Genomic DNA, 114,952 nt, shown 5'->3' with positions numbered 1-114,952 from the left:
GCGACGCCGTGTGGACGTCCGGGTCGGCCGGGGGGACGGCGGTGCGGGTCGTGCTGCCGGCCGAGCCGCCGACCGGCGCGTGGAGCTCGCCGCGGCCCGTCCGCACGGTGGCGACGGCGTGATGCGGGTCCTGGCCGTGGACGACAACCCGATCGTCCGGATGGGTCTGCGCACGCTGCTGGACGGCACCGACGGCGTGTCGGTGGTCGACACCGACGACCCGGAGGAGGCGGTGGCCCGCACCCGCGGCGGTGAGGTCGACGTCGTGCTGCTGGACGTGCGGATGCCGCGGGTCAGCGGGCTCGATCTGCTCCCGCGGCTCTCCGGCGCACCCGTGGTGATGCTGACGCACCTGGACGATCCGTCGACGGCGTCCCGCTCCCTCGCCGCGGGCGCTGCCGGGTATCTGGTGCACGGGTCACTGGAACCGGCCGCGCTGGTCGAGGCGATCCGGCTGTGCCGGCACGGGAGCCAGGTCGTCGCCGGCGTCGGGGCGGTGGTGCCCCCGCGGCCCGCCCCTTCGGTGCGCAGCCTGCTGTCGCGACGCGAGGCCGAGGTCATGGACCAGGTCGCCGCGGGGCTGTCGAACGCGGAGGTCGCCGGGCACCTGTACATCTCGCCGAAGACGGTGAAGAACCACGTCAACAGCCTGTTCGCCAAGCTGGGCGTCACCACGCGCAGCCAGGCGATCGTGCGCTGGATCCAGGAGGGCACGCCCGCCGGTGGGACCGAGGGCCCAGGCGGGACGGGCCCGACGTTGGGGCCGGGCGCCCTGGGGGCGCCGGCCGGGCGTCCGTAGCGTGCAGACGTGGCCACGGGACGGCGTCCCGGAGCAGGTCACCGGACACCCACGGAGGAGGACCTCATGAACAAGCTGACCAGGAAGGTCGTCGGCGCCCAGCTGGCGCTGCAGGCGTTCGCCGAGCGGACCGTACGTCGTGCCGAGGACGAGAGCGGGCAGGGCACCGTCGAGTACGTCGGCGCCGTGCTGCTGGTCGTGGCGATCGTCGGCATCGTCATCGCCGCGAACGAAGAGGTGGGCGAGGCCATCGTCACGCAGCTCACGGACGCGGTGGGCGACCTCAGCGGCGCCGGCGGCTGATCGCCACCGTCGAGCACTGAGGTGACGATGCACCGTGGCCTGAGCGCAGCGCTCGTCGTCGTGCTGGCGGGGCTGTCGGCCGGGTGCGGCCTCCAGGGGTCCGGGACCACCGACCCGCCGGCGAGGTCGGCGACGTCCGACACCGCCCGGCCCGCGCCCGGAGCCACGACCTCGACCGGCGGTGCGCACCCCGCCGGCGAGGTCGTGGCGGTGGAGCGGGAGTGGCACGGCGTGCAGGTGCAGCTCGCCGTGCGGCCTGTCGAGACCACCGACGACGTGGCGGTGCTGCGCTACGACCTGGCCGCGACCCGGACCGACGGGCCCGGGCCACCCCGGTTCTCCTCCGTGGCGCTCGCGCTGGGCGAGCTCGGCGCCTCCACCGCCGACGGCCGCGGGGTGCGGCTCGTGGACTACTCCACGGGCCTCGTGCATCCGGTGGCCAGGACCCCCGGCGGCGGTGCGGCCGCCGTCGTCGACCGGCTGGACGACGACGGCGACACCGTCCGGGGATCGGCGGTCGCCGTGTTCGCCGCACCTGCGGGCGCGTCGGTCGACGTGCTGCTCCCCGCGCTCGGCGCCGTGACGGTCCCGGTCGTCGTCGGCGGCGCCGACGTCTCCGAGGCCGTCGACCGCGCCGGGGGTGCGGACGAGGCGACGACCCACGGGTTGCGCGCGTTCACGCAGGACCACGCCGCCACCACGACCACCTCCGCGCAGGACGACGACCTCGTGGTCACGCTCGCGTCCGACGTCCTGTTCGACCCGGACGAGCACACGCTCTCGGACGCGGCGCGCTCGGTCGTGGACCAGGCGGCGGACTCGATCCTGGAGCAGGCGGACGCCGGGCAGGTGCACGTCGTAGGCCACACCGACGACGTCGACACCGAGGCCTACAACCAGGGGTTGTCCGAACGGCGGGCGTCGTCCGTCGCCGACCGGCTGCGCGAGCGCCTCGGCGGCGACGTGGCGGTGACGCAGGAGGGCCGCGGCGAGAGCGAGCCCGTCGTGGACGGCAGCAGCCCGGCCGACCGGGCGGCGAACCGCCGTGTCGAGATCCGGTTCCACGGACGGCTGGTCGTCGAGCACCAGGGGCGCGGCGACGACCAGGGCCGCGTCGCCCTACCCACGACCGACGCCCCGACGGCGCAGGACGCACCCGTGACCGTCGTCACGGACGCCGGCGACTACAGGGTCGAGGTCCGTTCGGTGGTGCGACGCCCGGACGCCCTGGTGGGCACGCTCGTGGCCGAGCGCGTCTCGGGCGACTCCATCGACCCGGCCTGGTTCCTGCCCGCCAACCTCCGGGTCGTCGGCGACCGGAGGTTCGGTACGCGCGCGGAGGCGGCAGGTCCGCACAACCTCTCGCTCCTCACCCCGGGGGAGCGGATCCTGCCCTTCGACTACGAGGGGCGGACACCGTCCGGCGAGCACGCCCTGCGCCGGCTGCTCGGCGACGAGGAGGTCTCGCCGCTCGACCGGGGCGAGACCGTCCTGGTCACCGTCGTGTGGCCGGAAACCGGTCAGGACACCGTGACCGTCGACGCCCCCGACCGGTTCCGCATCACGGACGTGCCGGTCACCGACGCGTCCACCACCGACCCGTCGACGGGAGACTGACGTGGCACCGGACCGCACCTGCCGCCCTCTCGGCCGGCCTGCGCGCCCCGAGCACCCTGACCGTCCCGCGGTGCCACGCGACGACGGAGAGCGCGGTTCGATGCACGTGCTCACGATCCCCGCCGCGGCGGGGCTGCTGGCCCTCGCGCTGCTGGTCGTCGCGATGGTGGGGTCGGCGACCGGCGACCGCCGGGAGGCCGCGACGGCCGCCGACGCCGCGGCGCTCGCCGCGGCGCACGCGTGGGACGACCGGTTGGAGCGGCTGCACGCGCTCGGCCAGGACGCGCCGGACGGCGAGGGGTTCTGGGCGCTCGCGGAGCAGCCGGTGCTCGACACGGGGACCGCGGGGCAGGTGCGCTCCGCCGCGGAGACCTACGCCGAGCACAACGAGGCGACCGTTGAGGCGATCGATGTAGACACCGCGCGCCTCGAGGTGACGGTCCGGGTGCGGCACGAGGACCTGGTGCCGGGCACCGAGCTGGCCTCGCAGGCGTCGGCGACGTCCCGGGTGGAGCTCCGCGACGGCCTGTGCCTCGACGAGGGACGGCTGGGGTGGGTCGTCGACGACGGCTGCCGGACGGCCCCGGCCGACGACGGGTCCGGCGAGTTCGCCGAGGCCGGCGGTGAGCCCGCCGAGCAGGCAGGCGACGAGACGGGCGACGAGGCAGGCGACGAGGCAGGCGACGAGGCAGGCGACGGGGCAGGCGAGGAGGCGGGCGACGAGCCGCCCTGGACGCCACCCGGCGTCGCGGGCTACGACAGCGACGTCCGGCTGATCGGCTGACGGCCGTCGCGAGCGGGCGCCGTCGGGAGCACCATGGAGGGACACCAGGTGCTCGACGACGCGACGGAGGGATCATCATGAAGGCCTCGGTGGGCGACAGGATCGTGACGGCCGCCGGAGTGGTCGGCGGGGCGGTGCGCGACGGTGTGGTCGTGGAGTGCCCCCACGGCGACGGGTCCCCACCGTTCCGGGTGCGCTGGTCGGACACCGGCGAGGAGACGCTGGTCTTCCCCGGCCCGGACTCCCTCGTGCAGCCGGCCGACGAGGCCGGTACGGCAGGGGACGACGCACGCCCGGCGCGCGCGGTGGTGTGGCAGGTGCAGGTGGCGCTGGTCGAGTCGGCGGGCAGCACGACGGCGGAGGCGGTCCTGGTCGCCGGCCCCGCGGAGCACGCCGACGTCGGCGCCCTGCGGGCGGTGGGGCATGCCCGCAAGGACCCGCACGACGCCGAGGTGCCCGTCATCGGCGACGAGGTGGCGGCGGGCCGCGCGCTGCGGCGGCTGGCGGACGCGCTGCTCGGCCAGGCGGAGTCGGACATCGCGGCGGCGACGGGCCACGAGGGCCACGTGCATACCTGAGTCGTCCCGCAGGCTCAGGCGAGCGCGTCCGTCCGCTGCTCGAGGTGCGCACGCTCGGCCGTGTTCTCGCAGAGGGCGCAGGCGGCGTCGTAGGCGTCGCGCGCCTCGTCGGTGCGTCCCGCCCGGACCAGCAGCTCGGCACGGACGGCGGGGAGCCGGTGGCCGCGCAGCACGACGTCGGCCAGTGCGTCCAGCCCGGCCTCGGCACCGTGCACCTCGCTGACCGCGACGGCCCGGTTGAGCCGCACGACGGGGCTGTCCGTCAGCTCGACGAGCTCGTCGTAGCGGGCGAGGATCCGGTCCCAGGCCGTCGCGGACGAGTGCGGGGCGATGGCGTGCTCGGCGGCGATCAGGGCCTGCAGCAGGTAGGGCGCGGCGGGGGCCGTGGTGAGCGGTTCCAGGAGCCCCAGCGCCTCGATGATCTCGTCGGCATGCCAGCGGCTGCGTTCCTGCTCGGCGAGGAGCACCGGCAGGCCGTCTGCGCTGCGAGCGTCGCGGCGGGAGTGCTGCAGCAGCATGAGGGCCAGCAGCGCGTCGAGCTCGCGTCGCTCCGCCGTGGGCGGCAGGACGTCACGCAGCACGCGGACCAGGCGGATCGCCTCGCCCGCCAGATCGACCCGGACGACGGCGTCGCCGGAGCCGGGCGCGTACCCGGCGGTGAAGGCCAGGTAGGCGATGTCGGCGACGACGGCGGTGCGCGCGGTCAGCGCCTCGCCCCGGGGGACCTCGAACCGCTCGCCGGCGATCTGCTTGCGCGCACGGGTCAGTCGTGCGGCCATGGTGGACGTCGACTGCAGGAAGAGCCGGGCGACGTCCTGGGTGGGGACGCCCAGCACGAGCCGGAGGGTCAGGGCGGCGGCCGCCTCGCGGGAGAGCCGGGGGTGTGCGCAGAGCAGCACGAGCCGGAGACGTTCGTCGACGACCTCCGCGCCGGCGTCGGCCATGACCCGCTGGGCTCGTGCTGTCAGCTCGGCCTCGACGGCGAGGCGCGGCATGGACCGGGCCAGAGCCTGCTCGGACCGCAGCCGGTCGATCGCCCGCCTGCGGGCCGCGGTGAGCAGCCACGCCGGCGGGTTGGACGGCACGCCGCCTGCCGGCCACGTGCGGGCGGCCGCCTCGAAGGCGTCGGCGAGCGCCTCCTCGGCGATGTCGAGGCTGCGCAGCTGCGCGACGAGCAGGGCCAGCAGCCGGCCCCACTCGTCGCGCAGCGCGCTCGCCAGACGCTCGGCGACGTCGTCGGTGGACGTCACGCCCCCGCGTCACCCGAGTGGTCGACGACCTGGCGGACCTCGACGACGTCCTGCGTGCCCGGGATGGTGGTGCCGGCGAGGACGCCGCAGACCTGCAGCAGGTCGTCGAGGTCGTCGGACTCGACGGTGTAGAAGCCGGAGACGTGCTCGGCGGCCTCGGCGTACGGGCCGTCGGTCACGGAGATGATTCCGGCGGCGTCCTTGCGGACCGTCTTCGCGGTGTGCGCGGGCATGAGCTCTTCGCCGCCGGTGATCCGGTGGCCGCGTTCGGCCATGAGCCGCGCGAACGTCTCGTGGAGGCCGACGACGGTGGCCTGCTGCTCGGCGGTGGCGTTCTCCCAGGAGTCGTCGCTGCCGGGAAGCAGCACGGTGTAGGTGGTCATGGTGACTATCGTCCTTCCTGCGGGGTGCACTGACATCTTGATGACGGACGAGGACCGCCCCGATCGACATCGTCCGGCACTGTGACGAGGCGCACGGCCGCGAGGGATGTCAGCGGTACCGTGACGTGTTGTGATGCATCAGGTGGTGCGACCCCGTGCCGCTCCGTGACCTGGAGGATCTCCTGTGCGACCCCGTCCTGTGCTCGCCCTAGTGTTCGCCCCCGTCGTCGCCCTCGGCCTGGCCGCGTGCGGCTCCGACGGCTCACCCGCGGAACCCGCGACGTCGGCTGGTACCGAGGCGTCCGCCGGAACCGCCGACTGCGACGCCGCCGAGCTGCCGACCCTGACCGAGGGCACGCTGACGGTGGGCGCTTCCGAGCCGTTCGAGCCCTGGTACGTCGGCGACCCGTCGACCGGCGAGGGTTTCGAGTCCGCCCTCGTGTACGAGGTGGCGGACCGCCTGGGCTACGCGCCGGAGGACATCGAGTGGACCTCCGTGACCTTCGAGCAGATCGTCTCCCCGGCGATCAAGCCGTTCGACGTCGCCGCCTACCAGACGACGATCACCGACGAGCGCGCGGAGGCGGTGGATTTCTCGAGCCCGTACCTGACCAGCCGCCAGGGCGTGATCGTCGCCGACGACGGCGACTTCGCGGACGCGACGGGCCTCGCGGACCTGACCGGGGCAAAGGTGGGCGTGACCGCGTCGCAGACCTCCCTGGACGCCGCCGAGCAGGCCTGGGGCGAGGACGTCGAGGTGGTGCCGTTCAACGGCGCGGGTGACGGGATGACGGCCCTCACCTCGGGGACGGTCGACGCGATGGTGATGGACGTCGACCAGGGGGTCGCCGCCTCCACGGTGTACTTCCCGGACACCGCCGTCATCGGCACGCTGCCCGACCCGGGTGAGCCCGAGCAGCTCGGTCTCGTCCTCGACAAGGACTCGGAGCTGACGGCCTGCGTCTCGGCGGCCGTCGAGGAGCTGGAGGCCGACGGCACGCTCGAGGAGCTGCGCACCACGTGGCTCGCCTCTGACGACATCGAGCAGCTCTCCTGACCTCGTGACGGACTGGCAGCCCTCGGCGCGCGCACGCGAGCGGGACGCCTTTCGCCGGACCCAGCGGCGCAGGGCGCTCGCCGTCGCGACCGTGGCGACCGCCGTCGTCGTCGTCGCGGTCGGGTACGTGGTGGCGACCGCACCGGGCTGGGAGCGCGCGCGCGAGGCGTTCTTCTCCCCGGAGCGGGCCGTCGAGGTCCTGCCCGAGGTGGCCGAGGGCCTGTGGCTCAACCTGCGCGTCTGGGTCGTGGCCTCGGTGGTCGGGCTCGTCGTCGGTCTGCTGCTCGCGGTGGTGCGCACCTCCCGGCTGCCGGCGCTCTTCCCGCTGCGGGTGCTGACCGTGGTCTACGTGGACGTGTTCCGCGGGGTGCCGGTGCTGCTGGTCCTGCTGCTCGCCGGTTTCGGTCTGCCGGCGCTGCGTCTGGAGTGGCTGCCCGTGAGCGCGGCGTTCCTCGGCGGGCTGGCGATCGTGCTGACGTACACCGCGTACCTGGCGGAGATCTTCCGCGCCGGGATCGAGTCCGTCCACCCCTCGCAGGTCGCGGCGGCCCGGTCGCTCGGGCTGTCCCGCGGTCAGACGGTGCGCCGGGTCGTCCTGCCGCAGGCGGTCCGCCACGTCGCGGCCCCGACGGCGAGCATGCTCGTCTCCCTGCAGAAGGACTCCGGTCTGATCTCGATCCTCGGAGCCGTGGACGCGATCCGGGCGGCGCAGATCGCCACGACCGGCGACTACAACTTCACGCCCTACGTGGTCGCGGGCGTCCTGTTCCTGCTGCTGTCCATCCCGCTGACGCGTCTGGTGGACGCCTGGTCCGCCCGGCAGGGCTGGCGCGGCCGGCTGCGCGGCGTGAGCGGTGGCGGGGTGATCCGATGAGCGCCGACCCGCTGCTGTCGTTGCGCGGCGTGCGCAAGACGTACCCGGGTGCCGGTCGTCGAGCACCGCAGAAGGTGGTGCTCGACGGCATCGACCTGGACGTCACCGAGCACGAGTGCGTGGTGCTCGTCGGCTCCTCCGGGTCGGGCAAGTCGACGCTGCTGCGGGTGATCGACCTGCTCGAGGAGGTCGACGACGGGCAGGTGCTCCTCGACGGCGTGGACGTGGCGGACCCGTGGGTGGACGCCGACGCCGCCAGGGCCCGCATGGCGATGGTGTTCCAGCAGTACAACCTGTTCCCGCACCTGCGCGTCCTCGACAACGTCACGCTGGCCCTGCGGCTGGTGCACGGCCGCGGCCGCGCCGCGGCGTCGGAGGCGGGCCGAGCGATGCTGGCGAAGGTGGGGCTGGCGCACAAGACGCAGGCCTTCCCGGACGAGCTGTCCGGGGGAGAGCAGCAGCGGGCGGCGATCGCCCGGGCGCTGGTCAGCGGCCCGGAGCTGCTGCTCCTGGACGAGGTCACCTCGGCCCTCGACCCGGAGCTGGTGGGCGAGGTGCTGGACCTGCTCGTCGCGCTGCGGGACGAGGGCACCACGATGGTGGTCGCCACCCACGAGATGGGCTTCGCCCGGGAGGTGGCCGACGAGGTCGTGTTCCTGCACGACGGGCGCGTTCACGAGCGGGGCGCGCCCGCGCAGGTGCTGGACGACCCCCAGCGGGACCGGACCCGCGAGTTCCTGCGCCGGCTGCGCTGAACGGCCGGTCAGACGCCGTAGGCGTCCTTGACGACGAGGACGGGCACGGGGGAGTCGAGCAGCACGCGCTGCGTGGTGGTGCCCATGAGGAACGTCCCCTGGCTGGACCGTTTGCGCGAGCCGACGACGACGAGCGTCGCGCCGGTGGCCTCGGCCGCGTCGAGGATGGCGTCGGCAGGCTCGGTGTGCTCGTCGCGCGAGGTGACCACCGGCTCGGCGCCGGCGCCGGCCAGCAGCTCCGCCAGCTCGGGCGGTGCCGGGACGTCGGCGGGCCGGGGATCGAGGACGAGCACGTGCAGGGGCAGGTCGCGGCGCTCGGCCTCCGCCAGCGCCGTGCGGACTGCCGCCTCGCCGTGCGGGGAGACGTTGTAGGCCACGAGCACCGTCATGGGGTCAACTCTGTCACACCTGTCGTCGCCCGCGGCGCAGCCCAAGCTCGTAGGCCGCCAGGGCGACCAGCCACACCGCGGTGACCGGCAGCACGAACCAGAGCATCGTGGTGCTGAAGGGCTGCAGCGCGGCGTGCTCGGTGGCGGCCAGCAGGACGAAGGCGACGTAGGCGACGTAGAGCGTGACGAGCAGCGCACCCTCCCAGCGCTTGATGACCTGCCCGGTGAAAGCCACGGGCAGCAGGGCCAGCGCGACGGCGACCATGAGCGGCAGGTCGAAGTGCACGGCGGCCGGGTCCACGCCGATCCCGTCGGGGGCGATCACCGCCGTCAGCCCCAGGACCGCGCCGATGTTGAAGATGTTGCTGCCGACGATGTTGCCGACGGCGAGGTCGCCCTCGCCCCGCCGGACGGCGATGACGCTCGTGGCGAGCTCGGGCAGGGAGGTGCCGACGGCGACGACCGTCAGGCCGATCACCAGGTCGCTCACGCCGAACGTGGAGGCGATCTGGGTGGCGCTGCGGACCAGGACCTGGGCACCGACGACCAGCAGGGCGACGCCGACGGCCACCAGGACCACGTCGACCAGGACGGACCGCGCGCGTGTGGACCGCAGGCGGCTCGGTGCTCGCGTCCCGCCAGGACCGCCGGAGTCCGGCGCGGCGTCGGAAGCCGCTGCGGGCGGCGGTCGGTCGGTCCGGCTGCGTCGCGAGCGCACCACCGTGACGACGACGTAGGCGACCAGCAGCGCGAGCAGCACGACGCCGTCGACGGTGCTGATGGTCCCGTCGAGCGCGAGCAGGAGCGTGAGGGCCGACAGGGCGATCATCACGGGGACGTCCGTGCGCACCACGCGGGAGGTGACGACCAACGGGACCACGAGGGCGGACAGGCCCAGCACCAGCAGGATGTTGGCGATGTTGCTGCCGACGACGTTGCCGACGGCCAGGCCGGGCGACCCGGACAGGGCGGCCCCCGCGCTGACGGCCAGCTCCGGGCTCGACGTGGCGAAGGAGACCACCGTCAGACCGACGACGAGGGCGGACATGCCCATGGTCCGCGCCAGGGACGCCGCGCCGCGGACGAGAGCCTCCCCACCGCCGACGAGCAGCACGAACCCGGCGAGGAGGAGCAGGACGCTCGAGAGGCTCACGCGCCCAGCGTACGGGCGCGCGAGCCTCTCGACGGACCTCGGCGGCTCCCGGCGACTCTCTGCGGCGGATCCGGTGGTCGGCCCGGGTCAGGCCGCCGCGAGCTGCTCGACGACCTGGCGCTTGGCGCGGGTCAGCATCCCGGCCATGCCGTTGAGCCGCAGGGCGCTGACCGCCCGTGTCAGGCCGAGCTGCAGGGGGAACTCCTCCGGGACGTCGAGCACCTGCTGCGGGGTGAGACCCGACAGCCCCTGGGCGAGGATCGACGCGAAGCCCCGCGTGGTGGGTGCCTCGGGCGGGGCCGAGGCGTAGAAGTGCACCACGCCGTCGTCGACCTCGGCGAACGCCCGGACGGGCGACTGGCACTCCTCGACCTTCTCCAGCAGTCCCGGTGCCAGGGCGTAGCGCTCCGGCAGGTCGGGCAGCTCGCGCGAGAACTCGAGCAGCAGCTGGAGCCGGTCCGGTTCGGTCAGCGCCAGGAAGTCGTCGCGGATCTCGGCCAGCGAGGCGGGCAGCTCGGCGGTCGTGGCGTCGTCGGTCATGGCTCCAGTCTCTCAGGCGGCCTTCGGGGCCTCGCCCGGCTGGTCGCCCGCGACGATGGGCACGCGCACGGCGTTGCCCCACTCGGTCCACGAGCCGTCGTAGTTGCGCACGTCCTCGATGCCCAGCAGGTAGTGCAGGGCGAACCAGGTGTGGCTGGAGCGCTCGCCGATGCGGCAGTAGGTGACGACCCGGTCGTCGGCCTGGATGCCCAGGCCCCCGGCGGACGGGTCGGCGAGGTAGATCTGCTCGAGCTCGGCGCGCGGCTTGTAGGTGCCGTCCTCGGCCACGGCGGTGGCCCACGGGACGTTGTGCGCGGTGGGGATGTGGCCGCCGCGCAGCACGCCCTCCTCGGGGTAGTCCGGGATGTGCAGGCGCTCGCCGGTGAACTCCTGGGGGGAGCGGATGTCGACCAGGGGGCCGTGGCCGAGGTGGGCGAGCACGTCCTCCTTGAAGGCACGGAAGGTGGAGTCGTCGCGGTCGACGGCGGGGTAGTCGGCCGGGGCCGGGCTCGGGACGTCCGTGGTCAGCTCGCGACCCTCGGCGACCCACAGGTTGCGGCCGCCGTCCAGCAGGCGGACGTCCTCGTGGCCGAACAGCGTGAAGACCCACGCGGTGTAGGCCGCCCACCAGTTGTTCTTGTCCCCGTACAGCACGATGGTCGTGTCGCGGCCGATGCCCTTGGAGCCGAGCAGCTCGGCGAAGCCGGGGCCGTCGAGGTAGTCGCGCTCGACCGGCAGGAGCAGGTCGGTGTGCCAGTCGATCTTCACGGCGCCGGGGATGTGCCCGGTCTCGTAGAGGAGCACGTCCTCGTCGGACTCCACGACGACCAGGCCCGGGTCGTCCAGGTGGTCCGCGAGCCAGCCGGTGGTGACGAGGCGCTCGGGGTGGGCGTACTCCTGCAGGCGCGGGGTCGGGTCCAGGGGTGCGGGCATGGTGTCCTCCAGCGGGTGAACGGGGAGCGGGGGTCGTCCCAGGTGGGTGCCTGCCCACACCCTAGGCAGGCATCGACCAGCGACGACACCCGGCGTCCATGATGTGGGACCACGATCTGAGACGCTTGTCCCGAACGGCTCCCGACGTTCGTGACGCAGCTCCCGGCACGCCGCCTACACTGGCCGGACCACCGCACGACGACGTCGGAGGCGCCATGCTGGACCGTCCCGCCGCGCAGGAGCGCACCGCCCCACCGGCGCGCGGTGGTGTCGTGCGCGACCGCCGCTCGGTGCGCACCGCCTACGACACCTTCCTCGGCACCGGGACGATCTCACCCCGGCTCGATCCCCTCGTCGCCGCCTCCTGGCGGCGCAGCCTGTGCTCCGGCGTCGACCCGGACGTCCCGCACGCCGAGGCAGGGATCGACGACCACGCCCTCGACGAGTACCGGGCGGCCCACCCCCTGGCGCCCCTCATGCCGCTCGTGCGCGACCTCGTGGTCGACGCCGCCCGCGACGACGGGCTGGTCGTGGCGGTCTCGGACGACATCGGCCGGCTGCTGTGGGTGGAGGGCGACACGCGCACCCGCACGACGGCGGAGCGGGTCGGGTTCGTCGCCGGGGCCGTCTGGCGCGAGGAGAACGTCGGCACCAACGCCCCGGGCACCGCGCTGGCCACCCGGCGCGCCGTGCAGGTCCTGGGCGCCGAGCACTTCTCCCGGCCGGTGCAGTCCCTCAACTGCGCCGCCGCCCCGATCCGGGCCGCCGACGGCCGGCTCCTCGGCGTGCTGGACGTGACCGGTGGCCGGGCCGCCGCGTCGCACGTGGCCCTGTCGTTGGTGCGGGCCACCGTGGCCAGCCTCGAGCGCGAGCTCCGGGGCCGGGCCGCCGCGCCGGCTCCCACCGGGGGACCGGACCGGCCCGCCCTGCGGCTGCTCGGCACGTCCTCCCTCCACGCGGCGGACAATGACCGGCGACTCTCGCCGCGGCACGCCGAGATCCTCGCGCTGCTCGGCGAGCACCCCCGCGGGCTCACCGCCGAGGAGCTGGCCGTGCTGCTGCACCCCGGCGCCCTGTCCGACGTCGCGGTCCGCGCCGAGATCTCCCGCCTGCGGCGGGTCGCCGGGGCCGTGGTCACCGGCTCGCGCCCCTACCGGCTGGCTGCGGGCGTCCGCAGCGACGTCGACGTCGTGCGCGACCACCTCGCCGCCGGGCGCACGACGGCGGCGCTCGCCGCGTACACCGGCCCCCTCCTGCCGCGATCCCTCGCCCCCGGCGTCGAGCGTGCCCGGGCCGAGCTCGCCGCCGAGGTCCGCTCCGCCGCCCTGGACGCGTGGACGCGCACCGACGACGGCGCCGACGACCTGGCGGCCTGGTCCCAACTCGTGCGGGTCGCCGAGCACGGCAGCCCGCTGTGGCACCGCGCCCGCGCGCACCACGCCGTGCTCGACGCCGCCCTGCGCTGACCGTCCGCCGGGCGCACGGTCGTGCGCCGGGGTGCGGCTGCAACGCTGCTGCAACCCTGCGCCGCCTAGCGTGACGGCCACGGCGCGAGGAGGTGCCGTCGTCGGCCGCCGGGCAAGGACCCGGCCGCCCGGCGAGGTGCGTACTGCGAGGAGGCAGCCAGCATGACCGTCTACACGCCCCCGGGACAGCCCGGGTCGATCGTCGAGTACCGCAGCCGCTACGACCACTGGATCGGCGGCGAGTACGTGGCACCCGCCGGCGGGGAGTACTTCGAGAACCCCAGCCCCGTCACGGGCCGGACCTTCACCGAGGTCGCCCGCGGGACCGCCGACGACATCGAGCGCGCCCTGGACGCCGCCCACGGCGCGGCGCCGGCCTGGGGTCGCACGTCCGTCACCGAGCGGGCCAACGTCCTCAACGCCATCGCCGACCGCATCGAGGCGAACGTCGAGCGGATCGCCGTCGCCGAGAGCTGGGAGAACGGCAAGCCCGTGCGCGAGACGCTCGGCGCCGACATCCCGCTGGCGGTCGACCACTTCCGCTACTTCGCCGGCGCCATCCGCGCCCAGGAGGGCTCGATCTCCGAGATCGACGGCGACATCATCGCGTACCACTTCCACGAGCCGCTCGGCGTCGTCGGGCAGATCATCCCGTGGAACTTCCCCATCCTCATGGCCACCTGGAAGCTGGCGCCGGCGCTCGCGGCCGGCAACGCCGTCGTGCTCAAGCCCGCCGAGCAGACCCCGGCCTCGATCCTCTACCTCATGGACATCATCGGCGACCTGCTGCCGCCGGGCGTCGTCAACGTCGTCAACGGGTTCGGCGCGGAGGCCGGCGGCAAGAGCCCGAACGTGTTCTTCTCCGACGTGGCGGACGCCCGGGACGACTTCTACGACAAGGCGCTCGAGGGCTTCACCATGTTCGCCTTCAACCAGGGCGAGGTGTGCACGTGCCCGTCGCGCGCCCTCATCCAGTCCGACATCTACGACCAGTTCCTCGGCGACGCGCTCGAGCGGACGAAGGCCGCCGTGCAGGGCAACCCCCTGGACACCGAGACGATGATCGGTGCCCAGGCCAGCAACGACCAGCTCGAGAAGATCCTGTCCTACCTCGACATCGGCAAGGCCGAGGGCGCACGGGTGCTCACCGGCGGCGAGCGCGTCGACCCCGGCGGCGACCTGTCCGGCGGGTACTACGTGGCCCCCACCGTGTTCGAGGGCAAGAACTCCATGCGGATCTTCCAGGAGGAGATCTTCGGTCCCGTGGTGTCCGTGACCGACTTCGGCGACTACGACGACGCCATCAAGACCGCCAACGACACCCTCTACGGCCTCGGCGCGGGCGTGTGGACCCGCAACGGGACGACGGCGTACCGCGCGGGCCGGGACATCCAGGCCGGACGCGTGTGGACCAACTGCTACCACGCCTACCCCGCGGCCGCGGCCTTCGGTGGGTACAAGGGCTCCGGCGTCGGGCGGGAGAACCACAAGATGATGCTCGACCACTACCAGCAGACCAAGAACCTGCTCGTCAGCTACTCCGGCGTGCGCGACGGGTTCTTCTAGGCCATGGCCGAGGCGACCCGCGTCGCCGTCACCGACGCCGCGGCCGAGCTCCTGGCTCGGCTGCGGCGCCGGCACGGCGACCTCATGTTCCACCAGTCCGGCGGGTGCTGCGACGGGTCCAGCCCGATGTGCTACCCCGCCGGGGACTTCCTGACCGGCGACGCGGACGTCCACCTGGGCGACCTGACCGTGGCGGACACCTCCGGGGCCGACGGCACGGCGACGTTCACCGTGCCGGTCTGGATGAGCCGGGCCCAGTTCACGTACTGGAGCCACACCCACCTGACCATCGACGTCGTGCCCGGCCGCGGCGCCGGGTTCAGCGTGGAGGCGCCCGAGGGGGTGCGGTTCCTCATCCGCTCGCGACTGTTCACCGACGCCGAGGCGGAGGCGCTGCGCGGCTGAGGTGCGGCTCACGAGGTGCCGCCGCGGGGTACCGCAGCAGGGCCCGGACCGGCTATGTTGCACTCCGTGAGCACCGAAGCAGAGGCCTTCCCGTCCGTCTCGTCGCTGCCGGCATGGCTCGTGCCGTCCGTGTACCTGAACTGGTCCACCGACTGGTTGAACGAGTCCATCGCGATCGCGACCCGTTCCCACGAGCACTCGCTGCCCGGCGGCCCGGACGGACCCAAGCGGGGCGACGTCGTCGTCACCGTGCTCGGCGACGCGGGCGTCGTGGCGTCCGTGGAGCTGATGGGGTCCTCCGACGGCGACTCCTGGGTGACCGACGAGCTGTTCGGGCCGGACCGGCCCATCGTGTGGGCCGACCTGTTCGACGGCGCGGACGGCTACATCGGCTCCTCGGGGTGGCTGCCCGCCGAGCACGCGCGGGCGGTGCTCGACGGCGTGGCCAACCAGTTCCACGACGGCCCCGTCCACACCATCGACCCGGGCGACTGCGCCGAGGGCACCGCGGCCCCCGACGTGCACGTCCTGCGCGTGCTCGGTCACCGGGCGGTGTCCGGCTGGGCGATGCGCCGCGAGGAGCGCTGCGCCACCTGCGAGCGGTTCGTCGACGTGCACGAGCTGCAGGCGCACGACGACGGCGCGGTGCGGCTGGGCACGACGACGGCCGGCGGGCGCACCCTGGAGCAGGTCATCCGCGACGTGCACCTCATGTGCCCGCAGTGCCACGACCTCATGCACGCCCACTCGGTCTCCTCCCAGCGTGCCCGGCTGCGGCCCCAGTGCCCCGGCTGCGGTGCGCGTGGCAAGACCAAGCGCATCGTGTGGGGCATGACGTTCTCCGACGACGTCGTCAGCTCCGAGCCCGACGTCGTCTACGGCGGCTTCGAGGTGCCGGTGCCGGCCCCGGACTGGTACTGCACCGAGTGCCACGCCAACTTCGGTTCCACCGTCGTCGCGTCGCGCGTCCTCGACTCCGAGGGTCCGGCCGTGCCGCAGCCCGTGACCGGGGCGATCGCGCGGGTGGGCGAGAACGACCTCGGAGCCACGTCGGGCGAGCCCGACTCCGCGGACCCGCGGTGGGAGCCCGTCGAGGGGATCTGAGCCGTGGCGGGATGGCCGTCTGCTCGCGGGCCGCTCGGGCCGTGACGGCCGCTCAGGCGGCGACGGGCCGGGCGCGCCGGTGGCGCCGGACCAGGCCGTGGTCGAACGGCGGGACGTATGGCGCCAGGCGCAAGGGCATCCCGGCCTCCAGCGGCGTGCGGTCGGCCTTGCGGTGGTTGCAGGGCCGGCACGCCGCCACCAGGTTCAACCACGAGCTCTCGCCACCGCGGGACCGGGGGACCACGTGGTCCACCGTCTGCGCCGGACCGCCGCAGTAGGCGCACGCGCCGTCACGTCGTTTGATGCCGTCCTTCGTGACCGCTGGTCGTCCACCGCCGCGGTAGAGCCAGCGCATGGTCACGTACCGCACCAGGCGCAGGACACGGGGCAGCGGGTACGGCCCGAACGACTCGCCCTCGACGAACTCCTCGACCACCGCGACCTCGCGCACGAGCATCGTGATGGCGTGCTTGACCGACACTCGGTGCAGCGGCTCGTAGCCGGCGTTGAGGACCAGCACGTCGGCCACGGTCCTGCTCCTTCCTGCGGTGCACCGGCCGGGCCGGGCCGGTGCGGTCTGGGCGGCTCCCTCGACGTCTCGGTGTCACGGTCGAGACGGGCCCGGGCAGGCCCGCCGGACGGGCGCGCTGTGGCGTCCGTCACGGAAAATGTAAGGGTCCGCGGCGCGGAGGTCCAGGGCTTTGGCGGTGGGTCTGCGTCCCCTCGGTGGCCGAACGTCCCGGTTCGGCACGGTTTGGGCTCCAGAACGGTCCGGAAAGAGACGTCCGGCGTGCGGAGCCCGGCATTCCAGGCGTCGAGCAACGACATCGAGTTGACTGGGACGATGGACACCGAACACGGGACGGTGCGCTCTCGCGCCGGAGCATGGCTGCGGTCGCCGACCAACCAGGTCGACCTCCTGCAGACCGCCAAGGCAGCCGTCGCCACGATGGTCGCCTGGGCCCTGGCCGAGATGGTGCTCGAGCTCCAGCAGGCCTTTCTCGCGCCCTGGATGGCGCTCCTGACGGTGCACGCCACCGTGTACCGCACGTTCTGGCGCGGTACCCAGACGGTGCTGGCCGTCGGCACGGGCATCCTGGTGTCCTTCGTCGTCGTGCAGGCGTTCGGCACGACGGTCCTGTCCTTCGGGCTGGCCCTGGTGGTCGGGTTGGTCCTCGCCCGGGCCAAGCTGTACCGCGACGAGGGCATGACGATCGCCACCACGGTGGTGTTCATCATCACCGTGGGCTACGACTCCTCGACCGAGCAGACGATCGACCTGCTGCCCGACCGGCTGCTCGCGACCGCCATCGGTGTGCTCGTCGCGCTGATCGTCAACGCGACGGTCTTCCCGCCGCTCAACGATCGCAGCGCACAGCAGCAGATCGACGCGATCGACCGCAGGCTGGGTCGTCTGCTCGGCGACATGGCGACGCAGTTGCGGCAGCACTCGGAGGAGCAGGAGGAGGACGACTGGATCGAGCGGACGCGTGACCTCTCGGCCGACGTCGACCACGCATGGTCGCTCGTGCGGACGGCCCGGGAGAGCGGCTCGTGGAACCCTCGTCGACGGCGGCATCCCGGCGACGAGCTCGAGAGCTACCCGCAGGTGCTCGAGCGGCTCGAGGAGGGGGTGTCGTACGTGCGCAGCATCGCCCGACTGGTCCGCGAGTCCGACCGCGACGCCCAGACGTGGGAGCCGATGTTCCTCGAGCGCTACACCGACCTGCTCGCCGAGGCGGGGCGCCGGGTGGCAGAGCCCGAACCCGAGCTCGCCGCACTGCGGGAGCATCTGCAGGATCTCGGGAACGACCTCTCGACCGAGGACCTCTCGGGCAAGCTGTGGCCGCTCTACGGCGCGCTCCTCGCGAACCTGCAGATGATCGTCGACGTGGTGGACGACGTCGCCACGGCCCGCCCGGTGCGGACCTGAGCAGCCGTACCGCAGCGCGCTACGCCCGGAGGCCGAGGCCGTGGGCGATCTCTTCCTCGGTCACCCGCTCGGGGACGACGACGGCTCCGGAGAGCGCCACCTTGCTGCGGAGGAGGCGATCGAGGTTCACCCCGAACGAGTCGACGTCCGGGTGCAGGGCCATGGGGTAGTACACGTGTACCGGCCTGGTCTGCCCGATCCGGTAGACACGGTCGGTGGCCTGCGCCTCCTTCGCCGGGTTCCAGTGCCGTTCGAGGTGGATCGCGTGGTTCGCGCCGACGACGGTGAGCCCGACCCCGGCAGCGAGTGGCGACATGATGATGACGCCGAACCCCTCGCGGGCCTCGAAGCGCCGGATCCGTTTGACCCGCGAGTCGGTGGAGCCGGTTGCCGGGGTGTCCCCGTTCACGACGTCGACGGGCACGCCGTAGCGGTCACGCAGCCACGTCGCCAGGGCTCGCTGCATGGCCTTGGTCCGGACGAACACGATCGCCTTCTCCCGAGCGGTCCGGACGGTGTCGAGGATGGGCGAGATCGCTGTTGCGGTCCTCGCCGACAGCGACAAGACCTGGGCGCCGTCCAGGAGGTCCTCGTGCACGAGGCCGGGATGGAGGCAGACCTGTCCGAGGTCGTGGAGCTGGTGCCACCGACGGTCGAGGTCCTCGTGGTCGATGCCTGGCCCGAGGTTGGGTGACAGCTCGAGGGATCCGTCGGACTCAGGCTTGACCGTGACTCCGATCGTGGTCGGTTCGACCGTCGTGAAGCTCTCGAAGTGGCGCAGGTCGAGGGAGAAGCCGTCGTCGCGGATCGCCGGGTCGTCCGAGCGTGCCATGCGGCGCGCGCTGCAGCTCGGCGACGAGTCGCACGTTCTTGGTCTCGGACCGACGGCTGGCCGTGACGTTCTGGCGGCTCTCGACGGCGCGCAGTGTGTGTAGCGCCGGCGGGCTGAGCCGGAAGATCTGCTCGTAGGGCGGCAGGCCCACCGTGACGACGGCTCCGGAGCGCTGGTGAGCCTCGTCGTACGTGTCGAGCTGCAGGGCCAGGTCGACCGCGAAGGTGGGTTCGGGTGTGCGGCCCGTGAACCGGACGTCGATGGTGCCGGGGAACCGGTCCGGGAGGCCGAGGATCTGCGCTTCGTCGTCGCGGAGGCGGGCGAGGTCGTCGGCACTGATCTCGAACCCGCGGTCGGCGGGATAAGCCCGTCCCTCGTCGGCCAGCGACTCCAGGACGAGGTGCTGCTCGGTGACGGTCCGGGTCGCCGTCCCGTCGAGCAGCTCGGCGAGAACTGCTGGCGTGGCGTCGGTCGTCGAGGGGCATGGTGAGGTGCACAGCCTGCCGCGTCTGCTGCAGCGGATCGCGTGGGAACGGCACGGTGTCTACGTCGACGCGCTGAAGCCTCATCGCGTTCCTCGCGCCAACATGGTGCGTCGGCCGGAGGGCTTCCGGAATGCCGTCCGACTCCAGGCGTCCCGGGTGGCGGGGCGCGGTGGTGTGCTCGTGCTGGCTGACTCCGACGACGACCCGGCGGATCTCCTGTGGCGTCTCGACGAGTCGGTGCGCGAGGCGAAAGCGTCTCGGCCGGTCATCGTCACTCTCGCGGTGCGTGAGTTCGAGGCGTGGTTGCTAGCCGGCATCGAGTCGCTGCGGGCCCATCGGTCCGTGACCGACGATGCCGCGTTCGACGGCGATCCCGAGGAGCCGAGGAACCCGAAGGGCCGACTCGAACAGCTGATGGACGAGTCCTACGGATCCGTCCGGCACCAGGTCGCCTTCGGTGCGCTGCTCGACATCGACCAGGCCGCCGACAGGTCGCCATCGTTCGCACCTCGACGCCGTCGCGACACTGGTCGTGGCTGGGTAGGCTCGTGAACAGATGCCCCACGCCTCTCGACGAAGCGCGAATCGGGGGATCTTTCTTGCTTGCGCTCGGCCCGCCCACTGCTACCTTCGATTCATTCGTCTTCCGATGTTAACGTGGTGCTGTGGCATCGGATAGCGGGTGGCCCGCCTTCGGAACCGAGACGCTCCTGTGGGAGCCCCCGGACGCTGACTACGGCCCGCGGACTGGCCGGAGCGCGCGGAGCGGCCCGTACGAGGCTGCCGTCCCGGCGCGCATCTCGGGGGCAGACCTGCGGCTCGACAGCTCGACCTCGGCCCTGGTCGCCGAAGCGAGTGCGGAGATCGCACGGCTTGACGGGGAGTCACTCGGCTCGCTGATGTCGTTTGCTTCCCTCCTCCTGCGGACGGAGGCGGCGAGCTCGTCACAGATCGAGAACCTCACGTCGTCCCCCAAGGCCATCGCACTGGCCGAGCTCGGTCGCCGAGGACGCGCGAGCGCCGATGAGATCGTCGCCAACGTCGGCGCAATGACGCGCGCGCTGGAGGTGGCGGACCGGCTGAACGCGGACGCCATCCTGGCCATGCACCGCGTGCTCATGCGTGACCACATGCCGAGTGCGGCCGGGGTGTGGCGCGACTCCGCTGTGTGGATCGGCGGATCTGCCCGCAGCCCTCATGGATCCGACTACGTCGCTCCGCCCGCCGAGCTGGTACCTGCGGCGATCGACGACCTGAAGAACTTCATCGCTCGCGACGACCTGCCGGCGTTGGCGCAGGTCGCCATCGCGCATGCCCAGTTCGAGAACATCCACCCCTTCCCGGACGGCAACGGGCGGACCGGGCGGGCCCTGATGCACGCCCAGCTGCGGCACGCAGGTCTGACGAGGCACGTCATCGTGCCCATCTCGGCCGGCCTGCTGGCCGAGACCGAACGCTACTTCGCAGCGTTGTCCACGTACCGATCGGGTGACCCACTGCCGATCGTCGGGCAGGTGTGTGAAGCGGTCTTCCCCGCCTTGCAGAACGCCCGTGCCCTCATCGCCGACGTCACCGAGGCGCGGGAACGCTGGAGCGAGGTGATCAGCGCGCGGCGCGGCGCGGCCGCCTGGCGTCTCGCGGACCACCTCGGCAGGAGACCTGTGATCGACGCGCGGCTGGCGGCCGAACTGCTGGGTGTCACCACGGTCAACGCCCAGGTGGCGATCGATCGGCTTGTCGAGGACGGCGTGCTCGACCAGATCGGCAGAGGAGCGCGTGACCGGGTGTGGCAGGCGCCCGAGGTGGTCGAAGCCATGGAGCGGTTCGCCGAGCGAGGCATCACCGGGTGGTCTGAGGGGCTGCCTGCTCGAACGCCTCGACGACGGCGCGCGGGAGCCGACCGCGGGCGCTGATCTCGAACCCCTGCTGGGTGGCCCATTCCCGGATCTCGGCAGGGCTCGCTGTCGAGGCCGCAGTCGACGGAGTCGACAACGGAGCCGAGGCCGCGAGTGGTGCGGTCGCGGAGGCGCTCTGCGCGGCTTGCTGGGCGGGCTGGAGGCGATCCAACAGCACCTCGAAGTCGTCCGGGGTGACGCTGCGGGTGCCGAGCTCGGTGGCGTTCGCCATCTTCCCACCCGAGAACGAACCGTCGGTGACGAGCATCGTCGTCCGGCGGGACACGTTGCCCATCACGCGCACGCCGAGTTCCTCGGCGCGCCGTTCGAGCCGAGACCGCTGCGCCTCGTCGCATCCCGTGAAGACCACCTTGTCGCCGACACGCAGCGGATCGCCGAACGGCCAGTCGTCCGGCAGCGGCATCAGCCCGGCACCGAGCCGGGCCGCGCGGGCGTCGTCAGCGTGCTGGATCATCTCTCGGATCGTCGCCGGTACCACCTCGAGCAGCTCGGCGATCTCGTAGAGCTCAGAGCGTTCGTCGCGGGACACGTGCCCGTCGTCGAGAGCGCGATGCGCGAGCGCGGTGACGAATGCGCGGTGGGCCGTCGCCACCTCGTCGCGGCCCATCTCGTAGATCTCGATCAGGTCGTTCAGCGCACCCGCCTCATTCTCACTGATGACTCCGTCCTCGAGGACGTCTACCAGAAGTTCGAGGTAGGACACCGCTCCGGCGAGGGCCCCGTCGTCAAGCATCTCGGTCAAGCCGAGACCAGCGAGCTGCTGAACGAGCGGTGGCTGCTTCGGGCGTGGCGGCGTACGGCGGGTCCCGCGCGGGCCATTGGCTGAACGTGTGCGCGCCGGCGCCGCGACAGGGGCGCGCGTCGGGCCGTCCGGCCAGGCGATCGACGACGCCTCGGCCGTCTGGCGTCCCAGTTCATCGTGCCGAGGAACGCTGGGCATCGTCAGGTAGCGCTGCATCAGCTCGGCCGTCGCCCGCGCGTCTCCGAGCGCCGAGTGCGCGCCTTGCAATCGAACGCCCGCGGCGGCACAACAGTCGGCGAGCGGTCGACGGTCGAGATGCGGTAAGTAGTGGTGACTTCCCTCCAGGGTGCAGAACGCCGGCACGTACGGGAGGTCCCACCCGCTGCGCTCGTACTCGGCGCGGAGGAACGCCAGGTCGAATTTCCCGCATCGCTCGGCGCCTGGCAGACCGACGCCCTGGGGTTCCTGCTGGATTCGGTACCAGACGACCTCGTGGTGACGGGAGGGGGCGTCCTCTTCGGCGTGCTGATGCTATGGGTGGCGACTCGGGCACTGCGCCGGGCGGCGCATCGCACCCTCACGCTGCCCGGCAGAGACTCGGCCGGAACCTGGGGTGCCCTGTTCGTCATCATGGTGGCCGTATCGTTCACGGCCGTCGTGGCCCCAGGATCACGCGGCGTCGTCTGGCTCGGGTACTCGATGGTCATCATCCTCGTGCTCGGTTACGTCGCTTGGACCGCGCTGCATCTGCGGGCACACGTCAGTCGGGTTCGTGCACTCAGAGCGCTCGGCGTGACGGTAGAGCGAAGGTGGTACCGCCCCTGGCTCACCGTCGCCGCGGCTGCCGCACCCTGGCTCGTGGATCTTGGTGGAGTGCTGGTCAGCCGGATACCCGATTCCACGCCTGTCGGTGTAGTGCTGACCGTGATGGCATTCTCCGCGCTGGTGGCTCCGGTCCTGCTGTGGGTGCCGCTGCTCGTCGTTCAGCTGATCGCGTTCAGCAACTACTTCGGGCGAGTGCGGACGCGATGGGAACAGATCCTTCGCACGCATCCCGTTGAACGGGCGACGGAGCCTCTCCGGGAGCACACGGTCTGAAGGGGATCAGCCGGCGTCGTCCATCGCCAGCGGCCGGACCGCCCCACCGGCGGCGACGAACAGCCCGTGCAGCCGGAAGCCTCGCTCGGCGGCCTGGACGCGCAGGGCGTCGTTCCAGGCGCGGTCGGCGGGGGAGACCGATCGCTCGCCGGGACGTTCGAGCATGGCCACGACGGAGCCGCCGGGGACGGACTGCTGTGTGACGGAGGCGATCACGCCCCCGAAGCGGGCGGCGTCGTCGTCGCTGGGGCGGTCGGGGACGTCGCGGACGGGCACGGCGATGCCGGTGACGCGGTCGTCGGCGTCGAGCCAGGCGAGCGTGAGGACCCGCTGGCGGGGCAGGACGCCGCCGCACAGGAAGGTCGCGAGCTCGAGGAGGGCGGCGTCGTCGGCGACCTTGTCGCCCGGGCGGAAGGAAGCGGTGGTGAGGTCCATGGCGCCCACCCTCCCGAACCCGCGCCCACCCCGCCGCCACCATCCACAGCCTGTGGACAGCCCCCTCCAGGTCCGGTGCCGAACAGGAGGTTGGGCCCGCTTTGCAAGGTCAAAGCGGGCCCAACCTCCTGCTCGGCACCCGCTCAGAAGTAGCGGGCGTACGCGCTCGTCGTGAGGAACGGCGGGAACTCGTCACCCAGCGCCACCTCGCGGAAGATCGCCGCGGCGTCGTCGAGCCGGTCGCCGGCCGTCCGCGGCGTGGACCGCAGCAGCTCGCGCAGCATCGACTCGCACAGCGCCCCGGTCACGGCGACGCCGTCGTCCGTCACCGTGCCGCAGTGGATCCACTGCCACACCTGGGACCGGGAGATCTCCGCCGTAGCGGCGTCCTCCATGAGCGAGTCCAGGGCCGCCGCCCCGGTGCCCCGCAGCCACGAGGCGATGTATCGGACCCCGACGGAGATGTCGGTGCGGAGCCCGGCCCCGGTGATCGTGGCGCCCTCCCGCCGGGCCGAGGCCACGTCGAGCAGCTCCGCCTGGCCGACCGTCACGTCGTCGCGCAGCCGGCCGACCTGGTTCTCGCGCTCCCCGAGCACCGCGTCGAACGCCTCGCGCGCGACCGGGATGAGGTCGGGGTGGGCCACCCACGACCCGTCGAACCCGTCCCCGGCCTCGCGCTCCTTGTCGGCGCGGACCTTCGCGAAGGCCTGCTCGGTCACCTCGGGCGACCGGCGGTCCGGGATGAACGCGCTCATGCCGCCGATGGCGTGCGCCCCACGGCGGTGGCACGTCGCGACGAGCAGCTCGGTGTAGGCCCGCATGAAGGGTGCGGTCATCGTCACCTGGGCCCGGTCCGGCAGCACGTAGGAGTCGCCCCGGTTGCGGAAGCACTTGATGACGCTGAACAGGTAGTCCCAGCGCCCGGCGTTGAGCCCGGCGCAGTGGTCGCGCAGCTCGTAGAGGATCTCCTCCATCTCGAACGCGGCCGGGAGCGTCTCGATGAGCACCGTGGCGCGGATCGTGCCGCGCGGGATGCCGAGCGCCTCCTGGGCCAGCTCGAAGACCTCGTTCCACAGCCGGGCCTCGCGGTGGCCCTCCAGCTTGGGCAGGTAGAAGTACGGACCGCGCCCGCGTCCGACCAGCTCGTGGGCGTTGTGGAAGAGGTAGAGCCCGAAGTCCACCAGCGAGCCGGACGCCGGTTGCGTGGAGCCGTCCGTGCCGGTGTAGGCCAGGTGCGACTCGAACAGGTGCCATCCGCGCGGCCGGAACACGATGGTCGGCATCTCGGTGAGCTCCGCGGTCCGCAGCGCGTACCGCTTGCCGGGCGTCCGTCCGCCGTCCGACGACGGCGCCTCGTACGTCAGCTCTCCCCGGATCGCGGAGCGCAGCGCACGCTGGCCGCCGACGACGTTCGCCCACGTCGGGCTGGAGGCGTCCTCCGCGTCGGCCAGCCACACCTTCGCCCCCGAGTTGAGCGCGTTGATCGTCATCTTCGGGTCGGTGGGCCCGGTGATCTCGACGCGGCGGTCCGAGAGCCCAGGTGCCCCGGAGGCACCGGCGACGCGCCACGACGGGTCGTCGCGCACGGGGCGGGTGACGGGCAGGAAGTCCGGGTCCGCGCCGTCGGCGATCTCGCGGGTGCGGCGCTGCCGGGTGAGCAGCAGCTCGGTGCGCGCGTCGGCGAACTGGTCGTGCAGCAGGGCGAGGAACTCCAGCGCCGCCGGGGTGAGGATCTCCTCGGAGCCGGGCACCGTGGGTCCGACGACGTCCATGGTTCCTTCAGCGATGGTGGCGGAGTCGGCCAGGGCGGTGCCGCGCGGCGGCGTCGCGGGCGAGCCGGTCGAGCGGGCCAGGGTACGGGGAGGGTCGGCGATCGTGGTCATGGTGTACCTCCAGGTTGCCGCGGCGGGACGAGGGGAGCGTCCCGCCGCGACGGTGGTGAGCGAGTCAGAACTGAGCGGCCTCGGTGGAGCCGGCGAGCGCGAGGGTGGTGGCGTCGGGGTTGAGCGCCGTGGACACGCGGTCGAAGTAGCCGGTGCCCACCTCTCGCTGGTGCTTCGTGGCGGTGTAGCCGCGGGTCTCGGCGGCGAACTCGGCCTCCTGCAGCTCCACGTAGGCCGTCATCTGCTCACGGGCGTAGCCGTGGGCCAGGTCGAACATGGAGTGGTTGAGGGCGTGGAAGCCCGCCAGGGTGATGAACTGGAAGCTGAAGCCCATGGCGCCGAGCTCGCGTTGGAACTTCGCGATCGTGTCGTCGTCGAGGTGCTTCTTCCAGTTGAACGACGGCGAGCAGTTGTACGCCAGCATCTGGTCGGGGAACTCCGCCTTGACGGCCTCGGCGAAGCGCCGGGCGAGGTCGAGGTCCGGCGTCCCGGTCTCCATCCAGATGAGGTCGGCGTACGGCGCGTAGGCGTGGGCGCGGGCGATGCACGGCTCGATGCCGTTGCGCACCTCGTAGAAGCCCTCACCGGTGCGTCCGCCGGTCAGGAAGGGACGGTCGCGCTCGTCGACGTCGGAGGTCAGCAGGGTGGCGGCCTCGGCGTCGGTGCGGGCGATGATGACGCTCGGCACGTCGGAGACGTCGGCCGCCAGGCGCGCCGCGTTGAGGGTGCGCACGTGCTGCTTGGTGGGGATGAGCACCTTGCCGCCGAGGTGGCCGCACTTCTTCTCCGAGGCGAGCTGGTCCTCCCAGTGCACGCCCGACGCGCCGGAGGCGATCATCGACTTCATGAGCTCGTAGGCGTTGAGCGGTCCGCCGAACCCCGCCTCGGCGTCGGCCACGATCGGCGCCAGCCAGTTGCGGGACGGAGGGTCCCCTGCGCTCTCGGAGACGTCGATCTGGTCGGCGCGCAGCAGCGCGTTGTTGATACGACGCACGACGGCGGGCACGGAGTTGGCGGGGTAGAGCGACTGGTCGGGGTACGTCTGCCCGGACAGGTTGGCGTCACCGGCCACCTGCCAGCCCGACAGGTAGATCGCCTTGAGGCCCGCCTTGACCTGCTGCACGGCCTGGTTGCCGGTCAGGGCACCGAGGGCGTTGACGTAGTCCTCCGTGTGCAGCAGCTCCCACAGGAGCTCGGAGCCGCGGCGCGCGAGCGTGTGCTCCTCGCCGACGGAGCCTCGCAGGGCGACGACGTCCTCGGCCGCGTAGTCCCGCGTGATGCCCGCCCAGCGGGGGTCGGTGGCCCACTGCTCGGCGAGCGTGGCGGCGGTGGTCACCTGGTCGCCGGGCCGGCGCGTCGTCGCGGTGCTGCCGGACGTCTGGGCCTCGGTCTCGAGGATCGCGGTCATGGTCCTGCCTTTCGTCGTTCGGCCTGCCGAGGGAATCGCCCTCGAGACCGACTCTGCGGCCTGCGCAACCCCTGTGGCGAGGATCTGGGGGCAGAAGTTTCGATGTTCTTCTCCTTGGCAGAAGCCATGGCGCATGTCACGCTGGGGCATGGCCATGACGACGACGTACCGGCCGCCGGCGGCGCCTCCCGCGCCGTCCCCGGTCGCGGAGGAACCCGACGCGCTGACGATCGGGCGCCGCATCCGGCACCTGCGTCAGCAGCGGGGGATGACGCTCGAGACCCTCGGAGACGCTGTCTCACGTGCTCCGTCACAGATCTCCATGCTCGAGAACGGCAAACGGGAGCCGACGATCGCCCGGCTGCAGGCGATCGCCCGCGCTCTCGGCACCAGCGTCGACGACCTGCTCTCCCCAGAGGCTCCCTCGCGGCGCGACGCGCTGGAGATCGAGCTGGAGCGCGTGCAAAGAGGTCCGCTCTTCTCCGTGCTCGGCGTCAAACCGGTCCGGGTCGGGAAGTCGCTGCCCACCGACGCCCTGGAAGCGATCGTGTCGTTGCAGGCCGAGCTCGAGCGGCTGCACTCCGAGCGCGCCCTCACCCCCGAGGAAGCACGACGCGCGAACACCGAGCTGCGCGCCGACATGCGGGCCCAGGACAACTACTTCCCGGACCTGGAGATCGTCGCCCGCTCCCTGCTCGACGACGTCGGGCACACGCGCGGACCGGTGCCGCAGCGGGCGGCGGTCGACATCGCCTCGCACCTGGGGTTCTCGATCCACTACGAGTCGGACCTGCCGCACTCGACGCGCGCCGTCATCGACCAGCGCCACCATCGGGTGTACCTGCCGAGCAACGGCATCCGGGGCCGGTCCGACGCCCGCTCGGCGCTGCTGCAGGCGCTGGCCTCGCACGTCCTCGAGCACACCGAGCCGCGCGACTACGGCGAGTTCCTGCGTCAGCGCGTCGAGGCCAACTACCTGTGCGCGGCGCTGCTGCTGCCCGAGCGCGAGGCCGTGAAGCACCTGCGCGAGGCCAAGGACGTCCGGGCGATCTCCATCGAGGACCTGCGCGACGCCTTCGCGGTGTCCTACGAGACGGCCGCCCACCGGTTCACGAACCTCGCCACGCGCCACCTGGGCATCGGGGTGCACTTCATGAAGGTCCACGAGTCCGGTGCGATCCACAAGGCGTACGAGAACGACGGCGTGCGGTTCCCGGGCGACGCGCTCGGCACGGTGGAGGGTCAGCACGTGTGCCGGTACTGGACGGCCCGGGTGGTGTTCGACATCGCCGACCGGCTCAGTCCCTACTACCAGTACACCGACACCCCGACGGGGACCTACTGGTGCACCTCTCGGGTCTCGGACACCCCCGACGGCCGGTTCTCCGTCAGCGTGGGTGTGCCGTACGCACAGGTCAAGTGGTTCCTGGGGCGGGAGACGACGGCGCGCTCCATCTCGCGCTGCCCCGACGAGTCGTGCTGCCGCCAGCCCTCGCGCCCGCTGGCCGAACGGTGGGACGGGCACGCCCTGCCCAGCGCGCGCCCGCACGCCTCGATGCTCGCCGCGATGCCCTCGGGGGCGTTCCCCGGCGTGGACACCACCGCGGTGTACGAGTTCCTGGAGCGTCACGCCCCGCGCGACGTCTGACCCTCCCTCCCGAGCTGTCAGCCCCTCGTGGGCGTCGACCCCGTCCTCGTCCTGACAGCTCGGGGCGCTGCCCAGTTGTCAGACCCACGACCCGGTACGCACCGACCAGGGTCTGACAGCTCGGGAGGGCTGGCCGGTGGGGAGCGAGGCCCTTGGATAGCATCGAGACGACCCAGCCACTGTCGGCACCAACGATGCAGAACGAAGAGGTTCATGACCGACGACGCCGCCTCGGACCCGCAGATCCTTCGCGCCCTCGAGGCGTACCCCGACGAGGTGCGCCGCCGCGCGCAGCAGCTGCTGACGGCCTACACCGCCGAGGACCTCGCCGAGCGGGAGCCGCGCGACATCGTCGGCGCCGTGGTCTCGACGGTCCGCTTCGCCGCTCACCGCGAACCGGGGCAGACGCTCGTGCGGGCGTTCACCCCGACCCTCCGGGAGGACGGCTGGACGTCGCGCCGCACGGTGATCGACGTCTGCACCGACGACGCGCCGTTCCTCGTCGACTCCGTGGACGCGGCCGTCAACCGCCACGGCGGCACGGTCCACCTGCTGCAGCACCCCGTGGTCGGCGTCCGCCGGGACGAGCACGGCGGCCTGCTCGAGATGGGGGCGCACGGCGGTCGCCCCGAGTCGTGGATGCACCTGGAGACGGACCGGATCGCCGGGCAGGAGGACCGGGACGCGCTCGTGGAGCGGATCCAGGACGTCGTCGGTGACGTGCACCGCGCCGTCGGCGACTGGTCGGCGATGCGGCGCGCCTGCCTCGACATCTGCACGGACCTGCGGGTCCAGCCGCCTCCCACCGCCGACCCCGACAGCATCGCGCCGACCATCGAGTTCCTCACCTGGCTCGCCGAGGACCACTTCACGTTCCTCGGCTACCGCGAGTACACCCTCGAAACCATCGGCGGCGAGGACGTGCTGCGCCCCCTGCCCGACACGGGCCTGGGCATCCTGCGCCGGCCGACCTCCGCCGTCGTGCACCTGCGGCCCGAGGCGCGGCGCACGGCACGCGAACCGCGGCTGCTGACCATCACCAAGGCGAACTCGCGCGCCACCGTCCACCGGGACGTCTACCTCGACTACGTCGGGGTGCGCACGTTCGACGACGCCGGGAACGTGACCGGTGAGCGCCGGATCCTCGGGATGTTCACCTCCGCGGCGTACGCGTCCTCGGTGCTGACCGTGCCGATCGTCGCGGCCAAGGCGCGCGCCGTGCTCCGCGCGTCCGGGTTCGCACGCGACTCGCACTCCGGCAAGGACCTCCAGCAGGTGCTGGAGCTGTACCCGCGCGACGAGCTCTTCCAGGACACGCCGGAGCACCTCAACGAGGTCGCCAGCCAGGTCACCCGGCTGCGCGAACGTCGTCGGACACGGATCTTCCTGCGCAGCGACGAGTTCGGCCGCTTCGTCTCGGCGATCGTCTACCTGCCGCGGGACCGCTACAACACCACCGTGCGGCTGCGCATCGAGGCGCTGCTGCGGGACGCCTTCGGTGCCGAACGGGTCGAGCACGCCACCAGGGTGGGCGACTCCCCGCTGGCGCAGCTGCACTTCGTGGTCCGGGTGCCGCGGGACACCGTCGTGGGCGAGATCGACGACGAGGAGCTGCAGCGGCGGCTCGAGGACGCCGTGCGCACGTGGAGCGCGGCACTCGTGGACGAGCTGCACCACGTCCACGGCGAGGAGGAGACCGCCGACGTCCTGGCCCGCTACGGGTCGGCATTCCCCGAGGCGTACAAGGAGCAGGTCGCACCCACTGCAGCCGTCGGGGACATCGCCCGCCTCGACTCGTTGTCCGAGGACCGCCCCATCGCGGTGCACCTGTACGACCCGGACGACGAGGACCCGCGCGAACGCCGCCTGACCGTCGCCTCCCTGCACGAGCAACGGCTCACCCGGGTGCTCCCGCTGCTGACCGACCTCGGCGTCGACGTCCTCGACGAACGGCCGTACGCCCTGCGTCTCGCGGACGGCACGACGCGGTACATCTCCGACTTCGGGATCACCGCGCCCGACCCGGCGCTGTGGGGGGGCGACGGCGCCGCCGAGGCGCTCGAGGACACCTTCTGCGCGGTGTGGTCGGGAGCCGCCGAGAGCGACGAGCTCAACGCGCTCGTGCTCCAGGCGGGCCTGTCCTGGCGGGACGTGGTGATCCTGCGGGCGGTCGGGCGCTACCTGCGGCAGGCGGGCTCGGCGTTCTCCATGGAGTACATCGACGAGGCGCTGATCGCGCACCCCGACAAGGCCGCCGACCTGGTCCGGCTGTTCGCGCTGCGGTTCGACCCCGACCTTGCCGACGGCCGGGACGAGGCGGTCCGGCGGGCCACGGACGCGTTCGTCGACGCCCTGGACGACGTCGCGAGCCTCGACCACGACCGCATCCTGCGGTCGTTCGTCGGCGTCGTCGACGCCACGCTGCGCACCAACTACTACACCCGGGACGCCGCCGGGTCGCCGAAGACCTGGGTGTCGATGAAGCTCGACTGCGCCCGGGTCCCCGACCTGCCGCTCCCGCACCCGATGGCGGAGATCTGGGTGTACTCGCCGCGGGTCGAGGGTGTGCACCTGCGGTTCGGCAAGGTCGCGCGCGGCGGTCTGCGCTGGAGCGACCGGCGCGAGGACTTCCGCACTGAGGTGCTCGGGCTGGTCAAGGCGCAGATGGTCAAGAACGCCGTGATCGTGCCCACCGGCTCCAAGGGCGGGTTCGTGGCCAAGTGGCTGCCGGACGCCGGCGACCGCGCGGCGTGGCTCGCCGAGGGCCAGGAGGCCTACCGCACCTTCATCCGCGGGATGCTGGACATCACCGACGACCGCGCCGGCACCGACGTCGTGCCGCCGGACCGCGTCGTCCGTCACGACGGCGACGATCCCTACCTCGTGGTGGCGGCGGACAAGGGCACCTCGTCCTTCTCCGACATCGCGAACGAGATCTCCCGGGAGTACGGGTTCTGGCTCGACGACGCCTTCGCCTCGGGCGGGTCCGACGGCTACGACCACAAGGCGATGGGGATCACGGCGCGCGGGGCCTGGGAGTCGGTGAAGCGGCACTTCCGCGAGCTCGGCCACGACGTCCAGTCGCAGGACGTCACGGTGGTCGGCGTGGGGGACATGTCGGGTGACGTGTTCGGCAACGGCATGCTGCTGTCGGAGCACATCCGGCTGGTGGCGGCGTTCGACCATCGGCACGTCTTCGTCGATCCCGATCCCGACGCCGCGACGTCGTACGCCGAGCGGCGCCGGCTCTTCGAGCTGCCGAGGTCCACGTGGGCCGACTACGACCGCGGCCTGATCTCCGCCGGGGGCGGCGTCTTCCCCCTGACGGCCAAGTCGATCCCGGTGACGCCGCAGATGGCCGAGGCGCTCGGCCTCGAGCCGGGCGTGACCGGCCTGACCCCCAACGCGCTGAAGAGGGCCGTGCTGCTCGCCCCGGTCGACCTGTTCTGGAACGGCGGGATCGGTACCTACGTCAAGGCGGCCGACGAGTCGCACGCAGAGATCGGTGACCGGGCGAACGACGCGATCCGCGTCGACGGCGCCGACCTGCGCGTGAAGGTCGTGGGGGAGGGCGGCAACCTCGGCGCGAGCCAGCGGGGACGGATCGAGGCGGCGATGTCCGGCGTCCAGATCAACACCGACGCGATCGACAACTCGGCCGGGGTCAGCACCTCCGATCACGAGGTCAACATCAAGATCCTGCTCGGCACGGTGATGCGTGCCGGCCGGCTGACGCTCGCCGACCGCAACGACCTGCTCGGGTCCATGACCGAGGAGGTCGCCGAGCAGGTCCTGCGGGACAACTACGAGCAGAACGTCCTGCTGGGCAACTCCCGGGCGAACGCCGCGGTGATGCTGCCGGTGCACGCCCGGCTGATGACCTCGCTGGAAGGGCGTGGCGAGCTCGACCGGGACCTGGAGGCGCTGCCCGACGCCGCAGAGATCGAGGCGCGGATCGAGCAGCAGCAGGGTCTGACCCGACCGGAGTTCGCCGTCCTCATGGCTCACGCGAAGCTCGCGCTGAAGGCGGACCTCACCGAGTCGGACCTCGCGGACGACCCCTGGTTCACCCGCACGCTGGCCGCCTACTTCCCGCGCGAGATCCGCGAGGGCTACGCCGACGACCTCCCGTCGCACCCTCTCGCGCGCGAGATCGTCGTCAACGCGGTGGTCAACTCGATGGTGAACCGCGGGGGGATCTCCTTCGCCTTCCGCGCCGCGGACGAGACGGGTGCACCGACGGAGCAGATCGCCCGGGCGTTCGTCGCGGCGCGGGAGATCCTGGACCTGCACGGTTTCGTCGAGGCGGTCGAGTCCACCGACAACGTGGTGGGCACGAGCGTGCAGACGGACCTGTACCTGGAGTTCCGCCGGCTGCTCGACCGCGCCGCCCGCTGGTTCGTGCAGCACCGCGCGGACCGGGTCGACGTGGGCGCGGAGATCGAGGCCTTCTCGGGCCCGGTGAGCACGTACGCGTCGCGGCTGGACGAGCTCCTGCGTGGTACCGAGCTGGAGGAGTACACGGAGCGGGTGGCCGAGCTGGAGGCGGCGGGCTGCGACCCGGCGCCCGCCCGTCGGGGGGCGGGGCTGCTGGGGTCGTTGCCCCTGCTGGACGTCGCCGAGATCGCCGCCACCCGGGACCGCGACCTCGACGAGGTGGCGCAGACCTACTTCGCCCTCTCGGGGCGCATCGGCCTGGCCGACCTGCTCACGGCCGTTTCCGGTCTGCGGCAGGACGACCGGTGGGACTCGATGGCGCGCGCCGCGCTGCGCGACGACCTGTACGCCGTGACGGTGGACCTGACGGCGTCCGTGCTCGAGCACACGGGTCCCGGGCCGGACGTCGCCGCGCGGATCGAGGCGTGGCTCGACGGTGGCGGCGCCACGACACGGCGGGCGATGGACGCGCTGGCCACCGCGCACGCCGTGGAGGAGCCGGGCCTCGCGGCCCTCTCCGTCGCGCTGCGCCAGCTGCGCTCCCTCGTGCGCTGAGGATCACGCCTCCAGCAGCAGCGCTTCGCCCTGCCCGCCGCCGCCGCACAGCGCGACGGCGGCCCGTGCGTGCTCCTGGCCGTCGGCACGCCGCCGGGCGAGCTCGTGCACCGCGTGGACGGCCAGGCGCGCTCCGGACGCCCCGATGGGATGGCCGAGCGAGATGCCGCCACCGTGCGGGTTGACGACGTCCGACGGCAGGCCGAGCGCGCGTGTCGAGACCGTGGCCACGACGGCGAACGCCTCGTTGATCTCGACGTGGTCGAGGTCCTGCGCGGACCAGCCCTCACGGCTCAGTGCCGCGGAGATCGCGTGCGCGGGCTGCGAGTGCAGCGAGGTGTCGGGGCCGGCGACCTGACCGGCCGAGCGCACGGTGGCCAGGACGGGAACCCCGGCCGCCTCGGCGCGCGCCCGCGTGGTCAGGACCAGGGCCGCGGCGCCGTCGGAGATCTGCGAGGAGTTACCGGCCGTCAGGGTCCCGGAGGGCGAGAACGCGGGGCGCAGCCGCGCCAGGCTCTCGGCGGTGGTGTCGGGCCGCACGCCCTCGTCGGAGGAGACGACGACGGGGTCGCCCTTGCGCTGCGGCACCTCGACGGGTGCCAGCTCGGCGGTGAAGACGCCGTCCTTGGCGGCGCGGGCCGCCCGCTGGTGCGAGGCGGCCGCGACGGCGTCCTGCTCCTCGCGCGAGACGAACACGTCGTCGGTGTTGTGCTCCTCTGTGCTCAGGCCCATCGCCTGGCCGTCGAACGCGTCCGTGAGCCCGTCGCGGGCGACGGCGTCGAGCAGCGTCGCGTCGCCGTACCGGAAGCCGGAGCGGGCACCGGGCAGGAGGTGCGGGGCGTGGGTCATCGACTCCTGACCACCGACCAGGACGGCGGTGGCCTCGCCGGTGCGCAGCAGGCGCGCGCCGTCGACGACGGCCGTCAGCCCCGACAGGCACACCTTGTTGACGGTGACGGCGGGCACGGTCATCGGGACGTCGGCGGCGACGGCGGTCTGCCGGGCCGGGTTCTGCCCGGCGCCGGCCTGCAGCACCTGGCCGACGATCACGGCGTCGACCGCCGCGGCGACGTCCGCGGCGCCGGCGAGCGCCGCCCGGGCGGCGACGGTGCCCAGCTCGACGGCGGACAGCGTGGCGAGGGAGCCGCCGAGACGCCCCTGGGGGGTGCGGGCGGCGGAGACGACGACGACGTCGTCGGGTCGGGGAGCGCTGGTCATGGCTGAGCCTTTCTCGGTGAGTCGGTGCCCGCGTCGATGCGCAACGGTGCCCCGGTGGCGGCGACGACCTCGTCCGTCGTCACCCCGGGGGCGAGCTCGCGCAGCACGAGGCCGTCGTCCGTCACGTCGATGACGGCGAGGTCGGTGATGATGCGGTCGACGACGCCGCGGCCGGTGAGCGGCAGGGTGCACTCGGGCAGGATCTTCGGGGACCCGTCCCGGGCGGTGTGGTCCATGAGGACGATGAGCCGGCGGGCGCCGTTGACGAGGTCCATCGCGCCGCCGGGACCCTTGACCATCTTGCCGGGGATCATCCAGTTGGCCAGGTCGCCGGTGGCCGAGACCTGCATGGCTCCGAGGATCGCGGCGTCGATCTTGCCGCCGCGGATCATCCCGAAGCTGGTGGCGGCGTCGAACACCGACGCCCCGGGCAGCAGCGTCACGGTCTCCTTGCCGGCGTTGATCAGGTCCGGGTCGACCTCGTCCTCGGTGGGGTAGGGACCCACGCCGAGCAGACCGTTCTCGGACTGCAGGACGAGGTGGCGGCCGGGTGGGACGTGGTTGGGCACGAGCGTGGGCATCCCGATGCCGAGGTTGACCGACGAACCGTCGACCAGCTCCGCGGCGGCCCGTGCGGCCATCTCGTCGCGGGTGCGGCCGCGTCGTGGCGGCGCCCCGGTGTCGGAGGTCGGCGGGGACTGCGCGGGAGCCGGCCCCGCCGTCGAGGACGTCGGCCCGGCCGGCCGGGTGGTGCGCCGCTCGATGCGTTTCTCGATCGCCGTGCCCACCGGCACCACGCGGTGCACGTAGACGCCCGGCAGGTGGATCTCGTCCGGGTCGAGCTCGCCGGGTTCGACGAGCTCCTCCACCTGGGCGATGCACACCCGTCCGGCCATGGCGGCCTGCGGTGCGAAGTTGCGCGCGGAGCGGTGGAAGACCAGGTTGCCGTACCGGTCGCCCCTCGCGGCGTGCACGAGGGCGAAGTCGGTGCTGATCGCCTCCTCGAGGACGTACTCCGTCGCGCTGCCGTCCGACGCCGCGGGATCGGCGAAGGTCCGCACGTCCTTCGCCGGCGAGGCGAGCGCCACGCCGCCGTCGCCGTCGTGGCGCTGCGGGAGTCCGCCGTCGGCGACCTGGGTGCCGATACCGGCCCGGGTGTAGAAGGCGGCGATGCCGGAGCCGCCGGCCCGCAGCTTCTCGGCGAGCGTGCCCTGCGGGGTGAGCTCGAGCTGGAGCTCGCCGGAGAGGTAGCGGCGCGCGAACTCCTTGTTCTCCCCGACGTACGACGCCGTGATGCGCCGGATGCGGTCGGCGGCGAGGAGGATGCCCAGGCCCCAGTCGTCCACGCCGCAGTTGTTGCTCACGACCCACAGGTCGCGCGTGCCCTGCGCGAGCAGGGCCTCGATCAGAGCGACCGGGTTGCCGCACAGGCCGAAGCCGCCGACGGCGAGGGAGGCCCCGTCGGGGATGTCGGCCACCGCGTCGGCCGCCGCGGCGACGACCTTGTCGGGTCCCGGGTGCAGGGCGGTGGGCATGGCAACCTCCGGCGTCGTCGACAGGGCGTCACGTGCGATCGTCCTCCGATGGTCACAGGCACGCGATGTGCGCGCAACGCCCATCGAGGCACACCCGGTGTGCACAGATGCACAGTCGGCTAGCGTGGCGGCATGCCGACGCCGTCAGCCGACCACCTGCTCGTCCTGCTCGCCGTCGCGCGCACCGGGCGCTACACGACGGCGGCCGCCGAGCTCGGGGTCACGCACACCACCGTGGCGCGGACCGTCGCGGCCCTGGAGCGCAGCCTCGGCGGCCACGTCCTCGTGCGGGGCGCCGACGGATGGGAGCTCACCGCGCTGGGGGAGCGGGCGACCCGTGCCGCCGAGGCCGTCGCGGACGCGGTCGGTCGTCTCGTCGCCGACGACGGCGAGGCCGACCCGGTCACGGGGGTGGTGCGGATGACCGCCACGGACGCGTTCAGCGCCTACGTGGTCCCGCCCGCAGTGGTCGGGCTGCGGCGGGACCATCCCGATCTCGCGGTCGAGGCCATCACCGTGACCCGGCGCCCCGCCCAGCACCGGTCGGGCGTGGACATCGAGGTGGTGGTCGGCGACGCCCCCGCGCCACGGGCCCAGGTGGTGCCGCTCGGCGAGTTCGAGCTCGGGATGTACGCCTCGCGCGACTATCTCGCCGAGCAGGGGGCGCCGCGGACCGTCGCCGAGCTGGCCGGGCACGGGCTCGTGCACTTCATCGACTCGATGCTGCAGGTGGACGACCTCGACACGCCGCGCCGGCTCGTGCCCGGCATCCGGGACGCCATGACGTCCACCAACGTGTTCGTGCACGTGGAGGCCACGCGGGCGGGGGCCGGCGTCGGGTTCGTGCCGTGCCTGGCGGCCGACCGGCACCCGGACCTCGTCCGGCTGCTGCCCGACGAGGTCCGCGACCGGCTGCCGTACCGGGCGCTCGTGCACCCCGAGTCGTGGCGCCGGCCCGCCGTCGCAGCCGTCCTGGAGGCGCTGCGACGGCAGGTCGAGGTGCAGCGGGACGCGCTGCTCGGCCGCTGACGGAGCTCAGTGCTCCTTGCGGTCCTCCTCGTCGCCGATGACCGTGGTGACCTCGTCCGGCAGGTCGTCCCGGTTCATGTCGGGGTCGCGCTCCTTCTTGGCGTCCCAGCGCAGGGTCAGGGCACCGAGCGTCGCGGCGATGACCGACGCGATGAGGATGGCCGCCTTGGCGCCGAGGGTGTGCTCGGAGCCGTGTCCGAACGACAGCTCCGCGATGAGCAGCGACACCGTGAAGCCGATGCCGGCGAGGAGCGCCACCGGCAGCAGGTCCCGCACGCCGATGCCCTGCGCCAGCCGCAACGGCGTCACCCGGGTCACGAGCCAGGTGGCGCCCAGGATGCCGATCAGCTTGCCGACCACCAGGCCACCGACGATCGCCAGCACGATCGGCTGGCCGAGGATCTCGGCCGGCCCGCCGCCGTCGACGAGGTTGACCCCCGCGGAGAAGAAGGCGAAGAGCGGCAGCGCCAGACCCTGCGACCACGGTTTGATCGCGCGCTCGTAGTGGTGCGTGCGGGTCTCGGTCTCGCCGTGGATCGGACGAGCGGTCGCCGCGAAGCCCATGAGCACGCCCGCGATCGTGGCGTGCACGCCCGAGGCGTGCATGAAGGCCCAGGCGACGACGAACAGCGGGACGAGGAGCCACCACTTCGGCGACCGGGTGCGCATGTACCAGGCGAACACGGCGATCACGACGAGCGAGGCGCCGAGCCAGGCACCGTGGATCGCCTCGGTGTAGAACACCGCGATGATGATGATCGCGAGCAGGTCGTCCACGACGGCGAGGGTGAGCAGGAACGTGCGGATCGCCACCGGCAGGCCCTTGCCGAACACGGCGAGGACCGCGAGGGCGAAGGCGATGTCGGTGGCCGTCGGGATCGCCCAGCCGTGCAGCGCGCTGGAGTCACCCAGGACGAGGATGGCGACGACGTAGAAGGCGGCGGGCACCACCATGCCGCCCACGGCGGCCAGCATCGGGACGCCGGCCTGCTTGGGACTGCGCAGCGACCCGGCGACGAACTCGTGCTTGAGCTCGAGACCGACCGTGAAGAAGAAGATCGCCAGCAGCCCGTCGGCGGCCCAGGCGGCCAGCGAGAGGTCGAGGTGGATGTACACGTCTCCGAGGTAGGCCGGGCCGACGACGGTCTCGGTGAGCGTCGCGTAAGCCTCCCGCCAGGGAGAGTTGGCGAAGATCAGCGCCACCACGGCCGCGCCGATGAGAAGGGCGCCGCCGGTGGTCTCCCGCGAGAGGAAGCGCGACAGGCGGTGTCCGAAGGTCTGGGTGTCGACGTCGGTGCTCAGGGGAAGCTCCTGTTCGTTCGGGCGGGTTCGAGCCGGCGTCGCAGCCGGTACCGCCGACCAGTCTTCCCGGCTCACCTCGGCACAGCCTACCGGCCGTCGTGCCCGGGATGCCTGCGTGTGAACTCTCGATGACGAGTTCGCGACGCGCCGGTCCCGTGACGTCCGTCACGCCGTCGGGGTCGTAGCGTGACGCTCAGGACGCACGCCCTGTGCGTTCCCGGGAGGCCATCTGATGGAGTGCTCGCTCCGCGCAGGAGGGCCGGCCCCGGCTCTGTCGCACGGTGTGCGCTCGGCCGGTCGCCCGCCCCGTCCACCGTCCCGCTCTGCGCGAGGAGCACATCGTGGCCACTGAGAACACCAGCACCGACCTGCGGACGTTCGTCGTCGACACGTCCGTCCTGCTGTCCGACCCGCGAGCCATCCACCGGTTCGCCGAGCACGACGTGGTGCTGCCCGTCGTCGTGGTGACCGAGCTGGAGGCCAAGCGCCACCACGCCGAGCTCGGCTACTTCGCCCGCAGCGCCCTGCGCGCGCTGGACGACCTGCGCATCCGGCACGGCCGGCTGGACGCCCCGATCCCCATCGGGAACGACGGCGGCACCCTGCGGGTCGAGCTGAACCACACGGACCCGGCGGTGCTGCCGGCCGGTTTCCGGCTCGGGGACAACGACACGCGCATCCTGTCGGTCGCCGCGAACCTCGCGGCCGAGGGGCGCGACGTCACCGTCGTCTCGAAGGACCTGCCGATGCGCGTCAAGGCCTCGGCCGTCGGTCTGCGGGCCGAGGAGTACCGCCACGAGCTCGCCGTCGACTCCGGCTGGACCGGCATGCGGGAGATCGCGATGACGGACGACCAGGTCGCCGCGCTCTACGAGGGAGGGACGGTCGAGCTCGCCGCCCTGGACCCGCAGGTGGTGGAGGAGGCCAGCCCCTTGCTGTGCCACACGGGGCTGGTGATCCAGGGCTCCGCGGGGTCGGCGCTCGGCCGGGTCACCGCGGACAAGCAGGTCCGCCTGGTCCGCGGCGACCAGGACGTGTTCGGGGTGCACGGCCGGTCGGCCGAGCAGCGGATCGCGATCGACCTGCTGCTCGACCCCGACGTCGGCATCCTGTCGATGGGCGGCCGAGCCGGGACGGGCAAGTCGGCGCTGGCCCTGTGCGCCGGGCTCGAGGCGGTGCTGGAGCGGCGCCAGCACCGCAAGATCCTCGTGTTCCGGCCGCTGTACGCCGTCGGCGGCCAGGAGCTCGGCTACCTGCCGGGCAGCGAGTCCGAGAAGATGAACCCCTGGGCGCAGGCCGTGTTCGACACACTCGGGGCCCTCGTCTCGCCCGAGGTGGTCGAGGAGGTCATCGACCGCGAGATGCTGGAGGTCCTGCCGCTGACCCACATCCGCGGGCGGTCGTTGCACGACGCGTTCGTCATCGTCGACGAGGCGCAGTCCCTGGAGCGCAACGTGCTGCTGACGGTGCTGTCGCGCGTCGGCCAGGGGTCGCGCGTGGTGCTGACCCACGACGTCGCGCAGCGGGACAACCTGCGCGTGGGCCGGCACGACGGGGTCGCCGCGGTCATCGAGGCGATGAAGGGGCATCCGCTGTTCGCGCACGTCACGCTGACGCGTTCGGAGCGGTCGCCGGTGGCGGCGCTGGTCACGGAGATGCTGGAGTCCCTGGAGATCTGACCGCCGGCCAGGCCGGGCATGTCCAGGCGGGCATCTCCAACCGGGCACGGCCCGGCCGGACACGTCCGGGGGAGGCGCGCCGTCCCAGGTGGACCCCCCAGCCCCGCTCGCTCGGCGGCGCGCCTCCCGCGTGCCGCCGACAGTAGCAGGTGAGGTAAGGCTTACCAAAGCCTCGGTCCGCCCCCTGAGACGAACCGTTGTGGGTGCACGACGCGCCGCTCTGCGGTGCGTGTCAATGGCGTGTCGTGCACCCACAGGGGGAGGAGGGGTCAGGCCTGGGGCGGGCGCGTCATCGACAGCACGTCGAGCGCCTCGTCGAGCTGCTGCTCGCTGACCTCGCCGCGCTCGACGAACCCGAGCGCCACGACGGCCTCCCGGACGGTGATGCCGTCGGCCACCGCCTTCTTCGCCACCTTCGCCGCGGCCTCGTAGCCGATGACGCGGTTCAGCGGCGTGACGATCGACGGCGAGGACTCGGCGAACGCCCGCGCCCGCTCCTCGTTCGCCGTCAGGCCCGCCACCGTCTTGTCCGCGAGGACCCGTGACGCGTTGGCGAGCAGCCGGATCGACTCCAGCACGCCCTGCGCGATCACCGGGATCTGCACGTTCAGCTCGAACGTGCCCGTGGCCCCCGCCCAGGCGACCGTCGCGTCGTTGCCGACCACGCGGGCGGCGACCATGAGCACGGCCTCCGGGATGACCGGGTTCACCTTGCCCGGCATGATCGAGGAGCCGGGCTGCAGGTCGGGGATCGCGATCTCGCCCAGGCCGGTGTTGGGGCCGGACCCCATCCAGCGCAGGTCGTTGCAGATCTTGGTCACGGAGACCGCGACCGTGCGCAGTGCACCGGAGAGCTCGACGAGCCCGTCCCGCGCGGACTGCGCCTCGAAGTGGTCGCGCGCCTCGGTCAGCGGCAGACCCGTGTCCTCGCGAAGCAGCTCGATCACCCGCTGCGGGAACCCGGCGGGCGTGTTGATCCCGGTCCCGACGGCCGTGCCGCCCAGCGGGACCTCGGCGGCGCGGGGGAGCGCCGCCTCGAGCCGCTCGACGCCGTAGCGCACCGCGGCGGCGTACCCGCCGAACTCCTGGCCGAGCGTGACCGGCGTGGCGTCCATCAGATGCGTGCGGCCCGACTTGACCACGCCGGCGAACGCGGTGGCCTTGGCCTCCAGTGCCGCCGCGAGGTGCTCCAGCGCGGGGACCAGGTCACGCACGACGCCGGCTGTCGCGGCCACGTGCACCGACGTGGGGAACACGTCGTTCGAGGACTGCGAGGCGTTGACGTGGTCGTTGGGGTGCACGTCGCGACCCAGGGACGTGCTCGCCAGGGTGGCGAGCACCTCGTTGGTGTTCATGTTCGACGACGTGCCGGAGCCGGTCTGGAACACGTCGACGGGGAAGTGCTCGTCGAGCTCGCCGGACGCGACCCGGTCGGCCGCCGCGGCGATCGAGTCCGCCACGTCCCGCTCGAGCACGCCGAGCTCGGCGTTCGCCAGGGCCGCGGCCTTCTTCACCTGGGCGAGGGCCTGGATGTGCCCCCGCTCGAGCGGCGTGCCCGAGATCGGGAAGTTCTGCACCGCACGCTGCGTCTGCGCGCGGTACAGGGCGTGGGCCGGCACGCGGACCTCGCCCATCGTGTCGTGCTCGATGCGGTACTCGGTCTCGGGCGCGTCGGCGCCGCCGGCGACGGTGTCGGAAGTCATGGATCTATCGTGCCGCACCCGTCGGGGCATCGACGTGTGAGAGGTGTCACGCGGTGCGCGGTGCGCGGTGCGCGAGGGCCGGCCCCGGCGCACCGCGTGCCGCACCGGCTCAGCGCAGCGGCTCCTCGGCCACGTCGCCGGCGACCTCGACCAGCCGCGCCGACCCCTCGGCGAGGTCGTACTCGACACCGACGATCGCCAGCCGCCCCTCGGCGACCGCAGCGTCCAGCGCCCGGGAGTACCCGCGCAGCGTCTCGACCGTGTGACGCACGTGGGCCGTGCGCAGCCGGTCGGCGAACGGTGCGCCGTCCTGGTCCTCGGTGGATCCGTCGGGCAGGTCCGCGATCGAGGGGATCACCTTGTCCACCACCGAGCGGACGAACCCTGGCGGCTGCTCGCCCGTGCGCAGGGTGTGCGCCGTCGCGCCGACGGCGCCGCACGAGTCGTGACCGAGCACCACGACGAGCGGGGCGCCCAGGACCTCCACGCCGTACTCGATCGAGCCCAGCACGGTGGTGTCCACCACGTGGCCCGCCGTGCGGACCACGAAGACGTCGCCCAGACCCTGGTCGAAGATGATCTCGGCCGCGACCCGGGAGTCGGAGCAGCCGAACACCACCGTGTGCGGGTGCTGGGCGGACGTCAGCTCCGCCCGACGGACCGACATCTGGGACCGCTCGGCGGGCTCGTCGCGGACGAAACGGTCGTTGCCGGCCCGCAACGTGGCCCAGGCTTCCTTCGGGGTCATGCATCCTCCAGCTCGTCGGACCACGGCGGGTTCGCCCCCGCCCGGGACACGGTGACGGCGGCGACCGCGGAGCACCGCTCCAGCAGCGTCTGGACGGTCGTCGGGTCGATGCCGCGCAGGGCCTCGCGGCGGTCCGCGCCCAGCAGGTCGGCCGCCCACAGCCCGTCCAGCAGCGCACCCATGAACGAGTCGCCCGCGCCCACGGTGTCGACGACCGTGACCGCGCGCGAGGCCACGTGCACCTCGCCCGAGCGCGTCACCGCCGTCGCGCCGTCACCGCCGAACGTCACCACGACGAGCGCCGCACCGAGGTCGTGGACCCAGCCGCGGGCCACGTCGAGCGGGGCCGTCCCGGCGGCCAGCCACTCCAGGTCCTCGTCGCTGACCTTCACGACGTCCGCGAGCCGCACGAGCGCCTCCACGTGCGTGCGGGCCTGCGCCGGCTCGCCCATGAGCACCGGGCGGGCGTTCGGGTCGTAGGTGATCGTCGACGTCGACCGTGCCGCGTCGACCAGGGTCCGCACGTCCGAGGCGCCGGGTTCGAGCACCGCCGCGATCGACCCGGTGTGCACGGCCAGGGTCTCCGCGGTCGCCGCTGCCCCTGCCGGGACGCGCCAGTCCAGGTCGAACTCGTAGGTCGCCGAGCCGGTCGCGTCGAGCGTGGCCTGGGCGACCGACGTGCGCTCGGCGCCGTCGCTGCCGGCCGTCGTCGTCACGTGGGACGCGGCGAGCCAGTCACGGACGGTGTCGCCGCGGGTGTCGCGCCCCAGCCACGTGGCCAGCCGGGCGTCCCGGCCGAGCCGTCCGAGGGTCAGCGCCACGTTGGCCAGCGAGCCGCCGGGGTGCTCGGCGACGGACCCGTCGGCCCGGCGCACGACGTCGACGAGCGCCTCGCCCACGGCCAGGACGTGCTGCGTCATGAGCTCTCCTCCGTGGTGGGGCTCGCGGCCGACTGCGCGGCGGCGAGGCGCTCGCGGGCGCCGTCGAGCCATTCCTGGCAGCGGGCGGCGAGCGCCTCGCCGCGCTCCCACAGGGCCAGCGAGGCCTCCAGCGGCTCGCCACCGGCCTCGAGCCGTGCGACGACCTGGACGAGCTCGTCGCGGGCCTGTTCGTACGTCAGCGTCCCGACGTCGGGGACGCCGGACGATGCGGAGAGATCTGCGTCGGTCACGGGGACCAGTGAACCGCACCGCACCCACATCGTGTCGAGCCGTCTCGCGCCCGGGGCATATCTCGTTGCCTCGCGGTCGCCGGCGGGGGAGGATCGGCGCCATGGGTCATCTCGAGGTGGCGCACGTCGAGTACGTGCTGCCGGACGGGCGCGCACTGCTCGACGACGTCTCCTTCCGCGTGGGCGAGGGGAGCGCGACGGCGCTCGTGGGACCGAACGGCGCCGGCAAGACGACGCTGCTGCGGCTGGTGACCGGCGAGCTGCGCCCCGACGCCGGGACGGTCACGGTGAGCGGTGGTCTCGGCGTCATGCCGCAGTTCGTGGGGTCCGTGCGGGACGCGACCACCGTGCGTCAGCTGCTGGCGAGCGTCGCCCCGCCACGGGTACGCGACGCCGCGCGAGCGGTCGAGGAGGCCGAGCTGGCCGTCATGGAGGTGGACGCCGACGCCGACGGGACCGCGGTGCAGATGCGGTACGCCCAGGCGCTCGCCGACTGGGCCGAGGTCCAGGGCTACGAGGCGGAGACCCTGTGGGACGTGTGCACGACGGCGGCGCTCGGCGTCGAGTTCGAGCGCGCCCAGTGGCGCGAGGTGCGCACGCTGTCCGGCGGGGAGCAGAAGCGGCTGGTGCTCGAGGCGCTCCTGCGCGGGCCCGACGAAGTCCTGCTCCTCGACGAGCCCGACAACTACCTCGACGTGCCGGGAAAGCGGTGGCTGGAGGACCAGCTGCACGCGACCCGCAAGACGGTGCTGTTCGTCTCCCACGACCGTGAGCTCCTGGCGCGCTCGGCGGACCGGATCGTCGCGCTCGAGCCGGGCCCCGCCGGGTCGGACGCGTGGGTGCACGGCGCGGGCTTCGCCACGTTCCACGAGGCGCGGCGCCAGCGGTTCGCACGGTTCGAGGAGCTGCGCCGGCGCTGGGAGGAGAAGCACGCCCAGCTCAAGAAGCTGGTCCTCACCCTGCGCCAGCAGGCGGCGAACAGCCCGGACATGGCCTCGCGCTACCGGGCGGCGCAGACCCGGCTGCGCAAGTTCGAGGAGGCCGGTCCGCCGCCCGAGCCACCCCGCGAGCAGGACATCCGCATGCGGCTGCGCGGCGGCCGCACCGGTACGCGGGCGGTCACGTGCGAGGCGTTGGAGCTCGTCGGGCTCATGGAGCCCTTCGACCTGGAGGTCTTCTACGGCGAGCGGGTCGCGGTGCTCGGGTCCAACGGGTCGGGCAAGTCGCACTTCCTGCGGCTGCTGGCCGGGGACGACGTCGCCCACACGGGCAGCGCGCGCCTCGGCGCCCGGGTGGTGCCCGGCCACTTCGCACAGACGCACGCCCACCCGGAGCTGGCCGGTCGCACGTTGCGCGACATCCTGTGGGAGGACCATGCGCAGGACCGCGGCAAGGCCATGGCGGCGTTGCGGCGCTACGAGCTGACGACGGCGGCCGAGCGGCCCTTCGACCGGCTCTCCGGCGGGCAGCAGGCGCGGTTCCAGATCCTGCAGCTGGAGCTGGGCGGATGCACGGCCCTGCTGCTGGACGAGCCCACCGACAACCTCGACCTCGAGAGCGCGGAGGCGCTGCAGGAGGGCCTCGAGGCGTTCGACGGCACGGTCCTCGCCGTGACGCACGACCGGTGGTTCGCCCGCGGGTTCGACCGCTTCCTGGTGTTCGGCGCGGACGGTGCCGTGCGCGAGACGCCGGAGCCCGTCTGGGACGAGGGCCGGGTCGAGCGGGTGCGCTGAGGCCCGGCGCCGTCGTCGTGCACTACGCCGGTGAGACGCCCGTCACCTCGGCGTCGAGGGCACCTGTGGCGAGCCGGACGCGGACCGCGTCACCCGCCGCGACCTCTGCGGCGTCCCGGACCACCGCACCGTCGCCGCGCTGGACGACGGCGTAGCCGCGGTCGAGCGTCGAGGCCGGCGACAGCGCCCGCACCTGGCCGGCGAGACGACCGATCTCGCCGGACCCCTTGAGCAGGGCGGCGTCCAGGCAGTGGCGGGCGTGGCGCAGGTGCTGGGAGATCTCGGTCTCGCGAGCCTCGACCATGGTCAGCGGGCGGCGGAGCACGGGACGCGAGCGGACGGCGTCGAGCCCGCGGCGCTCGCGGTCCAGCAGTGCCTCCACCGCCCCCCGCAGCCGGTGGCGGGACTGGGTCACCCGGTGCCGCTCCTCGGCGACGTCGGGCACGATCCGCTTGGCCGCGTCGGTCGGGGTGGAGGCCCGGTAGTCCGCCACGAGGTCCACCAGCGGGGTGTCGGTCTCGTGGCCGATCGCACTGACCAGGGGAGTGGTGCACGCTGCCGCGGCGCGGACGAGCGTCTCGTTGCTGAAGGGCAGCAGGTCCTCGACCGACCCGCCGCCGCGGGCGACGACGACGACCTCGACCTCGGGCCGGGCGTCCAGCTCGGCGACGGCCGCGCAGACCTCGCGCACCGCGTCGACGCCCTGCACCGCGACCTCGCGGATCTCGAAACGGACCTGCGGCCACCGCGCCCGGGCGTTGACGACCACGTCGTGCTCCGCCTTCGACTCGCGCCCGCACACCAGGCCGACGACGGCGGGCAGGAACGGCAGCGGCCGCTTGCGGTCGGCGTCGAACAGACCCTCGGCGGCGAGGACCCGGCGCAGCTGCTCGATCCGGGCGAGCAGGTCCCCGACGCCGACCTGCCGGATGGCGGAGGCGCGCAGCGACATGCGACCCGTCTTGACCCAGAACTCCGGCCTGGCCTGCACCACGACGTGCTGGCCGACCTCCGGCCTCGCGTCGAGCGCGTCGAAGGCCCGGGTGAGCATGTGCACCGGCAGCGACGCCTCGACGTCGGTGTCGCGCAGGGTGACGAACTGCATCCCGGACGTGCGGCGGTAGGTGTGCTCGACCACCTGACCCTCGACCCACACCGGGGACATCCGGGCGACGTAGTCGCGGATCTTGGTCGACAGCAGGCGCACGGGCCACGGCTGCTCCGCGGTCGTCTGCGCGGCTCGTTCGGGCAGGGGCCGGGGGGCTCCCGGTCCGGGGCTGGCGTCGATCACGCACCCCAGGATGCCGTACGCCGCCCACAGCGCAGCGACGGTCGGTGCCGGGCCGTCACAGCGTCTCCACACCGGCCTCCTAGACTGGCCGGGTGACGACGACAGCTCCCGCCCCCGCCCGCACCTCGACCAAGCGCGTGCTGCTCGCCGCCCCCCGGGGCTACTGCGCCGGGGTGGACCGCGCCGTCGTCGCCGTGGAGAAGGCGCTCGACGCCTACGGCGCGCCCGTGTACGTGCGCAAGGAGATCGTGCACAACAAGCACGTGGTCGACACCCTGCGCGACCGGGGTGCGATCTTCGTCGAGGAGACCGACGAGGTCCCCGACGGCGCCCGCCTGGTGTTCTCGGCGCACGGGGTCTCCCCGGCGGTGCGCGCGTCCGCCGCCGCACGCAGCCTGGACACCATCGACGCGACCTGCCCGCTGGTGACCAAGGTGCACAAGGAGGCCGTGCGGTTCGCGAAGGACGACTACGACATCCTGCTGATCGGCCACGACGGTCACGAGGAGGTCGAGGGCACGGCCGGCGAGGCGCCCGACCACGTGCAGGTCGTCAACTCGCCCGACGAGGTCGACAAGGTCGTGGTCCGTGACCCGGAGAAGGTCGTCTGGATCTCGCAGACGACGCTGTCCGTCGACGAGACGATGGAGACGGTGCGCCGGCTGCGGGAGAAGTTCCCCGAGATGCAGGACCCGCCGAGCGACGACATCTGCTACGCGACGCAGAACCGTCAGGTCGCCGTGAAGAAGCTCGCCCCCGAGTGCGACCTGGTGATCGTGGTCGGTTCGGCGAACTCCTCCAACTCGGTCCGGCTCGTGGAGGTCGCCCTGCAGGCGGGTGCCCGTTCGTCGTACCGGGTGGACCGCGCGACGGAGATCGACGACGCCTGGTTCGACGGCGTCACCACGGTCGGCGTGACGTCCGGCGCCTCCGTCCCGGAGATCCTCGTCGACGACGTCCTGCGCACGCTCGCCGACCGCGGGTACGGCGACGTCGAGGAGGTCCGGACGGCGACGGAGGACCTCATGTTCTCGCTGCCGCGCGAGCTGCGGGCGGGCCTCAAGGAGTCCGGCGGCCAGGACGACCGGCCCCGGCCGCAGAAGCGGCGCGAGCTGCCGATCCAGCCGGTCTGACCGGACGTCCTCGCCGGATCAGCCGCGGGCCGTCCGGATCAGCCGACGGCCGTGCCCGAGGCGTCGTCCTCGTCGTGCTCCGCCGACACCCGCTCGAACGCGCGCCGGTCGGACTCGACCAGGTCCTCGACGCCGGCCCGGTCCGTGCGCGACCCGCCCACGGACAGGGTGTCGATCGCCACGATCCCGCCTTCGTCGGCGGCCAGGAGCTCGGGCTTGGTGACCGGCCGGGTGGTCTCCTCGACGACCTTGAGCGGCTCGATCGTGTTCGTCGCGTCGACGACCTTCAGCTCGACCATGCGACGCGCCTGCGGGAGCACCCGTGTCTCCAGGGAGCCGACGAACTCGTTGTACCGCTTGGTGGCCGTCGTCATGGACTGACCCAGCCGCGAGATCTTGTCCGTCATCGTGATGATGCGGCTGTAGAGCTCCTTGCCCACCTGGAGCACCTTCTGGGCGTCCTCGGCGATGGCCTCCTGCTGCCAGGCGTAGCCGACCGTGCGCAGCATCGCGATGAGCGTCATCGGGGTGGCGACCAGCACGTTCTTGCGGGCGGCGGCCTCGAGCAGGTCGGGCCTGCGCTCGACCGCCGCGGCCAGGATCGGCTCGGCGGGGACGAACAGCACGACGAACTCCGGGGCGGCGTCGAACTGCGACCAGTAGGCCTTCGCCGACAGGACGTCGACGTGCTTGAGCAGGTCCTTCGCGTGCGCGTCGAGCTGCTTGTCCACCTCGTCGCGCTCGGTGGCGGACTGGGCCTTGAGATAGGCGCTGAGCGGCACCTTGGAGTCGACGACGATCTTCTTGCCCCCGGCGAGGTTGACCACCAGGTCCGGGACGAGAGCGTCGCCCTCCGCGCTGGTGACGTGCACCTGGACGTCGAAGTCCACGTGGTCCAGCATCCCCGCGGCCTCGACGACGCGCTTGAGCTGCAGCTCGCCCCACACGCCGCGCGTCTGGTTCGACCGCAGGGCCGCGACGAGGTCGGTGGTGCCGGTGCGCAGCTCGGTGTTGACGGCCTCGAGGTGGCGCAGCTGTTCGGTCAGCGTGCTCTGCCCCTGGCTGCGGGCCCGTTCGGCCTCGTCGACCCGCTGGTTCACCTTGTCGAGCGTCTTGCTCATGGGGTCCAGCAGCGCGCGGAACGCCTGCTCGCGCTGGGCGAGCGTCTCGTCGTTCTTGACGGTGCTCGCCGAGAGCTTCTGCTCCGCCAGGTCGAGGAACTGCTTGCTGCTCGACTGCAGGGCCTCACCGGCGAGCGCGCGGAACCGCTGCGCCATCTCCTCCTGGTCGCCCTTGGCCTCCGTGACCTGCCGCTCGAGGTCCGCGCGGACCTGCTGCAGGAACCGGTCGGCCTGCTCACGGGTCTCGCCGACCCGGCGGTCCGCCTCCTGGCGGGCCCGCTCGAGCTCGGCGGCGAACTGGGCGCGTTCCGCCTCGAGCCGCCGCTGCGACTCGGCCGCGCCGGCCTCCAGCCGGTCCCGCAGCTCGGCGACGTCACGTCGCGACGCGTCGAGGTCCCCGCGCGCCCGCACCAGCTCGAACTCCTCGGAACGACGCGCACCGGCGGCGCGGGTCGCGTGCCAGAGCCAGCCGACGAGCACCCCCACGACGAGGGTCCCGAGAGCGATCAGCAGTGCGGTCGTCGTCTCCATGCCCGCCAGGCTGTCACGAGGGTCCGACAACGGGCGCCCGACGCTCCGTCGTCGGCCGTGATCTGCCGTGACCTGCACCGGGATCACCCTCTACGGTGGTCGGGTGAGCACCCCGACGACCCCGAACCAACCCGAGCCGCCACCCCCGGACCCGGCCGCGGCACTGTCCGTGCGCGGCCTGTGGAAGCGGTTCGGCGACAAGATCGCCGTGGCGGGCGTCGACCTCGACGTCCCGGCCGGGTCGTTCTTCGGGCTCGTCGGCCCGAACGGCGCCGGCAAGACGACGAGCCTGTCCATGGCGACCGGCCTGCTGCGACCGGACTTCGGCACGGCCGTCGTCCACGGCACCGACCTGTGGGCCCGGCCCGACGAGGCCAAGGCGATGCTCGGCGTGCTGCCCGACGGGCTGCGGCTCTTCGACCGGCTCACGGGCGCCCAGCTCCTCACCTACGCCGGGCTGCTGCACGGCCTGGACCGGGCCACCGTCGCCGACCGCGCCGAGGACCTGCTGCGCGCGATGGACCTCGTCGCCGACCGGGACAACCTCGTCGTCGACTACTCGGCCGGGATGACCAAGAAGATCGCCCTCGCCGCGGCGATGATCCACGCGCCCCGCGTGCTGGTGCTCGACGAGCCGTTCGAGGCGGTCGACCCCGTCAGCGCCGCCAACATCCGCGACATCCTGCACCGCTACGTCGACGACGGCGGCACGGTCGTGGTGTCGAGCCACGTCATGGACCTGGTGCAGCGGACGTGCTCCCACGTCGCGATCATCGCCGGCGGGCACGTGCTCGACGTCGGCACCGTCGACGCGGTGCGCGGCGCGCAGACGCTCGAGGACCGGTTCGTGGACCTCGTCGGCGGACGCAAGGAGTCGGAGGGTCTCGAGTGGTTGCGCACTTCGTCCGGCTCAAGCTGACGCTGCTCGGGAACACGCTGCGGCGCAGCGTGTGGCAGACGATCGGGCTGGTCGTCGCCCTGCTCTACGGGCTGACCGTCGTGACGTTCCTCGTCGGCGCGGCCGTCGCGGGCGGCCGGACCGACCCCGAGCTGACGGGACAGGTCCTCACCGTCGTCGGCGCCGCCGTCGTCCTCGGCTGGTGGGTCGTGCCGCTCTTCGCCTTCGGGGTCGACTCGACCCTGGACCCGCTGCGGTTCGTGACTTTCGCCATCCCCCGTCGTCGGCTGCTGGCGGGGCTGGCCGTCGCCGGGGCGGTGTCCGTCCCGGCCGTGGTGACGCTGCTGGCCGGGCTCGGAGCCGCCTTCGCCTGGGCGAGCGACCCGGCTGCGCTCGGCGCCGCCCTCCTCGGTGCCGTCGCGGCGTTCGCGCTGTGCCTGGTCGGGTCCCGGGCGACGACGACGCTGCTCGCCCCGCTGCTGGACTCGCGCCGGTACCGCGAGGTCCTCATGGTCGTCGCCATCGTCCCGCTGCTCGCCATCGGACCGTTCTTCGCCTGGCTGGGCTCCGGCGCGGACAGGCAGGTGGACGCCTCCGGCGTCACGGTCACGGCGACCGGGCCCGGCGAGGAGCTGCTCGCCGGCCTCGCCACCGTGGCCGACATCGCCTCCTGGACGCCGTTCGGCGCCCCGTGGGCGCTCGCGGGAGCGGTGCACGACGGCGCCTGGGGGGCGGCGCTGGCCCGATTCGCCGTCGTCGTCGTCACCCTGGCGGCCGCGGCGCTCGTGTGGGACCGGTCGCTCGCGCGCACGCTCGTGACGCCGCGGGGCGACGGTGCCGCCACCGCCTCCCGCCACGGGCTGGGCTGGTTCGCCCGCATGCCGGCGACTCCGACGGGGGCCGTCGCCGCACGGTGCGCCACCTACTGGATCCGCGACCCCCGGTACGCGGCCAGCCTCGCGATGGTGCCGCTGCTGCCGGTCGTCATGGTCGCCGTCGGGATGAGCAGCGGTGCCGGCACCGGGCTGCTCCTGGTCGTCGCACCGATCGCCGCGTTCATCCTCGCCATCGGGCCGTCGAACGACGTCGGCTTCGACAACACCGCGTTCGCGCTGCACGTGTCGGCCGGTGTCCCGGGACGTGCGGACCGCTGGGGCCGGGTCGTCCCGGTGGCCGCCGTCGGCGTCCCGCTCGTCGTGGCGTTCGCCGTCGCGGCGGTGCTGGTCTCGGAGCGCTGGGACACGCTGCCGGCGCTGCTGGGCCTGAGCCTGGGCGTGCTCGGCGTCGGGCTAGGGGTGTCGAGCGTGGCGTCGGCGCGCCTGGTCTATCCCGTGCCGAAGCCGGGCGAGAGCGCCTTCAAGACGCCCCAGGGGGCGACCATGGCCACCCTCGTGGCGCAGATGGTGGCGTTCCTCGTCGTCGCGGTCCTGACAGCCCCCACCGTCGTCCTCGCGCTCCTGGGGATCTTCGGCGTCGGGGCGGCGTACGGGTGGGCCGCGCTCGCCGTGGGGCTGGTCAGCGCGGGCGTCGTCCTGGTGCTCGGGGTGCGCTGGGGCGCCCGCGTGTACGAGCGGCGTCTGCCGGAGCTCCTGACGCAGGTCACCGCGTTCGCGTGACGCGACCCGCGCCCGGGCGTGTCGCAGCCACCTGCCACACTGGTCGGCGTGAATCCACAGAACGACCGCACGTCCATGACCCTCCCCGACGGTTGGACGGCGGTGGTTCCCGGGCTGGCGGACGCTCCGCGGCTGGGTGAGCTGAGAGGTCTGCAGGCCGCGCCCTTCACGGGGTCCGCCGGCTACGACGCCGCGACGATCGAGTCCGAGGTCGCCGGTGCCGCGTCGTGGACCCGCCGCCAGATCGCCGTACAGGACCCGCAAGGTCTGATCCGTGCCTGGGCGCACGCCCACGACCGGGCCGCCGGCCGCACCGTGATCGGCCTCGAGATCGACCGGTCCCTCGAGCCGCGGACCCAGGACGTGCTGGCGGGCTGGTGCTACGGCTGGCTCGCCGAGGTCGGCCGGGAGCTCGCCGGCCAGCGGGACGTGGCGACCACGCAGCTCGACGCGGGGGCGTACGCCGGGGACGACGCGGTCAAGGGCTGGCTGAAGCAGGCCGGGTTCGCGCACGCCCGCACCTGGTGGCAGATGTCCCGACCGGTCGTCCCCGAGGAGGCCGAGCCGGGCACGCTGGCCGCTCCGAAGGCGGGCGTCACGGTGCGTCAGGTCGCCCGCCACGACAACGGGATGCCGGTGGCCGAGGACCTCAACACCGTCCACCGGGTGCTCGAGGAGGCGTTCGCCGACCACTTCAACTCGTACGCCGAGAGCTTCGCGGAGTTCGCCCAACGCCTGCGGGAGGACCCGGGGCACCGCTGGGACCACTGGTGGCTGGCCTTCATGGACGACCCGACCGACCCGGACGCGGAGCCCGTCGTCGCCGGCGCGCTCGTGGGTTCGCAGAGCTCGGCGAACGACTCCGGGGTGCGCGGGAGCTACGTGGACTACCTCGGCGCGGTCCCGCAGGCGCGGGGGCGCGGGGTGGCGACGTCCCTGCTGCACGCCGTCGTCGCCGACGCCGCGGCGCGTGGCCGCAACCGGGTGGGCCTCGAGGTCGACGCCGACAGCCCCACGGGCGCCGAGGCCCTCTACGTCCACCTCGGCTGGCGCACGAAGTACACGACCGAGTCCTGGCACCGCGACCTGACCCTCTGAGCACGCGTCGGGGCGGCCGCCCGGCCGATGCGTAGACTGGGCCGACGTGGCACTCACTATCGGCATCGTCGGCCTGCCCAACGTCGGCAAGTCCACCCTGTTCAACGCTCTGACCCGCAACACCGTGCTCGCGGCGAACTACCCGTTCGCGACGATCGAGCCGAACGTGGGCGTGGTGCCCCTGCCGGACGAGAGGCTCGGCAGGCTGGCCGAGATCTTCGGCTCGGACCGCATCCTGCCCGCCACGGTGTCTTTCGTGGACATCGCGGGGATCGTCAAGGGCGCCTCCGAGGGGGAGGGGCTCGGCAACAAGTTCCTGGCCAACATCCGTGAGGCGGACGCCATCTGCCAGGTGACCCGCGCCTTCGACGACGGCGACGTGGTGCGCGTCGAGGGCTCGCAGGACGCCGCCGGCGACATCGAGACGATCTCGACCGAGCTCATCCTCGCCGACCTCCAGACGCTGGAGAAGGCGCTGCCGAGGATGGAGAAGGAGGTCAAGATCAAGAAGGGTGACCCGGTCCTGTTCGCCGCGGCGAAGCAGGCCCAGGAGATCCTCGAGGCCGGGACCACCCTCTTCCAGGGCGCGCAGGCCGCCGGTCTCGACCTCGCCGAGATCGCCTCGCTGCAGCTCATGACGGCCAAGCCGTTCATCTACGTCTTCAACACCGACGACGCCGGACTCGCCGACACCGCGATGCAGGACCGCATGCGCGAGCTCGTCGCACCGGCCCACGCGATCTTCCTCGACGCGAAGTTCGAGGCGGAGCTCGTCGAGCTCGAGCCCGACGAGGCCGCGGAGATGCTCGCAGAGACGGGACAGGCGGAGGCCGGGCTCGACCAGCTCGCCCACGTGGGCTTCGACACCCTGGGCCTGCAGACGTACCTCACCGCGGGGCCCAAGGAGGCCCGGGCCTGGACCATCCGCAAGGGCTGGACCGCCCCTCAGGCTGCCGGCGTCATCCACACGGACTTCGAGCGTGGGTTCATCAAGGCCGAGATCGTGTCGTTCGAGGACCTGGTCGAGCACGGTTCGGTCCAGGCCGCCAAGGCAGCCGGCAAGGCGCGCATCGAGGGCAAGGACTACGTGATGGCCGACGGCGACGTGGTGGAGTTCCGACACGGAAACATATCTGCCACCGGGGCCAAGAAGTGAGTCCCAACGCCGACCTCGTCATGAATGTCGGTACCTGCTGGTCTACTGCTTCCGAGCGTGCGGGTCGCCGCGGTCGTCCTTCGGCCGCCGGCCCGCGCATCGCTGTTTTCGTAGACCTCCGAGGAGACGTGTCGTGGACGATCTGACCGAGCTTGAGGCGCTGCCGGTCGAGCAGCTGATCGAGATGATTCGGGAGCGGACCGGGGCGGGCGTGAACCTCTCGTTCCCAGGTAAGGTCCTCGCGCGCCAGCTCGGCCGCCGCGTGCGTCCACTCAATCAGCGGATCGTCAAGGCCCACAGCGCGGGGGACGAGCACGACCCGACCGGGCTGACGCCATTCCGTCGCAAGACGAGCCGCGCCTCCAGGCGATCAGGGCCGATGTGGATCTCGATCAGGGGCCCGCGAACTGCCGTCGAACAGTCGACTGGGGTGTGGTGCCCGGATCAGAACGGACTGCGGGTACTCCTCAACGTTGAGAGTTCGGACCCTCTGGAGTTTGGTGCGCCACCATGGTTGTCGCCCACGAAGGCAGTGGCTTGCGCGGAATCTGAACTGCGCCACGAGGCACCCCCAGTGTCAGAAGCGTCTCGAAGAATGCCCTCGTTGCCAGTGGGTGATTCCTGCGCGAGTCCCAGGATACCGAAACCGTTCGGGCGGAGCCGTCCTGGCTCACCGGCCTGTACGTGACCCCAGTCATCTCTGACGCCGTCAGAGCGAGAACGTTCAGCAAACCCACCCCCAACCCCGCCTTGGCAAAATTCACCACTACTTGAGGCTGTTCGGTGCTCCAGGCCAAATGTAGGTCAATACCCCACCTGTAGCCGAGGATTGCAAGTTCGGGCTCCAACATTCGCCCCGGGGAGCTGACCGCGACGAGGTCATGGTTCAACAGCTCCTGCGGCTCGAGGGGGCCAGAGTGTGCAGCCAGCGGGTGATCGGTGCGAAACACCGCTACGAAATTCTCCGACCACAACGGGTAGGACTCAAGATCAGCAGGCTCGTTTGCCTGCGACGTGGTGCGCACCGCAATGTCAACCGTGCCGTCTACGAGGGCGCTGGCTAACCGAGCGGTGGATTGCTCCGTGAGACGAATGGAAACCTCTGGGAATGCGACACGCATCTTCCTGATCAGATCGGGCATCAGGACTGCCGCAATTGACGGATGAGTTCCGACAATCACTGCTCCCTGCACGACACCCGAGGTGAGTTCGACGTCGGCGATTGCGGCGTCAACCTCCGCGAGGATTCTCCGTGCCCGTACCAGAAACTCAGAGCCGGAGACGGTCAGAGTGGCTGGACGATGCTGGCGGTCAAACAATTGGCGTCCGAGAGCCCGCTCCAACTCGGCTACATGCGAACTTACTCGGGACTGACTGCGGTGCAGAACACGGGCTGCGGACGCGAAACCACCCTGCTCAGTCACCGCAACGAAACTAGACAGCCAATCAAGCCGGTTGATGCGAGCCAACTCGTCCTCCTTGTAGCTACCTGCCGTTCGGCGCGGTGTCCGCCGGCTTCCTCGCGGGCTGTGACGGCTGCGCGTCCGCGGGATGTGACGGCGCAGCCCAGTATATCCTCGGACCAGATACTAACGATCCGAAACGCAGGAGCCCAACGGGCCGACACCCGATCCGGTCAGGTGAGACTCTGGTCACCGAACAACCAGTACGTTCATACGTCTAGGAGCCAACGATGACTTCCTCAACCCCTCGCCTTCGCGCACCGTTTGCCGTTGCGGCAGCAAGTGCACTCGTTCTGAGCGCCTGTTCCGGTGACATTTCGGAGGAGTCCTCTGAAACCGCCGGTGGTGACACCGCTGCTTTCGGTTCGTGCGATGTTGCACCTGATTATCCGAACGGGCCGGTGGAGATTGTCGTTCCGTGGTCAGCTGGCGGCGGCACCGATTCAGTGGCTCGCCTCCTTGGCAACTCCCTTTCTGACTCCCTCGGTGTTCAGGTCAACGTGGTCAACCGAACCGGTGGCGCTGGCGTTGTGGGTCACCAGGCGATGGCGAGTGCCAATCCAGACGGACAGACCTTGGGGCTGGTCACCTCTGAGATCTCCATGATGCACTGGCAGGGCCTCACCGACCTCACTCCAGATGATGTCGTTGCTATCGCCCAGGTCAACGCCGATCCTGCCGCTGTATCAGTCGGCGCAGACTCTGAGTACGCGAATATACAGGAGCTCCTCGACGCGATTGAGGCAAATCCGGGGACGGTGACTGCCTCGGGTACCGCTCAGGGTGGGCTCGGCCACGTGGCCATGCTGGGAATGCTCATGGCAGCGGACTTGCCCGTGGACGCAGTGACGTGGGTTCCCTCTGAAGGGGCCGCCCCCGCGGTACAGGAATTGGTGGCAGGCGGGGTCGATTTCATCGTCACGTCCTCCGCTGGTGAAGTCGCACCCATGGTCGAGGCTGGAGAACTCAGCTCCATCGCCGTCATGGCGGATGAACCCGACCAGAATTTCCCTGACATTCCCTTGTTGAAGGATGAGGCCGACAACGACTACACCGGCGGTACGTGGCGTGGAGTCAGCGCTCCCGTCGGTACCGACGAGAACATCGTCGAAGAAGTGGGATGCCACGTCGAAGAGATCGTTGAGACCGAAGAGTTCGAAGAGTTCTTGTCGGATTCTGGCTTCTCTGCTGTGTACGCCGACGGTCCGACCTTCGCTACATTCATGGACGAACAGGACGCCATGTTCGGCGAGGTCATGGAGGCCGGCGGGCTGACTGAATGACCCCCACGTGAAGGCAGGGTCAGGATGATAGAACGGCTAGGAACACCATGATCACGAACAGTGAGAGAATGACAAAGAAGCGCGATCTCACCGACATCATCATCGGTGTCGTCACCATGGCGGTAGGGGCGGCGGTGATCGTTTATGCCTTCGGCCTGCCTCGGCTCAACACCGGCGACTTGGGGCCAGGACTGCTTCCTGCGGTTGTCGGTGCAGGCCTCGTGCTTGCTGGCGGGATCCTGCTCGCCCAGGCTATCGCCGGGAAGGTCGTCCCCGATGATGGCGGCGCTATGGCGCTAGCCGAGAACGCCGCTTCGGAATCGGACGACACCGGTGATGCCGGCGCGTACCGGATCATCGGTGAGGGTCCTCGCAGGTTGGCACTCAATGCTGTGACGGTCGTTGGCAGCATTCTGTTCTACATCCTGACGGCCGAATGGATCGGCTTCATCCTGACGATGTTCCTTGTGTTGTGTATGATCCAATTCGTGCTGGGGGCCCGATGGCGACAAGCGATCCTTGTCGCCATCGGCACCACGGCCGTATTGTATATGCTGTTTGAAAGATTGCTGCTTGTGCAACTACCCAACGGATTGCTGGGAATTTGATAATGGCCGAGAATATCATGATCGCCAGTGAGATTCTGGCCGACCCCATGGTGTGGTTGGTCATTGTTCTCAGCGGAATATTTGGTCTCGTCGTTGGCTCGATCCCAGGCCTCTCTGCGACTCTCGGAGCAGCTCTGCTGATTCCGTTCACCTTCTTTCTAGACCCAGTGCCGGCCATCGCGGCAATTATCACGATGGCAGCGATGGCCATCTTTGCCGGCGATGTTCCCGGCGCGCTCTTGCGGATGCCCGGTACACCCGCGTCGGCGGCATATGTCGATGACACATATGGGCGCACCAAAGAAGGTAAGGGTGCCGTCGCACTCGGAGTCGCGCTGGTGGCTTCTGTGGTTGGTGGCCTTCTCGGTTCACTGGTACTGATCTTTACCGCGCCACTGCTCGGCGCGTTCGCATTAAACTTCTCTTCCTACGAGTATTTCTGGGTCGCGGTCCTCGGCTTGACCGCGGCCGTCATCATCTCTCGCGGATCACAGGTCAAAGGTTCGATCGCGCTACTAGTTGGTCTCCTCATCTCCACTGTTGGTCTCGATGTCACGCTGGGCCAACCACGGTTTACTTTTGGCTCCACTGAGCTGCTTCGCGGAATCGACTTTATCGCAGCCATGCTCGGCTTGTTCGGCTTGTCTGAGGTTCTGCGCAACGTCGTCACTCCTCGAAGCGAGCTTTCTGTTATTCCACGGGTGAATACGACGGGAATGGTCGGGGAATCTCTACGGAAGTCATGGAAGAATAGGTGGAAGGTGTTGAGCGGCGGTGGGGTCGGCTCTGTGGCTGGTGCGCTACCTGGTGCTGGAGCAGATATTGCCGCTTGGATCGCGTATGCGGTTGCCAAGAACACTGCTCGTCAGCCAGAAAAATTCGGCAAGGGTAGTTACGAGGGGATATCGGGAGCTGCGTCAGCCAATAACAGCGCACTGGGCTCTGCGTTTGTGCCGACTCTCGCTTTTGGAATTCCCGGCGACACGATCACGGCTATTATTCTTGGTGTTTTGCTGGTCAAGGGCATCGAGCCGGGTCCGACACTGTTCACTACTGATGTCTCAACACTCTACTCGCTGTATATTGTCTTCATCGTAGCTAACCTTTTGTTGCTACCTCTTGGTTTTGCTCTGATCAAGGGTGGTTCGTTTATTCTGCGCACTCCTCGTTCGGCGCTCATGGCGATCATCGTGTCGATGTCGATTATCGGCGCTTTCGCCATCAATGGTGGATACCTCGAGATCATCATCGTTCTGATCTTCGGGCTCCTCGGGGTCTTGTTCCAGAAGACCGGCATTCCTCTAGCGCCAGTTGTCTTGGGAATCGTTCTTGGGCCAACTATCGAGAGAAACTTTATGAGTTCGGTGATTAAGGCTGGCTGGGACTTCGGCGAGTTCTTCACTCGCCCGATATCTGCCGTTTTGATCATCCTCACCCTGCTGATGCTGCTGTACCCGACGATTCAAGGTGTGACCAGCAAGAGAAGGGAACGCCGCGTCACTGAACAGGCCAAGGGGACCTCCGAAGACTCGTCGCATGAGTGAAATTGGCGTGATCGCGATCATTCGATTGCGGCATCATGAACCAACTGATGCCCTGTACGAGGCCCTCATCGCAGGGGGTGTGGGTGCACTAGAAGTGACGCTGCCAACTCCGGGTTCGCTTGCGGTTGTGGCTCGATGGTCAAATCGAGGCGGTGCGGCAGTAGGTGCGGGAACGGCGCGCGATCGCGCCGGGGCAGCTGCGGCACGCGATGCCGGAGCCAGTTTCCTTGTTACACCGACCACTGATGGTGGGGTGCTGGAAGTGGGAGCGAAAGCGGGGCTTCCCGTGTACTGCGGCGCAACTACCCCGACTGAGATTGAGCGCGCACATCGAGGAGGTGCTGCTGCGGTCAAGGTATTCCCCGTTGGCGCTCTGGGTGGGCCCTCCTATCTCAAGGCCGTCATGGAGCCACTTGATGACATCCCGCTTGTTCCCACCGGGGGGGTCGGGGCTGAGAACGCTACCTCCTATGCCCGTCTCGGTTGCGTCGGCGCTGGTGTTGGATCTTCGATTGTTGACGAGGAACTCGTAGCGGCCGGGCGATGGGGTGACATCACTGAACGAGCAGCCGGTGTTGTTGCCGCCTGGGAGCTCGGAGTCGAGAGTCGGAGTTAGCGCGTAGAAATTTCACGGGCCGTCGCGAAGAATGAGCCCGGCCTTAGTTCGGCACCCGCGCGTAGGGCCAAATTGAGGCGACGGTAAGGGTGGCGTTTCTGAAGGTGCTACGTATGGTGGCCAATCCGAGCGAACCAAGTGAGAGGAACGGCTGATCGGAAGATGGAGTTGGTCACCTTCGGAGAGGCGATGGCGCAACTGGTGCCACAGTCCGGAAATGCCACGGACGCCACGGACTTTGCAGTTCACGTCGCTGGAGCGGAGTCCAACGTTGCCGTGGGTTTTGCGCGGCTTCAGGGGAGTGCAGCGTGGGTCAGCAGGGTCGGCGATGACCCTTTTGGCCGGCGGGTGATGGCGCGTCTTGCAGCGGAAGGCGTTGATACTGCAGCGGTGAATGTTGACCGCGAACGCCCCACCGGGTGTTTCCTGAAGGATGTCACTGGTTCAAAGCGTCCGGTGACGTACTATCGCGCCGGCTCTGCGGCGTCGGTGATGTCCATCAGCGACGTGAAGCGGGCGCTTGACTTGGCGCCCGCGATGTTCCACACCTCTGGGGTGACGGCGGCCCTGTCGGAGTCCTGTACGGCATCCCTTCGACACGTCATGGCAACGGCGTCCAACGCAGGGATCGAGTTGTCTTTTGATGTCAACTATCGCCCCCGGCTATGGAGAAATAGGGCCGCCGCTGCCATCGTCATCCGTGATCTTGCGGCCGCCGCCGACGTGCTGTTCGTCGGCCGTGACGAGGCGGAAGAACTGTGGGGCCTCAGCACCGCCGAGCAGATTCGTACCGCGTTCGCAGAGGTTCGCACGGTGGTGGTCAAAGATGGCGCAGTGGCCGCCACCGCTTTCCGGGATCGCCTGTCGTTCACAGTGCCAGCTCCTCCCGTCGACGTCGTTGAGCCGGTGGGGGCAGGCGATGCCTTTGCCGCGGGGTTCTTGCGGGCTTATCTGGAGGGTTGGAGTCTAGAGGGCGCGCTGAAACTCGGACATGCCTTGGCCGGGGTTGCGTTGCGTTCGATTGATGACCACGGAGATGGCACCGCGGCAGCGGCCTGTTGGACTCAGTCGTCTCTGTACCGAGAGGCCGCCGGCGACCACTCCCAGGCGTGAAGCCCCCGACCGGTGTCACCAACATCATGGCCGGTAGCAGGTCGGAGTAGGCCAGGGCATCGTCGGCACGCTTGCGCGGAGTCCGTCCGAGGGCGACGAGCCCGCCCAGTATGGCTGGGACACCTGAATGGAGGACGTAGGAACCCCTATCAGCAGGGGACCTCGACCCCATCCTCGGCCAGTTCAGACAGTCAGCGCTGCACCCTCATCTGCGTTGAGCTGTCAAACGTTATCTGGCTACGTAACACGGTCGAGTTCCGCTTCAACGTGTAGGAGCACGTCCCCGCGCTACCTGGTTCGCGACGCGTTCGTCGTGTGGGGGCCGTTGAACCACGCTGCCGAGAAAGCGCTGAGCGGGGGGCATCGCGCCGCGGAACGCCGACTACGAGGTGCAGCCAACCGGCTGAGGCAGGTCCGCTCGTGCACCCGACCGGATCGGCACGAGGAGCGCGGACTGCCGGACGTGGTCGCGCGCATAGCGGTGGAGGGTGGCGAGTCGGTCAGCCCGGCGTCGTTCTCTCGCGCGGAGGGCAGATTCTGCCTCGGCGCTCGTCCCTCTCGAGCGCTGACCGCTGATCTCGCACCGTGGTCCAGAGGTTTGCCGCCACCGGGACGTGGTTGAGTTCCGGTCCATCGTGTAGGTCGGGACCCTGGGGGGTCAGGCGGTTGGTCGGCGACCCACGGTTCGCCGCAGGCCTGAGGCCTTGCAACGGCCCCTACCGGAGTACGCGGTAGCGGAGATGGGTCTCGCTCGCGTACGCGGATCCGGCCCATGACCCGTTCCGCGACGGAGTCGTCTTCGCGAGTGGCCGAGCACGAGGAATTCCAGTCCCCGGTGTGTTTTCTCGGCCATAGAACCTCATTCGTCGTCGTGGGGCGTAGTAGCTAGAAGGGGGCCCATCGCTCAGGACCCTCCGCAACGAAACCTGGCGGACTTCCCTTTCGAATGTTCAGATTGCCTGCGCTCCGGTCGGTGACGTGAGCGCAGGAGGTCGCTCCGGCCCCCCGCAGAGGCGATCCGCCCGTCTACGTCCTGTTGGACCACAAGGTAGCCCTGGCGTGAACCGGCGAGCCGCCGACCACGTCTCGGATGGGCTCTCCGTGCCGGAACTCGGTGGGGTTCCGCTTCCACGTCTGACGACTGACGCCCTGCGGGCCCGCACGCCGGCGTCAGCCTGGCGCGGCGACGGAATCAGCGCGCGCGCCGGTAGTGCATGGCGACCGCTCCGTTGCTCAGCGGTTCCGCCGAGACCAGCTCGAGCCGGCGCGTGCCGGGTAGACCGTTCTGGTACAGGGTGGGGCCGTGCCCAGCGATCCTCGGGTGGATCAGGAGCCGGTACTCGTCGATCAGGTCCAGACGGTCCAGCTCGACCGCGAGGTGACCGCTGCCGAGCAGCACGCCCTCCGGCGTCGCATCCTTCACCCGTTGCACGCCGGCGCGCAGGTCGCCCGCGAGGTGGTGGCTGTTGGTCCACGGGAAGTCTTGGCGCGTGGACGACACGACATACTTGGGTCTCGCCTCCAGCGTGACGGCCCAGTCGCGCATCGCGGGCTGCCTGCTCGCCGCGGGCGACGGCGGGCCAGGAGGCCTCCATCATCTCGTAGGTGACGCGGCCCCACAGCATCGCCCCGGAGCCGTCCATGAGCCGGGTGAAGACACCGTGCGTCTCGTCGTCGGCGATCCCCTCCTCGTGATCGACGCAGCCGTCCACGGTGAGGTTGATGCCGAACGTCAGTAGCCCCATTCGGCGAGCGTACGGCCGCGAGTCGGGTCACCGCCAGGAATCGGCATTCGCTCGAATACAACTGTGCCTGTCGAGGCAAGGACATGTCTCCTCTCGTGTGGCGCCCGAAGGAGTTCTCCGCGCAGTACCGAGATCTCAGCCTGATGACAGGCGCTCGGTCTGCTCAGGCTCTGGATCCAAGAATCCAGGTACCCGGCGAGATCGTCGAAGACGCTGGTCTCAGAACCCGCGGAGACGATCCGCAGTTCCTCGCGATCACCCCCTCGTGCTCTGGCCGGGCGCGCTTCGTGCGCAGTGCGCGGAACTCGCGTTGCCCGTCGGTCAGGTCGGGTGGGGCGATGTCCGTGTAGCCGGTGTCGAACTCGTTCGCGCCGTCGGTCAAGCTGGCGTTCACGGACACCATGATCAACTCGGTCCGCCGGTCGACACCGGGAATTGCGTTGCCTCCGAGCGGCGGTCCTGGCAGCGTCGCGGACGTGACAGACCCCGCGCGGCTCCTCGCCGCCTATGACGAACGGCTCCGCACCGATGCCGAGTGCTCGTCCGCCCTGCGCGTCCGGAGGCTCGGCCCCCCGTGGCTCGTGACGTTCGCGGGCGGGCACGGCTTCGTGACCTACCGGGACCTCGGCGGCGCCGACGCCGCGACGGTCCGCGAGCTCGTCGCCGCGGCGGTCGAGCACTTCGGTGCCGACGGGAAGATCGACCGCGTCGAATGGAAGGCGCGCGGTCATGACCACGCGCCGGGGCTGCACGAGGCGTTGACCGGTGCCGGGTTCGCCGCGGACGCCACCGAGTCGATCATGATCGGACCGGCCGAGGCGCTCGCGGCCGCCGACGCCCCGCTGCCCGCCGGCGTGACGGTGCGCAGGATCAGCTCCGAGGCCGAGGTACGGGCGATGCAGGCGATGGCGGACGAGGTCTTCGGGGACCCGCCGTCGGCCGGGCATGCCGAGGAGATGCTCCGGCGGCAGGCCGCGGACCCGGGCATGGAGATGTGGGTCGCCGAGGCCGACGGCGAGATCGTGAGCGCCGGGCGGCTCGAGCCGGTCGCCGGCACGGAGTTCGCCGGGGTCTGGGGCGGGTGCACGCGCCCCGCGTGGCGTGGACGCGGCATCTACCGGGCGCTGACCGCGGCGCGCGCCCGTGCTGCGCTGGCGGCGGGCAGGACCCTGATGCACAGCGACTCCACCGAGTACTCCCGACCGATCCTGGAACGGTCCGGCATGCTCGAGGTCTCGACGACGACGCCCTATCGCTGGCGCCGGCCGGGGACGGAACGCCGATGAGTCTCCAGGACGACCCGTTCGACCACCGGGTCACGAAGGACGGCCGCGTGCTCGTCAGCCGGGGTGGACGGCTCGTGGTCGTCGTGTCCGGAGCGAAGGCAGCGCGCCTGATCGCGCTGCTCGGGCAGGACGAGGAGCGTGACCAGGAGCTGCTCGCGCGGGCGACGGGCAACTACCGCCGCGGGAACGAGAGGCGTGGTCACCGCTCCTGAGGGAAAAATTCCGTCCGGATTCCCCTTTCTCGTTCTTTCCATAACACGGTTATATGACAGCGGCGTGATGGAACGGAACGTGGTTGTTTCGTTGATGTTCCGATGCAACCGGCGAAATCGTGCGGCATGCTTCTCGGCAGTCTCAGATCGGTAACGATCAACTCGGAAAGTGTCGGAAGGGTGAATACCGTCACCCGGGGCTGGGTACGGTGTGGCGAACACCACGGACCCTCCGAGGGTGAGACTGGACACAGCGCCGGTCGAGCACGGCGGGGGGTCCTTCCCCTGAGGAGGAACCCAGTGAAGATCAGGCGAGCAAGCGCAGCCGTCGCGGCCGTCGCCGCGGGCGCCCTGCTGCTCTCGGCGTGCTCCAGCCCGGCAGCCGACGACGAACCGCAGTCGGAGGAGTCGATGGCGGAAGAGTCGACGGACGCCGAGCAGATCAGCGACCCGTGCAAGGTCGACACCGGCACCACGGAGACCGCGGAGGGCGAGGTCAAGTACTCCGTCGGCGAGGACGAGTTCCTCGGATACAACACCCTCACGCCCGAGACGTACTCGACGTACAACAGCGCCGTGACCGAGCGTATGCAGGGTGGTTTCTGGTACTTCGGCGTCGACGGCACGATCTGCCACGACGAGACGTTCGGCACCTACGAGGCCATCTCCGAGGACCCGCTGCAGGTCCAGTACACGATCGCGGACGACGCGGCCTGGTCGGACGGCACCCCCATCACCTACGCGGACTTCCTGCTCGAGTGGGCGACGAAGGCCGTCACCGCCGACGGCACGGTGACCGAGGACGGCACCGAGACCCCGCTGTTCAACAGCGTCTCCGGTCTCACGCTGGGCGACTACACGCCCGAGGGCCCGCAGGCCGACGCCGCGGACGCCAAGTCGTTCCAGTACGACTACGAGCGCATCTATGCCGACTGGGAGATCATCATCGAGGCTCCCCTGCCGGCCCACGTGGTCGCCGAGCAGATCGGCGTCACCACCGAGGAGCTCGTCACCGCCATCCAGGAGCTCGACATGAGCGTCCTGGAGCCGGCCGCCGAGTTCTGGGCCACCGGCTGGCTCTCGGAGACGCCGGGCGAGCTGCCCGACCCGGCTCTGGTGCCCTCCTCCGGCCCGTACATGTTCAAGGAGGACGGCTGGGTCGCCGGTCAGTCCATCACCCTGACGGCCAACGAGAACTACTGGGGCGCGCCGGCCGCGACCCAGGACCTCACCTTCCGGTTCGCTGCGGCCGACACCCACGTCCAAGCGCTGCAGAACGGTGACCTCGACGTCATCGAACCGCAGGCCACGGTCGACACGGTGGACCAGCTCGAGCAGCTCGGCTCGGCCGTGACCGTGACGACGGGTCAGACGCTGACCTGGGAGCACCTCGACTTCAACTTCAACAACGGCGTGTTCTCGGACAGCCTCGAGGCGCGTGAGGCGTTCGCCTACTGCGTGCCGCGCCAGAAGATCGTCGACGACCTGATCAAGCCGATCGACGACACCGCCGTGGTCATGAACGCCCGCGAGGTGTTCCCGTTCCAGACGGAGAAGTACGACGAGATCGTGGCCGAGTCCTACGACGGTCGCTACGACGAGGTCGACCTGGACATGGCAGCGGAGAAGTTCGCCGCCGCCGGTCTCGAGGAGGGCACGGAGGTCCGCATCGGCTACTCCGCCCCGAACCCTCGCCGTGCCGACGAGGTCGCCTCGATCAAGGCGTCGTGCGACCAGGTGGGCTTCGAGGTCGTCGACGCCGGTTCGCCGGAGTTCTTCGACAAGGACCTCCCGAACGGTGACTACGAGGTCGCGCTGTTCGCGTGGGCGGGCTCGGGCCAGAAGGCCTCCGGGCAGAACATCTACGCGACGGACCAGCCGCAGAACTACGGCGGCTACTCCGACGAGGTCGTCGACGAGGCGTGGGACACCCTCGCCTCGACCGTCGACGAGTCGGTCCACGTCGAGCAGACCAAGGTGATCGAGAAGCAGCTCTGGGACACGCTGTTCGGCATCCCGCTGTTCGCTCACCCGGGTGTGGGGGCGTACAGCTCCGACCTGGAGAACGTGCGCGACACCGCCGCGCAGTCGGGCATCGTGTGGAACGCGGAGCAGTGGGCTCGCGCGTCCTGACGTCCTGACCACCTAGAGGCACGCGTGCGGGGACAGGGGAGCTCCCTTGTCCCCGCACGCCTGCCCGATCGTAAAGGGGCACCTCGTGCTCAAGTTCATCCTCCGCCGCCTGGGCATCTCCGCCCTGGTCCTGCTGGCGGCGTCGTTCCTCATGTTCATCCTCACCGTGAACTCCGGTGACCCGCTGAAGGACCTCCGCGAGAGCAACGCGGACAACAAGCAGCAGCTCATCGACGCGCGCGAGGCCCAGATGGGTCTCAACGACTCGGACGTGGTGCGCTACTGGGACTGGTTGACGGGCGTCGGCCAGTGCTTCACGGGCAGCTGCGACCTCGGCACCACCGTCACCGGCGCCGACGTGCTCGAGCTCACGGCACAGGCGGCGTCCTCGACACTGCGCCTGGTCACCGCGGCCACCCTGCTGGCCATCGTCGTCGGGATCGCCGTCGGCATCATCTCGGCCATCCGCCAGTACTCGGGGTTCGACTACTCGGTGACGTTCCTCGCCTTCCTCTTCTTCTCGCTGCCCGTGTTCTGGGCGGCGGTGCTCCTCAAGGAGTACGGCGCGATCCGGTTCAACGACTGGATAGCCGCCGGGGACATGTCACCACCGATGATCCTCGGGTTAGCCGTGGTGGTCGGCGTGGTCGTCGGCGCCGTGATGGGCGGCTCCTGGCGGCGCATCCTGGGCACCGGGGCGGTCACCTTCGCGTTCGTGGCCCTCGTGCTGTGGGTGCTGAACGTCCTGGACTGGTACCGCAACCCGTTCTTCGGGATCGGCATGGTGCTGCTCACCTCGCTGGGTGCCGCCGTCCTCGTGACCGCGATCGTCGCCGGACTGGGCAACCGCCGCGTCCTGTACGCCGCGCTGACCACCGCCGTCGTGGGCACTCTCAGCTACCTCGCCTTCGCCGGGATCCTGCTGGAGCCGTCGTCGTGGTGGGTCCTCATCGGGCTGTTCGTCCTCGCCGTCGTCGTCTCGGTCGGCATCGGCGCCGCCTGGGGCGGTTACGCGCGCAAGCAGGCCATGCTGATCTCGGGCGTGACCGGCGCCATCACGTCGCTGGTCATCGTGTTCGACATCCTCGTGGCCAACTGGTCGAGCTTCCTGCAGCTCAAGTCGCGGCCGATCTCCACGATCGGCTCCGAGACCCCGAACTTCACGGGGGACTTCTGGGAGACGGCACTGGACACCGGCATGCAGCTCGTCCTGCCCACCGTGGTCCTCACCCTCGTCTCGGTCGCGTCGTACTCGCGCTACACGCGGTCCTCCATGCTCGAGGTCATGAACCAGGACTACGTCCGCACGGCGCGGTCCAAGGGCCTGTCGGAACGCGCCGTGGTGACCAAGCACGCCTTCCGCAACGCCCTCATCCCGATCACCACGATCGTGGCGTTCGACTTCGCCGGCCTCATCGGCGGCGCGGTGATCACCGAGAGCGTGTTCGGCTGGAAGGGCATGGGCGCGATGTTCCGCGCGGGCCTCGACCGGGTGGACCCCGACCCGGTGATGGCGTTCTTCCTGGTGACCGGTACCGCGGCGATCCTGATGAACATGCTCGCCGACATCGCCTACGCCTACCTCGACCCACGGATCCGGCGGTGAGACCCATGACCGGAAACCCGTACGCCTCACACCCGCGGAGCGAGCCATGACCGACCTCCAGACACCTCCGGCACAGGAGCGGTCCTACAGCCAGGGCCAGCTCGTGCGGATGCGGTTCTTCCGCCACAAGGGCGCGATCGTCGCCATGGTCGTCCTGGCCGTCGTCGTCCTCGTCGCCTTCACCTCCATCGGGATCGGCCCGATCCCGGGGTGGTGGGACAAGGCTCCCGAGGCGCCGTACGAGAAGATCGGCACGGGTGCCCCCAGCTGGGAGCACCCGTTCGGACAGGACACCATCGGCAAGGACTACTTCGCCCTGGTGATGCTCGGCACCCAGAAGTCGCTCATCATCGCCTTCGGCGTGGGTCTCATCTCCACGCTCATCGGCACCCTCATCGGTGCCGTCGCCGGGTACTTCCGTGGCTGGCTCGAGTCGGTGCTCATGCGCCTGACCGACCTGCTCCTGGTCATCCCGCTGCTGGTGCTCGCGGCCGTGCTCGGCAAGATGGCCAGCGGGTGGGGGATCTGGGGTCTCACCGTCGTGCTGGGCGTCGTGCTGTGGACGTCGCTGGCTCGCCTGGTGCGCGGGGAGATGCTCTCGCTGCGCGAACGCGACTTCGTCGTCGCGGCCACCGCCGTCGGCACGGGCAGCGGCCGCATCATCTTCAAGCACATCCTGCCCAACGCCATCGGCACGATCATCGTCTCGGCGACGCTGACCATCTCCTCGGCGATCCTTCTCGAGACGTCGCTGAGCTACCTCGGCTACGGCGTGCAGGCTCCCGACACGTCGCTGGGCCTGCTCATCTCCGACTACCAGACGGCGTTCACCACGCGTCCGTGGCTCTTCTGGTGGCCGGGTCTGATGATCCTCACCATCGCCCTGACCGTGAACTTCATCGGCGACGGCCTGCGCGACGCCTTCGACCCTCGCCAGAACAGGACCAAGGCCTGATGACCACCCTCGACATCACCTCCTCGTCCGACGCCACGTCCACCGGCGGCGCCGTCCTGTCGTTCACCGACCTCGAGGTCACGTTCGGCACGGAGTTCGGCGACGTCCACGCGGTCAAGGGCGTCTCGCTCGAGGTCCACCCGGGCGAGGTCCTCGCGCTCGTGGGCGAGTCGGGCTCCGGCAAGTCGGTCACCTCGACGACGGCGCTCGGCCTGCTCCCGGGCAACGCCCGGGTCGCGGGCACCGTCCGGGTCGGCGACAAGGTCGTGGGGGACCTCGACCAGGCGGGGCTGCGCAAGATGCGCGGCAACGACATCGCCATGGTCTTCCAGGAGCCGATGACGGCGCTCAACCCGGTGCTGACCATCGGCGACCAGCTCACCGAGGCGCTCCAGCTGCACGGCATCGCCTACGGCAAGCAGGCGATGGCCCGCGCGGCCGACCTGCTGCGCATGGTCGGCATCCCGGAGCCGGAGCGCCGGCTCAAGCAGTATCCGCACGAGCTCTCGGGCGGGCAGCGCCAGCGCGTCGTCATCGCGATGGCGGTCTCCTGCGACCCGAAGGTCATCGTCGCCGACGAGCCCACCACGGCGCTCGACGTCACGGTGCAGGCCGACATCCTCGACCTGCTGCGATCGCTGAAGGACAAGCTGGACACCGGCATCCTGCTCATCACCCACAACATGGGCGTGGTGGCGGACATGGCCGACCGGGTCGCGGTGATGCTCCAGGGCGACCTCGTGGAGACGGGGACCGCCGAGCAGGTCCTGACGAACCCGCAGCACGAGTACACGAAGCAGCTCCTCGGCGCGGTGCCCCACCTGGGGGAGGGCGTCGGCCGGGCCGAGGCCGCCGCGGGGCGGGCGAGCGAGCCCGCTCGCGTGAAGCCGGCGCTGGCCCTCGACAACCTGGTCATCGAGTACCACCGCCTCGGCAAGCCGGCGTTCCGCGCCGTCGACGACGTCACCTTCACCGTCGGGAAGGGCGAGATCGTCGGACTGGTGGGGGAGTCCGGCTCGGGCAAGTCCACGATCGGCAAGTGCGCGCTGGGGCTCATCCCCGCGCGCTCGGGCAGCGTGCGCATCCTCGGCGAGGACTACAAGGCGCTCGACAAGAAGCAGCTCAAGGCGTTGCGCCGTCGGATCGGTGTCGTGTTCCAGGACCCGGCCGCCTCGATCAACCCCCGGTTCCCGGTGGGCGAGGCGATCGCGGAGCCGCTCGCCGTCCATCAGGTGGGCGACCCCGCCTCCCGCCACCGGCGGGTGCTCGAGCTGTTGGACGCCGTCGAGCTGCCGCGCTCGTTCTACAACCGCTACCCGCACGAGCTCTCGGGCGGGCAGCGACAGCGCGTCTCCATCGCGCGGGCGCTCACCCTGGAGCCGGAGCTCCTGGTCGCGGACGAGCCGACGTCGGCGCTCGACGTCTCGGTGCAGGCCTCCGTCCTGGAGCTCTTCACCTCGCTGCAGCAGGAGTTCGGGTTCGCCTGTCTGTTCGTCAGCCACGACCTGGCGGTCATCGACCTCCTGGCCCACAAGGTGGTCGTGCTCCAGGACGGCCGCATCGTGGAGCAGGGCGACCGGGACGCGGTGCTGCGCAACCCGCGCGAGGACTACACGAGGCGACTGCTCGCCGCCGCCCCGGTCCCGGACCCTGCCGAGCAGAGGCAGCGGCGTGAGGACCGGCACCGGCTCCTCGCCGAGCTCGGTGACGAGGTGGTCGAGCTGCGCGTCGGCGGCTGGTGAGCCTGCTGCGGCGAGCGAGACGGCGGTGACCGTGCGCTCTCGCTGGTGACGGACCTCACAGGCCGAACCGGTGGAAAGCGGTTGTGCAGGTCCCCGGGTTTCGGATGCGTTCCAATCAGGTCACGATCGATGCGAAGGTCCACGAAATGGTGACCCGGGACACGATCGAAAGGTTAGGCTCCTTCCCGCACCGTGCCACGAGCGCCGATCCGCGCCCGGGCACCACCGCCCCCGGACATCCATGCCGGGAGCGTGCACATCTACTCAGGAGGACACGTGACACCTCGACGACGTCTAGCAGGCATCGGGGCCTTCACCCTGGCTTCGGCGCTGCTGCTCACTGCGTGCGGAGACTCCGGCTCCGACGACGGCGACTCGACCGCGGAGGGCGACGGCGCCAGCACCGGCGTCGTCTCCGTCAGCAGCGGCGAGCCGCAGAACCCCCTGACCCCCGGCATGACCAACGAGGTCTACGGCGGTCTGGTCGTCAAGAACATCTACTCCGGCCTCGTGTACTACAACTCCGAAGGCGGAGTCGAGGACGAGATGGCCGAGTCGATCGAGTCCGAGGACAACCAGACCTGGACGATCACGATCCAGGACGGCTGGACGTTCTCCGACGGCACCCCGGTCACGGCCAGCAGCTACGTCGACGCGTGGCAGTACATCGCGAACCTCGACAACGCTCAGAACCAGCAGTACTTCTTCAACGGGTTCGCGGGCTTCTCGTCCGACGAGGCCTCCGACATCGCGGTCGAGGTCGTCGACGACACGACCTTCACCGCGGAGCTCGCCGAGCCGTCGGCGGACTTCCCGCTCTGGCTGGGCTACACGGCGTTCTTCCCGATGCCCGAGGCCTTCTTCGAGAACCCGGACACCTTCGGCGAGACGCCGATCGGCGCCGGTCCGTACGAGCTGGAGAGCTGGGAGCACGACAGCCTCATCACGCTCATCCCGCGTGAGGGCTACGAGGGCCCGCGCGAGCCCGCCAACGGCGGTGTCGAGATGGTCGCGTACACCGAGGAGGACACGGCGTACAACGACATGCTCGACGGCAACCTCGACGTGCTGCCGAACGTGCCGTCGTCGGCCTTCGGCACCTTCGAGGACCAGCTCGGCGAGCGCGCCGTGAACCAGCCCTCGGCCGTGATCCAGGTCGTCAACGTGCCCGAGTGGCTCGAGGAGTTCCAGGACGAGGCCGGCACGATGCGTCGCGAGGCGATCTCGATGGCGATCGACCGCGAGACCATCACCGAGACCCTCTACCAGGGTGCTCGGACCCCGGCGCACGACTTCACCTCGCCCGTCATCGACGGCTACTCCGAGGACATCCCCGGTTCGGAGATCCTCGAGTACGACCCCGAGGGCGCCAAGGAGCTGTGGGACGAGGCGGAGAGCATGGAGCCCGTCGGCGACGACTACACCCTGCAGATCGCGTCCAACGCCGACTCCGACCACCAGGACTGGATCGACGCTGCGTGCAACACGATCCGCCAGGACCTGGGGATCGGCTGCGAGTTCGCGCCGTACACCACCTTCGACGAGTTCCTCGACGCCCGTGACTCGGGCGAGGTCGAGGGCATCTTCCGTGGTGGCTGGCAGGCGGACTGGCCGTCGATGAGCAACTTCCTCGGCCCGATCTACGGCACGGGCGCCGGCTCGAACGACATGAACTACTCCAACGAGGAGTTCGACGCCAAGCTGGCCGAGGCCGGCGCGGCCCCGGACACCGAGACGGCGACCGAGCTGTACAAGGAGGCGCAGGAGATCCTGTTCCAGGACGTCCCGGGCATCCCGCTCTGGTACCAGAACGCCACCGGTGGCTACGCCGAGACGGTCGAGAACGTCGAGTTCGGCTGGGACAGCGACCCGATCCTGTACCAGATCACCAAGGAGTGACACCCCGCTGACAGGACGCCGCCCTCGCTCCGGCGAGGGCGGCGTCCTGTCGCGAGAGTTCCGCGTGGTCGACGGCGTCCGGTACGGTCTGACGTCGACCACTCGACGCGCTGAGCCGCGGCCGCGCCTACCCGACGCACCTCGGCCCACCCCGCTCGCGGCCACGCCGTGACGAGAAGAAGCCCGTAGCCTGGGGAGAACCTCCGGGCCCACGAGGAGACAATTTCGCATGCTCTGGTATCTCGGACGCAGGCTCCTGCAGGTGATCCCTGTGTTCCTGGGGGCTACCCTCCTGCTCTACGCCATGGTCTTCCTGAGGCCCGGCGACCCGGTGGCGGCGCTCGGTGGTGAGCGAGGGCTGCCCGAGGCGGTGCAGGAGCAGATCCGCGCCGAGTACAACCTCGACCAGCCGTTCATCATCCAGTACCTGCTGTTCCTGCGCGGTGTGGTGACGCTCGACTTCGGTGTCGACTTCCGTGGGCGTGAGATCACCGAGGTGATCGCCAACGCCTTCCCGGTGACCATCCAGCTCGCCCTGATGGCGCTGGTGATCGAAGCCGTGTTCGGGATCGGCTTCGGGCTCGTCGCGGGGATGCGCAAGGGTGGCATCTTCGACGGCACGGCCCTGGTCGTCAGCCTGCTCTTCATCGCCGTCCCGACGTTCGTCGTCGGCTTCGTGATGCAGATCATCGTGGGCGTCCGGCTCGGCTGGCTGCCCGCCACCGCGGGACGAGATCCCGACTTCGTCAGTCTGCTCATGCCGGCGATGGTGCTCGCCGCGGTGTCGTTCGCCTACGTGCTGCGACTGACGCGGACGTCGGTGGCCGAGAACCTGTCCGCGGACTACGTGCGGACCGCCCGCGCTCGCGGCCTCAGCCGCACACAGGTCACGGGACGGCACGTGCTGCGCAACTCGCTCATCCCCGTGGTGACGTTCCTCGGCGCCGACATCGGTGCCCTGATGTCCGGGGCGATCATCACCGAGGGCATCTTCAACATCAACGGCGTCGGTGGCACGCTTTACGACGCGATCATCCGTGGCGAGAGCGTCACCGTCGTCTCGCTGACCACCGTGCTGGTGCTGGTCTACATCGGGGCGAACCTCCTCGTGGACCTGCTGTACGCCGCCCTCGACCCGAGGATCCGCTATGCCTGAGAACCGCTACGAGAACCCGGGCGGCACGGTGACGCCGCGCCCCGGCCAGGAACGCTACGTCGCCCCGGTCGACGAGGGCGGCCTCGGTGCCGTGGACGCGGTCGCGACCGACGAGGCCCCGACCAGCCTGTGGCGAGACGCCTGGCACCAGATGCGGAGCCGCTGGCTGTTCTGGGTCTCGGCCGCGATCATCCTGCTCGTGGTGCTCGTCTCGGCGTTCCCGGGCCTGTTCACCTCGATCGACCCGCGGTCGTGCAACCTGTCCATGGCCCTCGAGGGCCCGCAGGCCGGTCACCCGTTCGGCTTCGACCGGCAGGGGTGCGACATCTACTCGCGCACCGTCTACGGTGCCCGCGCGTCGGTGCTCGTCGGTGGGCTCGCGACCACGATGGTCGTGATCATCGGCACCGTCTTCGGTGCGGTCGCCGGCTACTTCGGCAAGTGGTTCGACACGATCCTGAGCCGCATCACGGACATCTTCTTCGCCATCCCGCTGGTGCTCGCGGCGATCGTCATCATGTCGGTGACGACCAACCGCACCTCGTTCACGGTGGCCTTCGTGCTGGCGCTGTTCGGGTGGCCGCAGATCGCCCGTATCACCCGCGGGACCGTGCTGTCGGTGAAGAACAACGAGTTCGTCACCGCGGCCAGGTCGCTCGGCATGGGCCGCGGGCAGATCCTCTGGCGCCACGTCCTGCCCAACTCCGCGGCACCGATCATCGTCTACGCGACCGTCGCGCTGGGGCAGTTCATCGTCGCCGAGGCGACCCTGAGCTTCCTGGGTATCGGGCTGCCGCCGTCGACGGTCTCCTGGGGTGGCGACATCTCCGCAGCGCAGGGTGCGATCCGCACCGCGCCGGAGATCCTGCTCTACCCGGCCGGCGGCCTGGCCCTGACGGTGCTCGGCTTCATGATGATGGGCGACGTCGTGCGCGACGCCCTCGACCCGAAGGCTCGCAAGCGATGACCACCCAGTTCCCCGTGACCAACGAGGGCGCCGACGGCACCACCGGTCCCGCGCCCTTCGACCCCAGCAAGCCGCTCCTCGAGATCCGCGACCTCGAGATCTCCTTCAGCACCGCCGTCGGCGAGGTGAAGGCGGTCCGTGGTGCGGACCTGACCGTCTACCCCGGGCAGAGCGTCGCGATCGTGGGGGAGTCGGGTTCCGGCAAGTCGACGACCGCCGCGGCGATCATCGACCTGCTGCCCGGCACCGGCAAGATCACCGGCGGATCCGTCCGGTTCGACGGCCGGGATCTGGTCGGCGCGCCCCGTGCCGAGAAGGAGGCCCTGCGAGGACGAGCGATCGGCCTCGTCCCCCAGGACCCGATGTCCAACCTCAACCCGGTGTGGCGGATCGGCACCCAGGTCGAGGAGGCGCTCAAGGCCAACGGCTTCAAGGGGTCGAAGGCGCAGCTCCGCGAGCGCGTGGCCGACGTGCTCGCCGAGGCGGGGCTGCCGGACTCGACGCGTCGCGCCCGCCAGTTCCCGCACGAGTTCTCCGGCGGTATGCGCCAGCGCGCCCTGATCGGGATCGGCCTGGCGTCGCGTCCGCAGCTCCTGATCGCGGACGAGCCGACGTCGGCGCTCGACGTGACCGTCCAGCGGCAGATCCTCGACCACCTCGGGGACATGACGCGCGACCTCGGGACAGCGCTGCTGTTCATCACGCACGACCTGGGGCTGGCTGCCGAGCGTGCCGAGCACCTGCTGGTGATGTTCAAGGGCAGGGTCGTCGAGTCCGGCCCGGCCCGCGACATCCTCGCCGACCCCCGGCACCCGTACACGCAGCGCCTGGTGGCCTCCGCGCCGTCGCTGGCATCGCGCCGCATCCAGACGGCGCACGTCCACGGGGAGCAGTCCGCGGAGCTGCGTGCCCACCACACCGGCGAGACGCCGGCTGCGACCGGGCCCGCCACCGTCGTCGAGGCGAAGAACCTCACGAAGGTGTTCTCGATCCGTGGTTCGCGGCCCGGCAGCTCGACCGACTTCACTGCGGTGGACGACGTCTCGTTCACCCTCGGGCGAGGGCGGACGCTCGCGATCGTGGGGGAGTCGGGATCGGGCAAGTCGACGGTGGCCAACATGGTGCTCGGGCTGCTGGAGCCGACGTCGGGCACTGTCGAGTTCGACGGGGTCGACGTGGGGTCGCTCAACACCAAGGAGGCGTTCGACTTCCGCCGTCGGGTCCAGCCGGTCTTCCAGAACCCGTACGGATCGCTGGACCCGATGTTCTCGATCTTCCGGTCGATCGAGGAACCGCTCAAGCTGCACGGCGTGGGCACGGCCAAGGAGCGCGAGGCGCGGGTGCGTGAGCTGCTCGACATGGTCTCGCTGCCCCAGTCGGCCATGCGGCGCTTCCCGAACGAGCTGTCGGGCGGGCAGCGACAGCGCATCGCGATCGCGCGCGCCCTGGCCCTCAAGCCCGAGGTGGTCGTGCTCGACGAGGCGGTCTCCGCGCTCGACGTGCTCGTCCAGGCGCAGATCCTCGAGCTGCTCGGCAACCTGCAGGACGACCTCGGGCTCAGCTACCTGTTCATCACCCACGACCTCGCGGTCGTTCGCCAGATCGCCGACGACGTCGTCGTCATGCAGAACGGCAGGGTCGTCGAGCACGCGACCACCGACGAGGTCTTCGACACCCCGCGCGAGCAGTACACCCGTGACCTGCTGGCGGCGATCCCCGGGGCGGGTCTCGTCGGCGACGAGATCGCCGGCTGAGCACGATCGGCTGAGCGGAGCCGCAGCGCACGCCGTCGGACCCCAGGACGAGGGCCGACGGCGTGTGCGGTTGCCGCGCAGGTCGCGGCAGGGAAGTGTGAAGGTATGACACGCCGACGTTCCACGCTCGCGCCCGCTGTGTTCTACCCGGCGGGCGGGCTCATCGTGCTGTTCGTCCTGCTCGCGTTCTTCGCGACCGATGCCGTCGCCGAGGTGCTCACCACGCTCCAGGCCAAGACCATCAACGGGTTCGGCTGGTACTACATCGTCATCGTGGCGGCCTTCATGGTCTTCGCGATCTGGATGGGTGTGAGCCGGTTCGGCGAGATCACCCTCGGGCCGGACGACGAGGAGGCCGACTTCAAGCTCCCCGTCTGGTTCGCGATGCTGTTCGCCACCGGGATGGGGATCGGGCTCGTCTACTACGGCGTGGCGGAGCCGCTGTCGCACTTCGAGTCGCCCAAGCCCGGGGTCACGGGAGACGCTCCCGCGCTGGCGCAGGCGGCGATGGGCCAGACCTACGTGCACTGGGGCTTCCACGCGTGGGGCATCTACGTCGTCATCGGCCTGGCTCTCGCCTACGCGATCCATCGCAAGGGACGCCCGGCCTCGATCCGGTGGGCGCTCGAGCCGCTGCTCGGCAAGGAACGGGTCCAGGGCTGGCTCGGCAACGTCATCGACGTGCTCGCGATCTTCGGCACCGTGTTCGGGGTGGCGACCTCCCTGGGGCTCGGGGTCCAGCAGGTGGCCGCGGGGCTCGACTACCTCGAGGTGGCCGACGCCACGCTCGCTCTCCAGATGGGGCTCATCGCCGCGATCACGGCCGTGGCGGCGATCTCGGTGGCCTCGGGTCTCGAGCGGGGCATCAAGTGGCTCTCGAACGGGAACATGATCCTCGCCGGCGCGCTCGTCGTCGCCGTCCTGATCATGGGGTCCACGCTCTTCCTCGCCCGCGAGTGGGTGCAGTCGATCGGCTTCTACTTCCAGAACGTCATGATGATGACGTTCGACACCCTGGCGTTCCAGGGTGAGGACGGCCTGGCGTGGGAGTCGGACTGGACGATCTTCTACTGGGGCTGGTGGATGTCGTGGGCGCCCTTCGTGGGGATGTTCATCGCGCGCATCTCGCGCGGCCGGACGGTGCGCGAGTTCGTCCTGGGCACGCTGCTGGTGCCGATGCTCGTCACCACGGTGTGGTTCAGCGTGTTCGGCGGCTCGGCGATCCACCAGGAACGCAACGACCCGGGTTCGATGCTCGACGCCGACGGCACGGTGAACACCGACACGGCGATGTTCCAGCTCTTCGAGTCGCTGCCTGGCGGCGGGGCGTGGATGGCCGTCATCGCGATCATCCTGGTCGTCGTCTTCTTCGTGACCTCGTCGGACTCCGGGTCGTTCGTGGTGGACATGCTGGCCAACGGCGGGGAGCAGAACCCACCGCTGTGGAGCCGGCTGTTCTGGGCGGTCCTCGAGGGCGGTGTCGCGGCGGCGCTGCTCTACGCGGGCGGGCTGAGCGCGCTGCAGACGGCGGCGATCCTCACGGCGTTGCCGTTCTCCCTGGTCATGATCGGGTCGGCCTTCTCGGTGTGGAAGGCTCTCGACGCCGAGTACCGCCAGATCACGCGCGCCGAGCGCAGGCTCCGGCGTCGTGAGCTCACGGAGCACGTCACCGACCGGGTGACGGAGCACGTCACCGAGAACTTCGCCGAGATCAGCGGGCAGTCGGCGGTACGCAGCCCGGACCCCGCTCCGCGGCGCTCGCGATGGAGACGGGGCACCTCCAGGTAGGATGGAGCGGCCCCGGGTTCCCGGGTGCCACCTCCCACGGAAAGAGAACCGTAGATGTCTGTGCGCTCCGACCTGCGCAACGTGGCGATCGTCGCCCACGTCGACCACGGCAAGACCACCCTGGTCGACGCCATGCTGCGGCAGGCTGGCGCCTTCGCCGCGCACCAGCAGGTGGACGACCGCGTCATGGACTCCGGCGACCTGGAGCGTGAGAAAGGCATCACGATCCTCGCCAAGAACACCGCGATCCGCTACGCCGGTCCGGCGGCCGCCGAGGCGGGCGAGCCGGAGGGCATCACGATCAACGTGATCGACACCCCCGGCCACGCCGACTTCGGCGGCGAGGTGGAGCGCGGGTTGTCCATGGTCGACGGCGTCGTCCTGCTCGTCGACGCCTCGGAGGGTCCGCTGCCCCAGACGCGCTTCGTGCTGCGCAAGGCGCTGGCCGCCAAGCTGCCGGTCATCGTCGTGGTCAACAAGGTCGACCGCCCGGACTCTCGGATCACCGAGGTCGTCGCGGAGACGACCGACCTCCTCCTCGGTCTGGCCAGCGACCTGTCCGACGAGGTGCCGGACCTCGACGTCGACGCGGTCCTCGACGTGCCCGTCGTCTACGCCTCGGCCAAGGCCGGCCGTGCCTCCACGGAGCAGCCCGGCGACGGCGAGCTGCCCGCCGACGAGAACCTCGAGCCGCTGTTCTCGACCATCCTGCAGACCATCCCTGCGCCCACCTACGACGACTCGATGCCGCTGCAGGCGCACGTCACCAACCTCGACGCCTCGCCGTTCCTGGGGCGTCTCGCCCTGCTGCGCGTCTTCAACGGCACGCTGCGCAAGGGGCAGACGGTCGCGTGGGCGCGGCACGACGGCACGCTGGGCCAGGTGCGGATCACCGAGCTGCTGCGCACCGAGGCCCTCACCCGGGTTCCCGCCGAGTCGGCAGGTCCGGGCGACATCGTCGCGGTGGCGGGGATCTCCGACATCATGATCGGCGAGACGCTCACCGACCCGGACGACCCGCGTCCGCTGCCCCTGATCACCGTCGACGACCCGGCGATCTCGATGACCATCGGCATCAACACCTCGCCGCTCGCGGGCAAGGGCGGCAAGGGGCACAAGGTCACGGCCCGCCAGGTCAAGGACCGCCTCGACGCCGAGCTCGTCGGCAACGTGTCGCTGCGCGTGCTGCCCACCGACCGTCCCGACGCCTGGGAGGTGCAGGGACGCGGCGAGCTGGCGCTGGCGATCCTCGTCGAGCAGATGCGCCGGGAGGGCTTCGAGCTCACGGTCGGCAAGCCGCAGGTCGTCACCAAGCAGATCGACGGCAAGACGTGCGAGCCGATGGAGCGCATGACGATCGACGTGCCGGAGGAGTACCTCGGGGCCGTCACCCAGCTCCTGGCCGCTCGCAAGGGGCGCATGGAGACGATGGCGAACCACGGCACCGGCTGGGTGCGCATGGAGTTCGTGGTCCCGGCCCGGGGCCTCATCGGGTTCCGTACCCGGTTCCTCACCGACACGCGCGGCACCGGCATCGCGTCCTCGTACGCGGAGGGCTACGAGCCGTGGCACGGCCCGATCGAGTCCCGCTCGACGGGCTCGTTGGTCGCCGACCGCGCCGGCGTCGTGACGCCGTTCGCCATGATCAACCTGCAGGAGCGCGGGACGTTCTTCGTCGACCCCACCCAGGAGGTCTACGAGGGCATGATCGTGGGCGAGAACTCGCGCAACGAGGACATGGACGTCAACATCACCAAGGAGAAGAAGCTGACGAACATGCGGTCCTCGACCGCCGACAGCTTCGAGAACCTCGTGCCGCCGAAGAAGCTCACGCTCGAGGAGTCCCTCGAGTTCACGGCCGAGGACGAGTGCGTGGAGATCACCCCGGAGATCGTCCGGATCCGCAAGGTCAACCTCGACGCCACGGCGCGCGCACGGGCGACGGCGCGGGCCAAGCGCGGCTGAGCCCGGTGGTCCCGGCGGGACCGGTGCGCCCGGACGGCACCCTCCTGGCGGTCCACGCGCACCCGGACGACGAGTCCCTCGCGACCGGGGCGTTGCTGGCCACCTGGGCGGCGACGGCGCCCGTGACCCTGGTGACCTGCACACGCGGCGAGCGCGGCGAGGTGATCGACACCCCGTCGCACCCCACCGGTCTCGCCCGGCTCGAGGGGGACGGGCCGGCGCTGGCCGCGCACCGAGAACGTGAGCTGGCCGCGGCGCTGGAGGCGCTCGGGGTCCGCGACCACCTGTTCCTCGACCGCTGTGGGTATGAGATCGACCGGTCTGAACGCGTTCAGTCTGGAGATCTCATACCCACAGCGGACGGGGGAGGGCAGGAGCGCTACGAGGACTCGGGCATGGTCTGGGTCCGTCCCGGCATCGCCGGCCCGGCACCGGACTCCGGTCCGACGGCGTTCGTGCGGGTCCCGCTCGACGACGCGGCCGCACGTCTCGCCGGCGTCGTCCGTGCCCGCCGGCCGGCCGTCGTCGCGACCTACGAGGCCGGCGGCGGGTACGGCCACCCCGACCACGTGCGCGCGCACCAGGTGACCGTCCGGGCCCTGGAGCTCGCCGCCGACCCCGCGGCCGCCGTCGTCGGCACGCCATGGGCCGTCCCGGAACGCTGGGAGGTCGTCGAGCCGGTGGCGGCCGTGCGGGCCGCGCGCCGTGCCCTCGGCGACGACGCCGCGGTCCGCCGGCTCGTCGCCGCGCACGGGCTGGCCCTGGCGGACCCGGACGGCGCCCTGCCGCCGGTCGCGGTGCCGCAGCAGGAGCTCGAGCGGTCCGGTCGCGTCACGGTCGACGTCGCGCCCGTGCTCGACCAGGTCCTCGCCGCCCTCGCCGCGCACGCCACGCAGGTCCAGCACGCCGGTCGGACGAACGGTGCGGACCGGCACGTGCTTGCGCGCTACGCCCTGAGCAACGGCGTGCTCGCCCCCCTCCTGGCGACCGCGTCCCTGCGCCGGGTGCCGGTGGCCGGGACGACGCCGGTAGGCTCGGCCCGGTGAGCTCGCCCGCCCCGTACGACGTGTCGTCCGCCCCGCACCACGCGTCCGCCACGCCCGCGACCCGGCGACGGTCCCTGCTGGGCCGCGCCGTGCTGGCGCTGCTGCTCGGCGGCGCGGTCGGGGTGATCGGGACCGTGGCGCACCGCGCGGAGTGGGCAGGGTTGCCGACAGGCCTGCTGATGGCTCTCGCCCTGACGCTGTCCACGGCGGTGCTGTGCCGGGCGTGGTCCGGGACGGCGACGCTCCTCGCGGCCGGCGCGGGGTGGCTCGTCGCCGTCCAGGTGCTCGCGGCGACCGGTCCCGGAGGCGACGTGCTCGTGCCGGCGCAGACCGTCGGCTACGTCTGGACCTACGGCGGCCTCGTCCTCGTCGCGGTGACCGCGTTCCTGCCGCGCACCTGGTTCGTCGACGACGCCGTCGCCGACGAGGTCGGCGCGGACACGGCCGTCGCCCACGAAGCCGTCGACGTCGAGGGCGAGGACGGCGGCGACCGACGGCAGCCGTGACGACCAGGCGCGCCGAGTAGGATTCGATCTCGCGCGGTGCTGCCGCGCCCAGACCTGACCCGGGGGGCACGGTTGGCCCCCACGAGACCAGCACGGAGCGTGTCGATGGGCAAGCCGGCCGAGAACGACGAGAACGCGCCCGCGCAGGGCGGCTCTGCGTCACCGGAGGCACCGCACGCGCCCGTGCCCCCCTCTGCACCCGACGAGCCCGACGTCCCCTACCAGCCGACGGTGCGCGCCTACGAGCAGCAGCGCGCTGCAGCGGCGGCGGGGCGCTCCCCGTCGAGCGCGTCGTCCGCACCGCCCACCGAGGCGATCCCGTCGGTCACCGGGTCCGCGACGGCGCCGGACGCGGCCACGACGCCGGGGGAGGGGGCGCCTCCCACGGGCGGCACCCCGCTCGACGGACTGCAGGGCGACGGGGCACCGAGCCGCTGGCCGAAGGTGCTCCTCGGCGTCGGAGCCGGCGTCGTCGTGCTGGGCGGTCTCTACGTCGGGGCGCAGTGGTTCGTGGCCGACTCCGTGCCGTCGGGTACCACCGTAGCCGGGGTGGACATCGGAGGCCTCGACGCGGCCGACGCGGTGGCGGCGCTGGACGACGGGCTCGGTCCGCGGGCGGCGGAACCGGTCACGGTGCAGGCCGGCGACGTCTCGAGCACCCTGGACCCGGCCGAGGCAGGCCTGACCCTCGACGCGCAGGCCACCGTGGACGAGCTCACCGGGTTCTCCCTGAGCCCGGCCCGGCTCGTCGAGCACGTCGCGGGCGCGGGGGAGGTCGCCCCGGAGTTCGACGTCGACCGCGCCGCGCTGACCGCGGCCGTGTCGTCCGTCGCGGAGTCGCTCGCCACGGAGCCGGTGGACGGCACCGTGCGGTTCGCCGACGGCGAGCCCGCCGCCACCGAGGCGGTCGACGGGACCGAGGTCGTCGTCGACGCCGCCGAGGACGAGGTGGTCGCGTCGTGGCTCGTCACGACCGGCCCCGTGGACCTGCCGACCGAGGCCGTGCCTCCGCAGATCGACCAGGACGCCACGGACGCGGCCCTCGCCGTCGCCGAGGAGATCGTGTCCGGTCCGGTGACCGTGGCCGTCGACGACCAGAGCCCGGAGCTGCCCGCCCGCGTCCTCGCACGCTCGACGGCGTTCGTCCCCGAGGGCGGCGCCCTGCGAGCCGAGCTCGACGGCGACCGGCTGACCAGCGCGCTCATCGACCGCACCGACGACCTGCTGAGCGAGCCGGACGATGCCCGCTTCGAGTTCTCCGGCGGCGAGCCCACCATCGTCGGTGGCGAGGCGGGCACCACCCTCGACCCGGAGGCGGTGGCCTCCGCCGTCGGGGAGGCGGCGCAGGGCGAGGAGCGGCAGGCGAGCGTGGAGCTCGTCGAGGAGGACCCGGAGGACTCGGTCGCCTCGCTCGAGGAGCTGGGCGTCAAGGAGGTCGTCTCGGAGTTCTCCACCCCCCTGACCAGCGAGCCCGTCCGGACCAAGAACCTCGTCCGCGGTGCGGAGCTCGTCGACGAGACGCTGGTCAAGCCCGGGGAGACGTTCTCCCTGATCGACACGCTCTCGCCGATCGACGCCTCGAACGGGTTCTACGCCGCGGGTGTGGTGAGCAACGGCGTGCACGTCGACGCCGTGGGTGGCGGGCTGTCGCAGATGGCCACGACGACCTACAACGCGGGCTTCTTCGCCGGCTACGACGACGTGGAGCACCGCCAGCACAGCTACTGGTTCAGCCGATACCCGGCGGGCCGCGAGGCCACGATCTACGTCGGCGCGATCGACATGAAGTTCAAGAACGACACCCCGTACGGCGCGCTCATGCAGAGCTACGTCTCCGGCGGCAGGCTCCACGTGAAGATCTGGTCGACGGAGTACTACGACGTCGAGGAGTCGAGCTCGGGCAAGCAGGACGTCGTGCCCGTCAAGACGGTCGACAAGTCGGGCAGCCCCGACTGCGAGCCGTACGGCGGCGGGCAGGAAGGGTTCGCGATCACCGTCTACCGCAAGGTGTACCAGGACGGCGAGCTCGTCAAGGACGAGTCGGACTTCTGGCGGTACAAGCCGGACGACGCCGTGAGCTGCTCGGCGCCGAAGGACGACGAGGAGGACGACTGATGCTCGGCCGCACCACCCGCGAGTCGTCGGCTCACGCCGCGCTCGCCGCCCACGAGGCCGGCTGGTCGGGTGTCGCCGCCGGCTCCACCGTGGTGTCCGCCGTCCGCGACGAGTCCGGCGAGCTGCTGGACCTGGGCACGACGACCCAGGCCCTCGACACCGTCGCGAGCATCGACGACCTCGCCGCCGTCGTCCACCTGGGACACCCCGAGCAGCCCTCGCCGGAGCTCGAGCAGGCGCTCCTCGCGGGCGACCCGGCCCTGCTGGTCACGGCCGCCACCACGGTCCGCCCGCAGTGGGTCTGGGTGGCCCCGCCCGGCGGCGTGGGCGGGCAGGTCGTGGTCGACGAGTCGGGCATGCGGGACTGCGCTGACGCCCTGCGGGCGATGGGCGTGAGCCCGCGACTCGTCCCGACGGCCACGCCCGTGGCCGAGCGCGCCGCCCTGGCCGGCGAGCACGGGTCGCTGGTCGTCGAGCGGTCCCGCGTCCCGGCCAGTTGGGTCGAGGTGCCCGGCAGCGAGCGGGTCGCCGCCCAAGGACCGGTCTGGTACGGGCTGCTGCAGGCCTCCCCGTCCCTGCCCCGGTTCGACGGCGGCGCCCAGGTGTGGCTCGCGTTCGGCCCGTCGGACGATCATCGCGGTTCCCTGCGCCAGACGCTGGGTGTCCTGGCCGAGGCGGGTGTGGACCTGCAGCACCTGCGCAGCCGTCCCTCCGCCGACGGGCCGCACGTCTTCCTCACGTCGTTCCGCTGCCCGGAGTCGGATGTGCTGGACGCTCTGGTGGCCGAGCTCGACGTGCGGACGGTCGCGCACCGCACCCTGGCCGTGCTCCCCGGCGAGCGGTTCGAGCCGGGACCGCGCAGCCTGCGTCCCCGGTGGGCGGGCGAGTGAGGGTCGCCTATCTGGGGCCCGAGGGCACCTTCACGCACCAGGCGGTCCGCACGTGGGCGGGGCGCCTGGGCGTCGATGCGCTCCACAGCCTGCCGTTGACGACGGTCGGCGACGTGCACGACGCCGTGTCGTCCGGCACGGCGGAGGTGGGCGTCGTCGCGATCGAGAGCTCCGTCGAGGGCCACGTCATGCCCTCGTTGGACGTGCTGCTGGCCAGTGCGGACGTCGTCGCCGTCGACGAGGTCGTGCTCGACGTGTCGTTCGACGCGTTCGTCCGCCCGGGGCACGGCGCGCTCCGCGAGGCGACCGCGCACCCGCACGGCCTGGCGCAGTGCCGCCGCTTCGTGGCCCGGCACGGGCTCGTCGAGGTGCCGGCCGCGTCCAACGGGGCGGCCTGCCGCGACGTCGGCGTGCACCAGGTGGCGTTCGGCCCGCGGCTCTGCGGCGAGCTGTACGGGCTGGAGACGTTCGCCGAGGCCGTCGAGGACCACCCCGGCGCGCGGACGCGGTTCGCCGTCCTGGACCGCCGCGCGCGAGCCGGCGGCCGGTTCGCGTCAGGTCGCGGGCACGACGACGGCACGTGGCGCACGATGGTCGCGATCACGCCCGTGGTCACCGGCCCCGGGGTGCTGGCGCGCATCACGGACGCCTTCGGTGCCCGCGGCGTGAACATGTCGAGCCTGGTCACGCGGCCGCTGAAGGCCCGCGAGGGTCAGTACGTGTTCGTCGTGACGCTCGACGCGGCGCCCTGGGAGCCGGAGGTGCGCGACCTGTTCGGCGACCTGCTGGCCGCCGGTGACGCCCTGAAGGTGCTGGGTGCGTACCCGGCGGCGCCGGGCGAGGGCGGGCTGGACGGCCGGCTCGCCGACCACGCCCCGGCCGGCAGCGTGCGGGCCGACGACCCGGCCGCCGTCGTCGAGGAGGGTTTGCTGTGGTGAGCGCCGTGGGCGTCGCGCCCGGACCGGTCGCCGTCGTCGGGCTCGGTCTCATCGGCGGGTCCCTGGCGCGGCTGCTGGCGGCGCGCGACGTCGACGTGGTGGCCACGGACGTCTCGCCCGCCACGCGTGCGGCCGCGCGCCGGGCGGGCCTGACCGTCGCCGACGACGTCGCCGGGTGCGTGGCCGACGCCTCGCTCGTCGTGCTGGCGACGCCGCTGCGGGCGATGGCCACGGTGGCGGCCGACGTGGCGGAGCACGCGCCTGCGGCCGCCACCGTCACCGACGTGGGCAGCGTCAAGGGCCCGGTCCGGGCGGAGATGGCCGCCGCGGGCCTGGCCGGACGCTACGTCGGCGCGCACCCCATGGCGGGGACGGAGCGCAGCGGGTTCGACGCGTCCGACGCCGCGCTGCTCGACGGGGTGCGGTGGGCCGTGACCGTCGACGACGGGACGGACCCCGGCCGGTTGGCGACGGTCCTCGCTCTGGTGACCGGCTCGTGCGCCGGCACGGCAGCGGTGCTGGCCGACGACGTGCACGACGAGGCCGCGGCGCTCGTCAGCCACGTGCCGCACGTGCTCGCCACGCAGCTCCTCAACGCCGTCGCCGGCGCGCCCGTGCGGGCCGTGGCGCTCGGGCTGGCGGCGGGGAGCTTCCGCGACGGGACGCGGGTGGCCCTGACGGACCCGGCGCGCACCGAGGCGATGGTCTCCCAGAACGCCGCCTGGGTGGCGCCGGCGCTGCGCAAGGTGGTGCGCGACCTCGAGCTGGTCGTGGCCTCGCTGGAGCGCAACGGGTCGGCCCACGCGTTCTTCCACGCCGCCGACGGCGTGCGGCAGGACGGCCGCGTCCCTCGCCGTGACGGTGCCGGAGACCGCCAGGCCGTCGAGCGCGTCCCGCTGGCTCCGGGGTGGCCGGCGGTGCTGGTCGAGCGCTGCACGGGCGGCGCCGTCGTCGTCGGGCTGACGTCCTCCGACGTCGAGGTCGTGCCCGCGCCGGTGTAGTGCGCGTCAGCGTGCTCGGGGGGCCCGTCGCTCCGGGCGGGGCGGCAGGGGCCGGGCGGCCGCGACGTCGTCGGCGGCCACCCGGACCTCGGTCCCCGCCCCGGGCGAGTCGCGCCGGGCGGGGTCCCGGCGCAGGGTGACGCCGGCGCCGTCCACCGCGACGACGACGCCGATGACGTCGGTCCAGCGTCGCCCGGTCGCGGCGGCCTCCGCGGGGCTGAGGCGACGGCGGACCACGGCCCGCGTGCCGACGGGCCAGTCTCGCCAGTCGGACGATCCGGGGAGCGCATGCCGGTCAGTCACGTGAGCGATACTAGAGTGCCCCCAGTACCACCCCGGAGCTCGCTCCATCCCCGTCACCGAAAGGGAACTGCAGTGACCTACGTGATCGCTCAGCCGTGCGTCGACGTCAAGGACAGGGCGTGCATCGAGGAGTGTCCCGTGGACTGCATCTACGAGGGTTCCCGCTCCCTGTACATCCACCCGGACGAGTGCGTCGACTGCGGCGCCTGCGAGCCGGTGTGCCCCGTCGAGGCCATCTACTACGAGGACGACGTCCCCGAGGAGTGGAAGGACTACTACCGCGCGAACGTCGAGTTCTTCGACGACCTGGGCTCGCCCGGGGGCGCGGCGAAGATGGGGGTCATCGAGAAGGACGACCCGATGATCGCCGGCCTGCCCCCGCAGGCCTGAGCGCCCTCGTCGCACGTATGGGACTCGCCGACCTCAGGTCCCTCGCCTACCCGTGGGACACGCTGGACGACGTCCGCGCGACGGCGGCCGCCCACCCGGGCGGGATGGTCGACCTCTCGGTCGGCACGCCCGTCGACCCGACCCCGGAGGTCGTCCGCGGTGCCCTCGCCGGCGCCGCGGACGCCCCCGGGTACCCGGCGACGTACGGCACCGCCGCCCTGCGCGAGGCCGTCGCCTCCTGGTTCGCACGGCGCCGTGGCGTGCCGTCGCTGGACCCCGCCGGTGTCATGCCCACCGTCGGCTCCAAGGAGCTGGTGGGCCTCCTGCCGAGCCTGCTGCGGCTCGGGGCGGGCGACGTCGTCGTGCACCCCGCGACGGCGTACCCGACCTACGACGTCGGTGCGCGGCTCGCCGGCGCCACCGCGCTGCCGGCCGACGACGTCGCCACGTGGGCCGGGCGCGGCGACGTGCGCCTGGTGTGGGTCAACTCGCCGTCCAACCCCACCGGCGCGGTGGCCGACGTCGAGCACCTGCGCGCCGTCGTGGCCGCCGCCCGCGACATCGGCGCCGTCGTCGTGAGCGACGAGTGCTACGCCGAGCTGCCCTGGGAGCCGCGGTGGGTCGGCGCCGGGGGCACCAGCCGGGTGCCCAGCCTGCTCGACCCGCGGGTGTGCGGCGGCTCACACGACGGCCTGCTCGTGGCGTACTCGCTGTCGAAGCAGTCGAACGTCGCCGGGTACCGGGCGGCGTTCGTCGCCGGCGACCCGGCGCTGGTGGCCGACCTGGTCGCCACCCGCAAGCACCTCGGCATGATCGTCCCGGCGCCCGTCCAGGCGGCGATGATCGCCGCCCTGGGTGACGATGAGCACGTGGCGGCGCAGCGCGCACGGTACGGCCGCCGCCGTGAGGCCCTCCTCCCGGCGCTGCGGGAGGCGGGGTTCGTCGTCGACGACTCGCAGGCCGGGCTCTACCTGTGGACGCGCTCGCCCGACGACGCCGCAGGTCCGACGGCGTCACGCGAGCTGGCCCGCTGGTTCGCGGGGCGCGGGGTGCTCGTCGGTCCGGGGGAGTTCTACGGAGCGGCGGGCGCCCGGCACGTCCGGGTGGCGTTGACGGCCAGCGACGACGACGTCTCGACTGCTGTGGCACGCATCACATCACCTTGACGCAGGGATTGGAGCCGCATGGGATCGGGAGGGTAGTTTTATCCGCAGGCCGAGGCTGCCCTGCGGAGACGCCCTCAGGTGGTCCCGTGCGGTAGTCCATGACATTGCCATGAGTTCACGTGTCCCGGGCCCCGACGACGGGGTCGCGGTGGCCCGTCAGGGAAGGAAGAAATGACGTCCACCCAGCAGACCCCCACGGTCGAGCTCACCGTCGGCGGCGAGGCACGTACCCTGCCCGTGGTGCCGGCCACCGAGGGGAACGACGGCATCGTCGTCTCGTCCCTGCTCAAGGAGACGGGGATGGTCACGGTCGACCCCGGCTTCACGAACACCGCGTCCTGCGAGTCGACGATCACCTACATCGACGGTGACCAGGGCATCCTGCGCTACCGCGGGTACCCGATCGAGCAGCTCGCGGACAGCTCGTCGTTCCTCGAGGTGTCCTACCTCCTCATCCACGGCGAGCTTCCCTCGGCCGAGCAGCTCGAGGCGTTCACCGACCGCATCAACCGGCACACCCTCGTGCCCGAGGCGTTCCGCACCTTCCTCGGCACCTTCCCCCGGGGCGGGCACCCGATGGCGATCATGGCCTCGGCCGTCAACGCGCTCGCCACGTACTACCCGGAGTCGCTGGACCCGCACGACGACGAGGCGGTCGAGCTGGCCACCGTGCTCATCCTCGCCAAGATCCGCACGATCACCTCGTACGTGCACCGTTCGATGCGCGACGAGCCGCTGCTCTACCCGGACGCGGCGCGCGGCTACGTCGACGACTTCCTGCGCATGACGTTCGCCCGCCCCTACGAGGAGTGGGAGGCGAACCCGACGGTCGTCTCGGCGATGGACAAGCTGCTCATCCTGCACGCCGACCACGAGCAGAACTGCTCGACGTCGACGGTCCGGATCGTGGGCTCGTCGAACGCGACGCTGTACGCCTCGGTGTCGGCGGGGATCAACGCGTTGTCCGGGCCGTCGCACGGTGGGGCCAACGAGGCCGTGCTGCTCATGCTCGAGAAGATCCGCTCCGGCGACGACTCCGTCGAGACCTTCATGAAGAAGGTCAAGAACAAGGAGGACGGCGTCCGGCTGATGGGCTTCGGCCACCGCGTCTACAAGAGCTACGACCCGCGGGCCGCCATCGTCAAGAAGCACGCCGACGCGGTGCTCGACGAGCTGGGTGCGAAGGACGAGCTGCTGGACATCGCCCGCGGCCTCGAGGAGATCGCCCTGAGCGACGACTACTTCGTCGAGCGCAAGCTCTACCCGAACGTCGACTTCTACACCGGCCTCATCTACCAGGCCATGGGCTTCTCCCCGGCGATGTTCACGCCGCTGTTCACGCTGGGCCGCATGCCCGGCTGGATCGCCCAGTGGCGCGAGATGTCCAAGGACCCGCAGACCAAGATCGGTCGCCCCCGCCAGATCTACACGGGGCCGACGGCGCGCGACTACGTCTCGTTCGAGAACCGCTGACGTAGAACTGGTTCCCACGAGCGTACGCCCCGCGCGGTAGCGCTCCGCCGGGTATCGGGTCCTGGGCACGGTCGCGTTCACGGGCGCTGCGCGCCCTCCACTTCGGGGTTGACGACCGTGCCCAGGACCCGATACCCGGCTTCCACCGTGCGGGGTGCGCTACCTCGTCACTGGGCGGGGGTGACCACGGTGATCTGCACCGTGCCGGCCGCCGGTCCGTCGTCGGCACCGCCGTCGAGCGGTGTCCAGTCGGCCGCGTCGCGGGTCCAGACCAGGTCCCCGGCACGGACCTCGACGACGTCGGTGCGGCTCGCCGTCGCCACCGCCCAGTGGGCCACCGCCCAGACCGACCGCTCGGGGTCCTCGTAGCGCAGGACCGTCGCGTCGACGGTCGTCGCCTGCCCTGCGCCGGTCTGCCCGTCGTCGGTCAGGGCGGAGGACGGCACGCCCAGGTCGCGCGCGAGGCGCTCGGCGAGGTCGACGGGCTCGTCCTCGGTGACCGCGAACAGCTCGCAGGTCACGGACCCGGGGGAATGGCCGGTCAGGGACGACGTCCACGCCCGGGCGAGCGTCTCGTGCTGGGCGTAGGCGTCCGGGAACGCCGAGCGTTGGACCGCCTGTGCGGCGACCGTGACCTCCAGCTGCTCCCAGCCCTCGACGTCCTCGAGGCCCGCGTAGAACGTGTTCGTGGAGTACACGGGGTCCATGATCTCGGCCGGGCTGCCCCATCCCTGGGAAGGACGCTGCTGGAACAGCCCCAACGAGTCGCGGTCGCCGTAGTCGATGTTGACCAGGCTGGACTCCTGCAGCGCGGTCGCCACACCGATCGTGCCGGCCCGCGCCGGCAGGTCGCGCTGGATCGACGTGCCGACGACGAGGGCCGTGTTCTGCGCCTGGACGGGCGTCAGGTACCAGGAGGTGCCGTCGAGCTCCGCGGCGCACCGCTGGCGCGACAGCGCGGGCTCACGGTCTGAGAGATACCAGACGACGCTGCCCGTAGCGAGCACCCCGACCACCAGGATGGCGGCGACGGCGCCCGCCGAACCGGCGGCGGAGCGCCGTCGCCGGGCCATCAGTTGGCGTGCAGCGCAGCGTTGAGCTCCACGCCCGCGGCGCGGGACAGCACCTCGACCGCGCCCGTGCGCGAGTTGCGGCGGAACAGCAGGTTGCTGCGGCCGGACAGCTCGACGGCCTTGACCACGCGCGGCTCGCCCTCGTCGCCCATGTCGTCGAGCACGGTGACCTTGGTGCCGGCCGTGACGTACAGACCGGCCTCGACCACGCAGTCGTCGCCGAGCGCGATGCCGAGCCCGGCGTTGGCCCCGAGCAGGCACCGTTCGCCGATCGAGATGATCTCCTTGCCACCGCCGGACAGGGTGCCCATGATCGAGGCGCCGCCGCCGACGTCGGAACCGTCACCGACGACGACCCCGGCCGAGACCCGGCCCTCGATCATCGAGGCGCCGAGCGTGCCCGCGTTGAAGTTCACGAAGCCCTCGTGCATGACGGTGGTGCCCTCGGCCAGGTGCGCGCCGAGCCGCACGCGGTCGGCGTCGGCCACGCGGACGCCCGTCGGGACGACGTAGTCGACCATGCGCGGGAACTTGTCGATGCCGTACACCGTCAGCGGCCGGTCCGTCGAGGCGCGCAGGCGCAGCCGTGTCAGCTCGAAGCCCTCCACGCTGCACGGGCCGTGGGACGTCCACACGACGTTGGTGAGCCGGCCGAAGAGCCCGTCGAGGTTCAGCCCGTGCGGCGTCACGAGACGGTGCGACAGCAGGTGCAGGCGCAGGTAGGCGTCCGCGGCGTCCACCGGCGGGGCGTCGAGGTCGATCTCGGTCCGGACCACGGACACGTCCACGCGCCGGGCGTCGTCGCGCTGGGAGAGGGCGGAGAGCTCGACGGGGACGTCGACGTCGTCGGGCGCGTGCCCGACCCGCGGCGCGGGGTACCAGACGTCGAGCGTCGTGCCGTCGTCGGCCACGGTCGCCAGGCCGAGGCCCCAGGCAGGACGGGAGGAGGTGGTGGGCGTCGTCATGGCACCAGCCTATCGGCGCGAGGTGGCAGGATGAACGGGTGACCAGCCAGCAGAACCGCTTCGCCCCCGGCCTGTTCGACCCCGCGACGGTTCCCGCGTCCGACCTCGTCGACGTGCTGGCCGCGGTGTGCGACATCGAGTCCGTCTCGGGCGACGAGAAGGCGCTGGCGGACGCCGTGGAGGCGCTGCTGCGCGAGCAGCCGCACCTGGAGGTCACCCGCGACGGCGATGCCGTCGTCGCGCGCACGCTGCTCGGTCGGGACCGCCGGGTCGTGCTGGCGGGGCACCTCGACACCGTGCCGCTCGCCGACCCGCCCAACCTGCCGACGCGGCTGGAGGGCACGGGCGACGACCGTGTCTTGTGGGGCCGCGGCACCGTGGACATGAAGGCGGGCATCGCCGTCATGCTGGCGCTCGCCGTCGAGCTGGGACGGCAGGGCCACGAGCAGAGCACCGAGCCCGTCGTCGACCTCACCTACGTGTTCTACGACCACGAGGAGGTCGAGGAGTCCAAGAGCGGGCTCGGCCGGTTGGCGCGGAACCACCCCGAGCTGCTCGCCGGGGACTTCGCCGTCCTGGGCGAGCCGACGTCCGCCGACATCGAGGGTGGCTGCCAGGGCACGATCCGGGTGGACGTGCGCACGCGGGGCGTGGCGGCCCACTCGGCCCGGTCCTGGCGCGGCGAGAACGCGATCCATGCCGCGGCGCCGGTGCTCGAGCGCCTGTCCGCGTACGAGGCGGCAGAGGTCGAGGTCGACGGGCTCGTCTACCGCGAGGGCATGAACGCCGTCGGGATCCGTGGTGGCATCGCAGGCAACGTCGTGCCGGACTCCTGCACCGTGTCCGTCAACTACCGTTTTGCGCCGTCGCGGGACCTCGCGGAGGCGGAGTCCCACGTCCGGGAGCTCTTCGACGGTTACGACGTGACGGTCACGGACGCCTCGCCCGCCGCGCGCCCGGGGCTCGACGACCCGCTCGCCGCCGAGTTCGCCGCCGCCGTGCTGGCGCTCACCGGCGGGAAGCCGAAGCCCAAGTTCGGGTGGACCGACGTCGCCCGGTTCGCCGAGCTGGGCATCCCGGCGGTGAACTTCGCGCCGGGGGACCCGTCGCTCGCCCACGCCGACGACGAGCGGGTCCCGGTGCGGGAGCTCACCGTCTGCCGCGACGCGCTGCGCACCTGGCTGCGTGGTGCGTAGTGTCTGCCCCATGAGCGAGCGTACCGACGAGGGCGTCCAGCAGACCGGGCGGGGCTACCGCAAGGGACCCGTGCTGCTGCGCGGCACCGAGATCCCCGACACGACCACCGACCAGCGGCTGCTGGCCCCCGGTGACGGGAGCGACTGGGTGCACTCGGACCCGTGGCGGGTCATGCGCATCCAGGCCGAGTTCGTCGAGGGGTTCGGCGCCCTGGCCGAGGTCGGTCCCGCCGTCTCCGTCTTCGGCTCCGCCCGCACGCGCAGCGACCACCCGGACTACGTCCTCGCCGTGGAGGTGGGTCGCCGGCTGGTCGACGCGGGCTACGCCGTGATCACCGGTGGCGGGCCCGGCATCATGGAGGCCGCCAACAAGGGCGCCTCGGACGCCGGCGGGACGTCGATCGGGCTGGGGATCGAGCTGCCCTTCGAGCAGGGCATGAACGAGTACGTCAACCGCGGCGTGAGCTTCCGGTACTTCTTCGCCCGCAAGACGATGTTCGTCAAGTACGCCCAGGGGTTCATCGTGCTGCCCGGCGGGTTCGGGACGTTCGACGAGCTCTTCGAGGCGATCACCCTCGTCCAGACGCACAAGGTCACCGGCTTCCCCCTGGTGCTGGTCGGGACCGAGTACTGGAGCGGGCTGCTCGAGTGGGTGCGGACCGCCGTCGTCGACCGCGGGATGGTCAGCCCCACCGACCTCGACCTGCTGCACCTGACCGACTCCGCGGACGACGCGGTGGCGTACGTGGTGGAGCGGGGCCGGGCGCTCGCGGCCGAGTTCCGCGCGTGATCCCGCCCGCCGGGGCGCCGCTGGTGCTCCGCGGCCGGGAGGTCGGTCGTGACGACGACGGCGCCGTGCGCCCGGTGGTCATGGCCATCGTCAACCGCACCACCGACTCGTTCTACGCGCCCGCCCGGTACACCGACGACGCCGCCGCGCTCGCCGCCGCGCACCGCGCCCAGGAGGACGGGGCGGCCGTGCTCGACGTCGGTGGTGTGCGTGCCGGCGTCGGCCCCGAGGTCGGCGTCGCGGAGGAGATCGACCGTGTCGTGCCGTTCGTGGCCCGGGTGCGTGCGGAGCTGCCGGACCTGCTGATCAGCGTGGACACCTGGCGCGCGGACGTCGCCCGCGCGGCCGTCGAGGCCGGTGCCGACCTGCTCAACGACACGTGGGCCGGCCACGACCCGCAGCTCGTGGAGGTCGCGGGCCGCGCCGGGGTCGGCGTGGTCTGCTCCCACACCGGCGGTGCGGTGCCGCGCACCGACCCGTGGCGCGTGGAGTACCCGACGGCGACCGACGGCCCAGGCGGTCCTGAGGACGGCACCGCGGCGCGCGACCCGCGCGACGGCGTCACGGACGACGTCGTGGGGACGTTGCGCCGCGCCGCCGCCCGAGCCGTCGCGTGCGGGGTGCCGCCGTCGTCGGTGCTGGTCGACCCGACGCACGACTTCGGCAAGAACACCTGGCACTCGCTGCACCTGCTGCGCCGCACGGAGGAGCTGGCCCGGCTCGGCCACCCGGTCCTCATGGCGCTGAGCCGCAAGGACTTCGTCGGCGAGACCCTCGGGCTCGCCCCCGACGACCGGCTGCCCGGCACGCTCGCCGCGACGGCCCTCGCGGCGTGGCACGGGGCGCGCGTGTTCCGGACCCACGACGTGGCCGCCTCCCGGCAGGCGCTCGACATGGTGGCCGCCGTGCGCGACGAGGCGCCGCCGCGCGCGGCAACGCGCGGAATGGCGTGACGGGACCGCACCACGCCCGCAGTAGAATGGTGAGACACGCCTCAACCTGCGCGGCCGTGCCGGTGGCGTCGATCCGTCGCCGGGGGCGACGGGCGAGGGCTGGGGTGGTTGGGGCTAGTGAACCGGACAACGGAAATGGAGAGCCACACATGGCTGCGATGAAGCCGCGGACGGGCGACGGACCGCTCGAGGTCACCAAGGAGGGACGCGGCATCGTCATGCGGGTCCCGTTGGAGGGCGGCGGTCGCCTGGTCGTCGAGCTGAACGCGACCGAGGCCGGCGAGCTGGGCGAGGCCCTCCAGGCCGTCACCGGCTGAGTCCACCCGGGCTGAAGGCGCACGATCTCACGGGTGCGGAGCGGGATTCCCGCTCCGCACCCGTCGTGCGTGCCGGTCGCTACCGGCGCACCGCCAGCAGCGTGCCGGCGCCCACCGGCACCATGGCGGTGGTGAGACGGTCGTCCTCACGCACGGCGTAGGCGAGTCGGCGCACCAGCGTGGTCCCGTCGTCGTGCCGGTCGCCGTCGGCGACCCGACCCGCCGGGAGCGCGTCCACGACGACGAGCACCCCACCGGGACGCAGGAGCCGCACCGCGGCCTCCACGTACTCCGCGTACGCGTGCGGGTCGATGGTCACCAGCACCAGGTCGTAGGCGCCGTCCGTCAGGCGGGGCAGCACGTCCAGCGGCGGCCGTACGATCGTGCGGGTGCGGTGCGCGGGGACCCCCTCCTCGGCGTAGGCCAGCTTCGCGGCGCGCTGGTGCTCCGACTCGGGGTCGATCGTCGTGAGAACCCCGTCCGGGGCCATCCCGCGCAGCAACCACAGCGAGGCGACGCCGCTGCCGGTACCGATCTCGACGACGGCACGGGCACGCAGGGCCGAGGCCACCACCTGCAGCAGGGCGCCGGTGCCGGGGGAGACGGCGGGGCAGCCCAGCTCCGCGGCCCGTTCCCGGGCGCGCAGGAGCGTCACGTCCTCGGTGAGGTACGTCTCGCTGAAGGCCCAGGCGGCCGTCGGGTCGTCCTGGGCACCGACCCCGGTGGTGATGGCGGCCCCCTCGAATTGCTGCGCCCGATCGTACGTGGGAACCACCCAGGGTGCTCACACGTTCGCATGGGACGATGGCCTTGATGACCGAGAGCACTGCCCGCACCGACCCCTCCGCACCGTCCGCCGCGGAGTGGGTCCCCCCGACGTGGGACCAGATCGTGCGCGAGCACTCGGCACGCGTGTACCGCCTCGCCTACCGTCTCACGGGCGACAAGCAGGACGCGGAGGACCTGACGCAGGAGACGTTCCTGCGGGTCTTCCGGTCGCTGTCGAGCTACACGCCCGGCACGTTCGAGGGCTGGCTGCACCGCATCACCACCAACCTCTTCCTGGACCAGGTCCGGCGCAAGAAGCGCATCCGGTTCGAGGTCATGGGGGAGGACGCCTCCCGGGTCGAGGCGACCGACGACCGCGCCCGCCCGGAGCGGGGGTACGAGCACGCCCACCTCGACCACGACGTCCAGGCGGCGCTCGACGCACTGCGCCCCGAGTACCGTGCCGCCGTCGTCCTGTGCGACATCGAGGGCCTCAGCTATGAGGAGATCGCGGTCACGCTGGGCATCAAGATCGGCACCGTGCGGTCACGGATCCACCGGGCACGTGCCCAGCTCCGGGACGCGCTGGAGCACCGCCGCGCCGAGGTGGTGCGATGAGCGGCCACCTCGGAGACCTGGTGAGCGCGCTCGCGGACGGTCAGCTGGGGCCGGCCGAGACCGACCGCGCCCTCTGCCACGTCGCCGCGTGCCCGCTGTGCGCGGCCGAGCTCGAGGCAGCGCGGGCGTCCCGCCGTCGGCTCTCCCAGGCCTGCGACGTGACGCCGACGGCGGAGCTCACCGAACGTCTGCTCGCGCTGTCCGCGTCCATCCCGTCGGCGGAGCAGGACCCGCTGCGGGCGCCGGACCGTGACACCACGTGGCAGACGCCCGAGGCCTGGCGGACCACCCTCACCGGCGACATCGCCGGGTCGGCCCGCCGCCGTCGTCGTCGCCGGATCGCCGTGGCGGGGGTCGGGGGCGTCGGCGTGCTGGGCTGCGCGTTGTTCGTGCTCGGCCAGGCGCCCGTCGTGGCCCCCGAGACGTCGCGTGCCGCGGCCCTCAGCATGCTCGCCGGGACGGACGAGGTGTCGGCGAGCGTGTCGAGCGACGTCGTGCCCGACGACTACGTCTCGCCGGGGGCGCTGCCGGACGGGTACCAGCTCACCGGCGTGCGGACCGACGGCGAGGTCGTCGAGATCGAGCTGACGGGTCCCGAGGGCACCGTGGTCGTGCGTGAACGTCCCGGGCAGCTCGGAGGCCTCGGCGGGGGCGCGAGCACCCTGGACGTCCCGGGCCGCGACGGCGTGCACGTGCTCATGCGCGACCCCTGGCACGTCGCCTGGCAGGCGGGTGACACGGTGGTCGAGGCGACCACGGACGCCCCCCAGGACGTGCTGGTCGACGTCGTGTCCGCCTTCCCCGACGCCGACTACGATGCGGGGGTCCTGCCGCGGATCACCCGTGGCTGGTCCACCGTGACAGGAGCACTCACCCGCCCATGACGCACCAGGACCCCTCGGACCTCTTCGCGACGCCCGACCCGCCGGCCCGGCGACCGGATCCTGTTCCGGCGCCCGCCCCGGCGCCACCGGCTGGTCCGCCGCCGTACGGCGCACCGTCGCCCGCGGCGCGTCCCGCGCTGCCCGGACCGTACCTGCCGCCGGCTCCGACGTCGCCCGGTGCCACGCCCGGTGTCGCGCCCGTGCCGTCGCCCTCGGCTCCGCCGTCGTCCGCGGACGGGGCACGGCGGGACCGTCCGGCGGCCGCCCGGGCGCGTCTCGGCGGCGGCCGTGTCGCCGGCATCCTCGTCCTCGCCCTGCTGGTCGGGCTCGTGGGCGGGTTCGCCGGCGACCGGGTCGCGGACGCGACGTCGGACGACTCGCCCGTCGTGCAGCTCCCCGCCGCCAGGGGCGAGACCGGTGCGTCCGGGTTCGACCGCGCGGAGGGCACGGTGGCGGCGACGGCGGCCGAGGTGCTCCCCTCCGTGGTGTCGTTCGAGGTGACCGGTGGTGACGGGAGCGCGTCGAGCGGCTCCGGCTTCGTGCTGCGGTCCGACGGCTACATCGTGACGAACGACCACGTCGTGGCCGGTGGGGCGCGCGGCGGTGACGTCGTCGTCGTCCTGGCCGACGGCAGCGAGCACGAGGCGGAGGTCGTGGGTCGGACCTCCGACTACGACCTGGCCGTCGTGCGGATCGACGTCGAGGACCTCACGCCGCTCGTGCTGGGCGACTCCGACGACGTGGTGGTCGGCGACGAGGTGCTCGCCGTCGGGGCGCCGCTCGGGCTCGACTCGACGGTCACGAGCGGGATCGTCAGCGCGCTGCACCGCCCCGTCCAGGCCGGCGACCAGGCGACGACCGCGTTCATCGACGCGATCCAGACGGACGCCGCCATCAACCCCGGCAACTCCGGCGGGCCGCTGGTCAACGCCGCCGGGGAGGTGATCGGCATCAACTCGGCCATCGCGCAGCCCCCGGGCGCGATGCAGGCCACGGGCAGCATCGGCCTCGGGTTCGCGATCCCCGCCAACCAGGTGCGCACCACGGCCGAGCAGCTCATCGCGTCGGGGGAGGCGACGTACCCGGTCATCGGCGTGCTGCTCGACACGAGCTACACCGGCGAGGGGGTCAAGGTCGCCGAGGAGCCCCAGGACGGCAACGCCCCGGTGACGGACGGCGGCCCCGCCGACCTGGCCGGCATCCGTGCCGGCGACGTCATCCTGGCGATCGACGGCCGGCCGGTGTCGCAGAGCGACGAGCTGATCGTCGCGATCCGTGCCGCGCAGGCGGGTGACGCCGTCAACCTGACCGTCCGCACCGGGGAGGACGAGCGTGACGTGCGGGTCGTCCTCCAGGAACGGTCCAGCGAATGACCCGGTGTCGGACGACGTCCGTCGCGGGCTAGGCTGTCGGCCGTGAACTTCGTCGGGATCAACGGTGGCGAGCTGATCGTCATCGTGGTGCTCGCGCTCGTGCTCATCGGGCCCGAGCGGCTGCCGCACTACGCCGGGCAGCTCGCGGCCCTGGTGCGCCAGGGCAAGGTGGCGCTGCGCAGCGCCAAGGAGCGCATGGACCACGAGTTCGGCGACGAGCTCAGGGACGTCGACTGGCAGAAGCTCGACCCGCGCCAGTACGACCCACGACGCATCGTCAAGGAGGCCCTGCTCGACGACGAGCCGGCTCCGCGGACGACGCGGCGCACCGCGGGCTACGCCGACGCAGCGACCCCGACAGCCGCCGCGGCGGCGGCCGACGCGTCGCCGGCGCGACCTGTTCCCTTCGACGACGAGGCGACGTGACACCGTCGCCATCGACAGCACGGGCGTTTTCCGGACCGCCCGTCCCTCCTGCCAGAATGAGCCCCATGTCCGACGTCACCCCGGGCGCGCCGACGACGCCCCGGCCCCGCATCCTGTCCGGCATGCAGCCGACCGACACCTCCCTGCACCTGGGCAACTATCTCGGTGCCCTGACCCAGTGGGTCGCACTGCAGGACGACTACGACGCGCTCTACTGCGTCGTGGACCTGCACGCCCTGACGGTCAACCCCGACCCGGTAGCGCTGCGTGAGCGCACGCGTGCCACGGCCGCCCAGTACCTCGCGGGTGGCGTCGACCCGGAGCGCTCGACGCTCTTCGTGCAGTCGCACGTGCCGGAGCACACCGAGCTCGCCTGGCTGCTGAGCTGCCAGACCGGGTTCGGCGAGGCGAGCCGGATGACGCAGTTCAAGGACAAGTCCGCCAAGCAGGGCACCGAGGGCACGACGGTGGGCCTGTTCACCTACCCGGTGCTCATGGCGGCCGACATCCTCGTCTACGACGCCAACCTCGTCCCCGTCGGGGAGGACCAGCGCCAGCACCTCGAGCTGACGCGCGACCTCGCCGAGCGGCTCAACGGACGGTTCGGCGCCGGGACCGCCGTCGTGCCGGACCCGTACATCGTCACCGCCACGGCGAAGATCCAGGACCTGCAGAACCCGGCCGCCAAGATGTCGAAGTCCAACGCCGGCGGCAAGGGCGTCATCTGGCTGCTGGAGGACCCGAAGAAGGCCGCCAAGGCGATCAAGTCAGCGGTGACCGACGCGGACGACTCCTACGCCGTGTTCTTCGACCGGGAGAAGAAGCCGGGCATCTCCAACCTGCTGACGATCTTCTCCGCCGTCACCGGACGGACGCTCGACGACATCGCGGCCGAGTACGACGGTCGCGGCTACGGTTACCTCAAGGTCGACCTGGCGGACGCCGTCGTCGCCTTCCTCGAGCCGTTCCAGGAGCGCGCGAACACCTACCTGTCCGACCCGGCGCAGCTCGACAAGGTGCTCGACGACGGCGCGGCCCGGGCCCGCGAGATCGCCGGCGGGGTCCGCGACCGGTACTTCGACCGCTTCGGCCTGCTGCCGCGAGGCGCCCGGTGAACCTCCCTCCCCGCGGCCCCGACCAGGTGCGGATCGGCATCGCCATCGCGGTGCCCGACCCGTACGCCGCCCGCCTGCAGGGAGCCCGAGCAGACGTCGGCGACCCCCTCGCCGAGGCGATCCCGCCACACATCACCGTGGTCGGTCCGACGGTGGTCGACTCCTCGCTGCTGCCCGCCGTGGGGGAGCACCTCGAGAAGGTCGCCGCCGAGACGTCGCCCTTCCGGATCCACCTGCGGGGCACGGCGACCTTCCGGCCGATCTCACCGGTCGTGTTCGTGGCGCTCGCCGAGGGCATCGCCGAGTGCGAGCTCCTGGAGGAGCAGGCGCGCTCCGGGGTGCTCGCCCAGGAGCTGCGCTTCAACTACCACCCGCACGTCACGGTCGCCCACGAGGTGCCGGACGAGGCGTTGGACCGCGCCTTCCGGGAGATGAGCGACTTCGAGGCGCTCTTCGACGTGACCTCGGTGTGGATGTACGAGCACGGCGACGACGGCGTGTGGCGGCCGCAGCGGGCGTTCGCCCTCCGGGGGAGCCCGGCCGCCGGCCACTCCTGACCGCCCTGCCTGACCGACCTGCCGACCGCGGGACGGCTCGATAGGGTCGGGGCGTGCCCGACAGACTCGCCCGCCTCCGTGACCTGGTGGTCGGCCTCGTCCAGTGGGCGTTCGACCTGCGTTCCGTCCGTGCCGTCAAGTGGTACCTGGCGCGCCGCGGGAACCTGCTGTGCGGCGGGATCGCCTACTCGGCGCTGTTCTCGTTGGGCGCCGCCCTGACGATCGGCGTGAGCATCTTCTCGGCCACCCTGGGCAACCGCCAGGAGCTCAAGGAGGAGGTGTTCGACCAGATCGATGACTGGGTGCCGGGACTCCTCAAGGAGAGCCCGGGCGCGAAGGAGGGGCTGGTCTTCCCCGACGACCTGGTGCAGGACACCGCCTGGAGCTGGACCACCGTCGTCGCGGCGGTCGTCTTCCTGTGGACGGCCATCAGCGTGATGGGTGCCCTGCGGCACTCGGTGCGCTCGATGTTCGACGCCCCCGTGGTGGGGATCAACCCGGTGCTGTCCAAGGTCTGGCAACTCGTCGGCTTCCTGCTCCTCGGCGTGATGCTGGTGACCGCAGCGGCGGCGAGCATCGTCTCGCAGACGGTCAACCGGCAGTTCACCCGGTGGCTCGGCGACTCGGTGGTGCTGGGCTGGACGTTGACCCTGGGCACCTTCCTCGTCGGCGTGGTCCTGGACGCCGTGCTGATCTACCTGATCGTCCGGGTCGTCGGCCAGGTACGCCCGCGTCGCACCGGCGACCTCGTCGTCGGCTGCCTGGTCGCGGGCCTGGTCACCAGCGGCCTGCGCTTGGCGGGGACCTCGCTCGTGACCAGCGCTGCCTCGCGCAACGCGATCCTGGCGTCGTTCGTCACGCTCGCGGCCATCCTGCTGCTGGCCAACTTCGTCGCCCGGGTGCTGCTGCTCGTGTGCGCCTGGATGTACGACCCGCCCCGGCTCGACGAGATCGAGCGTGCGGAGCAGACGGTGGCGTGGTTGCGCCGTCGGGCCGAGATCGACCGGGTGGTGCGCCGGGGCCGAGGGAGCGGGCGACCGTACAGTGCCGTCGTCCGCGGCGTCCGCCGGGGCCTGTACGACTACTGACGTGCGCTACCTCGCGCCGTCGTGCGCTACCTCGCGCCGTCGTGCGCTACCTCGCGCTGACGTGCGCTACCTCGCGCCTTCGCCGGGACGGACGACGAAGCCCGGTGTCAAGATGATGTGCACGGTCGTCATCCCCGAAGTGGAGGGCGCGCAGCGCCCGTGTACGTGACCGTGCACATCGTCTCGACACCGGGCGTGCCGAGCGGACGAAAGACTCAGAAGGCGCGGGTGATCATCGCCCGCTTGACCTCCTGGATCGCCTTGGTGACCTCGATGCCGCGCGGGCAGGCCTCGGTGCAGTTGAAGGTCGTGCGACACCGCCACACGCCCTCCTTGTCGTTGAGGATCTCCAGGCGCTGGGTGGCGCCCTCGTCGCGCGAGTCGAAGATGAACCGGTGCGCGTTGACGATCGCCGCCGGGCCGAAGTACTGCCCGTCGGTCCAGAACACCGGGCAGGAGGACGTGCACGCGGCGCACAGGATGCACTTGGTGGTGTCGTCGAACCGCTCGCGGTCGGCCTGGGACTGGATGTTCTCGCGGCTCGGCTCGTTCCCGGAGGTGATGAGGAACGGCATGATCTCGCGGTAGGAGGCGAAGAACGGCTCCATGTCGACCACGAGGTCCTTGATCACGGGCAGACCCTTGATGGGTTCGACCGTGATCGGCTTGTCCGGGTTGACGTCCTTGAGCAGCGTCTTGCACGCGAGCCGGTTGCGGCCGTTGATCCGCACGGCGTCCGAACCGCAGACGCCGTGGGCGCAGGAGCGCCGGAACGTCAGCGAGCCGTCCAGCTCCCACTTGATCTTGTGCAGCGCGTCGAGGACCCGGTCGGTGCCGTGGGCGGTGACCGTGTGTTCCTCCCAGTAGGCCTCCGCCGAGACCTCCGGGTTGAACCGACGGATCCTCAGGGTGACGTCGAAGGAGACCACGGCACCGGACCGGCCTTCCGGAGCGGTGCTGGCAGTGTCTTCAAGAACAGCAGTCATCAGTACTTCCGCTCCATCGGCTCGTAGCGCGTCTGGGTCACGGGCTTGGACCCGAGGACCACCTTGTAGTCCCCGAAGTCCTCGACGTGGTCGAAGTAGCCCTCGACGTGCCCGTCGGCGGCGTCGGGGGCCGACGTCGGACGGCGGTACGCCATCGTGTGCAACATGTAGTTCGTGTCGTCGCGGTCCGGGAAGTCCTCGCGGTAGTGACCGCCGCGCGACTCGCGGCGGTTGAGCGCCGCCACGACCGTCACCTCCGCGATGTCCAGCAGGAAGCCCAGCTCGATCGCCTCGAGGAGGTCCGTGTTGAACAGCGTGCCCTTGTCCTGCACGGACACGTTGCGGTACCGCTTCTGCAGGTCACGGATGTCGGCGGCGGCCTGCTCCAGCGACTCCCGGGTGCGGAACACCTGGGCGTTCGCGTCCATGGTCTCCTGCAGCGCCTGGCGTACCTCGGCGACCCGTTCGCCCTCCGGGCGGTCCCGCATCTCGGCGAGCTGCGACTCGACACGGGCGGTGGGGGCCTCGGGGACCGGCAGGTGCTGTTCGACCGTCTGGGCGTACGCCGCCGCGGACCGGCCGGAGCGCTTGCCGAAGACGTTGATGTCGAGAAGCGAGTTGGTGCCGAGGCGGTTCGACCCGTGGACCGAGACGCAGGCGACCTCGCCGGCGGCGTAGAGGCCCTTGACGACGTTGTGGCCGTCGCGCAGCACCTCGCCCTTGATGTTCGTAGGCACCCCGCCCATGGCGTAGTGCGCCGTCGGGTAGACGGGCACTGGTTCGGTGTAGGGCTCGATACCGAGGTACGTCCGCGCGAACTCGGTGATGTCCGGCAGCTTGGCGTCGATGTGCGCCGGCTCCAGGTGGGTCAGGTCGAGGAGCACGTAGTCCTTGTTCGGCCCGGCGCCACGCCCTTCGCGCACCTCGTTGGCCATCGACCGGGCGACGATGTCACGCGGTGCGAGGTCCTTGATGGTGGGGGCGTAGCGCTCCATGAAGCGCTCGCCGTCGGCGTTGCGCAGGATGCCGCCCTCGCCGCGAGCCGCCTCGGACAGGAGGATGCCGAGCCCCGCGAGACCCGTGGGGTGGAACTGGAAGAACTCCATGTCCTCCAGCGGCAGGCCGCGGCGGTAGGCCAGGGCCATGCCGTCACCGGTGAGGGTGTGGGCGTTCGACGTGGTCTTGAAGATCTTGCCCGCCCCGCCGGTCGCGAAGATGATCGCCTTGGCCTGGAAGACGTGGATCTCGCCGGAGGCCAGGTCGTAGGCGACCACGCCGGTCGCGTTGACCTCGGCGCCGTCCTCGATCTGCTCGGTCGTCAGGTCGTGGTCGGTGAGCAGGTCCAGCACGTAGAACTCGTTGAAGAACTCGACGTCCTGCTTCACGCAGTTCTGGTACAGCGTCTGCAGGATCATGTGCCCGGTGCGGTCCGCGGCGTAGCAGGCGCGGCGCACCGCGGCCTCGCCGTGGTTGCGGGTGTGCCCGCCGAACCGGCGCTGGTCGATCCGCCCCTCGGGCGTGCGGTTGAAGGGCAGCCCCATCCGCTCCAGGTCGAGCACCGCGTCGATGGCCTCCTTGGCCATGATCTCGGCGGCGTCCTGGTCGACGAGGTAGTCGCCGCCCTTGATGGTGTCGAAGGTGTGCCACTCCCAGTTGTCCTCCTCGACGTTCGCGAGGGCGGCGCACATGCCGCCCTGCGCGGCGCCGGTGTGGGAGCGCGTCGGGTACAGCTTGGAGATGACCGCGGTGCGGGCCCCCTTCGAGGCCTCGAGCGCCGCGCGCATGCCGGCGCCGCCTGCGCCGACGATGACGACGTCGTACTGGTGGGTCTGCATCGGTTCCGATGCCTCCTGCGGCGAGTGGTGGATCAGCGGGCTGGGGGGATGCCTGGGCTCAGGCCGAGCAGAACGACGCGAGCAGCTCGGCCGGGGCGTCCGCCGGGCACGGGTCGAACGTGAAGATCACGAGCGTGCCGAGCACGACGGTGAAGGTGAAGGCCACCAGGAGCAGGCTCTTGAGGATCCCGCGCGTGACGTCCCGCTCGGCGTAGTCGTTGATGATGGTGCGCACACCGTTGGTGCCGTGGATCATGGCGAGCCACAGCATGGCCAGGTCCCACATCTGCCAGAACGGGCTGGCCCACTTGCCGCCCACGAAGGCGAAGTCGATCGCCTTGACGCCGTCGCCGACCATGAGGTTGACGAACAGGTGGCCGAAGACGAGGACGACCAGCAGCACGCCCGAGGCCCGCATGAAGACCCACGAGTACAGCTCGTAGTTGCCGCGCGTGGTCTTGCGCCGCGCGTAGGGGGACCGGGGCGTCGGGATCGAGGTCTGGGTGCTCATCAGTGGCCTCCGAAGACGTTCATCAGGTGGCGGGGCAGGAAGCCGGCCATCGTGACCACGCAGAGACCGAGGACGACCCACAGCATGACCCGCTGGTACCGGGGGCCCTTGGCCCAGAAGTCGACCAGCGCCACGCGGATGCCGTTGAAGGCGTGGAAGACGATGGCGGCCACCAGGCCGGCCTCGCCCAGCCCCATGATCGGCGTCTGGTACGTGCCGATGACGGCGTTGTACGCCTCGGGGGAGACCCGCACCAGTGCCGTGTCCAGCACGTGCACGAGCAGGAAGAAGAAGATGAGCACGCCGGTCACGCGGTGCGCGACCCAGGACCACATGCCTTCTCGGCCGCGGTAGAGCGTGCCAGCGGGAGCAGTCGGCACGGGGGGAGCCTCCATTGGCGGATGCGGGCGGGTTACGTGAAGACACTGTAGTGACACCGGGTCGCGAACGGGTCACGGAGTGTCCGAAAACGGCGTCTCTGTGCGGTTTCTGTGACACATTCCACAGGCTTCGTGTCGGCCGGCGGGAACGCGTCACTATGCTGCGGACATGCCCTCCTCTGCCATCCCCGGATTCCACGCCGTCGTCCCGGCGGGAGGTTCCGGCACCCGGCTGTGGCCCGTCTCGCGCGCCGACCACCCGAAGTTCCTGCACGATCTCACGGGTTCGGGACGCACGCTGCTGCAGGGGACGGCCGACCGGCTGGCCCCGCTCACCGGCGAGGACGGCATCGTCGTGGTCACCGGCCGGCGGCACGTCGACGCCGTCCGCGAGCAGCTCCCCGGTCTGGGTGCCGACCAGGTGCTGCCCGAGCCGTCCCCGCGGGACTCGATGGCCGCGATCGGGCTCGCCGCCGCCGTGCTGGAGCACCGCGTCGGCGACGTCGTCCTCGGCTCCTTCGCCGCCGACCAGGTGGTCACGGGCCGCCCGGAGTTCGAGCGGTCGGTGCGCGAGGCGGTGGAGGCGGCGCGCGCCGGGTACGTGACCACGATCGGCATCGCCGCGTCGCGTCCGTCGACGGCCTTCGGCTACGTCCGCGGCGGCGCGCCGCTCGGGGTCGACGGCGCCCCGAGCGCCGTCCACGTGCGGGGCTTCACCGAGAAGCCCGACGCGGGCACGGCGCGCGAGTACCTGTCGTCGGGGGAGTACCGCTGGAACGCCGGCATCTTCGTCGCGAGCACCGGGGTCCTGCTCGGCCACCTGGCGGAGCAGCGGCCCGCGCTGCACGACGGCCTGCGCCGCGTCGCGGAGGTCTGGGACACCCCGCGACGGGACGAGGTGCTGGCCGAGGTGTGGCCGGGCCTGGAGAAGATCGCCATCGACCATGCCGTCGCCGAGCCGGTGGCGGCGGCGGGCGGGGTCGCGATGGTGCCGGGGTCGTTCGGCTGGGACGACGTCGGCGACTTCAACTCGCTCGCGGCCCTGCTGCCGGCGGACGACGACGCGGGCTCCAAGGTGCTCGGCGACGGCGCGGACGTCGTGCGTGTGCAGAGCGCGGGGTCGGTGGTCGTCCCGGCCGGCGGGCGCACGGTGACGCTGCTCGGGATCGACGACGTCGTCGTCGTCGACACCCCGGACGCCCTCCTGGTCACGACCCGCGCGCGCGCCCAGCAGGTGCGGCGGATGGTGGACGCCGTGCGCGACCACGGTCGTGAGGACCTGCTGTGAGCGGCGCACCCGGCCGAGCGGCCGCCGCCCGGCTCGACGCGGTCGTCGCCGGCCTGGAGGACGAGCTGGTCGCGGTGCGGCGCGACCTGCACGCCCACCCGGAGATCGCGCGCGAGGAGGTCCGGACGACGGCGGTGCTCGCCGACCGCCTGCGGGCGGCGGGTCTGCGTCCCCGGCTGCTCGAGGGCACGGGGCTCGTGTGCGACGTCGGCCCCGACGTCCCGGGCCGTGGCCGGGTGGCCCTGCGTGCGGACATCGACGCGCTGCCCCTGGACGACCTGTGCGGCTGCGACTTCGCCTCCACGGTGCCGGGCGTCGCCCACGCGTGCGGCCACGACGTGCACGCGGCCGTGGTGCTCGGTGCGGGGCTCGCGCTGGCCCGGCTGGACGCCGAGGGCCTCCTCGAGGTCGGCGCGCGCCTGATCTTCCAGCCCGCCGAGGAGACCATGCCGGGCGGTGCGCACGACGTCATCGCCCAGGGCGTGCTCGACGGCGTCGAGCGGATCGCGGCGGTGCACGCCGAGCCGAAGCTCGACGTCGGGCGCGTCGGCACGCGCATCGGCCCCATCACCTCGGCGTCCGACCTCGTCACCGTGACCCTCTCCTCGGGAGGCGGGCACACGTCGCGCCCGCACCTGACCGGTGACGTGGTCTACGCGCTCGGCCAGGTCATCACCCAGGTGCCCGCCGTGCTGGGCCGGCGGCTGGACCCGCGCTCGGGGGTGAACCTCACGTGGGGCGCCGTCGAGGCGGGGCACGCGCACAACGCCATCCCGATGTCGGGCGTCGCCAAGGGCACCCTGCGCTGCCTGGACGTGCGTGCCTGGGAGAAGGCGGGCCAGGTGCTGCACGACGCCGTCGAGCAGGTCGTGGCCCCCTACGACGTCGACGTGAGCGTGCACCACGTCCGCGGCGTGCCGCCGGTCGACAACGACGCCGAGGTGACGGCGCGGCTCGAGGAGGCCGGTGCCGCCGTCCTGGGCGACGACGGCGTGGTCCTGACCGAGCAGTCGCTCGGCGGCGAGGACTTCGCGTGGTACCTGACGAAGGTGCCGGGTGCGATGGCTCGCCTCGGCACGGCGACCCCCGGCGGGCGCCGCTACGACATCCACCAGGGTGACCTGGTCGTCGACGAGCGGGCGATCGGTATCGGCGCCAGGTTGCTGGCTCGTTTCGTCCTCGGGCCCCAGCCGTCGCCGCACGTACCGCTTCGGTAACGACTCGGCCACGGGAGGCCCTGACGGCATCGGGGACGCCGAGCGGTGGTTACGCTTGCCGTCTCTGATCGTGAGACGGGCGTGCGCCCGCCCTCACCCACCCTCATCGACAGGAGTGACAGGTGAAGAGAGCCATCCAGCTCACTGCCCTCGCAGGTGCCGCCGCGCTGACCCTCGCGGCGTGCGGCTCGGCCCCCGAGGAGACCACCGGGGAATCAACCGAGACCGCTGCGGCGGAGTCCGACTTCTCGGCATGCATCGTCTCCGACGAGGGCGGGTTCGACGACAAGAGCTTCAACCAGCTCAGCTACGAGGGCGCCCAGCAGGCCACCGAGGAGCTGGGCGCTTCCTTCCACGAGGTCCAGTCCCAGTCGGAGACGGACTACGAGCCCAACGTCCGGTCCCTCGTCGACCAGGGCTGCAACGCCATCGTCGCCGTCGGCTTCGCGCTGTCGCCCGCGACCGCCGAGTCGGCGAACGCCAACCCGGAGATCGACTACATCCTCGTCGACGACGCGGCGGACAACGACTTCGACGGCACCAAGGACGCCGAGAACGTCAAGCCGCTGCTGTACAACACGGCGGAGGCCGCGTTCCTGGCCGGCTACCTGTCCGCTGGCTACTCGGAGGCCGGCAAGGTCGGCACCTTCGGCGGCCAGCCGTTCCCGACCGTCACGATCTTCATGGACGGCTTCAAGCAGGGCGTGGAGCACTACAACGAGGTCAACGACGCCGAGGTCGAGGTCATCGGCTACGAGGGCGGCGAGGACGGCGCGTTCACCGGCGGCTTCGCGGCCAACGAGACCGCCAAGACGACCGCCAAGAACATCCTCGACCAGGGCGTCGACGTGATCCTGCCGGTCGGCGGCCCGATCTACCAGTCCGCGATCGCTGCGATCGAGGACTCGGGCCGTGACGTCGCGCTCGTCGGCGTGGACGCCGACTTCTACGAGACCGACCCGACCACGCAGCCGTACGTGCTCACGTCGATCCTCAAGAAGATGGACGTCTCTACCTACGAGGCCGTGCTCTCCTCCGGCGAGGGCACCTTCGACCCGGAGGCCTATGTCGGCACCCTCGAGAACGAGGGCGTGGGCCTGGCCCCGCTCCACGACTTCGAGGACAAGGTCGACCCGGCGCTCGTGACCGAGGTCGACGAGCTGCGTCAGCAGATCATCGACGGCGAGCTCGAGGTCACGTCCTACCTGGACCAGTGACGTCACGACGACGGTGACCGCCGGCGCGGCGGGGCACGGGCTTCCTCGTGTCCCGCCGCGCCGTGCGGCCTAGGCTGACGACGGGATCATGAGGAAGGTGGGCGCACCACGATGAGGCTCGAGCTGCGACGCATCACCAAGCGCTTCGGCGCGCTGGTCGCCAACGACCACATCGACCTGGTGGTCGAGCCCGGGGAGATCCACTGCCTCCTCGGCGAGAACGGGGCGGGCAAGTCCACCCTGATGAACGTGCTCTACGGGTTGTACGACGCGGACGAGGGCGACATCCTCCTCGACGGCGAGGTGCAGGACTTCGCCGGACCCGGCGACGCCATGGCGGCCGGCATCGGCATGGTCCACCAGCACTTCATGCTGGTGCCCGTGTTCACCGTCGCCGAGAACGTCATGCTCGGCCACGAGGCCACGCGCGGCCCGGGAGTGCTCGACCTGGAGTCTGCCCGCACCACCGTGCGGGACACCGCCGCCCGGTTCGGCTTCCACATCGACCCCGACCGGCTGGTCGAGGACCTCCCCGTCGGGGTGCAGCAGCGCGTCGAGATCATCAAGGCGCTGAGCCGGGACGCCCGTGTGCTGGTCTTCGACGAGCCCACGGCGGTCCTCACGCCGCAGGAGACCGACGAGCTGATGGCGATCATGCGCCAGCTCCGCGACGAGGGCACCGCGATCGTCTTCATCACCCACAAGCTGCGCGAGGTGCGTGAGGTCGCCGACCGCATCACCGTCGTCCGGCACGGCAGGGTCGTCGGCGAGGCGGAGCCCACCGCGACGGACAACGAGCTGGCCGCCCTCATGGTCGGCCGCGCCGTCGAGCTGACGGTGCGCAAGGACCCCCCGCGCCTGCGGGACAACGCGCTGGAGGTCTCCGACCTCGTCGTCACCCACACCGACGGGCAGGTCGCCGTCGACGGGGTGAGCTTCACGGTGCGCGGCGGCGAGGTGCTGGTGGTCGCCGGCGTGCAGGGGAACGGGCAGACCGAGCTCACTGAGGCGCTCCTCGGCCTGCAGGACGACGTCAGCGGGTCCGTCCGGCTGGACGGTGCGGAGCTGGTGGGACGCTCGGTGCGCCAGGTGCTCGACGCCGGTGTCGGGTTCGTGCCCGAGGACCGCAGCACCGACGGCCTGGTCGGCGAGTTCACGATCGCCGAGAACCTGGTGCTCGACCGGACCGACGGACCCCCCTTCGTGCGGGCCGGGTCTCTGCAGCTGGGCCCCCGGGACGAGTTCGCCCGCGAGAAGGTCCAGGAGTACGACGTGCGGACCACCGGCATCGACCTGCCCGTGGGCCGGCTCTCCGGCGGCAACCAGCAGAAGGTCGTCCTGGCCCGCGAGCTCTCCCGGGACCTGCGTCTCTTCGTGGCCGCGCAGCCGACGCGCGGCGTCGACGTGGGGTCGATCGAGTTCATCCACCAGCAGGTCGTGGCGACCCGTGACGCGGGTCTCCCCGTCGTCGTCGTCTCGACCGAGCTGGACGAGGCCGCCGCCCTCGCCGACCGGATCATGGTCATGTACCGCGGCAAGGTGGTCGGCATCGTGCCGGCCGACACACCACGTGACGTGCTGGGCTTGATGATGGCCGGCGTCGCACCCGAGAGCGAAGGAGAGGCCGCGTGAGCGCGAGGAGCCCCCGCGCAGGGGTGCCGAGGTACGAGGTGCACCGCAGCGAGGCACAGCAACGGGCACGCAAGGAGGGATCCGCGTGAGCGACACGCCGAAGCGTTCGCCGGAGCCGACCGAGAACCCTCTCGGCGACGAGCACGAGCACGTCGACGCCACCGCGGAACCCGGCCCGGCCGAGGAGCTCGAGCAGGAACGCGCCCGGGTGGCCGCGCTCAGCACCGACGAGCCGGACGACCGCTGGCAGGACGCGTTCCGGAGGATCGCCTCCGGCGGCTGGGCCGTCTCGCTCGGGGCGATCTTGCTCGCGGTGATCGCCGGTTCGCTGATGATCATCGTCACCGACGAGGGCGTCCAGGAGGCAGCCGGGTACTTCTTCTCCCGGCCGGGCGACACCTTCGCCGCGGTCGGGCAGGCCGTGGGTGGTGCCTACTCCGCCCTCTTCCAGGGTTCGGTCTACAACTTCCGGGCGGATTCGTTCGCCGCAGGCATCCGGCCTCTGACCCAGACCCTCAACAACGCGACGCCGCTCATCGCGGCGGGGCTCGGCGTGGCCATCGCGTTCAAGGCGGGTCTGCTGAACATCGGTGGCCAGGGGCAGATGCTCATGGCGGCGACGGCGGCGGGCTGGATCGGCTTCGGCGTCACCGGGCTGCCGTTCCCGCTGCACCTCCTGCTGGCGATCGTGGCCGGCATGCTCGCCGGTGGCCTGTGGGCCGGCATCGCCGGTCTGCTCAAGGCCCGGACCGGGGCCCACGAGGTCATCGTGACGATCATGCTCAACTACATCGCCTACTACCTGCTGTCCTACTTCCTGGCGACGCCCGGCCTGATGCAGGCGCCGGGGTCCGGCAACCCGAGGACGCCGCCGATGCAGGAGTCGGCCATCCTGCCCCCGCTCCTGGGCGATCAGTACTCCCTGCACTGGGGTTTCGTCCTGGCGCTGATCGCCGTCGCCGTCGTGTGGTGGATCCTCAACCGGTCCGCCGTCGGGTTCTCCTACCGTGCGGTCGGGGAGAACGCACGGGCCGCCCGTGTCGCGGGAATCGACGTCCCGCGTGCCACGGTGTCGGTGATGCTGGTGGCCGGTGCGCTGGTGGGCCTCGCGGGGGTCTCGCAGGTGCTCGGGACCTCGACCACCGGATTCGGCGCGGACATCGACGCCGGCATCGGGTTCGACGCCATCACCGTCGCCCTCCTGGGCAACTCGAACCCGATCGGCGTGCTCGGCGCCGGGATCCTCTTCGGAGCGTTCAAGGCGGGCGGTTCGGCCATGCAGGCCGCCGAGGGCATCCCGATCGAGATCGTGCTGGTCGTCCAGTCCCTGATCGTGCTGTTCATCGCGGCACCGCCGCTGGTGCGGGCGATCTTCCACCTGCCGCAGCCGAGCAGGACGCCGAAGAAGAGGCGGCCGCGTGCTGCCGCGAAGGAGGTCTCGGCATGACCGCCCCCACCGTCGGGACCAGCCCCGCCACACCGCAGGACGCCCCGCGCAGGGTCAGCACGGTGTCGCGCAAGACGACGGTCTCCCTCGCCGTGGTGCTCGCGCTGTACGCCCTGCTCCTGGTCCTCGTCCCGCACGAGGGCAGCGCCCGGTTCGCCCTGTCGACACCCACCGACTTCTTCCAGATCCCGGTCTACGTCATCCCCGGGATGCTGACCGCGTGGCTGTGCGGGGCAGGCGCCGCCGCGCTCGTTGTCGTCTCCGCGGTGGCCACGGGAGCACGACGTCGGACGCCCGTGTGGGCGATCGGTCTCTACTCCGCGCTGCTGCTGTTCGGGTTCCTCGCCTGGGCGGCCGCTGGCAGCCCGCGCGACCTGTCGGTAGTGGGTCTGCTGGGGGGAGCCCTGGTCCTGTCGGTGCCGCTCGTCTACGGCGCCATGACCGGTGTCATCGGTGAGCGCGCCGGGATCATCAACATCGCCATCGAGTCCAACCTGTTGGCGGGGGCCTTCACGGCCGCCGTGGCGGGCTCCCTGACAGGTAGTCCGTGGGCCGGTCTCCTCGCTGCGATGATCGCGTCGGCGCTGGTCTCGCTGGTGCTCGCGCTCTTCTCCATCACCTACCGGGTCAACCAGATCATCGTCGGTGTGGTGCTGAACGTGCTGGTCATCGGGCTGACGAGCTTCTTCTACTCGCTCGTGCTCGTGCCGAACACCGAGGCCCTCAACGCGACCACCCGGTTCGAGCGCATCCCGATCCCGCTCCTGGAACGCATCCCCGTCGTCGGGCCGGTGCTCTTCGACCAGACGATCGTCGTCTACCTGATGTACCTCATCGTGCCGGGCGTGTGGTTCAGCCTGTTCCGTACCCGGTGGGGTCTGCGGCTGCGTGCCGTGGGCGAGCACCCGCGCGCCGCCGACACGGTCGGCATCGAGGTGCTGCGGACGCGCTACCGCGCCCTGCTGGTGGCCGGTGCTCTCGGGGGCATGGGCGGCGCCTTCTACACGGTCGTGTCCATCAACCAGTTCAACCGGGAGATGACCGCCGGTGCCGGCTTCATCGCCCTGGCGGCGATGATCTTCGGCAAGTGGAACCCGATCCGCGCGGCGCTGGCGGGGCTGCTGTTCGGGTTCGCGACGAACCTGCAGAACGTGCTGTCCGTCGTCGGGTCGCCGGTGCCGAGCCAGTTCATGCTCATGCTGCCGTACATCGTCACGCTGTTCGCGGTGGCGGGTCTGGTGGGCAGGTCCCGGCCGCCGGCGGCGCTGGCGACCCCGTACACCAAGGAGTAGCGGTGGCCCCCCACGAGCTCGCCGTGGACTGGGACGCGCTGCGTTCCGCCGCCCGTGACGTCTCCCGACGCGCCTACGTGCCGTACTCGGCGTTCCCGGTCGGCGCGGCGGCCTACGCCGACGACGGTCGGCTGCTGGTCGGGTGCAACGTGGAGAACGCGGGCTACGGCGTGACGCTCTGCGCCGAGTGCTCGCTGGTCTCCGCCCTCGTCACCGGCGGCGGAGGCCGCCTGACGGCGTTCACCTGCGTGGCCGGGGACGGCGAGCTCCTGACACCCTGCGGCCGGTGCCGCCAGCTCCTGTGGGAGCACGGTGGAGCCGAGCTGCTCGTCGAGACGCCACGCGGCGTCGTCACCATGGCCGAGATGCTGCCCCAGGCGTTCGGCGCGGAGGACCTGAACCGATGAACGAAGCCTTCGACGTCGTGGACGTCATCCGGACCAAGCGCGACCGGTCCCCCCTGACCGCTGCGCAGATCGACTGGGTCGTGGACGCCTACACGCGCGGCGCCGTCGCCGAGGAGCAGATGTCGTCCCTGGCGATGGCGATCCTGCTCAACGGGATGAGCCGCGACGAGGTCGCCGGGTGGACGCAGGCCATGATCGACTCCGGCGAGCGGATGGACTTCTCCGGGCTGTCCCGCCCGACGGCGGACAAGCACTCCACCGGTGGGGTGGGCGACAAGATCACCCTGCCGCTGGCCCCGCTCGTCGCGGCGTTCGGGGTGGCGGTCCCGCAGCTCTCGGGGCGCGGCCTGGGGCACACCGGGGGCACCCTGGACAAGCTGGAGTCGATCCCGGGCTGGCGTGCCGCCCTGAGCAACGACGAGATGCTCGCCCAGCTCGAGGACGTGGGCGCCGTGATCTGTGCGGCGGGTGCCGGCCTGGCGCCGGCGGACAAGAAGCTCTACGCGCTGCGGGACGTCACGGGAACGGTCGAGTCGATCCCCCTCATCGCGAGCTCCATCATGTCCAAGAAGATCGCCGAGGGCACGGGCGCGCTGGTGCTGGACGTCAAGGTCGGATCCGGGGCCTTCATGAAGGACGCGGAGCAGGCGCGGGAGCTGGCCCG

104 protein-coding genes and 1 pseudogene (2 of these 105 running past the window's edge) are annotated in these 114,952 nt (G+C 71.4%); 73 read left to right on the top strand and 32 right to left on the bottom strand.

Annotated elements, in window-relative coordinates; translation table 11 throughout:
* The 6 genes from UQW22_RS18680 to UQW22_RS18655 all read left to right on the top strand — a co-directional run.
* Positions 1-122: the end of a sensor histidine kinase gene (locus UQW22_RS18680; RefSeq protein ID WP_407318710.1), read on the top strand. It extends 1,105 nt beyond the left edge of the window; only the last 122 of its 1,227 coding nucleotides appear in the window; its start codon lies off the left edge, out of view; its stop codon occupies positions 120-122.
* Entirely contained in the window at positions 122-799 is a 678-nt protein-coding gene (locus tag UQW22_RS18675) for a response regulator (protein ID WP_407320862.1), read from the top strand. Before UQW22_RS18680 ends, UQW22_RS18675 begins: the two co-directional genes overlap by 1 nt.
* Positions 800-865: 66 nt before the next feature.
* A complete protein-coding gene (locus UQW22_RS18670) occupies positions 866-1,102 on the top strand; it encodes a hypothetical protein (RefSeq protein WP_407318708.1) in 237 nt (78 codons plus the stop codon).
* A 27-nt stretch (positions 1,103-1,129) separates the two neighbouring features.
* Positions 1,130-2,719, top strand: coding sequence for an OmpA family protein (locus tag UQW22_RS18665; protein ID WP_407320861.1), 1,590 nt, complete (start codon positions 1,130-1,132; stop codon positions 2,717-2,719).
* Between the two features lie 70 nt (positions 2,720-2,789).
* Positions 2,790-3,503: a hypothetical protein gene (locus tag UQW22_RS18660; RefSeq protein WP_407318706.1), complete on the top strand. Its 714-nt coding sequence runs from the start codon at positions 2,790-2,792 to the stop codon at positions 3,501-3,503.
* A 77-nt stretch (positions 3,504-3,580) separates the two neighbouring features.
* The gene (locus UQW22_RS18655; protein WP_407318705.1) at positions 3,581-4,081 is read left to right on the top strand and encodes a dsRBD fold-containing protein; all 501 of its coding nucleotides are present in this window, start codon (positions 3,581-3,583) and stop codon (positions 4,079-4,081) included.
* Between the two features lie 14 nt (positions 4,082-4,095).
* Here the strand turns inward: UQW22_RS18655 and UQW22_RS18650 are convergent, their stop codons facing one another.
* Positions 4,096-5,331 (bottom strand): RNA polymerase sigma factor, encoded by a 1,236-nt coding sequence (locus UQW22_RS18650; protein WP_407318703.1) that lies wholly within the window; start codon positions 5,329-5,331, stop codon positions 4,096-4,098.
* On the bottom strand, positions 5,328-5,714 hold the full coding sequence (locus UQW22_RS18645) for a YciI family protein (RefSeq protein ID WP_407318701.1): 387 nt from the start codon (positions 5,712-5,714) through the stop codon (positions 5,328-5,330). Before UQW22_RS18645 ends, UQW22_RS18650 begins: the two co-directional genes overlap by 4 nt.
* 184 nt (positions 5,715-5,898) lie before the next feature.
* On the opposite strand from UQW22_RS18645, the gene UQW22_RS18640 reads away from it, so the two are divergent.
* Genes UQW22_RS18640 through UQW22_RS18630 form a run of 3 tightly spaced genes read left to right on the top strand, consistent with a single transcriptional unit; the run spans position 5,899 to position 8,400 of the window.
* On the top strand, positions 5,899-6,771 hold the full coding sequence (locus UQW22_RS18640; protein WP_407318700.1) for a transporter substrate-binding domain-containing protein: 873 nt from the start codon (positions 5,899-5,901) through the stop codon (positions 6,769-6,771).
* Between the two features lie 4 nt (positions 6,772-6,775).
* The gene (locus UQW22_RS18635; RefSeq protein WP_407318699.1) at positions 6,776-7,645 is read left to right on the top strand and encodes an ABC transporter permease subunit; all 870 of its coding nucleotides are present in this window, start codon (positions 6,776-6,778) and stop codon (positions 7,643-7,645) included.
* Positions 7,642-8,400 carry an amino acid ABC transporter ATP-binding protein gene (locus UQW22_RS18630; RefSeq protein WP_407318698.1) on the top strand — a complete coding sequence of 253 codons (759 nt, stop codon included), beginning with the start codon at positions 7,642-7,644 and terminating at the stop codon, positions 8,398-8,400. The genes UQW22_RS18635 and UQW22_RS18630 overlap by 4 nt, the downstream gene beginning before the upstream one ends.
* 8 nt (positions 8,401-8,408) lie before the next feature.
* Here UQW22_RS18630 and UQW22_RS18625 read toward each other — a convergent pair whose 3' ends face one another.
* The 4 genes from UQW22_RS18625 to UQW22_RS18610 form a co-directional block, all read right to left on the bottom strand.
* Positions 8,409-8,789, bottom strand: a complete 381-nt coding sequence (locus UQW22_RS18625) for a universal stress protein (RefSeq protein ID WP_407318697.1) — start codon at positions 8,787-8,789, stop codon at positions 8,409-8,411.
* A gap of 13 nt (positions 8,790-8,802) precedes the next feature.
* Positions 8,803-9,942, bottom strand: a complete 1,140-nt coding sequence (locus UQW22_RS18620; RefSeq protein WP_407318696.1) for a calcium/sodium antiporter — start codon at positions 9,940-9,942, stop codon at positions 8,803-8,805.
* 87 nt (positions 9,943-10,029) lie between these two features.
* On the bottom strand, positions 10,030-10,482 hold the full coding sequence (locus UQW22_RS18615; RefSeq protein ID WP_407318695.1) for a SufE family protein: 453 nt from the start codon (positions 10,480-10,482) through the stop codon (positions 10,030-10,032).
* A 12-nt stretch (positions 10,483-10,494) separates the two neighbouring features.
* Positions 10,495-11,415 (bottom strand): sulfurtransferase, encoded by a 921-nt coding sequence (locus UQW22_RS18610; protein WP_407318694.1) that lies wholly within the window; start codon positions 11,413-11,415, stop codon positions 10,495-10,497.
* Positions 11,416-11,630: 215 nt separating this feature from the next.
* Between UQW22_RS18610 and UQW22_RS18605 the strand changes: the two genes are divergently transcribed.
* From UQW22_RS18605 to UQW22_RS18590, 4 genes are all read left to right on the top strand, one after another.
* Positions 11,631-12,881 (top strand): GAF domain-containing protein, encoded by a 1,251-nt coding sequence (locus UQW22_RS18605; protein ID WP_407318692.1) that lies wholly within the window; start codon positions 11,631-11,633, stop codon positions 12,879-12,881.
* A gap of 162 nt (positions 12,882-13,043) precedes the next feature.
* Entirely contained in the window at positions 13,044-14,447 is a 1,404-nt protein-coding gene (locus UQW22_RS18600) for an aldehyde dehydrogenase family protein (protein WP_407318690.1), read from the top strand.
* Positions 14,448-14,450: 3 nt separating this feature from the next.
* Positions 14,451-14,852, top strand: coding sequence for a DUF779 domain-containing protein (locus tag UQW22_RS18595; RefSeq protein WP_407318689.1), 402 nt, complete (start codon positions 14,451-14,453; stop codon positions 14,850-14,852).
* A gap of 66 nt (positions 14,853-14,918) precedes the next feature.
* Positions 14,919-15,956 carry a hypothetical protein gene (locus UQW22_RS18590; protein ID WP_407318688.1) on the top strand — a complete coding sequence of 346 codons (1,038 nt, stop codon included), beginning with the start codon at positions 14,919-14,921 and terminating at the stop codon, positions 15,954-15,956.
* Between the two features lie 52 nt (positions 15,957-16,008).
* On the opposite strand, the gene UQW22_RS18585 is transcribed toward UQW22_RS18590, so the two are convergent.
* The gene (locus UQW22_RS18585) at positions 16,009-16,485 is read right to left on the bottom strand and encodes an HNH endonuclease (RefSeq protein ID WP_407318686.1); all 477 of its coding nucleotides are present in this window, start codon (positions 16,483-16,485) and stop codon (positions 16,009-16,011) included.
* A 315-nt stretch (positions 16,486-16,800) separates the two neighbouring features.
* On the opposite strand from UQW22_RS18585, the gene UQW22_RS18580 reads away from it, so the two are divergent.
* Entirely contained in the window at positions 16,801-17,889 is a 1,089-nt protein-coding gene (locus UQW22_RS18580; RefSeq protein WP_407318685.1) for an FUSC family protein, read from the top strand.
* Between the two features lie 19 nt (positions 17,890-17,908).
* Here the strand turns inward: UQW22_RS18580 and UQW22_RS18575 are convergent, their stop codons facing one another.
* On the bottom strand, positions 17,909-18,721 hold the full coding sequence (locus tag UQW22_RS18575) for a helicase-related protein (protein ID WP_407318684.1): 813 nt from the start codon (positions 18,719-18,721) through the stop codon (positions 17,909-17,911).
* Between the two features lie 175 nt (positions 18,722-18,896).
* On the opposite strand from UQW22_RS18575, the gene UQW22_RS18570 reads away from it, so the two are divergent.
* The 3 genes from UQW22_RS18570 to UQW22_RS18560 all read left to right on the top strand — a co-directional run bounded on the left by UQW22_RS18570 (position 18,897) and on the right by UQW22_RS18560 (position 21,119).
* Positions 18,897-19,211 (top strand): hypothetical protein, encoded by a 315-nt coding sequence (locus UQW22_RS18570; RefSeq protein WP_407318683.1) that lies wholly within the window; start codon positions 18,897-18,899, stop codon positions 19,209-19,211.
* Position 19,212: 1 nt separating this feature from the next.
* On the top strand, positions 19,213-19,758 hold the full coding sequence (locus UQW22_RS18565; protein WP_407318681.1) for a DUF4276 family protein: 546 nt from the start codon (positions 19,213-19,215) through the stop codon (positions 19,756-19,758).
* A gap of 347 nt (positions 19,759-20,105) precedes the next feature.
* Complete coding sequence (locus UQW22_RS18560) at positions 20,106-21,119, top strand: Fic family protein (protein WP_407318680.1); 1,014 nt, start codon at positions 20,106-20,108, stop codon at positions 21,117-21,119.
* Here UQW22_RS18560 and UQW22_RS18555 read toward each other — a convergent pair.
* Entirely contained in the window at positions 21,046-22,080 is a 1,035-nt protein-coding gene (locus UQW22_RS18555) for a histone-like nucleoid-structuring protein Lsr2 (RefSeq protein WP_407318678.1), read from the bottom strand. The genes UQW22_RS18560 and UQW22_RS18555 overlap by 74 nt on opposite strands.
* A 114-nt stretch (positions 22,081-22,194) precedes the next feature.
* Here UQW22_RS18555 and UQW22_RS18550 point away from each other — a divergent pair, with 114 nt between their 5' ends.
* Entirely contained in the window at positions 22,195-22,962 is a 768-nt protein-coding gene (locus UQW22_RS18550) for a hypothetical protein (protein ID WP_407318676.1), read from the top strand.
* A gap of 6 nt (positions 22,963-22,968) precedes the next feature.
* On the opposite strand, the gene UQW22_RS18545 is transcribed toward UQW22_RS18550, so the two are convergent.
* From UQW22_RS18545 to aceA, 3 genes are all read right to left on the bottom strand, one after another.
* On the bottom strand, positions 22,969-23,397 hold the full coding sequence (locus UQW22_RS18545) for a hypothetical protein (protein WP_407318675.1): 429 nt from the start codon (positions 23,395-23,397) through the stop codon (positions 22,969-22,971).
* Between the two features lie 143 nt (positions 23,398-23,540).
* Entirely contained in the window at positions 23,541-25,169 is a 1,629-nt protein-coding gene (gene aceB, locus UQW22_RS18540; protein ID WP_407320860.1) for a malate synthase A, read from the bottom strand.
* A 175-nt stretch (positions 25,170-25,344) separates the two neighbouring features.
* Positions 25,345-26,688, bottom strand: coding sequence for an isocitrate lyase (aceA, locus tag UQW22_RS18535; protein ID WP_407318674.1), 1,344 nt, complete (start codon positions 26,686-26,688; stop codon positions 25,345-25,347).
* Positions 26,689-26,842: 154 nt separating this feature from the next.
* Between aceA and UQW22_RS18530 the strand changes: the two genes are divergently transcribed.
* Positions 26,843-28,336, top strand: coding sequence for a helix-turn-helix domain-containing protein (locus UQW22_RS18530; RefSeq protein WP_407320859.1), 1,494 nt, complete (start codon positions 26,843-26,845; stop codon positions 28,334-28,336).
* A gap of 213 nt (positions 28,337-28,549) precedes the next feature.
* On the top strand, positions 28,550-33,328 hold the full coding sequence (locus tag UQW22_RS18525; protein ID WP_407318673.1) for an NAD-glutamate dehydrogenase: 4,779 nt from the start codon (positions 28,550-28,552) through the stop codon (positions 33,326-33,328).
* Between the two features lie 3 nt (positions 33,329-33,331).
* Here UQW22_RS18525 and UQW22_RS18520 read toward each other — a convergent pair whose 3' ends face one another.
* From UQW22_RS18520 to UQW22_RS18510, 3 genes and pseudogenes are all read right to left on the bottom strand, one after another.
* Positions 33,332-34,546: an acetyl-CoA C-acyltransferase gene (locus UQW22_RS18520; RefSeq protein WP_407318672.1), complete on the bottom strand. Its 1,215-nt coding sequence runs from the start codon at positions 34,544-34,546 to the stop codon at positions 33,332-33,334.
* Positions 34,543-35,187, bottom strand: coding sequence for a 3-oxoacid CoA-transferase subunit B (locus UQW22_RS18515; protein ID WP_407320858.1), 645 nt, complete (start codon positions 35,185-35,187; stop codon positions 34,543-34,545). The genes UQW22_RS18520 and UQW22_RS18515 overlap by 4 nt, the downstream gene beginning before the upstream one ends.
* A 96-nt stretch (positions 35,188-35,283) precedes the next feature.
* A pseudogene (locus UQW22_RS18510) lies at positions 35,284-36,081 on the bottom strand (CoA transferase subunit A); the annotation flags it as partial.
* A gap of 132 nt (positions 36,082-36,213) precedes the next feature.
* Here UQW22_RS18510 and UQW22_RS18505 point away from each other — a divergent pair.
* Positions 36,214-37,110: a LysR family transcriptional regulator gene (locus UQW22_RS18505; RefSeq protein WP_407318671.1), complete on the top strand. Its 897-nt coding sequence runs from the start codon at positions 36,214-36,216 to the stop codon at positions 37,108-37,110.
* A gap of 6 nt (positions 37,111-37,116) precedes the next feature.
* On the opposite strand, the gene nhaA is transcribed toward UQW22_RS18505, so the two are convergent.
* Complete coding sequence (gene nhaA / locus UQW22_RS18500; protein WP_407318669.1) at positions 37,117-38,487, bottom strand: Na+/H+ antiporter NhaA; 1,371 nt, start codon at positions 38,485-38,487, stop codon at positions 37,117-37,119.
* Between the two features lie 266 nt (positions 38,488-38,753).
* On the opposite strand from nhaA, the gene UQW22_RS18495 reads away from it, so the two are divergent.
* On the top strand, positions 38,754-40,091 hold the full coding sequence (locus UQW22_RS18495; RefSeq protein ID WP_407318668.1) for a PhoH family protein: 1,338 nt from the start codon (positions 38,754-38,756) through the stop codon (positions 40,089-40,091).
* Between the two features lie 269 nt (positions 40,092-40,360).
* Here UQW22_RS18495 and UQW22_RS18490 read toward each other — a convergent pair whose 3' ends face one another.
* The 4 genes from UQW22_RS18490 to UQW22_RS18475 all read right to left on the bottom strand — a co-directional run bounded on the left by UQW22_RS18490 (position 40,361) and on the right by UQW22_RS18475 (position 43,743).
* A complete protein-coding gene (locus tag UQW22_RS18490; protein ID WP_407318667.1) occupies positions 40,361-41,794 on the bottom strand; it encodes a class II fumarate hydratase in 1,434 nt (477 codons plus the stop codon).
* 109 nt (positions 41,795-41,903) lie between these two features.
* Complete coding sequence (locus UQW22_RS18485) at positions 41,904-42,542, bottom strand: carbonic anhydrase (protein WP_407318666.1); 639 nt, start codon at positions 42,540-42,542, stop codon at positions 41,904-41,906.
* A complete protein-coding gene (locus tag UQW22_RS18480) occupies positions 42,539-43,462 on the bottom strand; it encodes a carbohydrate kinase family protein (protein WP_407318664.1) in 924 nt (307 codons plus the stop codon). Before UQW22_RS18480 ends, UQW22_RS18485 begins: the two co-directional genes overlap by 4 nt.
* A complete protein-coding gene (locus tag UQW22_RS18475) occupies positions 43,459-43,743 on the bottom strand; it encodes an exodeoxyribonuclease VII small subunit (protein WP_407318663.1) in 285 nt (94 codons plus the stop codon). The genes UQW22_RS18480 and UQW22_RS18475 overlap by 4 nt, the downstream gene beginning before the upstream one ends.
* Positions 43,744-43,814: 71 nt before the next feature.
* Here UQW22_RS18475 and UQW22_RS18470 point away from each other — a divergent pair, with 71 nt between their 5' ends.
* Positions 43,815-45,446, top strand: coding sequence for an ABC-F family ATP-binding cassette domain-containing protein (locus UQW22_RS18470; protein ID WP_407318661.1), 1,632 nt, complete (start codon positions 43,815-43,817; stop codon positions 45,444-45,446).
* A gap of 22 nt (positions 45,447-45,468) precedes the next feature.
* Here UQW22_RS18470 and xseA read toward each other — a convergent pair whose 3' ends face one another.
* Positions 45,469-46,734, bottom strand: coding sequence for an exodeoxyribonuclease VII large subunit (xseA, locus tag UQW22_RS18465; RefSeq protein ID WP_407320857.1), 1,266 nt, complete (start codon positions 46,732-46,734; stop codon positions 45,469-45,471).
* Between the two features lie 95 nt (positions 46,735-46,829).
* Between xseA and UQW22_RS18460 the strand changes: the two genes are divergently transcribed.
* Positions 46,830-47,870 (top strand): 4-hydroxy-3-methylbut-2-enyl diphosphate reductase, encoded by a 1,041-nt coding sequence (locus UQW22_RS18460; RefSeq protein ID WP_407318660.1) that lies wholly within the window; start codon positions 46,830-46,832, stop codon positions 47,868-47,870.
* Between the two features lie 38 nt (positions 47,871-47,908).
* On the opposite strand, the gene rmuC is transcribed toward UQW22_RS18460, so the two are convergent.
* Positions 47,909-49,522 (bottom strand): DNA recombination protein RmuC, encoded by a 1,614-nt coding sequence (gene rmuC / locus UQW22_RS18455; protein ID WP_407318659.1) that lies wholly within the window; start codon positions 49,520-49,522, stop codon positions 47,909-47,911.
* 103 nt (positions 49,523-49,625) lie between these two features.
* On the opposite strand from rmuC, the gene UQW22_RS18450 reads away from it, so the two are divergent.
* Genes UQW22_RS18450 through ychF form a run of 4 tightly spaced genes read left to right on the top strand, consistent with a single transcriptional unit; the run spans position 49,626 to position 54,290 of the window.
* The gene (locus tag UQW22_RS18450) at positions 49,626-50,441 is read left to right on the top strand and encodes an ABC transporter ATP-binding protein (RefSeq protein ID WP_407318658.1); all 816 of its coding nucleotides are present in this window, start codon (positions 49,626-49,628) and stop codon (positions 50,439-50,441) included.
* Positions 50,411-52,036, top strand: a complete 1,626-nt coding sequence (locus UQW22_RS18445; RefSeq protein WP_407318656.1) for a hypothetical protein — start codon at positions 50,411-50,413, stop codon at positions 52,034-52,036. The genes UQW22_RS18450 and UQW22_RS18445 overlap by 31 nt, the downstream gene beginning before the upstream one ends.
* Before the next feature lie 48 nt (positions 52,037-52,084).
* Positions 52,085-53,134, top strand: a complete 1,050-nt coding sequence (locus UQW22_RS18440; RefSeq protein ID WP_407318655.1) for a GNAT family N-acetyltransferase — start codon at positions 52,085-52,087, stop codon at positions 53,132-53,134.
* A 46-nt stretch (positions 53,135-53,180) separates the two neighbouring features.
* Positions 53,181-54,290, top strand: coding sequence for a redox-regulated ATPase YchF (gene ychF, locus UQW22_RS18435; protein WP_407318654.1), 1,110 nt, complete (start codon positions 53,181-53,183; stop codon positions 54,288-54,290).
* A gap of 467 nt (positions 54,291-54,757) precedes the next feature.
* Here the strand turns inward: ychF and UQW22_RS18430 are convergent, their stop codons facing one another.
* Positions 54,758-55,759 carry a LysR family transcriptional regulator gene (locus UQW22_RS18430; protein ID WP_407318653.1) on the bottom strand — a complete coding sequence of 334 codons (1,002 nt, stop codon included), beginning with the start codon at positions 55,757-55,759 and terminating at the stop codon, positions 54,758-54,760.
* 224 nt (positions 55,760-55,983) lie between these two features.
* Between UQW22_RS18430 and UQW22_RS18425 the strand changes: the two genes are divergently transcribed.
* The 5 genes from UQW22_RS18425 (at position 55,984) to UQW22_RS18405 (ending at position 60,917) form a co-directional block, all read left to right on the top strand.
* On the top strand, positions 55,984-57,036 hold the full coding sequence (locus UQW22_RS18425; protein WP_407318651.1) for a tripartite tricarboxylate transporter substrate binding protein: 1,053 nt from the start codon (positions 55,984-55,986) through the stop codon (positions 57,034-57,036).
* A 68-nt stretch (positions 57,037-57,104) separates the two neighbouring features.
* Positions 57,105-57,644 carry a tripartite tricarboxylate transporter TctB family protein gene (locus UQW22_RS18420; protein ID WP_407318650.1) on the top strand — a complete coding sequence of 180 codons (540 nt, stop codon included), beginning with the start codon at positions 57,105-57,107 and terminating at the stop codon, positions 57,642-57,644.
* 2 nt (positions 57,645-57,646) lie between these two features.
* Entirely contained in the window at positions 57,647-59,188 is a 1,542-nt protein-coding gene (locus UQW22_RS18415; protein ID WP_407318649.1) for a tripartite tricarboxylate transporter permease, read from the top strand.
* Complete coding sequence (locus UQW22_RS18410) at positions 59,181-59,804, top strand: bifunctional 4-hydroxy-2-oxoglutarate aldolase/2-dehydro-3-deoxy-phosphogluconate aldolase (RefSeq protein WP_407318647.1); 624 nt, start codon at positions 59,181-59,183, stop codon at positions 59,802-59,804. Before UQW22_RS18415 ends, UQW22_RS18410 begins: the two co-directional genes overlap by 8 nt.
* 162 nt (positions 59,805-59,966) lie before the next feature.
* A complete protein-coding gene (locus UQW22_RS18405) occupies positions 59,967-60,917 on the top strand; it encodes a sugar kinase (protein ID WP_407318646.1) in 951 nt (316 codons plus the stop codon).
* Positions 60,918-62,109: 1,192 nt separating this feature from the next.
* Here the strand turns inward: UQW22_RS18405 and UQW22_RS18400 are convergent.
* Positions 62,110-62,463, bottom strand: a complete 354-nt coding sequence (locus tag UQW22_RS18400) for a dihydrofolate reductase family protein (protein WP_407318645.1) — start codon at positions 62,461-62,463, stop codon at positions 62,110-62,112.
* A 675-nt stretch (positions 62,464-63,138) separates the two neighbouring features.
* On the opposite strand from UQW22_RS18400, the gene UQW22_RS18395 reads away from it, so the two are divergent.
* From UQW22_RS18395 to UQW22_RS18310, 18 genes are all read left to right on the top strand, one after another.
* On the top strand, positions 63,139-63,948 hold the full coding sequence (locus tag UQW22_RS18395) for a GNAT family N-acetyltransferase (RefSeq protein ID WP_407318644.1): 810 nt from the start codon (positions 63,139-63,141) through the stop codon (positions 63,946-63,948).
* Positions 63,945-64,160, top strand: coding sequence for a hypothetical protein (locus tag UQW22_RS18390; RefSeq protein WP_407318643.1), 216 nt, complete (start codon positions 63,945-63,947; stop codon positions 64,158-64,160). The genes UQW22_RS18395 and UQW22_RS18390 overlap by 4 nt, the downstream gene beginning before the upstream one ends.
* 300 nt (positions 64,161-64,460) lie before the next feature.
* Positions 64,461-66,293, top strand: coding sequence for an ABC transporter substrate-binding protein (locus UQW22_RS18385; RefSeq protein ID WP_407318641.1), 1,833 nt, complete (start codon positions 64,461-64,463; stop codon positions 66,291-66,293).
* 85 nt (positions 66,294-66,378) lie between these two features.
* Complete coding sequence (locus tag UQW22_RS18380) at positions 66,379-67,899, top strand: ABC transporter permease (protein ID WP_407318640.1); 1,521 nt, start codon at positions 66,379-66,381, stop codon at positions 67,897-67,899.
* A 46-nt stretch (positions 67,900-67,945) separates the two neighbouring features.
* Positions 67,946-68,854, top strand: a complete 909-nt coding sequence (locus UQW22_RS18375; RefSeq protein ID WP_407318638.1) for an ABC transporter permease — start codon at positions 67,946-67,948, stop codon at positions 68,852-68,854.
* Positions 68,854-70,596: an ABC transporter ATP-binding protein gene (locus UQW22_RS18370; protein ID WP_407318637.1), complete on the top strand. Its 1,743-nt coding sequence runs from the start codon at positions 68,854-68,856 to the stop codon at positions 70,594-70,596. Before UQW22_RS18375 ends, UQW22_RS18370 begins: the two co-directional genes overlap by 1 nt.
* 276 nt (positions 70,597-70,872) lie before the next feature.
* Positions 70,873-72,495: an ABC transporter substrate-binding protein gene (locus UQW22_RS18365; RefSeq protein ID WP_407318636.1), complete on the top strand. Its 1,623-nt coding sequence runs from the start codon at positions 70,873-70,875 to the stop codon at positions 72,493-72,495.
* 229 nt (positions 72,496-72,724) lie between these two features.
* Complete coding sequence (locus UQW22_RS18360) at positions 72,725-73,651, top strand: ABC transporter permease (RefSeq protein ID WP_407318635.1); 927 nt, start codon at positions 72,725-72,727, stop codon at positions 73,649-73,651.
* The gene (locus tag UQW22_RS18355) at positions 73,644-74,618 is read left to right on the top strand and encodes an ABC transporter permease (protein WP_407318633.1); all 975 of its coding nucleotides are present in this window, start codon (positions 73,644-73,646) and stop codon (positions 74,616-74,618) included. Before UQW22_RS18360 ends, UQW22_RS18355 begins: the two co-directional genes overlap by 8 nt.
* Positions 74,615-76,372: a dipeptide ABC transporter ATP-binding protein gene (locus UQW22_RS18350; protein ID WP_407318632.1), complete on the top strand. Its 1,758-nt coding sequence runs from the start codon at positions 74,615-74,617 to the stop codon at positions 76,370-76,372. The genes UQW22_RS18355 and UQW22_RS18350 overlap by 4 nt, the downstream gene beginning before the upstream one ends.
* A 105-nt stretch (positions 76,373-76,477) precedes the next feature.
* The gene (locus UQW22_RS18345; protein ID WP_407318631.1) at positions 76,478-78,160 is read left to right on the top strand and encodes a BCCT family transporter; all 1,683 of its coding nucleotides are present in this window, start codon (positions 76,478-76,480) and stop codon (positions 78,158-78,160) included.
* Between the two features lie 54 nt (positions 78,161-78,214).
* Positions 78,215-80,125: a translational GTPase TypA gene (gene typA / locus UQW22_RS18340; RefSeq protein WP_407318630.1), complete on the top strand. Its 1,911-nt coding sequence runs from the start codon at positions 78,215-78,217 to the stop codon at positions 80,123-80,125.
* Between the two features lie 5 nt (positions 80,126-80,130).
* Positions 80,131-81,171: a PIG-L family deacetylase gene (locus tag UQW22_RS18335; RefSeq protein WP_407318628.1), complete on the top strand. Its 1,041-nt coding sequence runs from the start codon at positions 80,131-80,133 to the stop codon at positions 81,169-81,171.
* Positions 81,168-81,677: a DUF6113 family protein gene (locus UQW22_RS18330; RefSeq protein WP_407318627.1), complete on the top strand. Its 510-nt coding sequence runs from the start codon at positions 81,168-81,170 to the stop codon at positions 81,675-81,677. The genes UQW22_RS18335 and UQW22_RS18330 overlap by 4 nt, the downstream gene beginning before the upstream one ends.
* Before the next feature lie 105 nt (positions 81,678-81,782).
* A complete protein-coding gene (locus UQW22_RS18325; protein WP_407318626.1) occupies positions 81,783-83,792 on the top strand; it encodes a VanW family protein in 2,010 nt (669 codons plus the stop codon).
* Positions 83,792-84,682 carry a hypothetical protein gene (locus UQW22_RS18320; RefSeq protein WP_407318625.1) on the top strand — a complete coding sequence of 297 codons (891 nt, stop codon included), beginning with the start codon at positions 83,792-83,794 and terminating at the stop codon, positions 84,680-84,682. The genes UQW22_RS18325 and UQW22_RS18320 overlap by 1 nt, the downstream gene beginning before the upstream one ends.
* On the top strand, positions 84,679-85,620 hold the full coding sequence (locus UQW22_RS18315; protein WP_407318624.1) for a prephenate dehydratase: 942 nt from the start codon (positions 84,679-84,681) through the stop codon (positions 85,618-85,620). The genes UQW22_RS18320 and UQW22_RS18315 overlap by 4 nt, the downstream gene beginning before the upstream one ends.
* Positions 85,617-86,621 (top strand): prephenate dehydrogenase, encoded by a 1,005-nt coding sequence (locus UQW22_RS18310; RefSeq protein WP_407318623.1) that lies wholly within the window; start codon positions 85,617-85,619, stop codon positions 86,619-86,621. Before UQW22_RS18315 ends, UQW22_RS18310 begins: the two co-directional genes overlap by 4 nt.
* 6 nt (positions 86,622-86,627) lie before the next feature.
* Here UQW22_RS18310 and UQW22_RS18305 read toward each other — a convergent pair whose 3' ends face one another.
* On the bottom strand, positions 86,628-86,924 hold the full coding sequence (locus UQW22_RS18305; protein ID WP_407318622.1) for a DUF6725 family protein: 297 nt from the start codon (positions 86,922-86,924) through the stop codon (positions 86,628-86,630).
* Between the two features lie 72 nt (positions 86,925-86,996).
* Between UQW22_RS18305 and fdxA the strand changes: the two genes are divergently transcribed.
* From fdxA to UQW22_RS18290, 3 genes are all read left to right on the top strand, one after another.
* On the top strand, positions 86,997-87,314 hold the full coding sequence (gene fdxA / locus UQW22_RS18300) for a ferredoxin (RefSeq protein WP_402464266.1): 318 nt from the start codon (positions 86,997-86,999) through the stop codon (positions 87,312-87,314).
* Between the two features lie 17 nt (positions 87,315-87,331).
* Complete coding sequence (dapC, locus tag UQW22_RS18295; RefSeq protein WP_407318621.1) at positions 87,332-88,480, top strand: succinyldiaminopimelate transaminase; 1,149 nt, start codon at positions 87,332-87,334, stop codon at positions 88,478-88,480.
* 171 nt (positions 88,481-88,651) lie between these two features.
* Positions 88,652-89,953, top strand: a complete 1,302-nt coding sequence (locus UQW22_RS18290) for a citrate synthase (RefSeq protein WP_407318619.1) — start codon at positions 88,652-88,654, stop codon at positions 89,951-89,953.
* Between the two features lie 167 nt (positions 89,954-90,120).
* On the opposite strand, the gene UQW22_RS18285 is transcribed toward UQW22_RS18290, so the two are convergent.
* Both UQW22_RS18285 and dapD read right to left on the bottom strand, forming a co-directional pair.
* On the bottom strand, positions 90,121-91,026 hold the full coding sequence (locus UQW22_RS18285) for a hypothetical protein (RefSeq protein ID WP_407318618.1): 906 nt from the start codon (positions 91,024-91,026) through the stop codon (positions 90,121-90,123).
* Positions 91,026-91,991: a 2,3,4,5-tetrahydropyridine-2,6-dicarboxylate N-succinyltransferase gene (gene dapD / locus UQW22_RS18280; RefSeq protein WP_407318617.1), complete on the bottom strand. Its 966-nt coding sequence runs from the start codon at positions 91,989-91,991 to the stop codon at positions 91,026-91,028. Before dapD ends, UQW22_RS18285 begins: the two co-directional genes overlap by 1 nt.
* Before the next feature lie 38 nt (positions 91,992-92,029).
* Here dapD and dapE point away from each other — a divergent pair, with 38 nt between their 5' ends.
* From dapE to UQW22_RS18260, 4 genes are all read left to right on the top strand, one after another.
* Entirely contained in the window at positions 92,030-93,187 is a 1,158-nt protein-coding gene (dapE, locus tag UQW22_RS18275; protein WP_407318616.1) for a succinyl-diaminopimelate desuccinylase, read from the top strand.
* 10 nt (positions 93,188-93,197) lie between these two features.
* Complete coding sequence (locus UQW22_RS18270) at positions 93,198-93,977, top strand: TIGR00730 family Rossman fold protein (RefSeq protein WP_407318613.1); 780 nt, start codon at positions 93,198-93,200, stop codon at positions 93,975-93,977.
* A complete protein-coding gene (gene folP, locus UQW22_RS18265; RefSeq protein WP_407320856.1) occupies positions 93,977-94,930 on the top strand; it encodes a dihydropteroate synthase in 954 nt (317 codons plus the stop codon). The genes UQW22_RS18270 and folP overlap by 1 nt, the downstream gene beginning before the upstream one ends.
* 149 nt (positions 94,931-95,079) lie before the next feature.
* Complete coding sequence (locus UQW22_RS18260) at positions 95,080-95,247, top strand: DUF3117 domain-containing protein (RefSeq protein ID WP_106266794.1); 168 nt, start codon at positions 95,080-95,082, stop codon at positions 95,245-95,247.
* Between the two features lie 79 nt (positions 95,248-95,326).
* Here the strand turns inward: UQW22_RS18260 and UQW22_RS18255 are convergent, their stop codons facing one another.
* Positions 95,327-95,977 (bottom strand): O-methyltransferase, encoded by a 651-nt coding sequence (locus tag UQW22_RS18255; protein WP_407320855.1) that lies wholly within the window; start codon positions 95,975-95,977, stop codon positions 95,327-95,329.
* 83 nt (positions 95,978-96,060) lie between these two features.
* On the opposite strand from UQW22_RS18255, the gene sigE reads away from it, so the two are divergent.
* From sigE to UQW22_RS18220, 7 genes are all read left to right on the top strand, one after another.
* Positions 96,061-96,633 carry an RNA polymerase sigma factor SigE gene (gene sigE, locus UQW22_RS18250; protein WP_407318612.1) on the top strand — a complete coding sequence of 191 codons (573 nt, stop codon included), beginning with the start codon at positions 96,061-96,063 and terminating at the stop codon, positions 96,631-96,633.
* Positions 96,630-97,517 (top strand): anti-sigma factor family protein, encoded by an 888-nt coding sequence (locus UQW22_RS18245; RefSeq protein ID WP_407318610.1) that lies wholly within the window; start codon positions 96,630-96,632, stop codon positions 97,515-97,517. The genes sigE and UQW22_RS18245 overlap by 4 nt, the downstream gene beginning before the upstream one ends.
* The gene (locus UQW22_RS18240) at positions 97,514-98,890 is read left to right on the top strand and encodes a S1C family serine protease (protein WP_407318609.1); all 1,377 of its coding nucleotides are present in this window, start codon (positions 97,514-97,516) and stop codon (positions 98,888-98,890) included. Before UQW22_RS18245 ends, UQW22_RS18240 begins: the two co-directional genes overlap by 4 nt.
* A gap of 42 nt (positions 98,891-98,932) precedes the next feature.
* Complete coding sequence (locus UQW22_RS18235; RefSeq protein ID WP_407318607.1) at positions 98,933-99,316, top strand: twin-arginine translocase TatA/TatE family subunit; 384 nt, start codon at positions 98,933-98,935, stop codon at positions 99,314-99,316.
* 65 nt (positions 99,317-99,381) lie between these two features.
* Complete coding sequence (gene trpS, locus UQW22_RS18230) at positions 99,382-100,431, top strand: tryptophan--tRNA ligase (protein ID WP_407318606.1); 1,050 nt, start codon at positions 99,382-99,384, stop codon at positions 100,429-100,431.
* On the top strand, positions 100,428-100,988 hold the full coding sequence (locus tag UQW22_RS18225) for a 2'-5' RNA ligase family protein (protein ID WP_407318605.1): 561 nt from the start codon (positions 100,428-100,430) through the stop codon (positions 100,986-100,988). Before trpS ends, UQW22_RS18225 begins: the two co-directional genes overlap by 4 nt.
* Before the next feature lie 53 nt (positions 100,989-101,041).
* Entirely contained in the window at positions 101,042-102,076 is a 1,035-nt protein-coding gene (locus tag UQW22_RS18220) for a YihY/virulence factor BrkB family protein (protein WP_407318604.1), read from the top strand.
* Between the two features lie 215 nt (positions 102,077-102,291).
* On the opposite strand, the gene UQW22_RS18215 is transcribed toward UQW22_RS18220, so the two are convergent.
* From UQW22_RS18215 to sdhC, 4 genes are read right to left on the bottom strand one after another with little or no spacing between them, the layout of a single operon-like run.
* A complete protein-coding gene (locus UQW22_RS18215; RefSeq protein ID WP_407318602.1) occupies positions 102,292-103,062 on the bottom strand; it encodes a succinate dehydrogenase iron-sulfur subunit in 771 nt (256 codons plus the stop codon).
* A complete protein-coding gene (sdhA, locus tag UQW22_RS18210) occupies positions 103,062-104,897 on the bottom strand; it encodes a succinate dehydrogenase flavoprotein subunit (RefSeq protein ID WP_407318601.1) in 1,836 nt (611 codons plus the stop codon). The genes UQW22_RS18215 and sdhA overlap by 1 nt, the downstream gene beginning before the upstream one ends.
* Positions 104,898-104,955: 58 nt before the next feature.
* Positions 104,956-105,408, bottom strand: a complete 453-nt coding sequence (locus tag UQW22_RS18205; protein ID WP_407318599.1) for a succinate dehydrogenase hydrophobic membrane anchor subunit — start codon at positions 105,406-105,408, stop codon at positions 104,956-104,958.
* The gene (gene sdhC, locus UQW22_RS18200; protein WP_407318598.1) at positions 105,408-105,803 is read right to left on the bottom strand and encodes a succinate dehydrogenase, cytochrome b556 subunit; all 396 of its coding nucleotides are present in this window, start codon (positions 105,801-105,803) and stop codon (positions 105,408-105,410) included. Before sdhC ends, UQW22_RS18205 begins: the two co-directional genes overlap by 1 nt.
* 154 nt (positions 105,804-105,957) lie before the next feature.
* On the opposite strand from sdhC, the gene UQW22_RS18195 reads away from it, so the two are divergent.
* The 8 genes from UQW22_RS18195 to UQW22_RS18160 form a co-directional block, all read left to right on the top strand.
* Positions 105,958-107,076, top strand: a complete 1,119-nt coding sequence (locus UQW22_RS18195) for a mannose-1-phosphate guanylyltransferase (RefSeq protein ID WP_407318597.1) — start codon at positions 105,958-105,960, stop codon at positions 107,074-107,076.
* The gene (locus tag UQW22_RS18190) at positions 107,073-108,293 is read left to right on the top strand and encodes an amidohydrolase (protein WP_407318596.1); all 1,221 of its coding nucleotides are present in this window, start codon (positions 107,073-107,075) and stop codon (positions 108,291-108,293) included. The genes UQW22_RS18195 and UQW22_RS18190 overlap by 4 nt, the downstream gene beginning before the upstream one ends.
* Positions 108,294-108,415: 122 nt before the next feature.
* Positions 108,416-109,510 carry a BMP family protein gene (locus UQW22_RS18185; protein ID WP_407318594.1) on the top strand — a complete coding sequence of 365 codons (1,095 nt, stop codon included), beginning with the start codon at positions 108,416-108,418 and terminating at the stop codon, positions 109,508-109,510.
* A 111-nt stretch (positions 109,511-109,621) separates the two neighbouring features.
* The gene (locus UQW22_RS18180; RefSeq protein ID WP_407318593.1) at positions 109,622-111,142 is read left to right on the top strand and encodes an ABC transporter ATP-binding protein; all 1,521 of its coding nucleotides are present in this window, start codon (positions 109,622-109,624) and stop codon (positions 111,140-111,142) included.
* Positions 111,143-111,227: 85 nt separating this feature from the next.
* Positions 111,228-112,589: an ABC transporter permease gene (locus UQW22_RS18175; RefSeq protein ID WP_407318591.1), complete on the top strand. Its 1,362-nt coding sequence runs from the start codon at positions 111,228-111,230 to the stop codon at positions 112,587-112,589.
* Positions 112,586-113,881: an ABC transporter permease gene (locus tag UQW22_RS18170; RefSeq protein WP_407318589.1), complete on the top strand. Its 1,296-nt coding sequence runs from the start codon at positions 112,586-112,588 to the stop codon at positions 113,879-113,881. Before UQW22_RS18175 ends, UQW22_RS18170 begins: the two co-directional genes overlap by 4 nt.
* A 2-nt stretch (positions 113,882-113,883) precedes the next feature.
* Positions 113,884-114,288, top strand: a complete 405-nt coding sequence (locus UQW22_RS18165; protein WP_407318588.1) for a cytidine deaminase — start codon at positions 113,884-113,886, stop codon at positions 114,286-114,288.
* Positions 114,285-114,952, top strand: the 5' portion of a protein-coding gene (locus UQW22_RS18160; RefSeq protein WP_407318587.1) for a thymidine phosphorylase. Its footprint extends 628 nt past the window's final position; the window shows 668 of its 1,296 coding nt (coding positions 1-668); its start codon is at positions 114,285-114,287; its stop codon lies beyond the right edge, outside the window. Before UQW22_RS18165 ends, UQW22_RS18160 begins: the two co-directional genes overlap by 4 nt.

The organism is Isoptericola halotolerans (assembly GCF_045689585.1).
GTDB lineage: Bacteria > Actinomycetota > Actinomycetes > Actinomycetales > Cellulomonadaceae > Isoptericola > Isoptericola halotolerans_B.
This window is presented reverse-complemented; position numbering and strand designations above follow the sequence as displayed.

Excerpts from the sequence above, each read along its gene's own strand:
- trpS (WP_407318606.1), top strand. The coding sequence starts at position 99,382 with ATGTCCGACGTCACCCCGGGCGCGCCGACGACGCCCCGGCCCCGCATC.
- UQW22_RS18390 (WP_407318643.1), top strand. The coding sequence starts at position 63,945 with ATGAGTCTCCAGGACGACCCGTTCGACCACCGGGTCACGAAGGACGGC.
- UQW22_RS18410 (WP_407318647.1), top strand. The coding sequence starts at position 59,181 with ATGAGTGAAATTGGCGTGATCGCGATCATTCGATTGCGGCATCATGAA.
- sdhC (WP_407318598.1), bottom strand. The coding sequence starts at position 105,803 with ATGGAGGCTCCCCCCGTGCCGACTGCTCCCGCTGGCACGCTCTACCGC.
- UQW22_RS18370 (WP_407318637.1), top strand. The coding sequence starts at position 68,854 with ATGACCACCCTCGACATCACCTCCTCGTCCGACGCCACGTCCACCGGC.
- UQW22_RS18245 (WP_407318610.1), top strand. The coding sequence starts at position 96,630 with ATGAGCGGCCACCTCGGAGACCTGGTGAGCGCGCTCGCGGACGGTCAG.
- UQW22_RS18285 (WP_407318618.1), bottom strand. The coding sequence starts at position 91,026 with ATGGCCCGGCGACGGCGCTCCGCCGCCGGTTCGGCGGGCGCCGTCGCC.
- UQW22_RS18675 (WP_407320862.1), top strand. The coding sequence starts at position 122 with ATGCGGGTCCTGGCCGTGGACGACAACCCGATCGTCCGGATGGGTCTG.
- dapD (WP_407318617.1), bottom strand. The coding sequence starts at position 91,991 with ATGACGACGCCCACCACCTCCTCCCGTCCTGCCTGGGGCCTCGGCCTG.
- sdhA (WP_407318601.1), bottom strand. The coding sequence starts at position 104,897 with ATGCAGACCCACCAGTACGACGTCGTCATCGTCGGCGCAGGCGGCGCC.
- UQW22_RS18195 (WP_407318597.1), top strand. The coding sequence starts at position 105,958 with ATGCCCTCCTCTGCCATCCCCGGATTCCACGCCGTCGTCCCGGCGGGA.
- UQW22_RS18320 (WP_407318625.1), top strand. The coding sequence starts at position 83,792 with ATGCTCGGCCGCACCACCCGCGAGTCGTCGGCTCACGCCGCGCTCGCC.
- aceB (WP_407320860.1), bottom strand. The coding sequence starts at position 25,169 with ATGGACGTCGTCGGACCCACGGTGCCCGGCTCCGAGGAGATCCTCACC.
- UQW22_RS18345 (WP_407318631.1), top strand. The coding sequence starts at position 76,478 with ATGACACGCCGACGTTCCACGCTCGCGCCCGCTGTGTTCTACCCGGCG.
- dapC (WP_407318621.1), top strand. The coding sequence starts at position 87,332 with ATGGGACTCGCCGACCTCAGGTCCCTCGCCTACCCGTGGGACACGCTG.
- rmuC (WP_407318659.1), bottom strand. The coding sequence starts at position 49,522 with ATGGAGACGACGACCGCACTGCTGATCGCTCTCGGGACCCTCGTCGTG.
- UQW22_RS18525 (WP_407318673.1), top strand. The coding sequence starts at position 28,550 with ATGACCGACGACGCCGCCTCGGACCCGCAGATCCTTCGCGCCCTCGAG.
- UQW22_RS18665 (WP_407320861.1), top strand. The coding sequence starts at position 1,130 with ATGCACCGTGGCCTGAGCGCAGCGCTCGTCGTCGTGCTGGCGGGGCTG.
- UQW22_RS18545 (WP_407318675.1), bottom strand. The coding sequence starts at position 23,397 with ATGGACCTCACCACCGCTTCCTTCCGCCCGGGCGACAAGGTCGCCGAC.
- UQW22_RS18610 (WP_407318694.1), bottom strand. The coding sequence starts at position 11,415 with ATGCCCGCACCCCTGGACCCGACCCCGCGCCTGCAGGAGTACGCCCAC.
- UQW22_RS18655 (WP_407318705.1), top strand. The coding sequence starts at position 3,581 with ATGAAGGCCTCGGTGGGCGACAGGATCGTGACGGCCGCCGGAGTGGTC.
- UQW22_RS18180 (WP_407318593.1), top strand. The coding sequence starts at position 109,622 with ATGAGGCTCGAGCTGCGACGCATCACCAAGCGCTTCGGCGCGCTGGTC.
- UQW22_RS18490 (WP_407318667.1), bottom strand. The coding sequence starts at position 41,794 with ATGACTTCCGACACCGTCGCCGGCGGCGCCGACGCGCCCGAGACCGAG.
- UQW22_RS18350 (WP_407318632.1), top strand. The coding sequence starts at position 74,615 with ATGACCACCCAGTTCCCCGTGACCAACGAGGGCGCCGACGGCACCACC.
- UQW22_RS18400 (WP_407318645.1), bottom strand. The coding sequence starts at position 62,463 with ATGCGCGACTGGGCCGTCACGCTGGAGGCGAGACCCAAGTATGTCGTG.
- aceA (WP_407318674.1), bottom strand. The coding sequence starts at position 26,688 with ATGACCGCGATCCTCGAGACCGAGGCCCAGACGTCCGGCAGCACCGCG.
- UQW22_RS18645 (WP_407318701.1), bottom strand. The coding sequence starts at position 5,714 with ATGACCACCTACACCGTGCTGCTTCCCGGCAGCGACGACTCCTGGGAG.
- UQW22_RS18560 (WP_407318680.1), top strand. The coding sequence starts at position 20,106 with ATGTCGTTTGCTTCCCTCCTCCTGCGGACGGAGGCGGCGAGCTCGTCA.
- UQW22_RS18405 (WP_407318646.1), top strand. The coding sequence starts at position 59,967 with ATGGAGTTGGTCACCTTCGGAGAGGCGATGGCGCAACTGGTGCCACAG.
- UQW22_RS18205 (WP_407318599.1), bottom strand. The coding sequence starts at position 105,408 with ATGAGCACCCAGACCTCGATCCCGACGCCCCGGTCCCCCTACGCGCGG.
- UQW22_RS18480 (WP_407318664.1), bottom strand. The coding sequence starts at position 43,462 with ATGACGCAGCACGTCCTGGCCGTGGGCGAGGCGCTCGTCGACGTCGTG.
- UQW22_RS18290 (WP_407318619.1), top strand. The coding sequence starts at position 88,652 with ATGACGTCCACCCAGCAGACCCCCACGGTCGAGCTCACCGTCGGCGGC.
- UQW22_RS18530 (WP_407320859.1), top strand. The coding sequence starts at position 26,843 with ATGACGACGACGTACCGGCCGCCGGCGGCGCCTCCCGCGCCGTCCCCG.
- UQW22_RS18270 (WP_407318613.1), top strand. The coding sequence starts at position 93,198 with ATGAGCGAGCGTACCGACGAGGGCGTCCAGCAGACCGGGCGGGGCTAC.
- UQW22_RS18215 (WP_407318602.1), bottom strand. The coding sequence starts at position 103,062 with ATGACTGCTGTTCTTGAAGACACTGCCAGCACCGCTCCGGAAGGCCGG.
- UQW22_RS18595 (WP_407318689.1), top strand. The coding sequence starts at position 14,451 with ATGGCCGAGGCGACCCGCGTCGCCGTCACCGACGCCGCGGCCGAGCTC.
- sigE (WP_407318612.1), top strand. The coding sequence starts at position 96,061 with ATGACCGAGAGCACTGCCCGCACCGACCCCTCCGCACCGTCCGCCGCG.
- UQW22_RS18605 (WP_407318692.1), top strand. The coding sequence starts at position 11,631 with ATGCTGGACCGTCCCGCCGCGCAGGAGCGCACCGCCCCACCGGCGCGC.
- UQW22_RS18555 (WP_407318678.1), bottom strand. The coding sequence starts at position 22,080 with ATGCAGCGCTACCTGACGATGCCCAGCGTTCCTCGGCACGATGAACTG.
- UQW22_RS18355 (WP_407318633.1), top strand. The coding sequence starts at position 73,644 with ATGCCTGAGAACCGCTACGAGAACCCGGGCGGCACGGTGACGCCGCGC.
- UQW22_RS18600 (WP_407318690.1), top strand. The coding sequence starts at position 13,044 with ATGACCGTCTACACGCCCCCGGGACAGCCCGGGTCGATCGTCGAGTAC.
- UQW22_RS18515 (WP_407320858.1), bottom strand. The coding sequence starts at position 35,187 with ATGGCCGCACGGGCCGCCGCGGAGCTGGTCGACGGTTCGTCGGTCAAC.
- UQW22_RS18170 (WP_407318589.1), top strand. The coding sequence starts at position 112,586 with ATGACCGCCCCCACCGTCGGGACCAGCCCCGCCACACCGCAGGACGCC.
- UQW22_RS18625 (WP_407318697.1), bottom strand. The coding sequence starts at position 8,789 with ATGACGGTGCTCGTGGCCTACAACGTCTCCCCGCACGGCGAGGCGGCA.
- UQW22_RS18475 (WP_407318663.1), bottom strand. The coding sequence starts at position 43,743 with ATGTGGGTGCGGTGCGGTTCACTGGTCCCCGTGACCGACGCAGATCTC.
- UQW22_RS18630 (WP_407318698.1), top strand. The coding sequence starts at position 7,642 with ATGAGCGCCGACCCGCTGCTGTCGTTGCGCGGCGTGCGCAAGACGTAC.
- UQW22_RS18260 (WP_106266794.1), top strand. The coding sequence starts at position 95,080 with ATGGCTGCGATGAAGCCGCGGACGGGCGACGGACCGCTCGAGGTCACC.
- UQW22_RS18470 (WP_407318661.1), top strand. The coding sequence starts at position 43,815 with ATGGGTCATCTCGAGGTGGCGCACGTCGAGTACGTGCTGCCGGACGGG.
- UQW22_RS18425 (WP_407318651.1), top strand. The coding sequence starts at position 55,984 with ATGACTTCCTCAACCCCTCGCCTTCGCGCACCGTTTGCCGTTGCGGCA.
- UQW22_RS18670 (WP_407318708.1), top strand. The coding sequence starts at position 866 with ATGAACAAGCTGACCAGGAAGGTCGTCGGCGCCCAGCTGGCGCTGCAG.
- UQW22_RS18240 (WP_407318609.1), top strand. The coding sequence starts at position 97,514 with ATGACGCACCAGGACCCCTCGGACCTCTTCGCGACGCCCGACCCGCCG.
- UQW22_RS18325 (WP_407318626.1), top strand. The coding sequence starts at position 81,783 with ATGGGCAAGCCGGCCGAGAACGACGAGAACGCGCCCGCGCAGGGCGGC.
- UQW22_RS18485 (WP_407318666.1), bottom strand. The coding sequence starts at position 42,542 with ATGACCCCGAAGGAAGCCTGGGCCACGTTGCGGGCCGGCAACGACCGT.
- UQW22_RS18375 (WP_407318638.1), top strand. The coding sequence starts at position 67,946 with ATGACCGACCTCCAGACACCTCCGGCACAGGAGCGGTCCTACAGCCAG.
- UQW22_RS18520 (WP_407318672.1), bottom strand. The coding sequence starts at position 34,546 with ATGACCAGCGCTCCCCGACCCGACGACGTCGTCGTCGTCTCCGCCGCC.
- typA (WP_407318630.1), top strand. The coding sequence starts at position 78,215 with ATGTCTGTGCGCTCCGACCTGCGCAACGTGGCGATCGTCGCCCACGTC.
- UQW22_RS18615 (WP_407318695.1), bottom strand. The coding sequence starts at position 10,482 with ATGACCGACGACGCCACGACCGCCGAGCTGCCCGCCTCGCTGGCCGAG.
- UQW22_RS18505 (WP_407318671.1), top strand. The coding sequence starts at position 36,214 with ATGCCGACGCCGTCAGCCGACCACCTGCTCGTCCTGCTCGCCGTCGCG.
- UQW22_RS18360 (WP_407318635.1), top strand. The coding sequence starts at position 72,725 with ATGCTCTGGTATCTCGGACGCAGGCTCCTGCAGGTGATCCCTGTGTTC.
- UQW22_RS18575 (WP_407318684.1), bottom strand. The coding sequence starts at position 18,721 with ATGGCACGCTCGGACGACCCGGCGATCCGCGACGACGGCTTCTCCCTC.
- UQW22_RS18420 (WP_407318650.1), top strand. The coding sequence starts at position 57,105 with ATGACAAAGAAGCGCGATCTCACCGACATCATCATCGGTGTCGTCACC.
- UQW22_RS18580 (WP_407318685.1), top strand. The coding sequence starts at position 16,801 with ATGGACACCGAACACGGGACGGTGCGCTCTCGCGCCGGAGCATGGCTG.
- UQW22_RS18415 (WP_407318649.1), top strand. The coding sequence starts at position 57,647 with ATGGCCGAGAATATCATGATCGCCAGTGAGATTCTGGCCGACCCCATG.